This window comes from Curtobacterium sp. UNCCL20, assembly GCF_900101675.1.
GTDB lineage: Bacteria > Actinomycetota > Actinomycetes > Actinomycetales > Microbacteriaceae > Curtobacterium.
This window is the reverse complement of sequence record NZ_FNKG01000001.1, coordinates 1,563,120-1,678,462: the sequence shown is the minus strand read 5'-3', so window position 1 is coordinate 1,678,462 and position 115,343 is coordinate 1,563,120. Positions and strand designations below refer to the sequence as shown.

At 71.9% G+C, this 115,343-nt stretch carries 96 protein-coding genes, 2 tRNA genes and 1 riboswitch (2 of these 99 cut by a window edge); of the genes, 41 read left to right on the top strand and 57 right to left on the bottom strand.

Annotated features, from left to right (window positions below):
* Positions 1 to 132: the 5' portion of an acyl-CoA dehydrogenase family protein gene (locus BLT36_RS08145; protein WP_254787445.1), read on the bottom strand. The gene continues 1,158 nt to the left of window position 1, outside the view; the window shows 132 of its 1,290 coding nt (coding positions 1–132); it begins with the start codon at positions 130 to 132; the stop codon falls past the left edge of the window.
* On the bottom strand, positions 129 to 1,592 hold the full coding sequence (locus BLT36_RS08140; protein WP_092093808.1) for an LLM class flavin-dependent oxidoreductase: 1,464 nt from the start codon (positions 1,590 to 1,592) through the stop codon (positions 129 to 131). The genes BLT36_RS08145 and BLT36_RS08140 overlap by 4 nt, the downstream gene beginning before the upstream one ends.
* A 102-nt stretch (positions 1,593 to 1,694) precedes the next feature.
* Here BLT36_RS08140 and BLT36_RS08135 point away from each other — a divergent pair, with 102 nt between their 5' ends.
* Positions 1,695 to 3,068, top strand: a complete 1,374-nt coding sequence (locus tag BLT36_RS08135; RefSeq protein ID WP_092093806.1) for an MFS transporter — start codon at positions 1,695 to 1,697, stop codon at positions 3,066 to 3,068.
* 146 nt (positions 3,069 to 3,214) lie between these two features.
* Here BLT36_RS08135 and BLT36_RS08130 read toward each other — a convergent pair whose 3' ends face one another.
* The 5 genes from BLT36_RS08130 to BLT36_RS08110 form a co-directional block, all read right to left on the bottom strand.
* Positions 3,215 to 3,757 carry a nucleoside/nucleotide kinase family protein gene (locus BLT36_RS08130; RefSeq protein WP_254787442.1) on the bottom strand — a complete coding sequence of 181 codons (543 nt, stop codon included), beginning with the start codon at positions 3,755 to 3,757 and terminating at the stop codon, positions 3,215 to 3,217.
* Positions 3,750 to 4,574 (bottom strand): energy-coupling factor transporter transmembrane component T family protein, encoded by an 825-nt coding sequence (locus BLT36_RS08125; RefSeq protein ID WP_368086368.1) that lies wholly within the window; start codon positions 4,572 to 4,574, stop codon positions 3,750 to 3,752. The genes BLT36_RS08130 and BLT36_RS08125 overlap by 8 nt, the downstream gene beginning before the upstream one ends.
* Complete coding sequence (locus tag BLT36_RS08120; protein WP_175529581.1) at positions 4,571 to 6,376, bottom strand: ABC transporter ATP-binding protein; 1,806 nt, start codon at positions 6,374 to 6,376, stop codon at positions 4,571 to 4,573. Before BLT36_RS08120 ends, BLT36_RS08125 begins: the two co-directional genes overlap by 4 nt.
* Before the next feature lie 5 nt (positions 6,377 to 6,381).
* Complete coding sequence (locus BLT36_RS08115) at positions 6,382 to 7,020, bottom strand: ECF transporter S component (protein ID WP_092093801.1); 639 nt, start codon at positions 7,018 to 7,020, stop codon at positions 6,382 to 6,384.
* A riboswitch (TPP riboswitch) is annotated at positions 7,015 to 7,126 on the bottom strand. It overlaps the preceding gene by 6 nt.
* A gap of 96 nt (positions 7,127 to 7,222) precedes the next feature.
* Complete coding sequence (locus BLT36_RS08110) at positions 7,223 to 7,546, bottom strand: hypothetical protein (RefSeq protein ID WP_092093798.1); 324 nt, start codon at positions 7,544 to 7,546, stop codon at positions 7,223 to 7,225.
* A gap of 128 nt (positions 7,547 to 7,674) precedes the next feature.
* Here BLT36_RS08110 and glgX point away from each other — a divergent pair, with 128 nt between their 5' ends.
* The 3 genes from glgX to treZ are packed head-to-tail and all read left to right on the top strand — an operon-like array spanning position 7,675 to position 14,137.
* Positions 7,675 to 9,909, top strand: coding sequence for a glycogen debranching protein GlgX (gene glgX / locus BLT36_RS08105; protein ID WP_092093796.1), 2,235 nt, complete (start codon positions 7,675 to 7,677; stop codon positions 9,907 to 9,909).
* Positions 9,909 to 12,386 (top strand): malto-oligosyltrehalose synthase, encoded by a 2,478-nt coding sequence (treY, locus tag BLT36_RS08100; RefSeq protein WP_092093793.1) that lies wholly within the window; start codon positions 9,909 to 9,911, stop codon positions 12,384 to 12,386. The genes glgX and treY overlap by 1 nt, the downstream gene beginning before the upstream one ends.
* Positions 12,383 to 14,137, top strand: coding sequence for a malto-oligosyltrehalose trehalohydrolase (gene treZ / locus BLT36_RS08095; protein ID WP_092093791.1), 1,755 nt, complete (start codon positions 12,383 to 12,385; stop codon positions 14,135 to 14,137). The genes treY and treZ overlap by 4 nt, the downstream gene beginning before the upstream one ends.
* Before the next feature lie 109 nt (positions 14,138 to 14,246).
* Here the strand turns inward: treZ and BLT36_RS08090 are convergent, their stop codons facing one another.
* Positions 14,247 to 15,038: a polyprenol monophosphomannose synthase gene (locus BLT36_RS08090; RefSeq protein WP_092093788.1), complete on the bottom strand. Its 792-nt coding sequence runs from the start codon at positions 15,036 to 15,038 to the stop codon at positions 14,247 to 14,249.
* A gap of 198 nt (positions 15,039 to 15,236) precedes the next feature.
* Entirely contained in the window at positions 15,237 to 16,241 is a 1,005-nt protein-coding gene (locus BLT36_RS08085) for an aldo/keto reductase family protein (protein WP_092094497.1), read from the bottom strand.
* A gap of 532 nt (positions 16,242 to 16,773) precedes the next feature.
* On the opposite strand from BLT36_RS08085, the gene BLT36_RS18700 reads away from it, so the two are divergent.
* The 4 genes from BLT36_RS18700 (at position 16,774) to BLT36_RS08065 (ending at position 20,604) form a co-directional block, all read left to right on the top strand.
* The gene (locus BLT36_RS18700) at positions 16,774 to 17,718 is read left to right on the top strand and encodes a hypothetical protein (protein WP_175529544.1); all 945 of its coding nucleotides are present in this window, start codon (positions 16,774 to 16,776) and stop codon (positions 17,716 to 17,718) included.
* 120 nt (positions 17,719 to 17,838) lie between these two features.
* The gene (locus tag BLT36_RS08075) at positions 17,839 to 18,399 is read left to right on the top strand and encodes a YceI family protein (RefSeq protein ID WP_092093783.1); all 561 of its coding nucleotides are present in this window, start codon (positions 17,839 to 17,841) and stop codon (positions 18,397 to 18,399) included.
* 571 nt (positions 18,400 to 18,970) lie between these two features.
* The gene (locus BLT36_RS08070) at positions 18,971 to 19,537 is read left to right on the top strand and encodes a TIGR03086 family metal-binding protein (protein WP_092093781.1); all 567 of its coding nucleotides are present in this window, start codon (positions 18,971 to 18,973) and stop codon (positions 19,535 to 19,537) included.
* Positions 19,538 to 19,677: 140 nt separating this feature from the next.
* Positions 19,678 to 20,604, top strand: a complete 927-nt coding sequence (locus tag BLT36_RS08065) for an aldo/keto reductase (protein ID WP_254787522.1) — start codon at positions 19,678 to 19,680, stop codon at positions 20,602 to 20,604.
* 86 nt (positions 20,605 to 20,690) lie between these two features.
* On the opposite strand, the gene BLT36_RS08060 is transcribed toward BLT36_RS08065, so the two are convergent.
* A complete protein-coding gene (locus tag BLT36_RS08060; protein ID WP_092093775.1) occupies positions 20,691 to 21,641 on the bottom strand; it encodes an oxygenase MpaB family protein in 951 nt (316 codons plus the stop codon).
* A gap of 139 nt (positions 21,642 to 21,780) precedes the next feature.
* On the opposite strand from BLT36_RS08060, the gene BLT36_RS08055 reads away from it, so the two are divergent.
* A complete protein-coding gene (locus BLT36_RS08055) occupies positions 21,781 to 23,463 on the top strand; it encodes a long-chain-fatty-acid--CoA ligase (protein ID WP_092093773.1) in 1,683 nt (560 codons plus the stop codon).
* A gap of 84 nt (positions 23,464 to 23,547) precedes the next feature.
* On the opposite strand, the gene BLT36_RS08050 is transcribed toward BLT36_RS08055, so the two are convergent.
* The 4 genes from BLT36_RS08050 to BLT36_RS08035 all read right to left on the bottom strand — a co-directional run bounded on the left by BLT36_RS08050 (position 23,548) and on the right by BLT36_RS08035 (position 28,216).
* The gene (locus BLT36_RS08050) at positions 23,548 to 24,495 is read right to left on the bottom strand and encodes an EamA family transporter (RefSeq protein WP_092093770.1); all 948 of its coding nucleotides are present in this window, start codon (positions 24,493 to 24,495) and stop codon (positions 23,548 to 23,550) included.
* Positions 24,492 to 26,477, bottom strand: coding sequence for an APC family permease (locus BLT36_RS08045; protein ID WP_092093768.1), 1,986 nt, complete (start codon positions 26,475 to 26,477; stop codon positions 24,492 to 24,494). The genes BLT36_RS08050 and BLT36_RS08045 overlap by 4 nt, the downstream gene beginning before the upstream one ends.
* Before the next feature lie 69 nt (positions 26,478 to 26,546).
* Positions 26,547 to 26,852 (bottom strand): hypothetical protein, encoded by a 306-nt coding sequence (locus BLT36_RS08040; protein ID WP_092093765.1) that lies wholly within the window; start codon positions 26,850 to 26,852, stop codon positions 26,547 to 26,549.
* A gap of 11 nt (positions 26,853 to 26,863) precedes the next feature.
* Positions 26,864 to 28,216: a PspC domain-containing protein gene (locus BLT36_RS08035; RefSeq protein ID WP_175529543.1), complete on the bottom strand. Its 1,353-nt coding sequence runs from the start codon at positions 28,214 to 28,216 to the stop codon at positions 26,864 to 26,866.
* A 115-nt stretch (positions 28,217 to 28,331) separates the two neighbouring features.
* Between BLT36_RS08035 and BLT36_RS08030 the strand changes: the two genes are divergently transcribed.
* Positions 28,332 to 29,669 (top strand): ATP-binding protein, encoded by a 1,338-nt coding sequence (locus tag BLT36_RS08030; RefSeq protein WP_092093760.1) that lies wholly within the window; start codon positions 28,332 to 28,334, stop codon positions 29,667 to 29,669.
* Positions 29,666 to 30,355 carry a LuxR C-terminal-related transcriptional regulator gene (locus BLT36_RS08025; RefSeq protein WP_092093757.1) on the top strand — a complete coding sequence of 230 codons (690 nt, stop codon included), beginning with the start codon at positions 29,666 to 29,668 and terminating at the stop codon, positions 30,353 to 30,355. Before BLT36_RS08030 ends, BLT36_RS08025 begins: the two co-directional genes overlap by 4 nt.
* Before the next feature lie 18 nt (positions 30,356 to 30,373).
* Here the strand turns inward: BLT36_RS08025 and BLT36_RS08020 are convergent, their stop codons facing one another.
* Genes BLT36_RS08020 through BLT36_RS08010 form a run of 3 tightly spaced genes read right to left on the bottom strand, consistent with a single transcriptional unit; the run spans position 30,374 to position 33,155 of the window.
* Positions 30,374 to 31,231, bottom strand: a complete 858-nt coding sequence (locus tag BLT36_RS08020) for an ABC transporter permease (RefSeq protein WP_092093755.1) — start codon at positions 31,229 to 31,231, stop codon at positions 30,374 to 30,376.
* Positions 31,228 to 32,244, bottom strand: coding sequence for an ATP-binding cassette domain-containing protein (locus tag BLT36_RS08015; RefSeq protein ID WP_092093752.1), 1,017 nt, complete (start codon positions 32,242 to 32,244; stop codon positions 31,228 to 31,230). Before BLT36_RS08015 ends, BLT36_RS08020 begins: the two co-directional genes overlap by 4 nt.
* Before the next feature lie 56 nt (positions 32,245 to 32,300).
* Positions 32,301 to 33,155, bottom strand: a complete 855-nt coding sequence (locus tag BLT36_RS08010) for a hypothetical protein (RefSeq protein WP_254787439.1) — start codon at positions 33,153 to 33,155, stop codon at positions 32,301 to 32,303.
* Positions 33,156 to 33,337: 182 nt separating this feature from the next.
* On the opposite strand from BLT36_RS08010, the gene BLT36_RS08005 reads away from it, so the two are divergent.
* Both BLT36_RS08005 and BLT36_RS08000 read left to right on the top strand, forming a co-directional pair.
* Positions 33,338 to 33,736: a helix-turn-helix transcriptional regulator gene (locus BLT36_RS08005; protein WP_092094493.1), complete on the top strand. Its 399-nt coding sequence runs from the start codon at positions 33,338 to 33,340 to the stop codon at positions 33,734 to 33,736.
* Positions 33,737 to 33,746: 10 nt separating this feature from the next.
* Positions 33,747 to 34,151, top strand: coding sequence for a VOC family protein (locus BLT36_RS08000; RefSeq protein WP_092093750.1), 405 nt, complete (start codon positions 33,747 to 33,749; stop codon positions 34,149 to 34,151).
* Positions 34,152 to 34,229: 78 nt separating this feature from the next.
* Here BLT36_RS08000 and BLT36_RS07995 read toward each other — a convergent pair whose 3' ends face one another.
* Genes BLT36_RS07995 through BLT36_RS07975 form a run of 5 tightly spaced genes read right to left on the bottom strand, consistent with a single transcriptional unit; the run spans position 34,230 to position 39,973 of the window.
* The gene (locus BLT36_RS07995) at positions 34,230 to 35,822 is read right to left on the bottom strand and encodes an inositol monophosphatase family protein (RefSeq protein ID WP_092093747.1); all 1,593 of its coding nucleotides are present in this window, start codon (positions 35,820 to 35,822) and stop codon (positions 34,230 to 34,232) included.
* Positions 35,819 to 36,931: an ABC transporter ATP-binding protein gene (locus tag BLT36_RS07990; protein WP_092094491.1), complete on the bottom strand. Its 1,113-nt coding sequence runs from the start codon at positions 36,929 to 36,931 to the stop codon at positions 35,819 to 35,821. Before BLT36_RS07990 ends, BLT36_RS07995 begins: the two co-directional genes overlap by 4 nt.
* A gap of 38 nt (positions 36,932 to 36,969) precedes the next feature.
* Positions 36,970 to 37,782, bottom strand: a complete 813-nt coding sequence (locus tag BLT36_RS07985; protein WP_092093744.1) for an ABC transporter permease — start codon at positions 37,780 to 37,782, stop codon at positions 36,970 to 36,972.
* Positions 37,779 to 38,795 (bottom strand): ABC transporter permease, encoded by a 1,017-nt coding sequence (locus BLT36_RS07980; RefSeq protein ID WP_254787437.1) that lies wholly within the window; start codon positions 38,793 to 38,795, stop codon positions 37,779 to 37,781. Before BLT36_RS07980 ends, BLT36_RS07985 begins: the two co-directional genes overlap by 4 nt.
* Positions 38,792 to 39,973: an extracellular solute-binding protein gene (locus BLT36_RS07975; RefSeq protein WP_092093739.1), complete on the bottom strand. Its 1,182-nt coding sequence runs from the start codon at positions 39,971 to 39,973 to the stop codon at positions 38,792 to 38,794. The genes BLT36_RS07980 and BLT36_RS07975 overlap by 4 nt, the downstream gene beginning before the upstream one ends.
* A gap of 335 nt (positions 39,974 to 40,308) precedes the next feature.
* Here BLT36_RS07975 and BLT36_RS07970 point away from each other — a divergent pair, with 335 nt between their 5' ends.
* Both BLT36_RS07970 and BLT36_RS07965 read left to right on the top strand, forming a co-directional pair.
* Positions 40,309 to 40,761 (top strand): DUF3054 domain-containing protein, encoded by a 453-nt coding sequence (locus BLT36_RS07970; RefSeq protein ID WP_092093736.1) that lies wholly within the window; start codon positions 40,309 to 40,311, stop codon positions 40,759 to 40,761.
* A complete protein-coding gene (locus BLT36_RS07965) occupies positions 40,758 to 41,771 on the top strand; it encodes a LacI family DNA-binding transcriptional regulator (protein WP_092093733.1) in 1,014 nt (337 codons plus the stop codon). Before BLT36_RS07970 ends, BLT36_RS07965 begins: the two co-directional genes overlap by 4 nt.
* A 140-nt stretch (positions 41,772 to 41,911) precedes the next feature.
* On the opposite strand, the gene BLT36_RS07960 is transcribed toward BLT36_RS07965, so the two are convergent.
* Positions 41,912 to 42,565 (bottom strand): spermidine/putrescine ABC transporter substrate-binding protein, encoded by a 654-nt coding sequence (locus BLT36_RS07960; RefSeq protein WP_092093731.1) that lies wholly within the window; start codon positions 42,563 to 42,565, stop codon positions 41,912 to 41,914.
* 72 nt (positions 42,566 to 42,637) lie between these two features.
* The gene (locus BLT36_RS07955; RefSeq protein ID WP_092094489.1) at positions 42,638 to 43,600 is read right to left on the bottom strand and encodes a DUF3097 domain-containing protein; all 963 of its coding nucleotides are present in this window, start codon (positions 43,598 to 43,600) and stop codon (positions 42,638 to 42,640) included.
* A gap of 80 nt (positions 43,601 to 43,680) precedes the next feature.
* Here BLT36_RS07955 and BLT36_RS07950 point away from each other — a divergent pair, with 80 nt between their 5' ends.
* The 7 genes from BLT36_RS07950 (at position 43,681) to BLT36_RS07920 (ending at position 51,988) form a co-directional block, all read left to right on the top strand.
* Positions 43,681 to 44,730, top strand: a complete 1,050-nt coding sequence (locus BLT36_RS07950; protein WP_092093727.1) for an alcohol dehydrogenase catalytic domain-containing protein — start codon at positions 43,681 to 43,683, stop codon at positions 44,728 to 44,730.
* Between the two features lie 192 nt (positions 44,731 to 44,922).
* Positions 44,923 to 46,164, top strand: a complete 1,242-nt coding sequence (locus tag BLT36_RS07945) for an ROK family transcriptional regulator (protein ID WP_092093724.1) — start codon at positions 44,923 to 44,925, stop codon at positions 46,162 to 46,164.
* Positions 46,165 to 46,284: 120 nt separating this feature from the next.
* Complete coding sequence (locus BLT36_RS07940) at positions 46,285 to 47,628, top strand: extracellular solute-binding protein (RefSeq protein ID WP_092093721.1); 1,344 nt, start codon at positions 46,285 to 46,287, stop codon at positions 47,626 to 47,628.
* A complete protein-coding gene (locus BLT36_RS07935) occupies positions 47,628 to 48,668 on the top strand; it encodes a carbohydrate ABC transporter permease (protein ID WP_092093719.1) in 1,041 nt (346 codons plus the stop codon). Before BLT36_RS07940 ends, BLT36_RS07935 begins: the two co-directional genes overlap by 1 nt.
* Positions 48,668 to 49,558: a carbohydrate ABC transporter permease gene (locus tag BLT36_RS07930; RefSeq protein WP_092093716.1), complete on the top strand. Its 891-nt coding sequence runs from the start codon at positions 48,668 to 48,670 to the stop codon at positions 49,556 to 49,558. Before BLT36_RS07935 ends, BLT36_RS07930 begins: the two co-directional genes overlap by 1 nt.
* A gap of 7 nt (positions 49,559 to 49,565) precedes the next feature.
* On the top strand, positions 49,566 to 50,867 hold the full coding sequence (locus BLT36_RS07925; RefSeq protein WP_092093714.1) for a 6-phospho-beta-glucosidase: 1,302 nt from the start codon (positions 49,566 to 49,568) through the stop codon (positions 50,865 to 50,867).
* On the top strand, positions 50,855 to 51,988 hold the full coding sequence (locus BLT36_RS07920; RefSeq protein WP_254787434.1) for an N-acetylglucosamine kinase: 1,134 nt from the start codon (positions 50,855 to 50,857) through the stop codon (positions 51,986 to 51,988). The genes BLT36_RS07925 and BLT36_RS07920 overlap by 13 nt, the downstream gene beginning before the upstream one ends.
* 177 nt (positions 51,989 to 52,165) lie before the next feature.
* Here BLT36_RS07920 and gap read toward each other — a convergent pair whose 3' ends face one another.
* The 11 genes from gap to mnmA all read right to left on the bottom strand — a co-directional run bounded on the left by gap (position 52,166) and on the right by mnmA (position 67,253).
* Complete coding sequence (gene gap / locus BLT36_RS07915) at positions 52,166 to 53,170, bottom strand: type I glyceraldehyde-3-phosphate dehydrogenase (RefSeq protein WP_092093712.1); 1,005 nt, start codon at positions 53,168 to 53,170, stop codon at positions 52,166 to 52,168.
* Positions 53,171 to 53,288: 118 nt separating this feature from the next.
* The gene (locus BLT36_RS07910; protein WP_092093709.1) at positions 53,289 to 54,239 is read right to left on the bottom strand and encodes a GlxA family transcriptional regulator; all 951 of its coding nucleotides are present in this window, start codon (positions 54,237 to 54,239) and stop codon (positions 53,289 to 53,291) included.
* A 37-nt stretch (positions 54,240 to 54,276) separates the two neighbouring features.
* A complete protein-coding gene (locus tag BLT36_RS07905; protein WP_092093707.1) occupies positions 54,277 to 55,011 on the bottom strand; it encodes a methyltransferase domain-containing protein in 735 nt (244 codons plus the stop codon).
* Positions 55,008 to 56,090, bottom strand: coding sequence for a type III polyketide synthase (locus BLT36_RS07900; RefSeq protein WP_092093704.1), 1,083 nt, complete (start codon positions 56,088 to 56,090; stop codon positions 55,008 to 55,010). Before BLT36_RS07900 ends, BLT36_RS07905 begins: the two co-directional genes overlap by 4 nt.
* A gap of 129 nt (positions 56,091 to 56,219) precedes the next feature.
* A complete protein-coding gene (gene gatB, locus BLT36_RS07895; protein WP_092093701.1) occupies positions 56,220 to 57,722 on the bottom strand; it encodes an Asp-tRNA(Asn)/Glu-tRNA(Gln) amidotransferase subunit GatB in 1,503 nt (500 codons plus the stop codon).
* Positions 57,722 to 59,269 (bottom strand): Asp-tRNA(Asn)/Glu-tRNA(Gln) amidotransferase subunit GatA, encoded by a 1,548-nt coding sequence (gene gatA / locus BLT36_RS07890; protein ID WP_092093699.1) that lies wholly within the window; start codon positions 59,267 to 59,269, stop codon positions 57,722 to 57,724. The genes gatB and gatA overlap by 1 nt, the downstream gene beginning before the upstream one ends.
* A gap of 11 nt (positions 59,270 to 59,280) precedes the next feature.
* Complete coding sequence (gene gatC / locus BLT36_RS07885) at positions 59,281 to 59,580, bottom strand: Asp-tRNA(Asn)/Glu-tRNA(Gln) amidotransferase subunit GatC (RefSeq protein WP_092093696.1); 300 nt, start codon at positions 59,578 to 59,580, stop codon at positions 59,281 to 59,283.
* 135 nt (positions 59,581 to 59,715) lie between these two features.
* A complete protein-coding gene (locus tag BLT36_RS07880; RefSeq protein ID WP_092093694.1) occupies positions 59,716 to 62,037 on the bottom strand; it encodes a transglycosylase domain-containing protein in 2,322 nt (773 codons plus the stop codon).
* Positions 62,038 to 62,121: 84 nt separating this feature from the next.
* A complete protein-coding gene (locus tag BLT36_RS07875) occupies positions 62,122 to 63,453 on the bottom strand; it encodes an alpha/beta hydrolase (RefSeq protein ID WP_175529542.1) in 1,332 nt (443 codons plus the stop codon).
* 218 nt (positions 63,454 to 63,671) lie between these two features.
* Positions 63,672 to 66,002 (bottom strand): NAD-dependent DNA ligase LigA, encoded by a 2,331-nt coding sequence (ligA, locus tag BLT36_RS07870; protein ID WP_092093689.1) that lies wholly within the window; start codon positions 66,000 to 66,002, stop codon positions 63,672 to 63,674.
* 144 nt (positions 66,003 to 66,146) lie between these two features.
* Positions 66,147 to 67,253 (bottom strand): tRNA 2-thiouridine(34) synthase MnmA, encoded by a 1,107-nt coding sequence (gene mnmA, locus BLT36_RS07865; RefSeq protein WP_092093686.1) that lies wholly within the window; start codon positions 67,251 to 67,253, stop codon positions 66,147 to 66,149.
* A 59-nt stretch (positions 67,254 to 67,312) separates the two neighbouring features.
* On the opposite strand from mnmA, the gene BLT36_RS07860 reads away from it, so the two are divergent.
* The 3 genes from BLT36_RS07860 to BLT36_RS07850 all read left to right on the top strand — a co-directional run bounded on the left by BLT36_RS07860 (position 67,313) and on the right by BLT36_RS07850 (position 69,590).
* On the top strand, positions 67,313 to 68,605 hold the full coding sequence (locus BLT36_RS07860; RefSeq protein WP_092093684.1) for an MFS transporter: 1,293 nt from the start codon (positions 67,313 to 67,315) through the stop codon (positions 68,603 to 68,605).
* 87 nt (positions 68,606 to 68,692) lie between these two features.
* Positions 68,693 to 68,773: transfer RNA gene (locus tag BLT36_RS07855), tRNA-Leu, on the top strand.
* A 130-nt stretch (positions 68,774 to 68,903) separates the two neighbouring features.
* Positions 68,904 to 69,590: a DedA family protein gene (locus BLT36_RS07850; RefSeq protein ID WP_092093681.1), complete on the top strand. Its 687-nt coding sequence runs from the start codon at positions 68,904 to 68,906 to the stop codon at positions 69,588 to 69,590.
* Positions 69,591 to 69,777: 187 nt separating this feature from the next.
* Here the strand turns inward: BLT36_RS07850 and rdgB are convergent, their stop codons facing one another.
* Genes rdgB through murI form a run of 3 tightly spaced genes read right to left on the bottom strand, consistent with a single transcriptional unit; the run spans position 69,778 to position 71,944 of the window.
* Positions 69,778 to 70,368 carry an RdgB/HAM1 family non-canonical purine NTP pyrophosphatase gene (gene rdgB, locus BLT36_RS07845; protein WP_092093679.1) on the bottom strand — a complete coding sequence of 197 codons (591 nt, stop codon included), beginning with the start codon at positions 70,366 to 70,368 and terminating at the stop codon, positions 69,778 to 69,780.
* Positions 70,365 to 71,102 carry a ribonuclease PH gene (gene rph / locus BLT36_RS07840; protein ID WP_092093676.1) on the bottom strand — a complete coding sequence of 246 codons (738 nt, stop codon included), beginning with the start codon at positions 71,100 to 71,102 and terminating at the stop codon, positions 70,365 to 70,367. The genes rdgB and rph overlap by 4 nt, the downstream gene beginning before the upstream one ends.
* Positions 71,099 to 71,944 carry a glutamate racemase gene (gene murI, locus BLT36_RS07835; RefSeq protein WP_092093673.1) on the bottom strand — a complete coding sequence of 282 codons (846 nt, stop codon included), beginning with the start codon at positions 71,942 to 71,944 and terminating at the stop codon, positions 71,099 to 71,101. The genes rph and murI overlap by 4 nt, the downstream gene beginning before the upstream one ends.
* Before the next feature lie 116 nt (positions 71,945 to 72,060).
* On the opposite strand from murI, the gene BLT36_RS07830 reads away from it, so the two are divergent.
* Positions 72,061 to 73,350 (top strand): nicotinate phosphoribosyltransferase, encoded by a 1,290-nt coding sequence (locus BLT36_RS07830; protein WP_092093670.1) that lies wholly within the window; start codon positions 72,061 to 72,063, stop codon positions 73,348 to 73,350.
* An 8-nt stretch (positions 73,351 to 73,358) separates the two neighbouring features.
* Here BLT36_RS07830 and BLT36_RS07825 read toward each other — a convergent pair whose 3' ends face one another.
* The 3 genes from BLT36_RS07825 to BLT36_RS07815 all read right to left on the bottom strand — a co-directional run bounded on the left by BLT36_RS07825 (position 73,359) and on the right by BLT36_RS07815 (position 77,060).
* Positions 73,359 to 73,619 carry a DUF3039 domain-containing protein gene (locus tag BLT36_RS07825; RefSeq protein ID WP_092093667.1) on the bottom strand — a complete coding sequence of 87 codons (261 nt, stop codon included), beginning with the start codon at positions 73,617 to 73,619 and terminating at the stop codon, positions 73,359 to 73,361.
* Between the two features lie 499 nt (positions 73,620 to 74,118).
* The gene (locus BLT36_RS07820) at positions 74,119 to 75,690 is read right to left on the bottom strand and encodes a hypothetical protein (protein WP_092093665.1); all 1,572 of its coding nucleotides are present in this window, start codon (positions 75,688 to 75,690) and stop codon (positions 74,119 to 74,121) included.
* The gene (locus BLT36_RS07815) at positions 75,666 to 77,060 is read right to left on the bottom strand and encodes an ABC transporter ATP-binding protein (RefSeq protein ID WP_254787431.1); all 1,395 of its coding nucleotides are present in this window, start codon (positions 77,058 to 77,060) and stop codon (positions 75,666 to 75,668) included. Before BLT36_RS07815 ends, BLT36_RS07820 begins: the two co-directional genes overlap by 25 nt.
* A gap of 299 nt (positions 77,061 to 77,359) precedes the next feature.
* Here BLT36_RS07815 and BLT36_RS07810 point away from each other — a divergent pair, with 299 nt between their 5' ends.
* From BLT36_RS07810 to BLT36_RS07795, 4 genes are all read left to right on the top strand, one after another.
* Complete coding sequence (locus BLT36_RS07810; RefSeq protein ID WP_092093662.1) at positions 77,360 to 78,055, top strand: phosphocholine cytidylyltransferase family protein; 696 nt, start codon at positions 77,360 to 77,362, stop codon at positions 78,053 to 78,055.
* A 68-nt stretch (positions 78,056 to 78,123) separates the two neighbouring features.
* Complete coding sequence (locus BLT36_RS07805) at positions 78,124 to 78,924, top strand: ABC transporter permease (protein ID WP_254787518.1); 801 nt, start codon at positions 78,124 to 78,126, stop codon at positions 78,922 to 78,924.
* Positions 78,924 to 79,694 (top strand): ABC transporter ATP-binding protein, encoded by a 771-nt coding sequence (locus BLT36_RS07800; protein WP_092093656.1) that lies wholly within the window; start codon positions 78,924 to 78,926, stop codon positions 79,692 to 79,694. The genes BLT36_RS07805 and BLT36_RS07800 overlap by 1 nt, the downstream gene beginning before the upstream one ends.
* Positions 79,695 to 79,805: 111 nt before the next feature.
* Positions 79,806 to 80,108 carry a hypothetical protein gene (locus BLT36_RS07795; protein WP_092093653.1) on the top strand — a complete coding sequence of 101 codons (303 nt, stop codon included), beginning with the start codon at positions 79,806 to 79,808 and terminating at the stop codon, positions 80,106 to 80,108.
* A gap of 43 nt (positions 80,109 to 80,151) precedes the next feature.
* On the opposite strand, the gene BLT36_RS07790 is transcribed toward BLT36_RS07795, so the two are convergent.
* From BLT36_RS07790 to BLT36_RS18895, 5 genes are all read right to left on the bottom strand, one after another.
* Positions 80,152 to 81,384: a CDP-glycerol glycerophosphotransferase family protein gene (locus tag BLT36_RS07790; protein WP_092093650.1), complete on the bottom strand. Its 1,233-nt coding sequence runs from the start codon at positions 81,382 to 81,384 to the stop codon at positions 80,152 to 80,154.
* A gap of 42 nt (positions 81,385 to 81,426) precedes the next feature.
* Positions 81,427 to 82,335: a glycosyltransferase family 2 protein gene (locus BLT36_RS07785; protein ID WP_092093648.1), complete on the bottom strand. Its 909-nt coding sequence runs from the start codon at positions 82,333 to 82,335 to the stop codon at positions 81,427 to 81,429.
* The gene (locus tag BLT36_RS07780; protein ID WP_092093645.1) at positions 82,332 to 83,150 is read right to left on the bottom strand and encodes a CDP-alcohol phosphatidyltransferase family protein; all 819 of its coding nucleotides are present in this window, start codon (positions 83,148 to 83,150) and stop codon (positions 82,332 to 82,334) included. The genes BLT36_RS07785 and BLT36_RS07780 overlap by 4 nt, the downstream gene beginning before the upstream one ends.
* 9 nt (positions 83,151 to 83,159) lie before the next feature.
* Entirely contained in the window at positions 83,160 to 84,203 is a 1,044-nt protein-coding gene (locus BLT36_RS07775) for a glycosyltransferase family 2 protein (protein WP_092093643.1), read from the bottom strand.
* A 186-nt stretch (positions 84,204 to 84,389) separates the two neighbouring features.
* Positions 84,390 to 86,552, bottom strand: a complete 2,163-nt coding sequence (locus BLT36_RS18895; RefSeq protein ID WP_092093640.1) for a S1C family serine protease — start codon at positions 86,550 to 86,552, stop codon at positions 84,390 to 84,392.
* 214 nt (positions 86,553 to 86,766) lie between these two features.
* Between BLT36_RS18895 and BLT36_RS07765 the strand changes: the two genes are divergently transcribed.
* On the top strand, positions 86,767 to 87,975 hold the full coding sequence (locus tag BLT36_RS07765; RefSeq protein WP_092093637.1) for an aminotransferase class I/II-fold pyridoxal phosphate-dependent enzyme: 1,209 nt from the start codon (positions 86,767 to 86,769) through the stop codon (positions 87,973 to 87,975).
* A 255-nt stretch (positions 87,976 to 88,230) separates the two neighbouring features.
* Here BLT36_RS07765 and BLT36_RS07760 read toward each other — a convergent pair whose 3' ends face one another.
* The 4 genes from BLT36_RS07760 to BLT36_RS07745 form a co-directional block, all read right to left on the bottom strand.
* Positions 88,231 to 89,070, bottom strand: a complete 840-nt coding sequence (locus tag BLT36_RS07760) for a carbon-nitrogen hydrolase family protein (protein ID WP_092093635.1) — start codon at positions 89,068 to 89,070, stop codon at positions 88,231 to 88,233.
* Between the two features lie 196 nt (positions 89,071 to 89,266).
* Positions 89,267 to 89,343 (bottom strand) — tRNA-Met (locus BLT36_RS07755).
* A 63-nt stretch (positions 89,344 to 89,406) separates the two neighbouring features.
* On the bottom strand, positions 89,407 to 92,394 hold the full coding sequence (locus BLT36_RS07750) for a UPF0182 family membrane protein (protein ID WP_175529541.1): 2,988 nt from the start codon (positions 92,392 to 92,394) through the stop codon (positions 89,407 to 89,409).
* A 254-nt stretch (positions 92,395 to 92,648) separates the two neighbouring features.
* On the bottom strand, positions 92,649 to 93,758 hold the full coding sequence (locus BLT36_RS07745; protein WP_254787429.1) for a YlbL family protein: 1,110 nt from the start codon (positions 93,756 to 93,758) through the stop codon (positions 92,649 to 92,651).
* A 106-nt stretch (positions 93,759 to 93,864) separates the two neighbouring features.
* Here BLT36_RS07745 and BLT36_RS07740 point away from each other — a divergent pair, with 106 nt between their 5' ends.
* Both BLT36_RS07740 and BLT36_RS18345 read left to right on the top strand, forming a co-directional pair.
* Positions 93,865 to 95,292: a zinc-dependent metalloprotease gene (locus BLT36_RS07740; RefSeq protein ID WP_254787427.1), complete on the top strand. Its 1,428-nt coding sequence runs from the start codon at positions 93,865 to 93,867 to the stop codon at positions 95,290 to 95,292.
* Positions 95,293 to 95,351: 59 nt separating this feature from the next.
* Positions 95,352 to 96,209, top strand: a complete 858-nt coding sequence (locus BLT36_RS18345; RefSeq protein WP_139166401.1) for a hypothetical protein — start codon at positions 95,352 to 95,354, stop codon at positions 96,207 to 96,209.
* On the opposite strand, the gene BLT36_RS07735 is transcribed toward BLT36_RS18345, so the two are convergent.
* Complete coding sequence (locus tag BLT36_RS07735) at positions 96,100 to 97,794, bottom strand: ATP-dependent helicase (protein ID WP_092094481.1); 1,695 nt, start codon at positions 97,792 to 97,794, stop codon at positions 96,100 to 96,102. The two genes, BLT36_RS18345 and BLT36_RS07735, sit on opposite strands and share 110 nt — an antisense overlap.
* 146 nt (positions 97,795 to 97,940) lie before the next feature.
* Positions 97,941 to 98,876 carry an NAD(+) diphosphatase gene (gene nudC / locus BLT36_RS07730; RefSeq protein ID WP_092093629.1) on the bottom strand — a complete coding sequence of 312 codons (936 nt, stop codon included), beginning with the start codon at positions 98,874 to 98,876 and terminating at the stop codon, positions 97,941 to 97,943.
* Between the two features lie 97 nt (positions 98,877 to 98,973).
* Here nudC and BLT36_RS07725 point away from each other — a divergent pair, with 97 nt between their 5' ends.
* Positions 98,974 to 99,972, top strand: a complete 999-nt coding sequence (locus tag BLT36_RS07725) for a phosphotransferase (protein ID WP_092093627.1) — start codon at positions 98,974 to 98,976, stop codon at positions 99,970 to 99,972.
* A 57-nt stretch (positions 99,973 to 100,029) separates the two neighbouring features.
* Here the strand turns inward: BLT36_RS07725 and BLT36_RS07720 are convergent, their stop codons facing one another.
* Both BLT36_RS07720 and BLT36_RS07715 read right to left on the bottom strand, forming a co-directional pair.
* Positions 100,030 to 103,284, bottom strand: coding sequence for an ATP-dependent DNA helicase (locus tag BLT36_RS07720; RefSeq protein WP_254787424.1), 3,255 nt, complete (start codon positions 103,282 to 103,284; stop codon positions 100,030 to 100,032).
* A complete protein-coding gene (locus BLT36_RS07715) occupies positions 103,281 to 106,436 on the bottom strand; it encodes an ATP-dependent helicase (protein ID WP_175529540.1) in 3,156 nt (1,051 codons plus the stop codon). Before BLT36_RS07715 ends, BLT36_RS07720 begins: the two co-directional genes overlap by 4 nt.
* Before the next feature lie 168 nt (positions 106,437 to 106,604).
* Between BLT36_RS07715 and BLT36_RS07710 the strand changes: the two genes are divergently transcribed.
* Positions 106,605 to 106,829: a DUF3107 domain-containing protein gene (locus BLT36_RS07710; protein WP_092094477.1), complete on the top strand. Its 225-nt coding sequence runs from the start codon at positions 106,605 to 106,607 to the stop codon at positions 106,827 to 106,829.
* A gap of 4 nt (positions 106,830 to 106,833) precedes the next feature.
* Positions 106,834 to 107,130, top strand: coding sequence for a hypothetical protein (locus tag BLT36_RS07705; protein ID WP_092093623.1), 297 nt, complete (start codon positions 106,834 to 106,836; stop codon positions 107,128 to 107,130).
* Positions 107,131 to 107,151: 21 nt separating this feature from the next.
* Here the strand turns inward: BLT36_RS07705 and BLT36_RS07700 are convergent, their stop codons facing one another.
* Positions 107,152 to 107,865, bottom strand: a complete 714-nt coding sequence (locus tag BLT36_RS07700; protein WP_254787421.1) for a ferritin-like fold-containing protein — start codon at positions 107,863 to 107,865, stop codon at positions 107,152 to 107,154.
* 91 nt (positions 107,866 to 107,956) lie between these two features.
* On the opposite strand from BLT36_RS07700, the gene BLT36_RS07695 reads away from it, so the two are divergent.
* Positions 107,957 to 109,438: a DEAD/DEAH box helicase gene (locus BLT36_RS07695; RefSeq protein WP_092093621.1), complete on the top strand. Its 1,482-nt coding sequence runs from the start codon at positions 107,957 to 107,959 to the stop codon at positions 109,436 to 109,438.
* A gap of 166 nt (positions 109,439 to 109,604) precedes the next feature.
* Here BLT36_RS07695 and BLT36_RS07690 read toward each other — a convergent pair whose 3' ends face one another.
* The gene (locus BLT36_RS07690) at positions 109,605 to 110,477 is read right to left on the bottom strand and encodes a PHP domain-containing protein (protein WP_092093618.1); all 873 of its coding nucleotides are present in this window, start codon (positions 110,475 to 110,477) and stop codon (positions 109,605 to 109,607) included.
* Between the two features lie 69 nt (positions 110,478 to 110,546).
* Here BLT36_RS07690 and BLT36_RS07685 point away from each other — a divergent pair, with 69 nt between their 5' ends.
* Positions 110,547 to 112,031, top strand: a complete 1,485-nt coding sequence (locus tag BLT36_RS07685) for an aminopeptidase P family protein (RefSeq protein WP_092093616.1) — start codon at positions 110,547 to 110,549, stop codon at positions 112,029 to 112,031.
* Between the two features lie 9 nt (positions 112,032 to 112,040).
* Positions 112,041 to 112,562, top strand: coding sequence for a GNAT family N-acetyltransferase (locus tag BLT36_RS07680; protein ID WP_368086367.1), 522 nt, complete (start codon positions 112,041 to 112,043; stop codon positions 112,560 to 112,562).
* Positions 112,563 to 112,744: 182 nt separating this feature from the next.
* On the opposite strand, the gene BLT36_RS07675 is transcribed toward BLT36_RS07680, so the two are convergent.
* On the bottom strand, positions 112,745 to 113,704 hold the full coding sequence (locus BLT36_RS07675; protein ID WP_092093613.1) for a YflT domain-containing protein: 960 nt from the start codon (positions 113,702 to 113,704) through the stop codon (positions 112,745 to 112,747).
* Positions 113,705 to 113,808: 104 nt separating this feature from the next.
* Here BLT36_RS07675 and BLT36_RS07670 point away from each other — a divergent pair, with 104 nt between their 5' ends.
* Positions 113,809 to 115,128, top strand: a complete 1,320-nt coding sequence (locus BLT36_RS07670) for a magnesium transporter MgtE N-terminal domain-containing protein (RefSeq protein ID WP_092093610.1) — start codon at positions 113,809 to 113,811, stop codon at positions 115,126 to 115,128.
* Between the two features lie 52 nt (positions 115,129 to 115,180).
* A protein-coding gene (locus tag BLT36_RS07665; RefSeq protein WP_092094471.1) for a DUF1003 domain-containing protein crosses the window boundary here: on the top strand, positions 115,181 to 115,343 show its beginning. Its footprint extends 338 nt past the window's final position; only the first 163 of its 501 coding nucleotides appear in the window; the start codon lies at positions 115,181 to 115,183; its stop codon lies off the right edge, out of view.

Genomic DNA, 115,343 nt, shown 5'->3' with positions numbered 1-115,343 from the left:
CCGTTCGACGGCGCCGTCGCGGATGCGATCGAGGACGGGTGCGAAGCGTGCGCGCAGGTCCGCCAGGCGGGTGGTCGGTGCGGCGGCCTGGAGGCGCGGCTCGGCCCCGGCGTCGGTCCTCTGGTCGGTCATGCGGTCACCTCCACGGCGTCGCGCGCGCCGGTCGCGCCGGCTCCGTCCGCGCCGCCCGCTCCGGTCACCCCGCCGGCTCCGCTCGCCCCGCCGGCGAAGGCGCCCCGCCACCGCCGGGCGGGGTGGGAGTCCGGCAGCTGCGGGTGGCCGAAGAGCTTCTCGCGGAGGGTGCCCTCCCGGTACTCGGACTGCATGAGGCCGCGCGCCTGCAGGGTCGGCGCGATGTGGTCGACGAACTCCTCGTACGAGCCGGGGAGCGTCCAGTTGATGACGTTCACACCGTCGACGCCGATCCGCTGCCAGTCGGCGAGCTCGTCGGCGATCTGCTCGGGCGTCCCGACGACCCGGGCGCGGAGCTTGGCGGACAGCCGGGCCAGGTCGGCGATGGTCGGTTCGCGGTCACCGGCCGCCTCGCGGAGCCACTGCAGGTGCGACTGCCCGGCGTGCGTGCGGACCTCGGAGAGCGGCGTCTCCGGGTCGAGGGGTTCGCCGGTGTCCGGGTCGAACCCGAGGTTCGAGTGCACGAGGAAGCCGTCCGCGGCGAGGTACTCGTCGATCTCGGCCTCCTTCGCCTTCGCCTCCGACTCGGTCGACCCGGTGATGAACGTCAGTCCGAGGAAGAAGGCGATGTCGTCCCGCTGACGCCCGGCGGCCTCGGCGAGGTCCCGGGTCTCGCGGATGAGCTGCTCGGTGGCGTCCCGGTTGGACGTGAGGATGAACTGCGCCTCGGCGTTCCGCGCGGCGAAGGCACGGCCCGCCGGCGACGACCCGGCCTGGAACAGCACCGGTGTCCGCTGCGGTGACGGCGCTGACAGGTGCGGCCCCTGCACGTCGTAGCGCTTCCCGTGGTGGTCGATCCGGTGCACCTTGTCGGGGTCGGCGTAGCCGCGGACGGGGTCCTTCAGCACCGCGCCGTCCTCCCACGACCCCTCCCAGAGCTTCGCGCAGACCTCGAGGTACTCCTCCGCCCAGACGTACCGTTCGTCGTGTTCCTCGAGCCGGTCCTGGCCGAAGTTCCGGGCGGCGCTGTCGAGGGCGCTCGTGACGACGTTCCAGCCGATGCGGCCCCGGGTGATGTGGTCGAGCGTCGAGACCTTGCGGGCGAAGTCGAACGGGTGCGACTGGATGACGCTCGACGTGAACGCGAGGCCGAGGTGCTCCGTCGAGACCGCCAGCGCGGAGAGCAGCACGGAGGGGTCGTTCGAGGGGATCTGCAGCCCCTCGCGGAGGTTCGTCGAGTAGTCGCCCCGCGCCGGCCCGTACGTACCGACGACGTCCGCGAAGAACACCGCGTCGAACTTCCCGCGCTCGAGCGTCTTCGCCAGATCGGTCCAGAGCGTGACGTCGTCGAAGTCCGCCTGCCGGGCCTCCGGGTGTCGCCACAGCCCGTGCTGGATGTGCGACGTCGTGTTCATGACGAAGGCCGCGAAGCGCAGCGGACGGTTCGGTGCATCGGTCATGCAGACCATGTTCGTCGCGCTGCCGTCACGGGAGGCCCCGACGTGACCTCCCGTTACGCGGGGTGTTCCCCACGGCCCTGGACCCGACCATGCTCCTGAGGCATGCCGACGCCGACCACCGCAGCCGCGCCTCCCGTCCGTCCCACCGCACCGTCGACCACCGCGACCCGACGTCGTGTCGCCTTGGCGTCCTTCGTCGGGACGACCGTCGAGTACTACGACTTCTACCTGTACGCGACGGCGTCGGCCCTCGTCTTCGCACCCACCTTCTTCCCGTCCGTGACGCCGGCCGTCGGCGTCATCGCGTCGTTCGCGACGTACGGCGTCGGCTTCGTCGCCAGGCCGCTCGGCGGCGTGATCGCCGGCCACCTCGGCGACCGGATCGGGCGGAAGAAGCTGCTCGTCGCGTCGCTCGTGCTGATGGGGATCGCGTCGACGCTCATCGGGGCCATCCCGTCGGCGGCGACCATCGGGGTCGGTGCCGTCGTGGCGCTCGTGTTCCTGCGGCTGCTGCAGGGCGTCGCCGCTGGCGCCGAGTGGGGCGGGTCCGCGCTGCTGTCCGTCGAGCACGCACCGGAGCGGCACCGCGGGTTGTTCGGGGCGTTCACGCAGATGGGTTCGGCGGGCGGGATGCTCCTCGCCACCGGCGTGTTCACGCTGGTGCGGTCGGTGCTCGGCAACGAGGTGTTCCTGGCCTGGGGCTGGCGGCTGCCGTTCCTGTTCTCCGCCGTGATCGTCGCCGTCGGGCTCGTCATCCGGCTCGGTGTGCAGGATGCGCCCGTGTTCCAGGAGCTGCGCGACTCCGGACGCGTCGAGCGGTTCCCGGTGTGGGAGGCGATCCGGCGCAGCCCGCGGTCGATCCTCGTCACCGCGGGGCTGCGGCTCGTGCAACCGGCGCTGTACTCGATCCTGACGACGTACTCGCTGACCTACCTCGGCGCCGTCCGCGGACCCGAGGGAGCGGAGGCGGGGCTGCAGGCGGTCCTCGTCATCTCGGCGGTGTCGCTCGTCTCGACGCCCTTCTGGGGGTGGCTGTCCGACCGGGTCGGTCGACGGGTGCTCACCATCTGGTCGGCCGCGGGGATCGCGGTGCTCATCTGGCCGTTCTTCGCGTTCCTCGATGCCGGGCCGCTCGTGCTGCTGCCGCTCGTCGCGCTGATCGGGATGTGCGTCTTCCACGACAGCATCTACGGGCCGCAGGCCGCCTGGTTCGCCGAGCAGTTCCCGACCGGGCGGCGGTACTCGGGGATGTCGCTCGGGTACCAGATCGGGTCGATCTTCTCGGTGGGGCTGACGCCGCTGTTGGCGGCCGTGTTCGTCGAGGTGGGCGGGGGCTCGCCGTGGATCCTGTGCGCGTACCTCGGGGTGTACGCGGTGCTGAGCATCGTGGCGGCGGTGTTCGCGGTGGATCCGCGGGCGGAGGCGCGGCGGGCGCGGTCGCGCGTGCGCGGTCGCGCGGCGCGGTCGCGCGTGTGAGCCGAGACTCGCGCTGAGCGACAGTTCTTGCGGCCAGACGCCCGAGAACTGTCGCTCAGCGCGAAACGCGACGTCCGGGAACACCCCGACGTCCGGGAACACCCCCGACGTCCGGGAACGCCCCGCTACGGCCGGGAACACCCCAGCTACGTCCGCAGCACCACGTCCGCCAGCGCCGCCGGGTCCTCGGCCGCGATGAACGCCCGCTCCTGGGCGGCCCAGCGCTCCCACTCCCGCGCGAACACCTCGCCGTCCCGGCCGATCGCCCGGTCCCACCGCACGTCGTCGTCCGCCTCGAGCCACACCCGCAACGACGCGAGCGGCGCCGACGCCCTGGAGAGCGCGCCGCACCCCTCGACGACGATCGGCAGGTCGGGGTCGACGGCGGTCCAGTCGGCCTGCCGCGAGGTGCCCCAGTCCCACCGCCGGTAGCCGGACGGGCCGCCGAGCACGTCGGTCACGACCGCGTCCGCCGCAGCCCGCAAGCCGTCCCAGCCCGGGTAGACGCTGTCGAGGTGCGCGACCTGCGCCCCGAGCCGCTCGGCGACGGCATCACCGAGGGTCGTCTTGCCGGTGCCGGAGCGTCCGTCGATGAGCACCACGACGCGCCGGTCCCCCCGGGCGGTCGCAGCGCCGGCCGCAGCAGCCGCGACGGAGTCCGCCAGGCCGTGCGCACCCGGGTCAGACACGCCACGTCCCCACGCACACCGCGACCGCGATCGACACCGCCCCGATCCCGACGAGCACCGCGACCATCGCCCACTCCGGCCCCGCGAACCGCGCCGTCCGCGCCCACGTCCGCTTGCCGGGAGCCCCGAACCCCCGCGACTCCATCGCCACCGCCAGGGTCGTCGCACGCCGGAGCGCCAGCACGAGCAACGCGAACGCCATCGATGCGCCACGTCGCAGCCGCCCGGTGTCGGCCACGCCGCGAGCACGGCGCGCCATCCCGAGCTGCCGCCAGTCGTCGCCGAGCAGCGTCACCATCCGGATCGCCGCGAGCGCCCCGAGCACGAAGCGTGCCGGGAGGCGCAGCAGCTGGGCGAGTCCGTCCGCGAGGTCCGTCGGGTCGACCCGGATGAACAGCACCACGGCGGGCAGCCCCACCGCGAGCACCCGGAGCGCCGTCGCCAGCGCGAGCGTCAGCGACCCGTCGGTCACGTGCGCGAACCCGAGGTCGAACCACTCCCGACCGGACGGCTTCCCGTACAGCGCGATGCTCAGCGCCGTCAGCGGCACCGCCACGAGCACCGGCGAGGTCCGCAGCAGCAGCGTCCGCGGTGGGATCCGCAGCAGCGGCACGAGTGCGAGTTCGAGCGCCAGTGCGACGGCCGCCGAGACGACGTCGAGGCTCAGGACGAGGCAGACGCCGAGCGCGAGCACGCCCAGCAGCGAGGCGACCGGTTGAACGCCGCGCACACCGCGCGGGGTCGGGACGGGGCCGACGCCACGGCCTGGAGGCGCGGGTCGCCCGAGCGGGTCCGCTGCGGTCCCGGGGGCGGTCACCGTCGAACCTCCGTGGTCGGGTCCGCCCGGACGGGCTCGGTGGCCGGGTCCGGTGGGGCGGGCTCGGTGGCCGGGTCCGGTGGGGCGAGCTCGGTGGTCGGGTCCGGTCGGACGGGGTCCGCTCCGCGCTCGCCGAGGACGACCTCGTCGGCGTCGAGCGCCCGGACGAGGTCACGGTCGTGCGTGATCGCCACGATGGCCGTCCCCTCGTCGGCGAGCGCGCCGAGCCGATCGACGACGGCCTGCCAGGTCGCGCGGTCCTGCCCGGACGTCGGTTCGTCGAGCACGATCACCGGCGGCCGCGAGGCCACCACCGTCCCGATCGCGAGCCGCCGCTGCTCCCCTCCGGACAGCGTGAAGGGGTTGGCGTCCGCCAGGTGTGTGAGACCGAAGGCGTCGAGCAGCTCGTCGACCCGCTCGTCGACGTCCGGCTGGCCGAGGGCGCGGGGACCGACGGCCAGTTCCTCGCGGACGGTGCGGGCGACGAACTGGTGCTCGGGGTCCTGGAAGACGGTGCCGATGCGGGCGGCCAGCTGCCGGCTCGTCCACGCCACAGGGGTGTCCCCGGCGTCGTCGCGCAGCACGGGGGTCGCCCGGAGCTCGCCGGCAGCGGGTCGGAGGAGTCCGGCGAGCGTGAGGCCGAGCGTGGACTTGCCGACGCCGTTCGGCCCCGTGACCGCGATGACCTGCCCCGCCCGTACGTCGAGGTCGATCCCGCTTCCCACGGGCTGCCGCTTCCCCCGCGCGGTCCCCAGCCCCCGCGCCACGAGCAGCTCGGCCGCCGCGTCGCCGAGCGCGTCGCCGAGCGCGTCCACCCGAGCGCCGCCGAGCGCCTCGCCGAGCGGGCGGAATCCCGCGGTCCCCCCGCCGCCCGACCCTGGTTTTTGACCCGCTCGCCCCGCGCCGCCGAGCGGGCGGAATCCCGCGGTCTCCCCGCCGCCCGACCCTGGTATTCGACCCGCTCGCGCCGGGCGACGACGGCCCCGCGCAGCACCACGAGCCGGCTCCGATCCGGGCACCCACACACCGGCGGCCGTCAACGCCGCACCGTGCGAGGCCAGCACCTCCGCCGGCACCCCGTCCGCCACCACTCCCCCCGCGGGCTCCAGCAGCACGAGCCGGTCCACCAGGTCGAGCCACGTGCCGATCCGGTGCTCGACCACGAGCAGGGTGGCCCCCGTCTCTCCGAGCAGCGCCCGCACGGCATCGTGCACCTGCGAGACGCCGGCCGGGTCGAGGTTCGCGCACGGTTCGTCGAGCACGAGGGCTCCCGGCCGCATCGCGAGCACGCCCGCCAACGCCAGCCGCTGCCGCTGCCCGCCGGAGAGCATCGTCGTCGACCGGTCGAGCGGCAGGTCGAGCCCGACGACGTCGAGCGCCGACACGACACGCTCCCAGATCTCCGCGGGCGGGACCCCCGCGTTCTCGCAGCCGAAGGCCACGTCGTCGCCGATGCGGGACATCACGGTATGGGCCTCGGGGTCCTGCATGACGAGTCCGACACGCCCGCGGACCGTCCGGGGATCGACACCGTCCACGAGGACCGTGCCCGCAACCGAGGCAGCGGTGTCGTCGGTGTCGTCGGGTTCGTCGGGCAGCACGGCCGCGACCGCCCGGAGCAGCGTCGACTTCCCGGCCCCGGACGGCCCGACGATCGCGACCCGTTCCCCGGGCTCGACGATCAGGTCGACGCCCCGGACCGCCCACGCGTCACGGTCGGCGTACCGCCACCCCCAGCCGTCGAACACGATGCGCGCCGCGGGCGTAGCCGTGCCCCGGCGGACGGACGACGGCGAGGACACGACGGTCACGCGACGGCGCTGGTCCGACGCCTCGAGTGCTCACGACCCGCGGCGAAGGACGACAGGACCCCGGTACCGGCGAGCGCCCGCACGAGGAACCACGAACCGAGTCCGGCGATCACCGCGCCCGACACCACGGCCGAGACGATGTAGACGGCCTTGAACCCGGCGTCGAGTCCGGCGTACCAGATGATGCTGTCGTTGATGCCGAGCGCGAGCCCGGCGGCGGCACCGGCGAGCACGACGACCGGCAGGCGGTACACCCGGTACAGGAAGAGCGCGAGGACGAGCTCCGCCCCGAGGCCCTGCACGAGGCCCGCTTCGAGTGTGCCCCAGCCCCACTGGGTCCCGAACAGGGCCTCGACCGAGGCGGCGACGATCTCGCCGTAGAGCGCGGCTCCGGGCTTCCGGACGACGATCGCGACGACGGGTCCGGCGAGCAGCCAGACCCCGCCGAACAGTGCCTGCGTGCCCGGGAGCACCAGCGCCATCAGCGCACTGAGCGGCTCGTAGCCGAACTCCCAGACCCGGAAGACGACGCCGAGCGCGACGGCGAGGACGCTCGCGACGACGATGTCGACGACCCGCCAGCGCAGCGAGCGCCTGGCGATCGACGGTGTGGCGGTGAGATTGCCTGCAGACATGACTCTGACTCCTCCCTGCGCCGGCATGATCCGGATCAGGTTCGACGGTCGGAGCGCCGTTCGCTCCCTCTCAGCCCGGTGGTTCCGGACTCCCGTGTGTGTCTGGCCAGTCTAGACGCGTCCCACGCGCACGTGACGCGACCATGACGACGGCCTGGAGGCGCGTGGCGAGGCCGCCACGTGCCTCCAGGCCGTCAGTGGGTCACTTCTTGAGGACGCGCACCAGCTTGCGCAGGACGGTGCCGGTCACCCAGATGACCGGGATGCTGACGGCCATCAGGGAGATGAGGTTCGGCTCGAACTCGAGGTCCTTGCCGGGACGGCGGACGTAGGCGCCGATCGGGATGGAGACGGCGCCGCCGCCACCGCCGCCGTTCTCGTCGCCGTCCCCGCCACCGCCGAACCCGAACCAGCCGAGGGACACCGGGATGAGGGTCTGGTCACCGACCTCGACCGGCTCCCCGTAGTTCGTGGACACGCCCACCGGGCGTACCTTCTCTGCGATCTGCGACACGATGTTGGCCATGCGGCGGAGGCTACTCGCCCGTTCCTCCACAGGCTGCTTCGTCCGGGAACCGTCCACGGAGGGGGCTTGTCTGCGGACGCGGACGGCCCCCGCCGATAAGTTGGCGAAACCCACATCTGGAGGACCGCTTGCACACCTGGCCCGGCAACCCGTACCCGCTCGGGGCGACCTACGACGGAAGCGGCACGAACTTCGCGCTCTTCAGCGAAGTCGCCGAACGCGTCGAACTCTGTCTCTTCGACGACGACGGCAACGAGACCTGCGTCCCCCTGCTCGAGGTGGACGCGTACGTCTGGCACGCGTACCTCCCGAACGTCGGCCCCGGCCAGCAGTACGGCTTCCGCGTGCACGGCCCGTACGACCCCGCGAAGGGGCTGCGGACCAACCCGTCGAAGCTGCTGCTCGACCCCTACGCCAAGGCGACCAGCGGGGACATCGACTGGGACCAGTCGCTGTTCTCGTACACCTTCGGCGACCCGGACTCGACGAACGAGGACGACTCCGCGTCGCACATGATGAAGGGCGTCGTGATCAACCCGTTCTTCGACTGGCAGGGAGACCGCCCGCCGCGGACCCCGTACGGCGAGACGGTGATCTACGAAGCGCACGTCAAGGGCCTCACCGAGACCCACCCCGACGTCCCGGAAGAGCAGCGCGGCACCTACGCCGGCGTCTCGCACCCGGCCGTCATCGAGCACCTCAAGCGCCTCGGCGTCACGACGCTCGAGCTGATGCCCGTGCACCAGTTCGTCAACGACTCGACGCTGCAGGACAAGGGGCTGTCGAACTACTGGGGCTACAACACCATCGGGTTCTTCGCACCGCACTCCCACTACTCGTCCTCGGGCGACCAGGGGCAGCAGGTGCAGGAGTTCAAGACGATGGTGCGCGAGCTCCACCGCGCCGGCATCGAGGTCGTCCTCGACGTCGTCTACAACCACACGGCCGAGGGCAACCACCTCGGTCCGACCCTGTCGTTCCGCGGCATCGACAACGCGGCGTACTACCGCCTCGTCGACGACGACCAGCGGTACTACATGGACTACACCGGCACCGGCAACTCGCTCAACGTCGGGCACCCGCACTCGCTGCAGCTCATCATGGACTCGCTCCGCTACTGGGTGACCGAGATGCACGTCGACGGCTTCCGCTTCGACCTCGCCGCTGCGCTCGCCCGCGAGTTCTACGAGGTCGACCGGCTGTCGGCGTTCTTCGAACTCGTGCAGCAGGACCCGATCGTGTCCCAGGTGAAGCTCATCGCCGAACCGTGGGACGTCGGCCCCGGTGGCTACCAGGTCGGCAACTTCCCGCCGCAGTGGTCGGAGTGGAACGGCAAGTACCGTGACACCGTCCGTGACTTCTGGCGCGGCGAGCCCTCGACCCTCGGCGAGTTCGCCTCCCGGATCTCCGGCTCGGCAGACCTCTACGAGCACGACGGCCGGACGCCGAAGGCCAGCATCAACTTCATCACCGCGCACGACGGCTTCACGCTGTACGACCTCGTCGCCTACAACGAGAAGCACAACGAGGCCAACGGCGAGGACAACAACGACGGCGAGAGCCACAACCGCTCCTGGAACTCCGGGGCCGAGGGGCCGACCGACGACGAAGCGGTGAACGCACTCCGCGTCCAGCGCCGCCGCAACTTCCTGGCGACGCTGCTCCTCAGCCAGGGCGTCCCGATGATCGCGCACGGCGACGAGCTCGGACGGTCACAGTCGGGCAACAACAACGTCTACGCGCAGGACTCCGAGCTCAGCTGGATCGACTGGGAGTCGGCGGACGAGGAGCTCATCCAGTTCACGGCCGACGTCGTCAAGCTCCGGCATGACCACCCGACGTTCCGGCGCACGCGCTACTTCAACGGGCGTCCGGTCCGCCGCGGCGAGGGCGAACCACTGCCCGACGTGGTGTGGCTGACCCCCTCGGGTGACGCCATGGACCCCGAGGACTGGGACTCCGGCTTCGGCAAGAGCGTCGGCATGTACCTGAACGGCGAGGGCATCCGCGGACGTGACTCCCGCGGCGAGCGGGTCACCGACGTCGCGTTCATCACGTACTTCAACGCCCACGACGACACGGTGACGTTCACCCTGCCGCCCGAGGAGTACGCCCCCGGGTGGACCGTCCGGATCGACACGGCGGACCCCGGTGCCCGCGACGAGGTCCTCGAGGCCGGCACGCCGCTCGACGTGCCCGCACGCTCACTGATCGTGCTGCGGGCAGAGCCGGAGCACGAGGTCACGGTGACCCCGGTCGAGGTCGAGTTCAGCGAGCCGATCACCCCGGCCCCGCAGAGCGCCGTCACCCCGGCGAACCCGGCCGGCTCGACCGCACCCTCCGGCACGACGGGCGGTGCGTGATGGCCGAACGCCGCACCCCGGCATCCACCTACCGACTGCAGGTCACGCCGGACTTCGACCTCCGGCAGGCGCAGGACGTCGTCGGTTACGTGCGTGACCTCGGCGCCGACTGGCTGTACCTGTCGCCGGTGCTGCAGGCCGAACCGGGCTCGCAGCACGGTTACGACGTCGTCGACCACAGCCACGTCGACACCGAGCGCGGCGGCGACGACGCGCTCCGGGCGCTCGCCGAGGCCGCGCACACCGCAGGACTCGGCGTCCTGGTCGACGTCGTGCCGAACCACGTCGGTGTCGCCACCCCCGAGTCGAACCCGTGGTGGTGGTCCCTGCTCGAGCACGGGCAGGACTCCCCCGTCGCCTGGGCGTTCGACGTCGACTGGCAGGCCGGCGACGGCAGGCTCCGCGTGCCGGTGCTCGACGACCGGCTCCTCGACGCGGTCGAACTCCGCGACGGGCGCCTGTACCTCGGCGACACGGCGTACCCGACTGCTCCGGGCACGGTGCACGACGGCGACACGGTCGAGGCCGTCCACGCCAGGCAGCACTACGAGTTCGTGCACTGGAAGCGGGCCGACCACGAGCTGAACTACCGCCGGTTCTTCGCGGTGAACACCCTCGCGGCCATCCGCGTGGAAGAACCCGAGGTGTTCGCGGCGTCGCACGACACGATCGGGGGCTGGTTCCGCGACGGGCTGGTCGACGGCCTCCGCATCGACCACCCGGACGGCCTGTACGACCCCGCCGGGTACCTGCAGGACCTCGCCGGGCTGACCGGCGGCGCCTACACGCTCGTCGAGAAGATCCTCGAGCCCGGTGAGCAGCTGCCGAGCTCCTGGCCGGTCGACGGTACGACCGGGTACGACGCCCTCGGGGTGCTCGACCGCGTCTTCGTCGACCCCGCCGGCGAGGAAACGCTGACCGCTGCGTCCGGCGCCGAACCGACCGACTGGCAGCAGCTCACGCACGACACCCGTCGCGGCATCGCGGACGGCATCCTCGGCAGCGAGGTCGAACGACTCGCCCGACTGCTGGCTCCGGTCACCGACGGGTTCCCGCACGAGCGGGTCGTTGACGCGCTGGCCGAGGTCGTCGCCTCGTTCGACGTCTACCGGACGTACCTCCCCGAGGGAGCGCACCACCTCATCGACGCACTCGAACGCGCCGCCGAGGCCCGCCCGGACCTCGACGACGTGATCGACCGGATCGCCCCGGCGCTCGTCGACCCGTCGAACGCCGCCGCGATCCGCCTGCAGCAGACCAGCGGCATGGTGATGGCGAAGGGCGTCGAGGACACCGCGTTCTACCGGACGTCGCGCCTGACCAGCCTGAGCGAGGTCGGTGGCGACCCGAGCGTGTTCTCGGTGTCCGTCGCGGACTTCCACCAGGCTCAGCGCGATCGGCTCGGCAGCTGGCCGCACACGATGACGACGCTCACGACGCACGACACGAAGCGCAGCGAGGACACCCGCGCGCGCATCGCCGTCCTCGCCGAGATCGCGCCGGAGTGGGCGACCGCGCTGGAACGACTGCAGTCCCTCGCACCGCTCGAGGACGCCGTGCTGGCGGACCTGCTCTGGCAGGCGGTCGTCGGTGCACGCCCCGCAAGTCGGGAGCGCCTGCACGCCTACGCCGAGAAGGCCTCGCGCGAGGCGGGTGACAGCACCACGTGGACTGAACCGGACGAGGACTTCGAGCGCCGCATGCACGCGCTCGTGGACGCGGCGTTCGACGATCCCGCCGTGGTCGCCGTGCTCGACGCGCTCGACGAACGGATCGACGCTGCGGGCTGGTCGAACGGGCTCGCGCAGAAGCTCGTGCAGCTCACCGCCCCCGGCGTCCCAGACGTGTACCAGGGCACCGAGTTCTGGGACCGCTCGCTGGTCGACCCGGACAACCGTCGGGCGGTGGACTACGCCGAACGCCGGCACGTCCTCGCCGAACTCGACGGGCCGGACGACGACGGCCCGGAGCACCTGCCGAGCATCGGGATCGACGGAGCCGCGAAGCTGCTGGTGACCAGCCGGGCGCTCCGAGTCCGACGCGACCACCCGGAGCTCTTCACCCGGTACCTCGCGCTCGAGGCCACCGGGAGCGCAGCCGACCACGTACTCGCTTTCGACCGCGGCGGTGCCGTGACGATCGCCACGCGACTGCCGATCGGGCTGCGACGCGTCGGTGGGTGGGGTGACACGCTCGTGCACCCGGTTCCGCTCGACCGCGTCGACCTGCTGACCGGCCGCCGGGTACCCGCTGCCCGGGGCATCGCCCTGTCCGAACTGCTCACCGACTACCCGGTGGCACTGCTCGTCCCCGCGCACGTCGTGGATCCGACCGACCACGGGACCGAGGCCGGCGCGGGCGCCGCGACCACCGGCCCGGCGGCTGCCGGCGCCGCGACCACCGACCCGGCGGCTGCCGGTGACGTCGGCGAGTCCGACGAGCAGGCCGAGATCGACATCCTGGAGGGGCACGCATGACCGTTCCCGACCGCTACGGCGTCTGGGCCCCCGCTCCCGAGCGGGTCCGCCTCGTCGTCGACGGCACCGAGTACCCGCTGACCCGCGGCGACGACGACTGGTGGACGACCGACCAGGTGCTCCCCCACGTCGGCGCCCGCTACGGGTTCCGCATCGACGACGACGACGCGGTTCGGCCCGACCCGCGCAGCCGGTTCCAGCCCGAGGGGGTGCACGGCCCCTCTGAGGTGGTCGATCCCTCCCGGTTCTCGTGGACGGACGACGCGTGGACCGGACGCCCCGCACGCGGTGGTGTCATCTACGAGATGCACGTCGGCACCTACACACCGGAGGGCACGCTCGACGCGGCAGCCGCGAAGCTCGACCACCTGGTGGAGCTCGGGGTCGAGTTCGTCGAGCTGCTCCCGGTGAACGCGGTGAACGGCGAGTGGAACTGGGGCTACGACGGGGTCGGCTGGTTCGCCGTGCACGCCCCGTACGGCGGCCCGGACGCGTACGACCGGTTCGTCGACCGGGCGCACGCGCTCGGCCTCGGCGTCATCCAGGACGTCGTCTACAACCACCTCGGGCCGAGCGGCAACTACCTCCCGCTGTACGGGCCGTACCTGCTGCAGGGACTCGGCAACACGTGGGGCGACTCCGTGAACGTCGAGCACCCGGAGGTCCGCCGGTACGTGCTCGACAACGTCCGGATGTGGTTCCGCGACCACCACGTCGACGGGCTCCGGCTCGATGCCGTACACGCGATCCGCGACACCACCCGCCCGCACGTGCTGCAGGCGATGGCGTCCGAGACCGACGCGTTCTCGTCGTTCGTCGGGCGTCCGCTGTCACTGATCGCGGAGTCGGACCTCAACGACCCGATCATGTTCCGCCCGCAGGAGTCCGCGGGCTACGGGCTCGCCGGGCAGTGGTCGGACGACTTCCACCACGCGGTGCACGTGGCACTGACCGGCGAGACGAACGGCTACTACGCCGACTTCGCCCCGCTGTCGGCGCTCGCGAAGGTCCTGCAGCACGGGTTCTTCCACGACGGCACGTGGTCGTCGTTCCGGCACAAGCGGCACGGCCGACCGATCGACCGCGGGACCTCCCCGGCGACGGCGCTCGTCGTCGCGAACCAGAACCACGACCAGATCGGCAACCGGGCAGCGGGCGACCGGCTCGCAGCGTCCCTGACCGACGAGGGCCTCGTGATCGCGGCGGCCCTGACGTTGCTCGGCCCGTTCACGCCGATGCTTTTCATGGGCGAGGAGTTCGCTGCCACCACCCCCTGGCAGTTCTTCACGTCACACCCGGAGCCGGAGCTCGGCGAGGCCACCGCCAAGGGACGCATCGCCGAGTTCGCGGAACACGGCTGGGACGAGTCGGCGGTGCCGGACCCGCAGGACCCGTCGACGTTCACGAACTCGAAGCTCGACTGGGCTGACGTCGACTCCGAGCGGGGGTCGACGATCCTGCGGGCGTACCGGGTGCTCATCGCGCTGCGCCGCACCGACCAGGCGTTCGTCGACCCGCGCTACGAGGCGAACGCCGTCCGGTTCAGCGAGGACCGGCGCTGGCTCGTCCTGACCCGAGGGCTGCTCGGGCCGGACGTGGCACCGGTGCACATCGTGGTGAACTTCCTCGACGACGCGGCCGAGGTGCCCGTCCCCGGCGCCGTCGGCGAGGAGCTCTACCGCTTCGGCGAGGCCGAGGTCGAGACGGACTGCATCCGCTTCACCGGACGAGGCGTCGTCGTGGTGCGCTGAGCGCCGCTCCAGCCACAGCGACAGCGACAGCGACAGCGAAAGCGAAAGCGAAAGCGACAGATCCCCGTGGGAAGCCCACGGGGATCTGTCGCTCTCGCAGACCGGATGCTCAGATGTGGTCGCTGACCGCGTGCGCGTTCGTCCGCACCGACGGCAGCCGGCGGTGGTCCTTCACGAGGGACCGTGCCTCGCGGAGTCGTCGGTCGATGCCCCACTTCGTCACGAGGGTGAGGCTCTCGCGCACGATGTTCCCGCTCATCTTCGAGACGCCGAACTCGCGCTCGGTGAAGGTGATCGGGGTCTCGACGACGCGCAGGCCCGCCTCGAGCGCGCGCCAGCAGAGGTCGACCTGGAAGCAGTACCCCTTCGAGGCGACGCCGGCGAGGTCGATCCGTTCGAACGCACGGGCGGTGAACACGCGGAAGCCTCCCGTGGCGTCGCGCACCGCGATGCCGAGAGCCATGCGCGTGTAGAGGTTCCCACCGCGGGAGAGCACCTCGCGGTACCAGGGCCAGTTCTCGACCTTGCCGCCGCGGATCCAGCGCGAGCCGAGCACGAGGTCGTTGGTGTCGGCGAGCGCGATCATCTCCGGCAGGTACTCCGGGTGGTGCGAGCCGTCGGCGTCCATCTCGACGAGCTTGTCGTAGCCGTGCTCGAGCCCCCAGGCGAACCCGGCGAGGTACGCCCCGCCGAGGCCGTCCTTGACGGTGCGGTGCTTGACGTGGACCCGGTCGGTCTCACGGGCGATCGCGTCGGCGATGGCACCGGTGCCGTCCGGGGAGTTGTCGTCGACGACGAGCACGTGCACGTGCTCGTCGGTCGCCGCGAGCGTGCGCGCCACGATCGGGCGGACGTTCTCCGCTTCGTCGTAGGTCGGGATGATGACCAGGGTCGTGCTCATGGTGCTCCTTGCGCTTCACCCCGACGATATCGGGATCGACCTGCATCCCTCCGACGAGAGGTCTGCGAACACGATCAGTCTGCGCAGGGAACGGACTGAGCCTTCCGACCGGCGCGCCGCTCGCGACGCGACTGCCGAACGGCCTGGAGGCGCGGTGCCAGCTGGCACCGCGCCTCCAGGCCGTCAGTGGGTTGCGGATCAGGCGGGACGCTGCGCCGGGCTGACCGTCTTCGACGCGTCGCGCTCCGGGATGTCGCCGAGCGCCTCGTCGATGGCCTTGAGCGCATCGGCGTCGAGGGTGACGCCCGCGGCCTTGACGTTGTCGGTGACCTGCTCCGGACGCGAGGCGCCGACGATCGCCGACGCGACGTTCTCGTTCTGCAGGGTCCACGCGATCGCGAGCTGCGCGAGCGTGAGACCGGCCTGGTCGGCGACGGGCTGCAGGCGCTGGACGGCCTCGAGGACCTCGTCGCGCATGAACCGCTTGATCATGTCCGCGCCGCCCTTCTCGTCCGTGGCGCGGGAGCCCTCGGGCAGCGGCTGGCCCGGCTTGTACTTGCCGGTGAGCACGCCCTGCGCGATGGGCGACCAGACGATCTGCGACAGCCCGAGCTGCTTCGACGCGGGGACGACCTCGCCCTCGATGACGCGCCACAGCATCGAGTACTGCGGCTGGTTCGAGATGAGCTGGAAGCCGAGTTCCTTCGCGAGCGCGGCGCCCGCACGGATCTGCTCGGCATTCCACTCGCTGACGCCGATGTAGAGCGCCTTGCCCTGTCGGACGACGTCGGCGAACGCCTGCATCGTCTCCTCGAGCGGGGTCTCGTGGTCGTAGCGGTGCGCCTGGTAGAGGTCGACGTAGTCGGTCTGCAGCCGCGTCAGGGAGCCGTTGATCGACTCCATGATGTGCTTGCGCGAGAGGCCGACGTCGTTGTGCTGCTTCGGGCCGGTCGGCCAGTAGACCTTCGTGAAGACCTCGAGGCCGGCGCGCCGCTCCCCCTTGAGCGCCTCGCCGAGGACCTTCTCGGCGGCGGTGTTGGCGTACGTGTCCGCGGTGTCGAACGTGGTGATGCCGGCGTCGAGCGCTGCCCGCACGCACTGGGTGGCGACGTCGTTCTCGACCTGCGAGCCGTGCGTCAGCCAGTTGCCGTAGGTGATCTCGGAGATCTTGAGTCCGGAGTTGCCCAGGTACCTGAATTCCATGCCCCTGACGCTACCGGGCTTCGGGTGGGCGTGAGGGGCCGTGCGAGTACCTGCCGGGCGGTGGGCGGGTGGGCGCGGGCGCGGCGCGGGCGGGGGCGGGCGGGCGGGGGCGGGCGCGGGGGCGGGGCGCGGGCGCGGAGCGGGCGCGGGCGCGGGCGCCGAGCGGACGGGGGCGCGCTCGCTCTGGCGCGGGCTCTGGCACGAGCGGGCGAAATACCGCGGTCCGTTCATCACTGGACCCCGGCATTCCGCCCGCTCGACGCGCTGCGCGTTCGCGCTTCGACCACCTCACCCATGCGGAGTCCCCGTCGGCCTTGCGTCCTCCCTCTGTCCGCTGCCGTCCGCCCTCCGCCCTCCGCCCTCCGCCCTCCGCGAGCGGGCGGAACCCCCGGGTCGGCGAGCGAAGCAACCCCGGCATTCCGCCCGCTGGCGCAGCGGAGATTCCTCCTCCACAAGCGGGTCGCGACCGCGACCATCCACACTGGAGGCGCGACTCGCGTTCAGCACACCGACCCGGCACGAGCATGTGGTGATGACCGCCAGACGTCCACTCCCGTTGGTCCTGCGGAACGCCTCCTTCCGCGTCCGGACCGCCCTGCACAAGGGGGTGTCGCGGGGCCGACTGGACGCGCGTGACCTCGTCCGTCCGTTCCACGGGATCCGCACCTGGTTCGAGCCGCGCACGACCGAGGAACGCGCACGGGCGCTCGCACCGCGACTCCGGCCCGACCAGGTCTTCAGCCACGTCACCGCTGCCGCCGTCCTCGGCTTCCCGCTGCCCCGCAGGATCGAGCGGGATCCCCGACTCCACGTGACGACGATCGGTGTCGATCAGGCACTGCGTGTGCGCGGAGCCGTCGGACACCGGGCGAAGTACGGCACTGTCCGGATGTCGATGTCACGAGGCGTCCCGATCAGCAGTCCCGCAGACACTTTCGTCACGCTCGGCGCGGTCTTGACGATCGACGAACTGGTCATCGTCGGAGATGCGCTCGTCGGATGGCTCGGCTGGGTCACGCTCGACGAACTGGTGACGGCTGTCCGGCGACGACGAGGGATCCGGGGCGTCCGGAAACTCCGGGCCGCACTCGGGGAGATCGTGGTCGGTTCTCGGTCCCCAGGCGAGACGAGGACTCGGCTGGCGTTGATGCGACGTGGGCTCCCCGCACCGGCACTGAACCACGACGTCGTGGTCGAAGGGCGGTGGGTTGCCTGCGTGGACCTCGCGTACCCGGCGGCGAGGGTTGCGATCGAGTACGAGAGCGACCTCCATCGCACCGACGCGGCGACCTTCCGGAAGGACCTCACTCGCGGGGAGCACCTCAAGGACGTGGGCTGGTGGCTCGTGCGTGCCACCGCCGACGACGTCGGACGAGATGTGGACCGGTTCGTCGCGAGGGTCTGGCGGCTGCTCCAGATCGGCCTCGCCGGGTCCCACGACACGCGCATGGGAACACGTTCACCGAACAATGGTTGACGCTTCAACCAAAAGGGTGCAGACTGGCGTCGCATCAGTTCGATGCGGGCGCATGGATCGGGGGTCCGGTTCGTCCGCGTCGCAGCACACAGACTCGCTCGTTCGGAAGAAGGACTCATCATGACGCTCACCGCCGCAACCGTTCCCGGCTACCAGACCGGCACCTGGAAGATCGACCCGACCCACTCCGAGGTCACCTTCTCGGTCCGCCACCTCGCCATCAGCAAGGTCAAGGGCAAGTTCGAGACCTTCGACGCGACCGTCGTCACCGCCGAGAACCCGCTCGAGTCGACCGTCGAGGCGAACATCGACGTGGCGTCGATCAACACCGGGCAGGAGCAGCGCGACCAGCACCTCAAGACGAGTGACTTCTTCCTCACCGAGGAGCACCCGCAGCTCACCTTCCGCTCGACGGGCATCGAGGCCAAGGGCGACGACCTGCACATCGCCGGCGACCTCACGCTCCGCGGCGTCACCAAGCCGGTCGTCCTCAAGGCCGAGCTCGGTGGCTTCACCACGGACGGCTACGGCCAGGTCAAGTTCGGTGCCGAGGCGACGACGAAGATCGACCGCACCGAGTTCGGCGTGAACTGGAACGCCGCGCTCGAGGCCGGTGGCTTCACGCTCGGCAACGACGTGACGATCAACCTCGACGTGCAGTTCGTCCTCCAGGCGGCCTGAGCTCCGGCGAACCCGCCCGACTGAGGGCACCGAACACCAGCAAGACCACCCGAACCGAGACGAACGCCCCGACTCCTCCCCCACGGAGTCGGGGCGTTCGTCGTTCCCGGCCGCCCCGGACTGCGGGCGCCGTCACGGCTCGCGCGGGTCCGCGGTGGCGGTCGCGGCGTCCCTCGAAGTCCGCGGTCGCCGAGCGGGCGATACGCCCGGGTTCCCGCGGCCCGCGACCGCGGCATTTCGCCCGTTCACGCCCAGCGCGGCCGTTGGTTCCCTCGGGCGTGACGCTCGCACGGCCGAGCGGGCGGAATACCAGGCTCCTCCGGTTCGGCACCCCGGTGTTTCGTCCGCTCGCGCATGGCCCGCGCATCGCTCGCGCATGGCCCGCGCATGGCCCGCGCATGGCTCGCGCATGACTCGCGCGGGCGTAGCGTGAGGGCGGGAATCCGTGGCGGCGGCCAGCGGTTGAGGGCGAGCACACCCACGCGAGCACAACACCCGCCGAGCACACCCACCGAGCACGACCGCCCCGCACGCGAACACCCGCACCACCCCGACGAAGAGGAGCACCACCATGGCCACCGACTGGATCGCGCTGCAGGCCCTCGCGGCAGCCGAGTTCGGCCGCCGCGTCGCCGCCGTCACCGACTGGGACGCCTCGACCCCCGACTCCGAGTGGACCACCCGCGACCTCGTCCGCCACGTCGTGGACGAGCAGCGCTGGATCCCGAAGCTCCTCACGGGCTGCGACTACGCCCAGGCCGAGGCAGACCTCGAGGAGGTGGGCGACGACCTCCTCACCGAGTGGGAACGCTTCGCCACCGCCGCGACCGATGCCTGGCGGAACGCACCGCAGGACACGCCCGTGCACCTGCAGACCGACGTCGTCCCGGCCGCGCAGTACCTCACCGAGCAGACGAGCGACATCACGATCCACACGTGGGACCTCGCCCGGGCGACCGGATCGGACGAGCGACTCCCGGACGAACTCGTCCTGGCGGTGTGGGAGCACTTCGAGCCGCAGATCGAGGACCTCGCCGCGACCGGGCTGTACGCCGCGCCGGTCGACGTCGACGAGGACGCTCCGCTGCAGGTCCGCCTGCTCGCCGTCACAGGCCGCGATGCCAGAGTGAAGGCATGAGCGCAGCAGACGCAACCGCAAACGCCAGCAGCAGCACCGGCACCAGCAACGGCACGGGCACCGGCACCAGCACCAGCACCGGCACCGGCACCGTCCGACTCGGCGGCTCGGGCCTCCAGATCAGCAGCGTCGTCCTCGGCATGATGTCGTACGGCGACCCGGACCGCGGCGCCCACCCGTGGAGCGTCGACATCGACGCCGCCCGCCCGTTCGTCCGCCGCGCGTACGAGGCCGGCATCACGGCCTTCGACACCGCGAACGTGTACTCGGCGGGCAGCAGCGAGGAGATCACCGGCGAGCTCCTCAAGGAACTCGCCCCGCGCGAGGAGGTCCAGGTCTTCACGAAGGTCTTCAACCGGATGCGTCCGGGTCGGAACGGTGCGGGGCTGTCGCGGGCGGCGATCATGCACGAGATCGACGAGTCGCTGACCCGCCTCGGGACGGACTACGTGGACCTGTACCAGATCCACCGGTTCGACCCGGAGACGCCGGTCGAGGAGACGATGGAGGCGCTGCACGACGTCGTGAAGGCCGGCAAGGCGCGCTACATCGGCGCGAGCAGCATGTGGGCGTGGCAGTTCGCCGAGATGCAGCACGTCGCGGAACGGCACGGCTGGACGAAGTTCGTCAGCATGCAGGACCAGTACAACCTCCTCGAACGCGAGGAGGAGCGCGAGATGCACCCGTTCTGCGCCCACACCGGCGTCGGCGTCATCCCGTGGAGCCCGCTCGCCCGCGGCAAGCTGACCCGCCCCTGGGACGCGTCCGGCTCCGGCTCCCGTTCGGAGACCGACGAGTTCGGCAAGACGCTCTACCGTCAGGACGAGGACGCGAACCGCGCGATCGTCGACGCGGTGCAGGCCGTCGCCGACGAGCGCGGCGTCCCGATGGCGCAGATCGCGCTGGCCTGGGTCGCCGGCAAGGACGCGGTGTCCGCACCGATCGTGGGTGCGACGAAGGAGCACCACATCGACGACGCCGTGGCCGCGTCGGCGATCACGCTCACGGCCGACGAGGTGACGCGGCTCGAGTCCGCGTACACGCCCCGGGTGCCGTCGGGTTTCTGACGCACCCGGCTGACGGCCTGGAGGCGCGGCGCCAGCTGGCACCGCGCCTCCAGGCCGTCAGTGGTCGCGTCCACCGCTCGTGACGGCTACACGGTCGCACCCACGTCGCCGGATGCACGTCGTTCGTCGTCCCCGCGTCGGAGGCGCGCGATGCGCGTGAGCGCTGCGCGCTCCGTGCCGGGCTGGTGTCCGAGGACCGCGCCGATCCCGTCCATCACGAGTCCCGCGGTCCGCCGGACCGGGAACTCGACCGGGCCGACCGCCGGGGTCCGCAGGCCGAGCATCGAGCGGTGCCGGGGGTCGAGCGACGCGACCGCACCGTCGAACAGCGCACGGTAGCCGGGCCGGAGCAGGCGGGCGACCGGCGGGTTCTTGATGAACCGGACGACGTCCTTGGTGCGGGCGGTGACCGCGAGTTCGCCGCGGTCGAGGTACCCGTTCATCTGGGCGCGGAGCTCCGCGTCGGACTCGGGGGCGTCCTCGACGCCCATCAGCCGTCCGGCGATCGCCCACTCGCGGACGTAGGCGTCCGGGCCGCCGGGGATCGGCTCACCCCAGAGCTGCGCGCTCCGGAGGAAGGCGTCCGTGAAGGCGAGGTGCACCCAGCGGGCGAGGTCGACGTCGTTCGCCGCGTACGGCCGGGTGACCCCGTGTCCGTCGACGTACTCGCCGCGGACGCGCTCGTGCAGCTTCCGGACCCACTGACTGGCGCTCGTCGCCGCCGCGGTGTCGCCGTGCGAGACCGTGTAGATCCAGCGGATCGTGCCGGCGAGGCGACCGAACGGGTCCTCACGGTAGCGGGAGTGGTCGGCGACGCCTGCCAGTGCCCCGGGGTGGAGCGCCTGGACGAGGAGTGCACGGACGCCCGCGAGCGTGGTCTGCTTGCCGCCGTGCACGGACCAGGTGGCGGAGCCGGGGCCGAAGAACCCCGCGTCGGAGCCCTGTTCGAGCTCGTCGATCCACGCGGGGCGCTCGGTGGCGCCGCCGGTGAAGGTGTCGTTGAGGCGGGATCGGAAGGCGTCCGCGACGGAGGGCATGCCGCCATCGTCCGTCGTGCCCCTGACAACGCGCTCGGCATCGTGTGCACCGGGTGATCGGCGTCGCGAGCGATGACCGGTGTGCCGAGACCGCGACGCCTCCCAGCCGCTGCCCGGGCGGCCCGCTAGGTTGGGTGGCGTGAGCATCGACACGCCTCGTCCCTGGCTTGCCTCGTACGCCCCGGGGGTCCCGCACGACATCGAGGAGCCCACGGGTTCCCTCGCCGACATCGTGGAGGAGTCGGCCAGGCGCTTCCCGGGGAAGGTCGCGCTCGAGTTCTTCGGGCGGACGACCACCTACGCCGAGCTCGAGGAGCAGATCCTCCGTGCGGCGAACGGTCTCCGGAAACTCGGTGTCTCCGCCGGGGACCGGGTGGCGATCGTCCTGCCGAACTGCCCGCAGCACATCGTCGCGTTCTACGCGGTGCTCCGGCTCGGCGGGATCGTCGTCGAGCACAACCCGCTCTACACGCCGCGCGAACTCCGGCACCAGTTCGAGGACCACGGCGCGAAGGTCGCGATCGCGTGGGACAAGTCCGTCGCGACGCTGCAGGACTTCCCCGCCGACGTGGCGCTCGACGCGATCGTGTCGGTCGACCTCACCCGCGCAATGCCCCGCAGCACCCGGCTCGCCCTGGCCCTGCCGGTCGCCAAGGCGCGGGAGTCCCGCGCGAAGCTGACCACGAAGGTGCGCGGCACGGTCAAGTGGGACGACCTGGCGTCGACCCGGAAGCTGTCGAAGCGCCACCCGCGCCCCGGCACCGACGACATCGCGCTCATCCAGTACACATCCGGCACGACCGGTGTCCCGAAGGGTGCCGTCCTCAGCCACCGCAACCTGCTCGCGAACGCGACGCAGGCCCGCCTCTGGGTGCCGCAGATCCGCCGCGGCGACAACGTCGTCTACGCCGTGCTGCCGATGTTCCACGCGTACGGGCTCACGCTCTGCCTGACCTTCGCGATGAGCATGGCCTCGCGGCTCGTGCTGTTCCCGGCGTTCGATCCCGCCCTCGTCCTCAAGGCGATGCGGAAGCACCCGCCGACGTTCCTGCCGGCCGTCCCGCCGATCTACACCCGGCTGCAGCACGCGGCCGACTCGGCGGGGGTGTCGCTCGAGGGCATCGAGATCGGGATCTCCGGTGCGATGCCCCTCTCACAGGACGTCGTCGAACCGTGGGAGGCCCGGACCGGCGGCTACCTGGTCGAGGGCTACGGCCTGTCCGAGTGCTCCCCCGTGCTCATGGCGAACCCCGTCTCGCCGAACCGCCGGCTCGGCGCGATCGGCCTCCCGCTGTCCTCCACCGAGGCGCGCGTGGTGGACCCGGACGACGGCTCGAAGGTGCTCGGCACCGACGAGGCCGGCGAGCTGCAGGTGCGCGGTCCCCAGGTGTTCCGCGGGTACTGGGGCAAGGCCGAGGCGACCGACGAGGTCTTCACGCCCGACGGCTGGTTCCGCACCGGGGACATCGTGTCGATCGACGCCGACGGGTACGTCAAGATCGTCGACCGGCTCAAGGAGCTCATCATCACCGGCGGGTTCAACGTCTCGCCGTCCGAGGTCGAGGACGCCCTCCTGAAGCACCCCAGCGTCCGCGAGGTCGCGGTGGTCGGGATCACCCAGGCCGGCAACGAGCAGGTCGTCGCCGCGGTCGTCCCGAAGGACCCGGGGACCTTCGACCCCGAGGCGCTCCGGGCATGGTCGCGCGAGCAGCTGGCGGCGTACAAGGTGCCGCGTCGGGTCGTCGTGGTCGAGGACCTCCCCCGCTCGATGATCGGCAAGGTGCTGCGGCGGAAGGTGCGCGACCAGATCCTCGGCGAGTAGCGAGTAGCGAGTAGCGAGTAGCGCGCGAGCAGCGAGCAGCGAGCAGCGAGCAGCGAGCAGCGAGCAGCGAGCAGCGAGCCCGGACTACCGCCGCCCGCGCCCGGGCACCGCCAGCACCGCCAGCCCGACGACCACCAGCCCGATGCCGACCCAGCCGACCACACCGAGGTGCTCCCCCACCACCACGACGGCGAGCACCGCGGCCACGACGGGCTCGAACAGCGACAGCAGCGTCGCGACCGAGGCGCTGACGCTCCGCAGCCCGACGGCGTACAGCGAGTGCCCGAGCACCGTCGGCACGAGCGCCAGGTACAGGAACACCGGCCAGTGCGCGGCGACCCCGAGGAACTGGTGGCCCCCGACGACGGCGAGCACCACGAGCGGGAGCGCAGCGAGCCCGAACACCGCGCCGACCACCCCGCGGCCGCCCGGTCGGTCCCGCGCGGCGATCTCGGCGCCCGGCCCTCCCGGGACGGACACGACCGATGCCTGCATCCCGCGCGCGACCGCCCACGAGTACAGCGCGTAGGTCAGTCCGGCGAGGAGCGCACTGCCGAGCCCGAGCGCCAGCGACCCCTCGGGACCGGATCCCTCGGACCGTGCCAGCGTCACGACGACCATGCCGACCACGCTCACCAGGGTGGCGACGACCCACCCGGGGGTGACGCGCCTCCTGTCCGACACCCACTCGACCAGGCCGGCGAAGACCGGCGACGACCCGATCGCGATCGTGGTGCCGAGCGCGACCCCCGCGTCGGCGAGCGCGGCGTAGAAGGCGACCGCGTAGACGACGAGCGACGCCGCGCCGAGGAGCACCCATCCACGGGTGGCGCGCCGAGCGATCGCCCGGGCTGTCCCGCGACCCGCGACGGCGGCGAGGACGAGGCCGCCGAGGCCGAACGTCACCGCGCCGAACACGAAGGCGGGGACGCCGGGGGCGAAGTGCGTCGCCGTCCCGGTGGTGCCCCACACGGCCGCCGCGACGACGACCGCGACGAGCCCGCCGACCGGCCTGGCCGCGCCGTCCGTCACGACACGTGCACGCTCGGGCGGCGGTTCACGTCGGGCTCGGCCTCACGGAGGACCTCGCGCGTCACCGGGGCGACGTCCCCCGCGCCGGTGAACACGAAGCGGATCGCGTTCCGGATCGGGCTGCCCTCGTTCCACTCGAAGTAGACGCTCGGGACGACGCCGGCGATGTCCCGGATCGCCAGGAGCGTCGACGCGATGGTGTTCGGAACGTTCCCGGAGCGGACCTTGAGCACGCGGAACCCGTGGATGACGTGGCCCTCGACGACCAGGTCCTCCTCGAAGTCGGAGGAGTCGGCCGGCAGCACCTCGAGGAACATCGTCGGCACCCGAGCCGGGATGCCCGAGTCGCGGCGCTCCTCGCGCCCCTTGGAACGGTACGCCGCGGCGGTGCCGGCTCCGGGCTCGTTGGCGATGATGCAGACCGAGCTGAACTGGTCGGCGTCGGCCTCGACGAACTGCCGGGCGGTGGCGTCCAGCTCGATCGACGACGCGCGGAGCTCGAACGAGCGCCGGACGCGCGAGATGAGCGACACGACCACGATCGCGACGATGAACACCGCGGCGATCCGGACGCCGTCGGGCCGCTCGATGACGTTCGCGATGGTGGTGTAGACGAACACGACCGAGATCACGCCGAACGCGATGGTCCGCTTCTTCTGCTGCTTCCGCCGCGCGGACAGCGTCACCGCGACCGCGGCGCTCGTGATGAGCACGAGCACGCCGGTGGCGTACGCGCCGCCCTGGGCGTCCACGTTGGCGTCGAAGATGATCGTGATCACGAACGCGATGAGCGTGAAGATGATGACGAGCGGCCGGGTGGCCCGCGCCCACTGCGGCGCCATGCCGTACCGCGGCAGGAAGCGTGGCACGAGGTTCAGCAGACCCGCCATCGCGCTCGCACCGGCGAACCACAGGATCGCCACGGTGGAGAAGTCGTAGACGGAGCCGAACACGCCGCCGAGGTACTCGTGCGCCAGGTACGCCAGGGCACGCCCGTTCGCGCCGCCGCCGGGCTGGAACTCGCGCTGCGGGATGAGGAACGTCGTGACGATCGACGACGTGATGAGGAACGTGCTCATGATGATCGCCGCGACCGTCAGCAGGCGCTTCGTCCCGCGGATCCGACCCTCGGGCCGCGCGCTCGTCTCGTCGGAGGCGTCGCCGCGCACCTGGGGCATCACGGCCACACCGGTCTCGAAGCCGGACAGACCGAGCGCGAGCTTCGGGAAGACGAGCAGCGCGATGCCGACCATCACGAGCGGGTTGCTGTGCTGCGCGGTCAGGCCACCCCACCAGTCGCTCGCCACCGTCGGGTGCTCGAACACGTGCCAGAGGGAGACCACGACGACGATCGCGTTGAGCGCCAGGAACACGCCGACGAGCACCACCGCGATGCCGATCGCCTCCTTGAAGCCGCGGAGGAACACGATGCCGAGCAGGAGCAGCAGCGCGAGCGTGAGCGGGACGGGGATCTCGGTGAACCAGTGCGGCGTGTACGGGTTCTCGGCGATGTGCGCCGTGGCGTCCGCCGCCGACAGGGTCATCGTGATCATGAAGTCCGTCACCGCGAACCCGAGCAGCACGAGCACGAACAGCTTGCCCGCCCACCAGGGCAGCAGCTTCTCGAGCATCATGATCGACCCGGCACCGCGGAAGCTGTCCTGCGCCACCCGACGGTAGACCGGCAGCGCCCCGAACAGGGTGACGAGCACGAGGACGATCGTGGCGATCGGCGACAGGAGCCCGGCGGCGAGGGCAGCGATGGCGGGCTGGTAGCCGAGGGTGGAGAAGTAGTCGACGCCGGTGAGGCACATCACGCGCCACCACGAGTGCGTCTTCTCGACCTCGACCTGGTGCGGTCCCTGGTGCGAGGCGCCCTGGTCGGCGCCGTGCAGCATCCAGCGGCGGACACGGGTGCTGCGGTCGAGGGATGGCTCGGTCGCGTCGTGTTCCGCGGCCCGCTCGGCGTCTGTCGCGGTCACGGAGTCGATCGTAAGCCGTCCGGGTGTCGCTGTGCTGCACCCGGACGGCGATCGGACCGGCCGGTGGCGTCACCCCCGCCGGGCGACGACGGCGGCGACACCCGCCACCACGAGCAGCACGCCCGCGGCGATGCACGCCCCGAGGAGCAGCGTGACCGGGTCGACCGAGAACCAGGGCAGCGCGCTCACCGCCATCGTCGCGGCGAACACCAGGAGCACGACACCCCAGAAGACGGTGCCGAACCGCGGCGAGCGGCGCGCACGGGCGGCGGGCACGGGGACCGCAGCGGGATCGGGACCAGCCGCCGGGGTGGTGGCGGCGGCAGCGGTCGTGGACGCAGGGTCCGGGATCGGGGTGGTCTCGTCGTTCGACATGGTCGCGTTCCTCACTGGTCGACGGGCACGGCGCGCGGGACGTCGACGCCCCCGCCGAGGACCCAGACGTGCACGGTCGTGGTGTCGGCGGCGCTCGCGGAGCGGGCCGCCCGGTTCTCGACGGTGGTGGTGCCGAGGAAGCCGCCCAGCCCGTCGTCGGAGTCGTCCCCCGGGTCGAGGTCGACGCCGTACCCGACGCCGCTCACCTCGACCCGCACCGGGGCGTCGGTCGGCAGCTGCACGGTGGCGCCGCCAGCACCGAGCCAGAGGTCCACCCGTCCGCCGCCGTCGGCCTCGTCGAGCGAGCGCAGGTCGAGCGTGGGGCCGCCGACGACCATCGCGTAGTCCCGTTCGGCGCCGCGGCCGACGTCGTCGACCCGCCAGGTGGTCCCGCCGATGACGCTCACCTGGGTCCCCGCGGGCAGCACGCCGGTGATGACGAGGGCGACGACACCGATGGTCGAGAAGAGCCCGAGTCCCCCGCTCTCGCGTCCCCGGATGCCGGCGACGATCGTCGCGACGGCGAGCACGGCGACCGCAGCGGCGATCCCGAGCAACGCGACGGGCAGGCCCGTCTGCTGGGCCCAGACCGCGACGAGGGCCCCCGCGACCAGCGCGAGTCCGAGACTCACCGCGACGAACCCGGCGCCGGGCTGGCGCTCCGCCCACCGTGCGCGCCGCTCCGCAGCGCGTTCCCGTTCGGCACGCATCCGCTCGACGTGCGCGCGGTGCCGGTCGGCAGGACTGGCCGTCGGGTTCCACTGCCAGGAGGCGCGCCCCGCGTCCGCCGTGGACCCTGCAGTTCCGGCCGTGCCGGCGCCCGGACCCGAGGCGGTGCCGTCCGCCGTCGACGGTGCGCGGGTGGCCGCGGGGTCGGTGCCATCGGGCCGGAGGGTGCCGCGGCGGGCGAGGACGACGGTCAGCCACACCACACCGCCGACGAGGGCGATGGTCCATGCGGTGCCGAGGGTGGCCGACAGCCAGTCGGGCATCCCCCACGCGACCGGGACGCCCTGCCACCAGATGCCCTGCACGGCCGGCACGAACGTCAGCACGACGAGGACGCCGATCGCGATGAGGGCGGGGTCGACCACGCCACGCAGCATGCGCTCCGCGTGGATGCGACCGGAGGAGTCCGGCAGGAGCGCCCACCCGGCGGCGTAGACGAGGAACACCGGGCCGCCGAGCAGGGCGACGACGAGCGCGACACCGCGCACGACGAGCGGGTCGAGTCCGGTCCGCTCGGCGACGGCGCCGCAGACGCCGGCGAGCCAGCGGTCGTCGGAACGCGTGACCTGGATGCCCCGGATCCAGTCGAAGAACCGTGTCGCCGACGCGGGGCCGCCGGTGTCCTGTTGTGTCATGTCGACCAGCATCGTGGCACCGTTGCCCCGCCACCATCGGGGTTCCCCCTGACCGGTCCCTGATCCCCACCCCCGCACCGGCCTCCGGGCACCCCCGAGGTGTCAGGATGGCCGCATGCCGACCGCCACGATGTCCCGCCCGGCCCTCCGGGTCGTCGGTGGCGTCTGCAGCGGGTTCGCCACGCACACCGGGCTGCCCGTCGGCGTCGTGCGGATCGCGGCCGTCGTGCTCGCGGCCTGCGGGGGCGCCGGGGTCCTCCTCTACGCGTGGCTCTGGGCGACGACCCCGAGCCAGGGTCTGGCGACCGCGGCACCCCTGAAGTCGATCCTGACCGAGCCCGCGGCGGACCGTGGAGCGGACGGCACCGAGGCCGGTCCGGACACCCGGTCCCACAGGGCTCCCGTCGTCGAGATCCTGCTCGGCATCGCGCTGCTGACGGCCGGAGGCGCGATGGTCGCCTCGCGACTCGGAGCCGAGGTCCCGTTGGAGGTCGTCGTGCCGGGCGTGGTCGTGGTCACCGGCGCTGCCCTCGCCTGGCGACAGTTCGACGCGCTCCGGAACGTCCGGACCACCGGCTCCTCGGGCCTCGTCGTCCGAGCACTCGGCGCACTCGTGCTCGTCGTGCTCGGCATCCTGCTCTTCTTCACCACGAGCAGCCGCCCGAACGTGTGGACCGTGCTCACCGCCGCGGTGGCTGTGCTGCTGGGGGTCGCCGTCGTCGTCGCACCCTGGGTCGTGCGCCTCGTCCGGGACCTCGCCGAGGAACGGGCAGCCCGCGTGCGCGACGTCGAGCGCGCCGAACTCGCCGCGCACCTGCACGACTCGGTGCTGCAGACCCTCGCGCTCATCCAGCAGCGCGCCGAACCGGGATCCGACGCCGCCCGGCTCGCGAGGGCGCAGGAACGGGAACTCCGGTCGTGGCTGTTCACCGAGCAGGCCGAGGCGCGAAGCGACCTCGGTGCGCGGCTCCGGGCGGCCGCCGCCGACATCGAGACCGAGTACCCGGTCCGCATCGAGGTGATCGCCATCGGCCCGGCCCGGTCCGACCTGCCCGAGGGCATCGTCGCCGCCGCCCGCGAGGCCATGCTCAACGCCGCACGCCACGCCGGTGGCACGATCAGCGTGTACGCCGAGACCGCGGCAGACCGGGTCGAGGTCAGCGTCGGCGACCGCGGGCCGGGGTTCGACGCCGACGCGATCCCGGACGGACGCTACGGCGTGCGCGAGTCGATCGTCGGCAGGATGCACCGACTCGGCGGCCGCGCCACCATCGGTCCGGGGCCGGGCCGCACCGGCACCGAGGTCCGGCTCACCCTGCCACTGCCGGACGACGCACCCCGGGCGGGAGCGCCCGCCGCGCCCGCGCCCACCGCGACCGCGCCCGCCACGCCCGCGCCCGCCGCGACCGCGCCCGCCTCGCCCGCCGACCGTCCCACCGAGGAGCACCCGTGACCGACGACGCCGCACCAACCACCGGACCCGAGGCGGCACCGCTGACGGTCGCCATCGTCGACGACCACTCCATCTTCCGAGCCGGCGTGCGTGCCGGACTGCCCACGGGCCTCCAGGTCGTCGGTGAGGCCGCGACGGTCGACGAAGCGGTCGCCCTCGTCGCCGCGACCGCTCCCCGTGTCGTGCTCCTCGACGTGCACCTGCCGGGCGGTGCCGGAGGCGGCGGTGCCGAGGTGATCACGCGTGCCGCTCCCGACCACCCGGAGACGCGCTTCCTCGCGCTGAGCGTGTCCGACGCCGCCGACGACGTCGTCCGGGTCATCCGGGCGGGGGCGCGGGGCTACATCACGAAGAGCTCGTCGGGGTCGGACGTCGCCGAGGCGGTCCGACGCGTCGCCGACGGGGACGCGGTGTTCTCGCCACGCCTGGCCGGGTTCGTGCTCGATGCCTTCGGGGCGGTGAGCGGGGAGACGGCCCAGGTCGACACCGAGCTCGACCGCTTGTCCGTCCGGGAGCAGGAGGTCATGCGCCTCATCGCGCGCGGGTACGCGTACAAGGAGGTCGCGGCCGACCTGTTCATCTCGGTAAAGACCGTCGAGACCCACGTGTCGAAGGTGCTGCGGAAGCTGCAGCTGTCGAACCGGCACGAGCTGACGGCGTGGGCGCTCCAGCGGAAACTGCTCTGAGCACCCACGCCCCCACTGCTACTTGGCGCTGATCCGCATGTACTTGTTGACGGACCAGGGCACGAACACCACGAGCATCACCGCGATCCCGATGAGCACGGTCGTGATCGGGTGCTGCATCGTCCAGATGTCCGGCACCGGCGCCGAGCCGACGTTGCCGAACAGTTCGCGCGCCGCCTGCACGAGCGACGACACCGGGTTCCACTCGGCGAACACGCGCAGCACCAGCGGCAGGGTGTCGCTCGGCACGAACGCGTTCGAGACGAAGGTCAGCGGGAACAGGATCATGAACGAGGCGTTGTTGATCACCTCGGGCGTCTTCACGCTCATCCCGAGCAGGGCCATCACCCAGCTGAACGCGTAGCTGAAGAGCAGCAGCAGCCCGACGCCGGCGAGGAACTCCACCGGCGACGAGTTCACCCGCCACCCGACCGCGAGCCCGGTGAGCATCATGATCGCCATCGAGATCCCGTTGAGCACGAGGTCGGAGTTCGTCCGCCCGACGAGCACCGCGGACGCCGACATCGGGAGTGTGCGGAACCGGTCGATCAGCCCCTCCTTGAGGTCCTGCGCCATCGCCGACCCCGAGAAGGTCGCCCCGAAGACGACGGTCTGGGCGAAGATGCCCGCCATCAGGAACTGCGTGTAGTCGGTACCCTGCACCTGGATCGCGCCGCCGTAGACCTGGCTGAACAGCAGGACGAACATGATCGGCTGCAGGACCGCGAACACGAGCATGTCCGGCGACCGCTTGATCTTGATGAGGTTCCGCTTGGTGACGGTCCAGCCGTCTTCGAACCAGACCGCGGCGGGCGAGGTGACGACGACGGGGAGCTGCCGGCCGAGCGCCGTGCTGGTGGTGGTCGTGGCGGTCATCGTGCCGCCTCCTTCTGCTTCGCACGCCCGGACCCCGGCGATCCGTCGGCCTGGTCGTCGTCATCGGTGGCGGCGTGCCCGGTGAGCCGGAGGAACACGTCGTCGAGGGTGGGGCGACGCATGCCGGCGTCGTGCAGCTCGATGCCCGCTTCGCCGAGATCGGCGAGGACCTGCTGCAGGGCGTGCGGGCCGGCCTCGACCGCGACGGCCCGGGTGCGTCCGTCGCCGGAGACCTCGACCTCGCCGACCCCGGAGCGGCGGAGCACGGTGGTGGCCGCGTCGCCGTCGGACTCGTCGACCAGGGTCACCACGACGCGGTGGCCGCCGACCTGGGCCTTCAGGTGGTCGGACGTGCCCTCGGCGATGACCTTCCCGCCGTCGATCACCGCGATGTCGTCGGCGAGCTGGTCCGCTTCCTCGAGGTACTGGGTGGTGAGGAGCACCGTCGTGCCTCCTGCCACGAGGTCCTCGATGATGCTCCACAACGCCAGGCGACTGCGCGGGTCGAGCCCGGTGGTCGGTTCGTCGAGGAACAGCACGCGGGGGTTCATCACGAGCGCCCCGGCCAGGTCGATCCGCCGACGCATGCCGCCGGAGAACCCCTTCACCGGACGGTCGCCCGCTTCGGACAGGTCGAACACGTCGATCAGCTCGCGTGCCCGCTGCCGGGCCGTCCGGTGACCGAGGTGGTAGAGCCGCCCGATCATCTCGAGGTTCTCGAACCCGGTGAGGTTCTCGTCGACCGCGGCGTACTGCCCGGACACCCCGATCGAGCGACGGGTGGCCTGGGGCTCCGCGACGACGTCGATCCCGTTGATCGTCGCCGTGCCGGTGTCGGGTGTGATCAGGGTCGTGAGGACCTTCACCACCGTGGTCTTGCCGGCGCCGTTCGGACCGAGCAGGGCCTTGACGGTGCCCTGCGGCACCGAGAGGTCGAGCCCGGCGAGGGCGTGTACCGGACCGGACTTCGACCGGTAGGTCTTGGTCAGCCCGGATGCTTCGATGATGGCCATGGCGCTCCCTTGTCGACCACGAAACATATCAGTAGGTCGGTGAGAGCGATGACGCGCTACACGTCGAAGTCACCACCGAAGTCGCCGAAGCCACCGCCGAAGTCGGATCCGCCGTCGCCCCAGCCCGCACTGTCGAACCCGCCGCCGTCGGCAGCACCACCATCGGAGCCACCGCCGTCACCGGAGTCGCCACCAGTGTCCTCCGAACCACCGTCACCCGCAGCGTCGGTACCGCCATCGAACGATCCGGGGTCGGGCAGGAAGGCGCTCATGATCGCCGAACCGATCACGTACCCGGCCACGGTGCCGAGGATCGAGGCGCCGATCATGCTGCCGAACGACGGGCCCTGCCGCTGCCCGAAGCCGCCACCCTGGGCACCGAAGGCACCGCGGCCGCCGCCGACCCCGCCGAGCGAGCGCTCCATGAAGCCGGGCTGCCGGATCTCGGAGCGGGTCGCCGCCTGGGCGAGGGAGCGCGGGTCGTCACCGCGCGGGGCCTCACCGGCGGGGGCGGTGCGGGTGAACTCGTCGTAGACCATCCGGCGCTGCTCGGGCGTCAGGGTCGCGAACGCCTCGGCGTGGACCTCCTCGATGCGCTCGGGCGGTGCCGTCCGGAGCAGGTAGCGGTACCGCTCGACCGCGCGCTCGTCGTCGGACGGAGCACCACCCGCCGGCGCACCGGCACCCCACTGTGGCGCCCCGGACTGCGGTGCGCCGTACTGCGGTGCCCCGTACTCCGACGCTCCGTACCCGGGAGCAGGAGCCTGCGCGGGCTGGTGGTACGACTGCTGGCCGTACTGGTACCCCTGCTGCTGCGGCGACTGGGGCTGCTGCGGCTGCCCCCACTGGTTCTGCCCGGCGGCCCCGCGGTCGCGATCCGGACGTCCGAGCAGGCGGTCGAGGAATCCCATGGTCGTGCTCCTTCGGGTGCGCGGACCGCCCGGACGGGCGGACCGTGGACTGCCACCCTAGGGAGCGCCGACGACCGCTGACTGAGCGCCCGCACAGAGTCACCCGAGAGCGCCCGGGGCAGGATGGCAGCGTGACGACCGACCTCGACGAGCTCCGACGACTGCGCCGTGCCCGCAGCCGGATGGACCGCGCGTACGCCGAGCCGCTCGACGTGCCGTCCCTCGCGGCCGCCGCGTTCATGTCGACGGCGCACTTCAGCCGCCGGTTCCGCGCCGCGTACGGCGAGACCCCGTACGCCTACCTGATGACGCGGCGGATCGAGCGGGCACAGGCGCTGTTCCGGAGCACCGACCTCAGCGTGACCGAGGTCTGCATGGCCGTCGGTGCCACGAGTCTCGGGTCGTTCTCATCGCGGTTCACCGAGCTGGTCGGGATGACGCCGTCGGAGTACCGCGTCGCCGACCACGACGACCTCGCCGGCATCTGGAGCTGTCACACGATGGTGCTCACCCGGCCCGCTGCAGCCGTCCGTCCGGGTCGAGCAGTATCGGAGAAGCGCGAGGCCGACGCGCCGTCCTAGTGTCGCTGCCATGACGATCCAGATCAGTGGCGTGCACGTGCTCGCCGACGACATCGACGCCGCCGTCGCCTTCTACGGGGACGTGCTCGGCTTCACCGTCCGCAACACCGTCGAGAACGGCGGGTTCCGCTGGGTGACCCTGGCGAGCGAGGACCACCCGGACCTCGAGCTCGTCCTGTCCGAACCGCACGCGGGCCGCTCGCAGGAGGACGGCGACGCGATCGCCGCGCTCCTCGCGAAGGGCAGCCTGTCGATGCTCCAGCTCCGGGTCGGGGACCTCGACGCGACCTTCGGGCGCATCGCGGCGAGCCCCAACGCCGAGGTCCTGCAGGAACCCACCGACCAGTTCTGGGGCGTCCGCGACGCGGCCGTCCGCGACCCCGCGGGCAACACGGTGCGGATCGCACAGGCCTGACGGACGCGCGCCCCCACCGGACGGACGGGAGGCGCGTGGCGACCCCGCCACGCGCCTCCCGTCCTCCCGCGGCGGCGCTCAACCCGCGGCGAGCGCCGCCGTCCACACCGCGTGCAGCTCGTCGGCGGCACCCGGGTGCGCCACGAGGAACGGCTCCCCCACCGGCGGGAAACCCTCCACCGGCCCGGTGCGGGTGAGCACGATGCCCCCGGCCTCGTGGACGAGCAGCACGGCCGCACCGTGGTCGACCGGGTTGAACGCCGACACGCAGCCGCCGATCCCCCGTCCGGCCGCGACCTGCGCGATCGTCAGCGTGCCGGAGCCCTGCACCCGCAGCGTGCAGGATCGGTCCGCCAGCGCGTCGAGGAACGCCCCGAAGCCGGGCCACGGCCGGTGTCCGTCGAGCTCGGTGCCGACGACGGCGCCGGCGAGCGGCCGGGGCGCGTCGTCGAGCTGGAGTGCTCGGTCCCGGAGCGTCGCGCCCCGGCCGCGGCGTGCCTCGAGCACCTCACCGCGCCAGGGGTCCGCGACGACGCCGACGAGGGGCCGGCCGCCGCGCGTGAGGCAGAGTGACACCGAGGTCCACGGCACGCCGTTCGCCAGGTTCGTCGTGCCGTCGACGGGGTCGAGGTACCAGCGGTGCCGGTCGCCGGGTGCGTCCCCGTACTCCTCGCCGGTGAACCCGTGCGTCGGGAACACCATCCGGACCCGTGAGCGGACGTGCTGCTCGACGAGCCGGTCGACGTCCGTGACGAGGTCCGCCGGGTGCGCCTTGGTGGTGACCTCGCTGACCGGGTGCTCGCGGGTGAAGGCGATCACCTCGTGGGCGATGCGGTGCGCCAGGGCCTGCGCGCGCGAGGCGACCTCGGTCTCGGTCGGCTCCCGGTCGCGCTCGGGCCACCCGTCGCGCTCGGCGGCGGCGAGTGCGGCGTGGACCGCGGCGACGTCGTTCGTGGTGATCGAGTCGACGCCGAGCCGGGCCGCCCAGACGGCGGGTTCGCCGGCGTCCACGGTCCACACGGCGACCTGCAGCCCGAGGGCGTGCGCGGCCTCGACGGTGCGCGGGGTGAGAAACGCGATGTCCAGGTTGAGCGTCGACGGGCTCAGGTCGACGAGGTCGGCGGCGGTCGGGGGGTCGAGCGACTCCCACGCGAGCCAGACGTCCGCGTCCGGCAGCTCGGACCGCACCGCGGCCATCGCGACCGGCGCACCGCACCAGGCGACGGCCGTCGAGCCGTGGAACCCGGCGACGGTCCGGGCGGCGACGATCGCGTCCTCGGGGTCGGTCAGGTCGATGAGGAGTGCCGACCGGCAGCCGTCGAGCCGTTCGAGCGCCGCGTCGAGGCGCGGGATCCGGTCGAGGCCGTTCCCGAGTCGGGCGACGTCGCACCAGGCGACGTCGGACACCCGGCGGGCGTCGCCCCACAGCCGTCCGAGGGTCTCGTCGTGGAGCAAGACCGCGACGCCGTCGGCGGTGCGCCGGACGTCGACCTCGATCGTCTCCGCGCCGAGTGCCTCGGCGACCGCGACGGCGGGCAGTGTGTTCTCGCGCCGGACCCGCGGCGCACCGCGGTGGGCGACGAGGCGGGGCGGACGCGCACCGTGCCTCCAGGCCGTGTCCGCGCTGGACGGGGCGGACGCGACCGGCACGACCTGCGTCTCCGCGCTCATCGGCCCGCGCCGATCAGCACGTCGCCGCGGTAGACGAGGACGTCGCCGATCCGGACACCGGTCTCGGTGCCGACCACCGGTGGCACGCCGGTCACGAACGCGCGGATCTCCGCGCCGTCCGCGGCGAGCACCACCTCGGCGAAGTGCCCGCGCATCAGGACCCGTGCAACGGTCGCCCGCAGGGGCGAGTCGTCGACGAGCGTCACCTGCTCCGGGCGGACGAGCACCTCGTCGGCGTCGGTGATCCGGGCGGTGACGGCGCTCCGGAACCGGCCGTCGACGCGGCTCGTCGACCCGATGAACGAGGCCACGAACCGGGTCGCGGGCCGGGCGTAGAGCTCGGCCGGCGCGGCGATCTGCTCGATCCGTCCGTCGTGCATCACGGCGATGCGGTCCGAGACGCTGAGGGCCTCGTCCTGGTCGTGCGTGACGATGACGGTCGTGATGCCGAGGCGCTGCTGGATGCGGCGGATCTCGTCGCGGACGCTCACCCGGAGCTTCGCGTCGAGGTTCGACAGGGGCTCGTCGAGGAGCAGCACGTCCGGCTCCTGCACGATCGCACGGGCGAGCGCGACACGCTGCTGCTCACCGCCCGAGATCGCGGTCGGCTTCGACGTCGCGTGGTGCGTCAGGCCGACGAGTTCGAGCGCGGCGCGCACCCGCTCGGTGACCTGCGCCTTCGGCACCCGGCGCGTGCGGAGCGGGAACGACACGTTCTGCGTGACCGTCATGTGCGGCCAGAGCGCGTAGTTCTGGAACACCATCGCGCTCGGACGGCGCTCCGGGCCGAGCGTCGTGACGTCGCGGTCCCCCATCGTCACGGCGCCGCCGTCGGCCGCGAGGAACCCAGCCACCATGCGCAGCGTCGTCGTCTTCCCGCAGCCGGACGGGCCGAGCAGCGAGACCAGCTCGCCCTTCGCGACGTCGAGGTCGATGCCGGCGACGACGTCGCGGCCGCCGAGGGTCTTGCGGAGTCCGCGGACGGTCAGGCCGCCGGTGGGGCTCGCCGGGGTCGCGGTGGTCGCGCTGGTCGCCGTGGTCGCGGTGGTCGCGGCGTCGTCGGCCTGGAGGCGCGGGGTGCGTCCCCGGGCCAGGGTTGCGTCCGTCATCTGGTCGCCTTTCGTGGTGGTCGTGTCGCCGGGGTGCGTCATCGGATCTGGAAACCGTCCGCGAGACGGCCGCCCATGATGTGCTTCCGCGCGAGAAGGAGGAGGACGACCGACGGGATGCTCAGCGCGATCGCGAAGACCGCCGAGACCTGGCGCGGGGAGTTGAGGACCAGCGAGTACATCGCGGTCGGCATGGTCATGTAGGTCGGAGCACCGACGAGGTACGTGCCCTGCGCCTCGTCGAAGGACGCGAGGAACGACATCACCATCGCCACGAGGATCCCCGGCCAGGCGATCGGGAACGTGACCCTCCAGAACGTGCGCCAGCGGCTCGCCCCGGCGTCGCGGGCCGCTTCCTCGAGGGACCGCGGCACGGCGGAGAACGCTGCGGCGGGCAACCACGTCATGAAGACGACGCAACCGAGGACGTGGACGATGAGGATGCCGGTCACCGTGTTCATGAGGTCCAGCGCCGTGAACATCGCAGACATCGTCACGAACAGGCCCATCTTCGGGAAGGCGTTCGTCGCGAACAGGCCGACGAGCACGAGCCGGCGGCCCGGGAACTCGATGCGGCTGATCGCCCACGCGGCCGGCAGGCACACCACCGCGGCGATGAGGACGGTGAGCGGCGCGAGGACGAGGGAGTTCTGCACGGCGACGCCGAGCGACCGGTCCTCGAACACGGTCCCCCACCACTGGAAGGTCCAGCCGTCGGGCAGCAGGTTCGGGTACGTCCACGTGGTCGCGAACGCCCGCACCGCGAGCCAGGCCAGCGGCCCGATGACGAACACGGCGAGGACGATGGCCGTCGCCCAGACCAGGACGTTCCCGGAGACGCGCTTGATCACTGCTGCACCTGCTTCTGCTTCTCGAGCTCGCCGGCGTTCGCACGGACCGTCGAGCGGAGGTAGAACACGCTCGCGGCGGCGGCGAAGGCGAAGACGATGAAGGCCATCGCGGTCGACTGCTGCGGGCGGTTGTAGGCCTGGAAGTACTTCGAGATGTCGACACCGAGCATCGTCGGCGCGTTCGGACCGGTGAAGTACGGCACCGTGAACGACCCGAGCACCCCGATCACGGTGAACGTCGTGGCGATCACGAGCGGCGTCTTCGCCATCGGCAGGAGGACCTCCCAGACGACCCGCCAGGTGCTCGCGCCCGCGTCCTTCGCCGCCTCGATGAGGGCATCCGGGGTGCCCTGCAGCGCCCCGGCGATCATCAGCACCGCGAACGGCATGCTCGTCCACACGCTGCCGAACACGACCGCGACGAGCGTGTAGCCCCACACCGGGACGTCCACGCCGAACTGGGCGCCGAGACTCCGGAGGAAGCCCTGCGCGTCCGTGAACGTCAGGATCGACCAGCTCGCGATGACGACCGGGACGAAGAGCGGCACCACGGCCAGCACGCTGAGCGTCTTGCCGAGGAACCCGCCGCGGAGCCGGAGGATCACGGCCACCGCGACGGCGAGCGCCACGGTCAGGCCGGTCGACAGCGCCGTCACGCCGAGCGTCGCCACGAGGTCGCGGAGGAACGTCGGGTTCCCGAGCAGCGTGCCGTACACCGCGAACGAGAAGCCGCGCACCGTCTCGCCGCCGATGTCGGCGAGGGCCTCGTTCAGGCCGCCGGTGAACCCGAGGCTGAACAGGGCGGCGTTGACCACGGGGACGCCGACGAACAGCACGACGACGAGGACCGGGGCGGCGACGAGCGCGATGCCCTGCCAGCGCCGACGGCGGTCGAGCCGCTCCTGGGAGGTGGGCCGACCGGCCGACCGGGACGTGCCCTGGACCGGCGACGGGACGGGCGGGAGGCCCGTGGCGGAGTCGCCACGGGCCTCCCGGTCGGTGAGCTGCGTCACTGCGGGACCTTCGCGTCCCACGCCGCGTTCATGTCCGCGGCGAAGTCGCTCTGGAACCCCAGGCGGAGCTTCGACGGGTTCGCGTCCGCGAACTGCTCCGCGACCGACTTCGGCAGGGAGTCGAGCGGGATGACCGGGTAGCCGGACACGGCGCTCGCGACGAGCTGCTGCCCCGTCGAGCTGAGGACGAAGTCGGCGAGCTTCTCGGCCGCTTCCTTCTTGGCCTTCGGCTCCGTCTTCGGGATGCCGAGGAAGCTCGCACTGCCGGTGAACGACGGGTCGTCGATCTGCACGGCCTTCACGGTCTTCGGGATCACGCCGGTCTTCTGCGAGGTGATGAACTGGTCGCTCCACACCGGCGCCATCGCGATCTGACCGCTGCCGAGCAGCTGCACGACCTGGTCGTTGCCGTTCGGGTAGACGCCCTTCTGGTACGTCGACGGGCCGAGGTCCTTGAGCTCCTGGAAGCCCTTGTCCCACTTCGACTCGAGGGACTTGTCGTAGCGGGTCTGCATCGCCTTCTGCTCCGACGCCGACAGGTACTTCGCGAGGACCGTGGCGACGAACGAACCGCCGGAACCGCCCGACGACGGCGAGTTGTAGGCGAACTCACCCGGGTTGTCCTTGATCCACGCGAGCAGGTCGTCGAGCGTCTTCGGGGCGTCCGTGACCTTCTTCGAGTCGTACGCGAGGAGCACGCTCGAGGCACGGTACGGGATCGCACTGTCGCCGCCCTGCTCCTTCGTGGCCTCCGGGACGTCCTTGAGGTTCGGGATGCTGCTGTCGCTGACCTTCGCCATCAGGCCGGCCTTGCCCGCGGTCGTGACGAAGCCGGCGTCGACGAGGTCGTACGCCACGCTCTTGCCGGCCTTGACCGCAGTGGCGAGGTTCGCCTGGGTCTGGGCGTCGTGCTCGCCGTGGAGGTCGATGCTCGTGGCGACCCTGATGCTCGGGTTCGCCTTCTCGAAGGCGGGGATGAGCGACTTCTCCCAGAGGTCCTGGACGTTGGTGTCGCCGCTGATGAACACGGTGAGGCTCGTGGTGCCGCCGGACTTGCCGTTGCTGCCGTTGCTGCCGGCGTCGTCGGCGTTCGAGGCGTTGGCGCTCTGCACGCAGCCGGACAGTGCGACGGTCGCGGCTGCGGCGATCGCGAGGCCGGCGAGGGCTCGGGTCTTCACGTCGATGGTCTCCCTGGTTCGTGGGGGTGGGGGTGAGGCTGAGGCGGGGTCGTGCTGTACGGCGTTGCGGGAACGTTCCCGCACGGTGGTCGAGTGTGGCGCGGCCGGGTGAACGCGAGGTGCCGCGAGCCTCGCCGCCGGGTGAACTCCGCGCGTGGGACCGCTCAGGCGGCGGCAGGCGCGGGTCCCTCGGCCGCCTTCGCACAACCAAAGTGCGCGCGAACCGCATCGATCGGCGGCGCAGGCAGACTTTGGTTGTGCGAACGGCGAACGGCGAACGGCGAGCGCCGAGCGCCCGGTGCGGGGCCGGGCGCGACGGCTGCGACAATGAGCGGGTGAACACACGCACCTGGGGTTGGCTCGCCGCCGTCATCGACGTCGTGCTCATCGTCGTCTTCGCGCTCATCGGGCGGTCGTCGCACGGCGAGGCGTTCTCGCCGCTCGGACTCTGGACGACCGCCTACCCGTTCCTCGCCGGCTGGGCGATCGCCTACGTCACGAGCGGCGGCTGGGCCAGGCCGCTCCGGTTCTGGCCGACCGGAGTCGTCGCCTGGATCCTCACCGTGTTCGTCGGGATGGCGATCCGGGTCGCCACGGGGCAGGGCGTGGTCGACGGCAACCCCCTGCCGATCTCGTTCGTGATCGTCGCCACCATCGTGCTCGGCGTGTTCCTGCTGGGCTGGCGCGCGATCGCCCGCGGCGTCATCCGTGCCACCGAGAAGCGGACCGGCGGACGCGCCGACCAGGACGGTCACACCAACCGGGACACCGTGGCGTCCGACGCGTGAACGGCAGCCGCGGCGCGCAGCCGACCATCCTCGACGTCGCCGCACGTGCCGGCGTCTCGAAGTCGGCCGTGAGCCGCGTCCTCTCCGGCACGGGGAGGTTCTCCGACGAGACACGTGAACGCGTCGAGCGCGCCGCGGCCGAGCTGGGGTACGTGGCGAACGCGATGGCCCGGGGCCTCGTCAGCGGTCGGACCCACACGATCGGGATGCTGGTGCGCGATGCGTCCTCGATGGTCTACACCGCCCTGCACGCGGTGATGGAGCGGCGGGCGTCGGAGCTCGGCTACCGCGTCGTCACCACCACCGGTGTGGGGCGGGTCGAGGACGAGAAGTCCGCCCTCGCGGCCCTGGTCTCGATGCGGGTCGACGGACTCGTGGTGTGCAGCGGGCTCATGCCGGCCGCCGACATCGCCGAGTTCGCGCCCCGGATCGCCACCGTCGTCGCCGGGCGGCCCGAACTCCACCCTGCGCTGTCGAGCGTCTACTGCGACGAGGTCGACGGCGGGGCGACGATCGCCGACGCCGTCGCCGATGCGGGACACACCACCGTGATCGTCCTGACCGTGCCGCTCGACAACGCGATCACGCAGCACGCTCGGTCGAGCGCCATGGCCGATCGACTCCGGACACGTGGTGCGCGGGTGATCGACATCGACGCGAGCTTCGTGCGGCCGCCGGACGACATCGCGGCCGACGTCGCCGACGTGATGCACGAATCCGGTGCCACCGCGGTGATGTGTCCGACGGACCGGCTCATGCTCGACGTCTGCGATGCCCTCGCCCGCCGTGGCGTCCAGGTGCCGACCGACATCTCCGTGACCGGGTTCGACGGGGTCTACCCGCTCGCCAACGACTGGATCGGGTTCACGACGCTCGAGCAGCCGATCGAGCGCATCGGTCGCGAGGCGATCGACCTCGTCATCGGCCGCATCGACGACCCGTCCCGCCCGGTCGAGCACCGTTCCCTGCGGGGCACCGTCATCCCCGGTCGGACCCTGCTCCCCCGCTGACAGCGCGAACCTCGCACGGGCTGGGCAAGCACGCACGGTGCGAATCCACCGACCACCGCCCGACCAGCACCCCCACCGACCCAGCACCCCCACCGACCGACCGCGGGACCGCGGGACCACCGCACGCACCACCCGCGCACCTAGAACAACCCGGAGCGCGGCCCCTCCTCGGGCCCGTCGAACCCGCGGAACATGTCCGACACGAGCGCCTCGATCTGCGGCTCGACCAGGCGCTCGACGGCCTCGGCGATCCGCTCCCGATGGTCGATCAGCGCCAGGCACACGGCGGTGCCGGTGGAGCGGGCGCACTCGTCGGACAGCTCGATCTCGTGCCGGAGCGCGGCCTTCGCCTCGTCGGACAGCGGCTCGCGGGGCGTCTGCTCCGCCGCCCCGGTCCCCGCGAGCTCGCCGAGCGTGAAGAGGAACGGCGAACCCGGCGACGGCTCCGGGTCAACGTCGAGACCCTGGAACTCGGGCGACAGCCCCTCGGCCGGCTGGTACCCCGCGTGCCGCTTCCGCGCGTCCGCCCGCTCGAGTTCGCGCTGCAGCAGCGGCAGGTTCTTCGCGGTGTAGTCATCGACGGCGTCCTCGACGATGGTCGAGATCCGTCCGATGAGCGCGTGCTGGACGGCGTGCGGGACGTCCGGTCCGAAGCCGGCCGCCGAGGCGATCGGCGATCCGGTGCACTTCCGGCAGATGCGGGTGCGCGGCCGCGCGGTCCCGATCTGCCAGCGCGGCAGCCAGCGCAGCCAGACATCGACCGCGCCTCGTACGCGCCCCTCGATGCCGTCCATGCCCTCAACAGTAGGCCTGGAGGGACGGATCACCCCCGGGAACACAGGCCTGTTGACGGATCGGCCGGGTTCTCAGGCCCGCGGTTCCGTCACGAAGTCGATGAGCTCCTCGACACGGCCGAGCAGCTGCGGCTCGAGGTCGGCGAACGTCCGCACCTGGCCGAGGATCCGCTGCCACGCCCGGGCGATGTCGGCCTGCTCCGCGTGCGGCCAGCCGAGGGCCTGGCAGATGCCCTTCTTCCACTCGATCGAGCGCGGGATGACGGGCCACGACGCGAGTCCGACGCGGGCGGGCTTGACGGCCTGCCAGACGTCGACGAACGGGTGCCCGACGACGAGCACGTGCGCGGCCCACTTCCCGCGCATCACGGCGTCGGCGAAGCGGGACTCCTTCGACCCGGGCACGAGGTGGTCGACGAGCACACCGACGCGCCGATCACGGGACGGCTGGAAGTCGTCCAGGACCGAAGCCAGGTTGTCGACGCCGGACAGCTCCTCGACGACGACGCCCTCGACGCGGAGGTCGGCTCCCCAGACCTTCTCGACGAGCTCGGCGTCGTGCTTGCCCTCGACCATGATCCGGGAGGGCAGCGCCACCCGGGCCCGCTGCGACTCCACCGCGAAGGACCCGGACGCGGTGCGGAGGCGACCGCCGTCGGACGCCTGCCGGACGGCGGGCGCGGCCCCGGGCCTCCAGTCAGCGTGGACGGAGCCGGCGGCGCCGGCGGAACCAGCGGCACCGGCGGAACCGACGCGACCAGCGGCCGACCGCCCGACCGGTGCCTGCGGCCGCCCGAGCGTGACGAGCTCACCCTCGAGCAGGAACTGCCCGCTGAACGGGAACGACCGGGTGCGGCCCTTCCAGTCCTCGAGCTCGACGTTCCCCGCCTCGAGCCGCACCACGGCGCCCGCCCACCCAGTAACGGGGTCCTCGAGCACCATGTCGCGTTCGAGCGGCACCTGCCGCACCTTCTTCACTCCGCGCGAGCGCCAGTCCCCCGAGAGCACATCGCCGCCGTACCGGTCGTCGTCCACCCGCACGAGGGTACTGTCGAGTGGGCTCCGGACGACGTCGACCGGCCGATCCCCCACCATCTCGACGGAAGGCTCCCCTCTTGCGCGCAGCGATCATCCACGCCCCGAACGACATCCGCGTCGAGGACCGCGACCAGCCCGGTCTGATCACCCCGAAGGACGTCGTCGTCAAGGTCGTCGCCGCCTGCGTGTGCGGCTCGGACCTCTGGCCGTACCGCGGCGTCACGAAGACGAAGGAGCCGCACCCGATCGGGCACGAACTCGTCGGCGAGGTCGTCGAGGTCGGCGACGACGTGACGGACCTGCACGTCGGCGACTTCGTCATCTCCCCGTTCACGATGAACGAGGGCACCTGCCAGGCCTGCCGGCACGGGATGACCACCGGCTGCGACCACCTCTCCGGCTTCGGCGGGAACGACGCCTACGGCGACCCGGTCGGCGGCGCGCAGGCGGAGTACGTCCGCATCCCGGACGCGCAGGCGACCCTCGTCGCCGTGCCCGGCCCGGTCGACCCGGCGCTCGTCCCGTCGCTGCTGACCCTGTCCGACGTGTTCTCGACCGGGCACCACGCCGCGGTGTCGGCGGCGGTCGGGCCCGGCAAGACCGTGGTCGTCGTCGGTGACGGTGCGGTCGGCCTCTCGGCGGTGCTCGCGTCGAAGCGCCTCGGCGCCGACCGGATCATCGCGATGAGCCGGCACGCGGACCGGCAGGCGCTCGCCCGCGAGTTCGGTGCGACGGACATCGTCGCGGCCCGCGGCGCCGAGGGCGTCGCGGCGGTCAAGGAGCTGCTCGGCGGCGACCTGGCCGACTGCGCGGTCGAGGCCGTGGGGACCGAGGAGAGCATGGACCAGGCGCTGCACTCGGTCCGTCCGGGTGGCAACCTCGGCTTCGTCGGAGTCCCGCACGGGGTGCCCACCATCGGGACGCGCTACCTCTTCGACACGAACATCACCGTCGCGGGCGGCATGGCGCCGGCCCGGAAGTACATCCCCGAGCTGCTGCCGGACGTGCTCTCGGGTGCGATCGAGCCGGGCCGCGTGTTCGACCTCGAACTCCCGCTCGACGAGACCGCCGAGGCGTACCGCGCGATGGACGAGCGCCGCGCCGTCAAGGTGCTGCTGCGCCCGTAGCGCGCACGCGACCACCCCGGGCCCTGGAGGCGCGGTGCCAGCTGGCACCGCGCCTCCAGGCCGTCCCGGGTCGCGTCCTGGGCTGCAGGTCGACGCGGGCCGACGGCCCGCACGTTTCGCGGGGCGGAACGCGTGTTTCGAATCGGTAAACAAACCTTTCAGTAAAGAAGGTTGTCCGTTACAGTCCTCGACATGACCACACGAGGACGCACCCCCGGCCAGCCCGGCCTCCTCCGTGTGCTCAACGACCGGGCCGCCCTCGAACTCCTGCTCGACGAGGGTCCGCTCACCCGCAACGAGATCGCCCAGCGCACCGGCCTCAGCAAGCCGACCGCCGCCGAGATCATCCGGCGCCTCGAGTCCGCCGCGCTCATCCGCGGAGCCGGCACGTGGTCCCAGGCCGGCCGCCGTGGCCCGAGCGCCGTCGTGTACGAGGCGATCACCGACCGCGACCTCGCCGTCGCCGTCGACGTCCAGCTCGTCGACGTCCGCTCCACCGTCGTGGACGCTGCCGGCCGCACCTTCCCCGTGGCGACGCACCGGATGTCCGCCGACGAGATGCGCGCCCCCGGTGCCGACATCGTCGCCGCGGCGATCTCCCGCGCCGCCGCCGCGGCGGACGTCGACCCCGAGCTCGTCACCGCCGTCGCGGTGGGCGTGCAGGCGAGCGTCGACCACGCCACCGACACCCTCATCTTCACCGACGGCCTGCCCGGCTGGCCGCGCGACCAGGTCTCGACCACCCTGTCGGAAGCCCTCGGCGTCCGCGTCGTCATCGAGAACGACGCGAACCTCGCCGCCATCGCCGAGCGGAACATGGGCGCCGGACGGACCCCCGGATCGTTCGCCCTGTTCTGGATGGCGGAGGGCCTCGGCATGGCCCTCGACCTGCACGGCCACCTGCACACCGGCGCGTCCGGTGCCGCGGGTGAGATCGGCTACCTCAGCGTGCCCGCCGACGCACGCTCCATCGACCCGACGGCGACGATCGTGGCGGACCTCATCTCCGAGTCCGCGATCACCGCACTCGCCGCCGAACACGGGATCACGGCACCGGACGGCTCCGCAGCCGACTGGCGCCAGGTGCTCCCGCAGCTGCCCGGACTCCCCGAGCAGCACCCCTTCACCACCGCCCTCGGCGAGCGCGTCGGGCACAACGTGCTCCCCGCCCTCGCCGTCGCCGACCCCGAGACGGTCGTCCTGCACGGCCCGACCGGGATCGCGGGCGGTCCCGCCCTGGCCGCCGCCGTGACCGCCTGGCTCCGGACCCGCACCCGCTGGTCCACCGCCGTGGTGGCGCCCGGTGTCCCCGACACCCCCGTCCTGCACGGTGCGCGGCACGTCCTCATCGACGTCGTCCGCACCGCGCTCGCAGACCGGCTCGAGCGCATCAGCGACGATGCGCCCGCACCGGAACCCGCCGAGCGCCCCTGACCCCTCCGCCCAGCGGAGACCCACCCGCACCACTCGAGGCACCACACCCCGGCCCTGTCCCAGGGCTCTTCAGCGCGCCCGGAAACGGGCCGCCTGGTCGAGACCAGAGAGCGAGTACTGATGCACCCCTCCGCCAAACGATCCGCCACGAGGATCCTCACCGTCACGGCGATGGCCGCTGCCGGCGCCCTCGTCATGGCCGGCTGCAGCTCCGGCAGCAGCGCCGCCGACGTCGCCGACAAGGCGCCGAAGGACCTCAAGGGCACCGTGTCCCTGTGGCACTTCTTCACCGGCCGCGAAGCCGGTGTCGTGAAGAGCGCCGTCGCCGGCTTCGAGAAGGCGAACCCCGGCGTCACCGTCGACATCCACGCCGGGCAGGACGACGAGAAGCTCCAGAAGGCGATCTCGTCGGGGCAGAACATCGACGTCGGACTGTCCTACTCGACGGCGATCGTCGGCAGCTTCTGCTCCTCCGGCGCCTTCCGTGACCTGTCGCCGTACATCAAGCGGGACAAGGTCGACCTGTCGGACATCCCGAAGGCCGTCCGCTCCTACACCCAGTACAAGGGCACCCGGTGCACCCTGCCGGCCCTCGCCGACGTCAGTGCGCTGATGTACAACAAGCCCGCCATGCAGGCCGCGGGGATCACGACCCCGCCGAAGACGCTCGACGAGCTCAAGGCCGACGCGCTGAAGATGACGACCTACAACGCCGACGGCTCGATCAAGCAGCTCGGCTTCAACCCGCTCATCGACTTCTACGAGAACTCGCCCGAGCACTGGGCACCGATGGTCGACGGCTCCTGGCTGGACAGCAAGGGCAACAGCGTGATCGGCACCTCCGACGCGTGGAAGAAGCTCATCGAGTGGCAGAAGGGCTTCGTCGACGAGATCGGCTACGACAAGCTCAAGGCGTTCACCTCGGGCCTCGGTCAGGAGTTCGCCGCCGACAACGCGTTCCAGACCGGGCAGGTCGCGATGCAGATCGACGGTGAGTACCGCACGGCGTTCATCAAGGACCAGAAGCCGGACCTCGACTACGGCACCGCGCCCACGCCGGTGATGGACGGACTCGGCAACTACGGGTCGACGTACATCGCGGGCAACGTGGCGGGCATCGCCAAGGGGTCGAAGCACCCGGAGCTCGCCTGGGCACTGCTGAAGTACCTGTCCACGAACACGGACGCGCAGGTCACGATGGGCAACGGGCTGAAGAACATCCCGACGCTCACCTCGGCCCTGCAGTCCCCCGACCTCGAGGTCGACGAGAACTACAAGACCTTCGTCGACGTGGCCGGGAACAAGGACACGATGACCTCGCCCGGCACCGCCGACGGCGCCGCCTACATCGGGACCTTCACGAAGTTCTGGCAGGCGTACCAGCAGAACGGCGGCAACCTCGACGCCCAGCTCAAGAAGCTGGACTCCGACATCGACAACGCGAACCAGCTGGCTGGTCCGTGATGAGCACCACCACCAAGACCGCCGGACGGGAGGCGCGGCTCGCCCGTGCCTCCCGGCCCGCGGGCCCGACGGGGTCCGGTCCAGTGCCCCCCACTGCCCCGAAGCGTCGGGTCCGGTCCGCCGAGTCCCGCCGCCGCCTGGTCGCGCTGACGATGCTGGCACCGGCCCTGGCGGGCCTCGTGATCTTCTTCGCGTACCCGCTGGTCGCGTCGATCTTCTACTCGTTCACCCGGTACAACCAGCTGCAGGAGCCCGAGTTCGTCGGCCTGCTGAACTACCGGTTCCTGTTCACGCAGGACCCGCAGATCGGCCCCGCGGTCGTCAACACGCTGTGGTTCGTCGTCATCCTCGTGCCGGTCCGGATCGTCTGCGGGTTGCTCGTCGCCGGGCTCCTCAGCCGCGCGAAGACCGCCACCGGGTTCTGGCGGACGCTGTTCTACCTGCCCGCCCTGGTGCCGCCGGTGGCGAGCGTCGTGGCGTTCGTGTTCCTGTTCAACCCCGGCACCGGTCCGGTGAACCAGATCCTCCGGGTCTTCGGCATCGACGGCCCGCTCTGGTTCAACGACCCCGCCTGGTCGAAGCCCTCGCTCGTGATCATGGGCGTCTGGGTGATGGGCGACATCATGATCATCTTCCTGGCGTCCCTCCTCGACGTGCCGCGCGACCTGTACGAGGCGGCGTCGCTCGACGGGGCGAACGGCGTCCAGCAGGTCCGGCACATCACGCTGCCGACGATCGCGCCGGTCATCGGCTTCGCGGCCGTCACGGGGGTGATCGCGGCGCTGCAGTACTTCACCGAGGCCGCGGTGGCCTCGGGCGTCGCGAGCGGCAAGGCGACGATCGGCGGGGGCACGGCCGCCCAACTCGGCTACCCGGGCACGTCGCTCCTCACCTACACCGAGCTGCTCTACCAGCACGGGTTCGCGAACTTCCAGTTCGGCTACGCGTCCGCGATGGCCGTCGTGCTGTTCGTGATCACCGCCGTGGTGCTCGTCTTCACGATGCGCCGGATCAGCGTGTTCCGACCGGAGGAGTCCTGATGACCGCCGTCTCCCAGTCCCCGCTCGCCCGGGCTCCCCGAGGCGCGGCCCCGCGCACCGGGAAGCCCCGCGGCCGGACCCTGGTCTGGATCGCCGAGCACGCGGCCCTGGTGGCGCTCGGCGTCCTCACCATCGCCCCGATCGTCTTCGTGATCCTGACCTCGCTGATGTCGAGCAACCAGGCCCTCACCGCATCGATCCTGCCGCGCCCGTTCGACTTCTCGAACTACGGCCGGGTGTTCACCGAGCTGCCGCTGGCGCAGTGGTTCGGGAATTCGTCGATGTACGCCGTGCTCGCCACCGCGTTCATGCTCCTCAGCTCGGTGCCGGCGGCGTACGCCCTCGCACAGATCAAGTTCAAGGGTGCGAACCTCATCTTCACGGTGATCATCGTCGCGATGCTCCTGCCCCCGCAGGTCACCGCGGTGCCGGTCTACGTGATGTGGTCCGAGCTGCACCTGACCGGCACGCTCTGGCCGCTCATCCTGCCGAACCTGCTCGGCGACGCGTTCAGCATCTTCCTGCTCCGCCAGTTCTTCATGACGATCCCGAAGGAGTACGGCGACGCCGCCCGGATGGACGGCTGCAGCGAGTGGGGCGTGCTCTGGCGCGTCGTCGTGCCGATGGCCCGCCCGGGCATCGCGTCGGCGGCGATCTTCATGTTCTTCCACTCGTGGAACGACTACTACGGCCCGCTCCTCTACGCGTCCGAGAACCAGGCCGCCTGGCCGGTGGCGTACGGGCTCGCCACGTTCCGCGGACAGCACGGGACCGACTGGTCCATGACGATGGCGATGACCGTCGTCGTGATGGTCCCGGTCGTCGTCATCTTCTTCTTCGCACAGAAGGCATTCGTCGAGGGCATCGCGCTCACCGGCGTGAAGGGATAGCACCACAGTGAAACTCGCAGTCGTCGGTGGCGGATCCACCTACACCCCCGAACTCGTGGACGGCTTCGCCCGGCTCCGCGACCAGCTGCCCATCGACGAACTCTGGCTCGTCGACCCCGACCCGGTCCGCCGCGAACTCGTCGGCGGCGTCGCCAAGCGGATGTTCGCGCACGCCGGGCACCCCGGCACCGTGCACGTGACGGACGACGTCGTCGCCGGGGTCACCGACGCCGACGCCGTGATGTTCCAGCTCCGCATCGGCGGCCAAGCCGCACGGCAGCAGGACGAGACGTGGCCGCACGAGGCCTGCTGCATCGGCCAGGAGACCACCGGTCCCGGCGGGTTCGCCAAGGCGCTCCGCACCGTGCCCGTCGTGCTCGAGTACGCCGAGCTCGTCCGGAAGCACGCGAAGCCGGACGCCTGGATCGTGGACTTCACGAACCCGGTCGGCATCGTCACGCGGGCACTGCTCGAGGCCGGCCACCGCGCAGTCGGGCTCTGCAACGTCGCGATCGGGTTCCAGCGCCGGTTCGCGGCCGAGTACGGTGTCGCTCCGGATCGCGTCCGGCTCGACCACGTCGGCCTGAACCACCTGACCTGGGAGCGCGGCGTGCACGTCACCGACGCCTCCGGGGCGACGCGCGACGTCCTGTCCGAGCTGCTGTCCGGCGACGCGCTCGACCGGACCGCGGAGAGCGTGCACATGCAGTCGGACCTCCTCCGCCTGCAGCACGCCATCCCCTCGTACTACCTGCGGTACTTCTACGCGCACGACATCGTCCTCGAGGAGCAGCTGCACGAGCCCACCCGGGCCGAGGCCGTGATGGAGACCGAGCGGGCGCTCCTGGCGAAGTACGCCGACGAGTCGGTCGTCACGAAGCCCGTCGAGCTCGAGCAGCGCGGTGGCGCGTACTACTCCGAGGCCGCGATCGACGTGCTCTCCTCGATCCTCGGCGACCGGGGCGACGTGCAGGTCCTCAACGTCCGGAACGACGGCACGTTCCCGTTCCTCCCCGACGACCACGTGATCGAGGTCCCGGCCCGGGTCACCCGGCAGGCGATCACCCCGCTGCCCGTCGCCCCGCTCGCCCCCGACATGGCCGGGCTCGTGGCGCACGTCGCCGGCTACGAGCGGCTCGCGCTCGACGCCGCGGTGCACGGCGGTCGCGACCGGGTCCTCCAGGCGATGTGGGCGCACCCGCTCGTCGGGCAGGTCGACAAGGCCGAGAAGCTCACCGACCTGCTCCTGGCCGCGAACGCGGAGCACCTGCCGTGGGCGCGATCGGAGCAGGTGTCGTGGGCGGGCTGAGCCGGGGCGGCGAGGCGGGGACGACCCGCGCCTCCTGTCCGACGGCGGCCGCCCCGCCGACCGGCGGCGCTCCGTCCAGCGCTGGTCCTCCGCCGCCCGCGGCGAGCCCCGCTGACGTCGTCCTCGCCGTCGACGGCGGCGGCAGCAAGACCGACGTCGTCGCCATCGGGCTCGACGGTGCCATCGTCGGACACGCCCGCGGTCCTGGCTCGAACCCGCAGACCCGCGGGTGGGACGTCGCCGGTCCGATCCTCGACGACGTGCGCGCCCGGGTCGTCCGCGACCTCGGCGACCGCCACGTCCTGACCACGCACGTGTACCTCGCCGGGCTCGACCTGCACGACGAGCTCGTCGCCGCCGAGGCCGCACTGGCCCACTGGGGCGAGGACGGCGGCGCGCCGGACGTCCTCGACAACGACCTGTTCGCGCTGCTGCGGGCCGGGACGCTGTCGCCGGACGCGGCCGCCGTGGTCTGCGGCACGGGCATCAACGCACTCGCGGTGCGCGCCGACGGCGAGACCGCGCGGTTCCCCGCGATCGGTGACGTCTCCGGCGACTGGGGCGGTGGCGCGTACCTCGGCAACCGTGCGCTCTGGCACGCGGCCCGGGCCGACGACGGTCGCGGTCCGGCGACGGCGCTCGTCGACGCCGTCCCGGCGGCGCTCGGGCTGGACACCGTCCGCGAGGTCACCGAGGCGATCCACTTCGGTCGCCTCGACCACCGCGTCTTCAACCGGCTGTGCCCCGTGCTGTTCGAGGTCGCCGGAGCGGGCGACCGGGTCGCACGGAGCGTCGTGGAGCGTCAGGCCGAGGAGATCGTGCTCCTGGCGTCGGTGGCGCTCGGCCGGCTCGGACTCGGCACATCCGCGACGTCACCGGTGCCGGTGGTCCTCGGTGGCGGGGTGCTCGCCGCGCGGGACGCCCTGCTCGTGGACGGCGTCGTGTCGGGGCTCGCGGCGCGGGTGCCCGGCGCGGTGCCGACCTGGGTGACCGATCCCCCGGTGCTCGGTGCGGGCTTGGCGGCCCTGGAGTCGGTCGGTGCCGGCGAGGTCGCACTCCGCCGCTACCGCGAGGCCGTGCGCTCCCGCTCCTTCGCGTCCACCACGGCCGTGATCCGCTGACGCGGCTGCGGCGCGGCCGCGGCGCGGCCGCGGCTGCGCCGCGCCCCGCCCCGCCGCGCCGCGCCGCCGGCGGCCGCCGCCGAGACTCGCGCTGAGCGACACTTCTCGCGCACCTGAGCGCGAGAAGTGTCGCTCAGGCCGAGTCTCGGGCCACCACCCCGAGACTCGCCGCAGCGCTCAGGCGCACGCCAGCATCCCCAGCGTGTCCACCACGCGGTTCGAGAAGCCCCACTCGTTGTCGTACCAGGCGACCACCTTGACGTGCCGGCCCTCGTCGACCCGGGTCAGCAGCGAGTCGAAGACGCTGGACTCCGGCCGTCCGGTGATGTCCGTCGACACGAGCGGGTCGGCCGTGAACGCCAGCACCCCGGCGAGCGGACCGGCCGCCGCGGCACGGTAGGCCTCGTTGACCTCGTCGACGCTCACGGAACGGGACACGACGGTGTTCAACTCGACGATCGACCCGACGGGCACCGGCACGCGGATGGCGTCACCGGACAGCTTGCCCTCGAGGCGCGGCAGCACCAGCCCGATCGCCTTCGCGGCACCGGTCGACGTCGGCACGATGTTCACCCCGGCGGCACGGGCGCGGCGGAGGTCGCGGTGCGGCCCGTCCTGCAGGTTCTGCTCCTGCGTGTACGCGTGCACCGTCGTCATGAACCCGTGTTCGATGCCGGCGAGGTCGTCGAGCACCGAGGCCAGCGGCGCCAGCGCGTTGGTCGTGCAGGACGCGTTCGACACGACCGTATGCACGGCCGGGTCGAAGACGTCGGAGTTGACGCCGTAGGCGATCGTCGCGTCGGCACCGCTCGCCGGCGCGCTGATCAGGACCCGGCGTGCGCCAGCGGTGAGGTGCCCGGCCGCGGCGTCACGAGCGGTGAACCGCCCGGTGGACTCGAGGACGACCTCGACCCCGAGTTCGGCCCACGGCAGGGCGGCGGGTTCGCGCTCGGCCAGGACGCGCACGGGGTGGCCGTCGATCACGAGCGTGTCCCCGTCCACCTCGACGGTGCCGGCGAACGGGCCGAGCGCGGAGTCGTAGCGGAACAGGTGCGCGAGGGTCTCGGGGGCGGTCAGGTCGTTGACGGCGACGACCTCGAGGTCCTCGCCGCCCCGGGCGATGAGTGCGCGGAGCGTGTTGCGGCCGATGCGGCCGAAGCCGTTGATGGCGATGCGGGTCATGTGGAGTTCCTTTCGTTCCGCGGTCCATGCTCACGGGCCTGGAGGCGCGGCTCCAGTGGCAGGGAAGCCAGCGTCCGAAAGGATCTCGCCAACGCGATCGATGCTGCGGACTCGTCCGTCAGTCCTGGAACGTCCGGCGGTACTCGGTGGGCGAGGTCCCGAGGATGCGCCGGAAGTGCGTCCGCAGGTTCGCGTCCGACCCCAGCCCGGCACGCTCCGCGACCTGGTCGACGCCGAGGTCCGAGCGCTCGAGGAGTTCGCGGGCGAGGTCGACGCGTGCCCGGAGGACCCACTGCATCGGGGTGTAGCCCGTGTCCTCGACGAACCGCCGCGAGAACGTCCGCGGCGAGACCGTGGCGTTCCGCGCGAGCACCTCGAGCGTCAGTGGGTCGGCGAGGTGTCGGAGGGCCCACTCCCGGGTCTCGGCGAACACGTCGCCGAGCGGCTCCGGCACGCTCCGGGGCACGTACTGCGCCTGTCCGCCGCTCCGGTACGGGGCGCTGACGAGCCGCCGGGCGACGTGGTTCGACAGCGCGACGCCGTGGTCCTGCCGGACGATGTGCAGGCAGAGGTCGATCCCGCTCGCGGCGCCGGCACTGGTCAGGACCGACCCCGCGTCGACGAACAGCACGTCCTCGTCGACGTCGACCTCGGGGAACCGATCCCGGAGCACGCGCGTGTAGTGCCAGTGCGTGGTGGCACGTCGCCCGTCGAGCAACCCGGCCGCGGCCAGCGCGAACGCCCCCGTCGAGATCGCGGCGATCCGGACGCCCCGCTCGTGCGCCCGTGCGAGGGCATCGACCACGTCGGCCGGGGGTGGCGTGTCGGCCGGGAATCGGTACCCCGGGACGAAGACGGTCTCCGCCCACTCGAGTGCGTCGAGCCCGTGGTCGACCGCGTACGCGAGGCCGTCCCCGCCGGCGATCCGACCCGCCCGTGGACCGCACACCCGCACCTCGTACGGCATGCTCGGCCGGTTCGAGAACACCTGCGCCGGGATGCCGACGTCGAGCGGCTTCGCGCCGTCGAGCACGAGGACCGCGACGCGGTGCAGCGGGGTCGGCGCCATGCCCCGACGCTAGTCGACGCCGGTCACCCCGTCGGGCTCAGGCCGCGAGGTCCGCGTCACGGATCGCGAGCACCCGGTGCGGTGCCGCCTGCTCCGCCCGCCACCCCGACGGCAGCGCGTCCCGCAGCTCCGGCAGGGTGAACGACCGACGGATCGACCGCAGTCCGTCGACCCGGACGAACGTCCCCGCCGCCACGAACGTCGACGCCAGCGCGTACGCCCGGTAGGCCTCCGGCGATCGGCGGATGTCCGAGTGCAGGCTCCGGCTCGTCGCCAGCGCTTCGGAGTCGGCGAGGAAGCCGTGCCGTTCGTCGTCGCCGAGGTGGTGCAGCACGTGGTTCGACACGACGACGTCGAAGCGTTCGCCCCCAGCCAGCAGCTCGCCGCTGGACTGCTGCCGGAAGGTGACGCCGCGCGGGGTGGACCGCTCGGCGGCCTCGATCGCCCGCGCGTCCGGGTCAGCTCCGACGACCTCGACGTCGAACCCGTCGCTCGCCGCCCAGCGCACCAGCGCCCGGGCGAGGTCGCCGCCGCCGCAGCCCAGGTCGAGCACCCGGCCGCGGCCGCTCGCCGGCAGGGCGGGCACGACGTGCGTCCGCCACGCTGCGCGCCACCCGCTCACGAGGGCGTTGACGAGCGCGAAGCGGCGGAAGGTGCGGGCCAGGGCGCGCGGGTCACAGTCCGGCTCGTCCATCAGCTCGCGGAGGTCCAGTGCGCGCGTCGTCAGGTCGACGGCCTGGAGGCGCGGCGCACCCCCGGCGGGACGGCTCACGACGTCACCGCCGTCAGCCGGGCGCTCTCGACGGTGAGGCCCGGCCCGAAGGCGAGCGCCACGACGGACGACCCGTCCTCGAGGCCCGCTTCGACGGCCTCGCGGAGGACGAACAGCACCGTCGCGCTCGACATGTTCCCGTGGTCGCGGAGCACCGCCCGGCTCGCTGCGATCGCGTCGTCACCGAGGCCGAGGGCGTCCTGCGTCCGATCGAGGATCGCGCGGCCGCCGGGGTGGATCGCCCACACCGGCACCGTGCCCGCGGCGTCCGAGCCGAGCAGCGGTGCGACGGCCTCGGCGACCGTCGCACCGACGAGCTTCGGGACGGCGGTGCTGAGGACCATCTCGAAGCCCTCGTCGCCGATGTTCCACGCCATCTCGGAGGCGCCCTCGTGCACGACCGTGGTGGCGAACGCGTCGAGCCGGAGGCCGGGACCGCCGGCCGTGACCACGACCGCGGCTGCGCCGTCCCCGAAGACGCTGTTCGCGACGATCTGGTCCGGGTCGTCCGAGGCCCGGACGTGCAGCGTGCAGAGCTCGGCGCAGACGACGAGCACGACCGCCGCAGGGTCGGACTCGGCGAACGCGGCAGCGATCCGGAGCGCGGGGAACGCCGCGCAGCACCCCATGAACCCGATGTGCTGGCGGAAGACGGTCCGGCGGAGACCGAGCTGCTGGACGATGTCGAGGTCGGGACCGGGCTGTGTGAAGCCGGTGCACGACACGGTCACCACATGGGTGACGGAGTCCGGGGCGATCCCGGCCCGGTCGACCGCGTCACGGGCGGCCGCGACGAACAGCGCCGGGGCGAGCTCGCGGTACCGGTCGTTGCGTGTGCCGGTGGACGGCGAGCGGAGGGCACCGTCGTCGTCCCGGAACGCACCGGACGGCTGGGTGGCGTCGAGCTCGTCGAGCACGGTGTGGCGGTGGTCCACGGCGGAGGCGTCGAAGGCCGCGGGGACGAGCCGCTGACCGAGTCGTCCGAGGCCCGGCTGCCCGACGAAGAGGTCCCGCACCGCCGGCTGGTCGAGGGTCCTCGTGGGGACTGCGGTACCGATGGCGCGGATCGTTGCGGACACGACTCATCCTGTCACCGGGTCGCTGACACGTCCCCAGGTTGCACGGGTGGACGACACCGGAGACGGACACAGCACCACGGTTCCCCGCGGTGCTGTGTCCGGAACCCAGTTCCGTGGTGCGCGCGAGCCTCAGGCCTGCGCGCGCTCCAGCACGAGTTCGCGGACGCGCGCCGCGTCGGCCTGGCCCTTCATCGACTTCATGACCGCACCGATGATCGCGCCCGCCGCCTGGACCTTGCCGTCCTTGATCTTCGCGAGCACGTCGGGCTGCGCGGCCAGGGCCTCGTCGACCGCGGCGGTGAGCGCCGAGTCGTCCGAGACGACCTTGAGCCCGCGGGACTCGACGACCTGGGCGGGCGAGCCCTCGCCGGCGATGACGCCCTCGAGCACCTGGCGCGCGAGCCGGTCGGTGAGCTCGCCGGACTCGACGAGCCCGATGAGCTCCGCGACGTGCTGCGGCGACACGAGGTCACCGGGCGCGGCCTCCTGCGTGTTCGCCACGCGGCTGATCTCACCCGTCCACCACTTGCGCGCGGACTGCGGTGCGGCGCCGGCGGCGACGGTCCCCTCGACCTCGTCGAGCAGGCCGCCGTTGACGACGTCCTGGAACTCGAGGTCGGTGAAGCCCCAGTCGCCCTTGAGCCGGCGACGGCGTGCGACGGGCGCCTCGGGCAGGGACGCCCGGAGCTCCTCGATCACGGCCGGGTCCGGCACCACGGGGAGCAGGTCGGGCTCCGGGAAGTAGCGGTAGTCGTCGGCGTCCGACTTCGGACGGCCGGCCGAGGTGCGGCCGGTGTCCTCGTGCCAGTGCCGGGTCTCCTGCGTGATCGAGCCACCGGCGGCGAGGATCGCGGCCTGGCGCTGGATCTCGTAGCGGATGGCGCGCTCGACGGCACGGAACGAGTTGACGTTCTTCGTCTCCGTGCGGGTGCCGAGCTTCTCCTGCCCGCGCGGCCGCAGGGAGATGTTCGCGTCGCAGCGGAGGTTGCCGCGCTCCATGCGGGCCTCGGACACGCCGAGCGCACGGACGAGGTCACGGATGACCTGCACGTACGCGGCGCCGAGCTCCGGGGCGCGGTGTTCGGCACCGACGATGGGCTTCGTGACGATCTCGACGAGCGGGACACCCGCGCGGTTGTAGTCGACGAGCGAGTACTCGGCGCCCTGGATGCGGCCGGTGGCGCCACCGACGTGCGTCAGCTTGCCGGCGTCCTCTTCCATGTGGGCGCGCTCGATCGGGACGATGAAGATCGTACCGTCGGCGAGTTCGACCTCGACCTCGCCCTCGTACGCGATGGGCTCGTCGTACTGGGAGATCTGGTAGTTCTTCGGGTTGTCCGGGTAGTAGTAGTTCTTCCGGGCGAACCGCGAGGACTCGGCGATCGAGCAGCCGAGCGCGAGCCCGAGCTGGATCGAGTAGCGCACGGCCTGGGCGTTCACGACCGGCAGCGATCCGGGCAGCCCGAGGTCGACCGGCGTCACGTTCGTGTTCGGCTCACCACCGAAGAAGTTCGGGGCGTCGGAGAACATCTTGGTCTTCGTCGCGAGTTCGACGTGGACCTCGAAACCGAGGACCGGCTCGTACAGCCGGAGCGCCTCGTCGAAGTCCATCAGCGCGTCCTTCTGCGCCATCAGATCACACCTTCCTGCGCAGCGGACTGCTGACTCTGGTCGAGGTCCGGGATGCTGTCGATGAGCGGGGCACCCCACTGCTGCTCGAGCAGGCGCTCGAGCGCTGCACCGTAGCGGTACAGCCGGGCGTCCTCGCGCTGCGGGGCCATCAGCTGGACACCGGTCGGCAGGCCGTCCTCGGGTGCGAGGCCGTTCGGGATGCTCATGCCGGGGACGCCGGCGAGGTTCGCCGGGATCGTGGTGAGGTCGTTGAGGTACATCGCCAGCGGGTCGTCGATGCGCTCACCGATCGGGAACGCCGTCGTCGGCGCCGAGGGGCTGACGAGCAGGTCGACCTGCTCGAAGGCGGCCTGGAAGTCTCGCTGGACGAGCGTACGGACCTTCTGCGCGGAGCCGTAGTAGGCGTCGTAGTACCCGGCGCTGAGGGCGTAGGTGCCGAGGATGATGCGGCGCTTCACCTCGGGACCGAAGCCGGCTTCACGCGTGGCGGCCATGACGTCCTCGACCGTGGCGCTGTTCTCCGGGGTGACACGGAGGCCGAAGCGCACCGAGTCGAACTTCGCGAGGTTCGACGACGCCTCGGCCGGCAGGATCAGGTAGTACGCGCTGATCGCGTAGGCGAACGACGGTGCGTCGATCTCGACGACCTGGGCCCCGGCGGACTCGAGGATCGCCACGGTCTCCTGGAAGCGCTGGGTGACGCCGGCCTGGAAGCCCTCGCCACCGGCGAGCTCCTTCACCACGCCGACGCGGAGGCCGCGCAGCGTGTCGGCCTGGAGTCCCTCGCGCGCAGCGGCGGCCATGGATGGCCAGGCGTCCGGGATCGAGGTGGAGTCCTTCGGGTCGTGCCCGCCGATGACGTCGTGCAGGAGCGCGGCGTCGAGGACGGTGCGCGACACCGGGCCGACCTGGTCGAGGCTGGACGCGAGCGCGATCGCGCCGTAGCGGCTGACACCGCCGTAGGTCGGCTTCACACCGACCGTGCCCGTGACGGCCCCCGGCTGGCGGATCGAACCACCGGTGTCGGAACCGAGCGCGAGCGGTGCCTCGTGCGCGGCGACCGCTGCGGCCGAGCCGCCGCCGGACCCGCCGGGGATCCGGTCGAGGTCCCACGGGTTGTGCGTCGGGCCGTACGCCGAGAACTCGGTCGTCGAGCCCATCGCGAACTCGTCCATGTTGGTCTTGCCGAGCAGCACGAGGCCGGCGGCGCGGAGCTTCGCGACCGGGGTGGCGTCGTACGGGGGCACCCAGCCTTCGAGGATCTTCGAGCCGGACGTGGTCGGCATGTCCTGCGTGCACAGGACGTCCTTCACGGCGATCGGCACGCCCGCGAGCGGACCGAGGTCGTCCCCGGCGGCACGGCGAGAGTCGATCGACTTCGCCGCGGCGATCGCGTTCTGGTTGACGTGGAGGAACGCGTGCACGTCGCCGTCCACCGCCTGGATGCGGTCGAGGTGGGCCTGCGTCGCTTCGACGCTCGAGACGTCGCGCGCCACCAGGGCGTCGGCGAGCGCCGCGGCGCTGAGCTTCGTGATGTCGTCAGTCACTGTTCTTCGCTCTACTGTTCTTCACCGAGGATGGCCGTCACGCGGAACCGTTCGCCGTCGGAGTCCGGGGCACCCGAGAGCGCCTGCTCCTGCGTGAGCGTCGGGCCGACCACGTCGGGTCGGGTGACGTTGCCGAGCGGCACGGGGTGGCTCGTCGCGGGGACGTCCGGTGTGGCGACCTCGGAGACCCGGGCGACGCTGTCGACGATGTGCGACAGCTCCCCCGTGAGCTTCTCGATCTCTTCGGGCGTGAGTGCGATACGCGCGAGGTTCGCCAGGTGGGCGACCTGCTCGCTCGTGATGTCAGGCATGGTGCTCCGTCGATCGGTTCGTGGAATGCCCACCAGTCTATTGGTGCCGTCCGTCGGGCCGGCCCGCCTGTGGAGAACGCGACGACCTGGAGGCGCGGTGCCGGTCCCGGGGACCGGCACCGCGCCTCCAGGCGGTCACTTCCCCGGCTGCTGCTGCTGCTGCTGCTGCTGCTTCTGCTGCTGCTGCTGCTTCGGGTTCTGCTGCTGCTTCGGGTCCTGTTGCTGCTGCGCCCCGCCCTGCGACGCGCCTGTCCCGTTCGACCCGGCCGACGACGTCGGCGTCGGCGTCGGCGTCGGCGTCGGCGTCGGCGTCGAAGCGTGACTCGGCTGGCCGATCATCGCCTGGTCGGGCGTCGGCAACGCTCCCCCGCCGACGGTCTGGTCGAGGTAGGACATCATCGACTTCCCGACGCCGAACTTCGCGCTGTACCCGGTCGTGCCCTGCAGGAACGGCCAGTTCGCCAGGCTCACCGCCCCCTGGACGTTGCCGATCCAGGTCGCGTTCGTGTACTTCGTGGTCGACGCGACCAGCCAGTTCTGCACGTCCCCGTCGGTCGTGCCCGTCTTGGCGAACTTCGGGATGCTGTCGCCCGGGTTCGCACTCGCGGCGGTGCCGGCGCCGGTGAGCACGCCCTGCAGGGCGTAGTCGACGGTGCCCGCGACGTCCGCTGCGACGCCCTGCGTGCAGGACGACGGCGACGGGGTGATCTTCGTGCCGTCCGACTCGGTCACCGAGTCGATCGCGGTCGGGGTGCAGACGACGCCGCCGTTCGCGAACCCGGCGTAGGCCTCTGCGAGGTCGATCGGCGAGAGCGAGTTGACCCCGAGGATCGAGGACGGCGTCTGGGTGAGCGGCCCGCCGGCAGCCGGGTGGATGCCCATCGACTGGGCGAGCTGCGCGATCTTGCAGAGGTCGAGCTGCTTGCCCATCTGCGCGTACGCGGTGTTGATCGACTCCGACGTGGCGGCCTGGACCGTCATCGAGGCGGGGACGCTCTCGGCGTTCGAGACGGGCCACGTGCCGCCGCTGACGTTCTGGCAGGAGTTCGTGAACTCGGCGTTCTCGAACGTGTGCTCGGACGTGGACACCGACTCGGACAGGGTGTGCCCGCTCGCGAGCCACTCCGCCAGCGTGAACACCTTGTACGTCGATCCGGTCTGGAAGCCACCGGAGTTGCCGTAGCCGCTGTCCGCGCTGTAGTTCACCGCCGTGGAACCCGCAGCACCGTTGTCCCCCTGCGTGTACGCGGTGTTCTGCACCATCGAGATGATGCGTCCGGTCCCGGGCTCGACGGTGACGTTCGAGCCTCCGACGTCGACGCCCGCCATGGTGGCCGGCACGTACGTCGACAGGGCGGTCTGCGCTCGGGCCTGCACGTCGAGGTCGAGCGACGTGTGGATCTGGAGGCCCTTCGTGTCGAGCGTCGCGATGCGCTCGGCGGCCGTCTTGCCGAACGCCGGGTCCTGCAGCACCTGGTCGCGCACGTAGTCGCAGAAGTAGCCGGCGTCGTAGCCCGTCGCCGCGGAGGAGCAGCCGTTCGCCGTGGCGGTGATCTTCGGTGTCACCGGCGTGGCCGTCGCGGCGTCACGCTCGGCCTTCGTGATGTCGTGGTGGACGTACATGCGCTCGAGGACGTAGTCGCGCCGTTCCTTGGTCGCCCTGTACCCGTTCGCCGTGCCGTTGTCGGCGTTCCCGGGCTGGTCGATCCGCAGGTTCGAGGGGTTGTTCAGGATCGCGACGAGCGTCGCCGACTGCGCCAGGGACAGGTCCTTCGCGTGCACGCCGAAGTAGTACTCGGCACCGGCCTCGGCGCCGTACACCCGCCCGCCGAGCCCGACCAGGTTGAGGTACCCGGTGAGGATCTGGTCCTTCGAGTACTTCTTGTTGACCGCGATCGCGTAGCGCATCTCCTGCAGCTTGCGCTGCGGCGTGACCCCGGCGGCGTCCTCGTAGCAGGCGGAGATCTTCTTCTGCGTGTCCGCGGCGTTCTTGCCCGTCAGCTCCTCGCACTGCTGGACGAGGACGTTCTTGACGTACTGCTGGGTGATGCTCGACCCGCCCTGCACGTCCCCGCCGACGACGGTCGCGGCCGCACCGCGCAGGGTGCCGACGACGTCGATGCCGCCCTCGTCGTAGAACCGCGGGTCCTCGGTGTCGATCGCGGCCTGCTTGAGACTCTTCGCCATCGCGTCGGAGGCGACGGTCGTCCGGTTCTCGGCGTAGAAGGACGCGATCTTGACCTGCTGGCCGTCCTTCGTCGCGTAGACGGACGACACCTGCTGGGGCGTCTGGATGTCGAGGTAGCTCGGTAGGTCCTCGAAGAACGCGACCGCGCCGGAGGTGCCCTCACCGGCGACGGCGACCCCCGGGGTGACCGCGACGGCGACGAGCATGCCGGCCAGCGCCGACATCGCGACGAACGTCAGGAGAGCACCAGGCCATCGCACCACACGCATGTCCGGAACCGTAGGGGCACGGTCTGTACTGGTTCTGCCGTGGAACGAGTGGAGGCTGCGCCGCTGTTCAGGTTGTCACACAGGTCAGTCGCGCTGCTGGAGGTCCTGCGGTCGGACGAGGTACATGTCGGGCGACGTCTGCGGGACCCCGCCCCGGCCGCCCCCGTCGCGACGGAGCTGCTCGAGCACGATGTCCGCCCGGCCGACGCCGATGAGCGCGACGTCGTGCAGCGATGCCGTCCCCGGCTTGAGGTAGTCGTTGTGGCCGACCGGACGGCGGAAAACGTCGCCGGTGTCCTGCGCGTCGACACTTCCGGCGAGGTCGAGGACCGTCGAACCGAACGACGCCGACCCCGGATCGGTCCCGAAGTAGCCGGAGCCCGCGATCGGGTCGCTGTGGGCGTCCCCGACGAAGACCTGCCCGGCGCCGACCGCCAGCTCGGCCGCGGTGCGCACGTCGCTGCCCGGGGACCCGAACACCGTCAGGCTGTCGGCGCTCATCCGGCCGGACGACAGCGCCATCAGGGCGGTCGTCGAACCGTACGAGTGGGCGACGACGTTGACCCGCGGCTGTTCGCCGTCCCGCAGCTGCCGCAGGCCGTCCACGGTCCGCTCGAGTCGCGCGGCCCCGGTCTTCGCGAGCCCGAGCGACAGGATGTTCGACAGGTCCGGGGTGCGGTAGCCCATCCAGGCCACCACCGCGACCCCGCTGCCCGGCCCCGGTGCCGCCACCCCGGCGAGGGTCGCCTGTTCGCTGTACAGGTCGTTCGCGGTGTTCGTGAAGTCGGCCATCTGCCCGGTGACCGTGAAGAACATGCCGGGGACGACGACCGTGACGTCGGCGGCGGTGGCCAGGTCACCGATGGCGATCGCGGCACGACCGGACCCTCGTGTGTCGAGCGTGATGAGCGACCGCGCCGGTGCCCCGGGATCGTGCACGAGCGCGCGTTCGACCTGCCCGAGCATCGCCGTCTGCGCAGCGGTCGCGTCGTGGTCGGCCAGCCCGATGGTGAGCACGGCACGGTTCGCCCGGTCCCGCACGTCGTACGGCACACCGTCGAGGTTGCCGACCGCCGACGGGGCGAAGGTCTCGAGCGTCTGCCGTTCCGCCGGAGCGAGCCCGGCCCACCAGGTCGTGACGTCGGCGGCGGTCGGCGGGTCGTCCTGCGCCGTCGCGAGCACGTGCGCGTCCTTGCCCGCGCGGAGGAGCTCGGACCGGTCCAGCTGCGAGAGGTCGGTGAGGAACGCCCGGCCGTGTGCGACGACGAGGTCCGCGGCGGCTGCCTGGGCCTGTACCCCGGTCATGACCGGCTGGATGCCCGAGTCCCGCGCGGGTCCTCCAGCGGTGGTCGCGACGACGGCGACCGAGTGCACGGCGGGCGCGACTGGGGCCTCGACCACTCCCAGTGAGTGCATCGAGGCGGTGAGCAGAGCCGCGGCGATGAGCAGCAATCGGGTCTCCCCCGGGAAGGCCGTCCCGACGTCCCCCTGCAGACGACGGGTGATGCTCTCACGAGTGTAAGGAGAATGCGCCTCCCGATGGCGTGCGGGATGCAACTTGACCCCTGAACTGGGTGGGTCGCATGGCGCGCCGCGGCGAGCGGACAGTCCGCGGTCGTGCTCCCGAGAGTGGCTCAGCTCTCGGCGGGTGCCTCCGGTGCGTCCCCGAGCGCCTCGGGCCCCTCGGTGACGAGCAGCCGGAACTGCTCCGCGTCGATGATCCGGAGACCGAGTTGCTCCGCCTTCGTGAGCTTCGAGCCGGCACCCGGGCCGGCCGCGACGAAGTCGGTCTTCTTGCTGACGCTCGAGGCCGCCTTGCCCCCGGCGGCGATGATCGCCTCTTGCGCGCCCTCGCGGCTGTACCCCTCGAGCGAACCGGTCGCGACCACCGTGACGCCGCTGAGCACACCACCCTCGGTGCTCGCGGCACCCGGTCCCGGGTGCCCCGGTGTCGTGAACTGCACGCCGGCCGCCGTCCACCGGTCGATGATCTCGCGGTGCCAGTCGACCTCGAACCAGGCGAGGAGCGCATCCGCGATGATCCCGCCGACCCCGTCGACCGCGGCCAGTTCCTCACGCGAGGCGGACCGGATGGCGTCGAGGGACCCGAAGTGGTCGGCGAGCGCACGAGCAGCAACCGGTCCGACGTGGCGGATGCTCAGGCCGACCATGATGCGCCAGAGGGGCTTCGTCTTCGCGGCGTCGATGTTCGCGAGCATCTCGAACGCGTTCTTCGAGGGGTACCGGCTCGGCTCTCCGGTGTAGTCCGCGCCGCGGGCCTCCGGGTCGAACGGCGGGTCGGTCTTCTTGCGCGCCCGGCTGAACGGCGTCACCCGCTTCGGGGCACCGTCGTCCGTGGTCTTCTCCATGCCGGTCTCGGCGTCGCGGACGATCACCTCGATCGGGACGATGTCCTGCATCGTCAGGTCGAACAGCCCGGCCTCGGTGACGAGCGGGGGCTGCTCCGGGTGGAGCGGCTGCGTCAGCGCGGCCGCCGCGACCTCGCCGAGGCCCTCGATGTCGAGCGACCCGCGCGAGGCGATGTGCTCCACCCGGCCGCGCACCTGCGCCGGGCAGCTCTTCGCGTTCGGGCAGCGGAGGTCGATGTCGCCCTCCTTCGCCGGGGCGAGCGGCGTGCCGCACTCCGGGCAGTTCGTCGGCATCACGAACTCGCGCTCGGTGCCGTCGCGCAGCTCGACCACCGGGCCGAGCACCTCGGGGATGACGTCGCCGGCCTTCCGCAGCACGACGGTGTCGCCGATCAGGACGCCCTTCGCCTTGACGACCTGCTGGTTGTGCAGCGTGGCCTGACGGACGACCGACCCCGCGACCTCGGCCGGGGCCATCACCGCGAACGGGGTGGCCCGCCCCGTGCGCCCGACGCTGACCACGACGTCGAGGAGCTTCGTGTGGACCTCTTCCGGCGGGTACTTGTACGCGATCGCCCAGCGCGGGGCGCGCGAGGTGGAGCCGAGCTCTTCGTGCAGGGCGAGGTCGTCGACCTTGATCACGATGCCGTCGATCTGGTGCTCGACCGATGCCCGTCGTTCGCCGTAGTCCTTGACGAAGCCGAGGACCTCGTCGATGGAGTCGAACACCCGGTAGTGCGTGCTCGTCGGCAGGCCCCACGACTGCAGGAGCTCGTAGACCTCGGACTGGGCGTGGACGTCGGTGTCCCGCTCGAGTTCGCGGACCGGCCACGCGCCGATGCCGTGCACGAGCATCCGGAGCCGCCGCAGCCGGTCGATCATCAGGGCGCGCTTCGCCTCGGACTTGCCCTCTTCCTTCTGCCGGAGGGACCCCGCCGCGGCGTTCCGCGGGTTGGCGAACACGCGCTCGCCCGCGTCGCGCTGCTTGGCGTTGAGCTCGTCGAACTGCTCGACGGGGAAGAAGATCTCGCCGCGGACCTCGACGATGGGCGGGTGCCCGGTGCCGGTCAGCCGTTCCGGGATGGTGCCCATCGTCAGGACGTTGCCCGTCACGTCCTCGCCGACGACGCCGTCGCCGCGGGTCGCCGCCGAGACGAGTCGGCCGTGCTCGTAGCGGAGGTTGATCGCGAGCCCGTCGATCTTCAGCTCGGACAGGAACCGGACGCGCTCGGCACCGGCGTCCCGCTGCACCTTGACCGCCCAGTCCGTCAGCTCGTCCGGGCTGAACACGTTGTCGAGGCTGAGCATGCGTTCGGCGTGCTCGACCGGGGCGAACTGGATCGTCTGCGCCTGCCCGCCGACGGTCTGGGTGGGGCTGTCCTCGGTCAGGAGTTCGGGGTGACGCTGCTCGATCGCCTCGAGCCGGTGGAGCATCGCGTCGTACTCGGCGTCGCTGACCGTCGAGCCGTTCTCGTCGTAGTAGGCGTGCCGCAGCTCGTTGATGCGGGACCGGAGCCGGTCGACCTCGCGCTGCGCCTGTGCAGCGTCGAGCGCCTCGGGGTCGGTGGTCTCGAACGTGGCGTCGGTCTCGCTCATGGCATCAGTTCTACCGTGAACCACCGACCCCCGGACGCAGCCGCGTGCCGCGCGCACGCCCGCGCCCCCGCGCACCCGCGCACGCCCGCGCCCCCGCGCGCCCGCGCACGCCCGCGCCACCGCGCACGCCGCGCCCCGCCACCCCTACGCCGACGCGGGCACCGCCGACACCGTCGAGTCGATGGTGCACTGCCCGAGCACCCGCGTCCCGACGTAGACCACCGCGGTCTGCCCCGGCGCGACCCCGGACAGGGGCTCGTCGACGTCGATGACGAGCACACCGTCGGACACCCGCGCCGTCGCGGGCACTGGGTCGGCGTGCGCCCGGATCTGCACGTCGCACGCGAACGGCACGGTCGGGTCGGCCGGTGCCGTGCCGGCCCAGGTGAACCGTGCGCCGGACATCGAGGTGACGTCGAGCGCCTCCTTCGGGCCGACCACGACGGTGTTCTCCTTCGGGCGGATCTCGAGCACGAAGCGCGGCTTCCCGTCCGGCGCCGGGCGTCCGAGCGCGAGGCCGCGGCGCTGCCCGACCGTGTACCCGGTCGCGCCCTCGTGGGAGCCGACGACCGTGCCGTCGCGCTCGACCACGTCACCCGGGGCGGTACCGACCCGGTCGGCGAGCCAGCCGCGGGTGTCGCCGTCGGGGATGAAGCAGATGTCGTAGGAGTCGGGCTTCTGCGCGACCGTGAGCCCGCGGGCAGCGGCCTCGGCGCGGACCTCGTCCTTGGAGGGGGTCGCCCCGAGCGGGAACATCGCGTGCTGGAGCTGCTCGGCGGTCAGCACCCCGAGCACGTAGGACTGGTCCTTCGCCCACGCGGCCGAGCGGTGCAGTTCGCGCGAGCCGTCCGGACCGGTGACGATCGAGGCGTAGTGCCCGGTCGCGACGGCGTCGAACCCGAGGGCGAGCGCCTTCTCGAGCAGGGCGGCGAACTTGATCCGCTCGTTGCAGCGCATGCAGGGGTTCGGCGTGCGGCCGGCCTGGTACTCGGCCACGAAGTCGTCGACGACGTCCTCCTTGAACCGGGCCGAGAAGTCCCACACGTAGTACGGGATGCCGAGCGCGGAGGCGGCGCGCTGGGCGTCCATCGAGTCCTCGATCGTGCAGCACCCGCGGCTGCCCGTCCGGAGGGTCCCGGGCATCCGGCTCAGCGCGAGGTGGACACCGACCACGTCGTGTCCGGCGTCGACCGCCCGCGCCGCGGCCACCGCCGAGTCGACCCCACCGCTCATCGCCGCTAGTACTCGCATGGCATCAAGGGTCGCACCTTTCCGGCGACGGCCCAAGCGGGCGTAGCGTTGGCCGAGCGATGACCTCCGACTCCCCCGCCTTCGACTTCCGCGCGGTGCTGTTGTCCGGGTTCCTGCCCGCCGCCCTCTTCGCGATCGGCGAGGGCGCGATCATCCCGATCATCCCGATCGCGGCGGACTCCCTCGGTGCGAGCCTGGCGTTCGCCGGGTTCGTCGCGTCGCTCATCCTCGTCGGCGAGCTCATCGGGGACGTGCCCTCCGGCGTGGTCGTGGCCCGGATCGGCGAGCGGAACGCGATGATCGGCGCCGCCGTGGTGTCCGTCGTCGGGCTCCTGGTCTGCACGGTCGCGCCGAACGCCTGGGTGCTCGCGGTCGGGGTGTTCCTCGTCGGTGTCTCGACCGCCGTGTTCGCACTCGCCCGGCACGCGTACATGACGACCGCGATCCCGATCCAGATCCGCGCCCGCGCGCTGTCCAGCCTCGGCGGCGTGTTCCGCTTCGGCTACTTCGTCGGTCCCTTCATCGCCGCCGGCGTGATCCACCTCACCGGCACGACGCAGAGCGCCTTCTGGATCCACATCGCCTGCTGCCTGGCCGCCGCGGTCGTCCTCCTCGTCCTGCGCGACCCCGCGACGGGAGCGCGCGGATTCCGCAGGCCGCCACGCGCCTCCAGGCCCGTGACCGCGAACACGACGGACGTGACCGAACCGCCGGCCGACACCGGTGCCCAGTTCGTCCAGCAGGAGGCGCACGGCCTCTTCCGCACCATCCGCGCGAACCGCGCCGTCCTGCTGCGGCTCGGCAGCGGCGCCGGGCTGATCGGCGCGCTCCGCGCCGGACGGCAGGTGATCCTGCCGCTGTGGGCGGTCAGCGTCGGACTCGACGACTCGACCGCGGCCCTCGTCATCGGCATCGCCGGTGCCGTCGACTTCGCGCTGTTCTACACGAGCGGCCAGATCATGGACCGCTGGGGCCGCCTGGCGAGCGCGCTCCCCTGCATGCTCGGGCTGAGCGTCAGCTACTTCCTGCTCGCGTGGTCCGGGCACCTCGACGCGCGGGTCGGCTGGTTCGTGGCCATCGCCATCGGCATGTCGCTCGCGAACGGCGTCGGCTCGGGCATCCTCATGACGCTCGGCGCGGACCTCGCCCCGCGCGGCAACCCGGCACCCTTCCTCGGTGCGTGGCGGTTCACGGGTGACTTCGGGTCGGCCGCCGCGCCGCTCGTCATCTCCGGCGTCACCGCCGTCGCCTCCATCGCGATCGCGAGCGGCGTGATGGGCGTACTCGGCCTGGTCGGCGCGGGCATCCTGCTCCGCTACGTCCCGAGGTACCTGCCCCGTCGACTGCGCTGACGTCCGCCAGGCGGCCGCTCCGGCCACGGCCTGGAGGCACGGATCACGCCCGGTGCGTCGCCCGCGCTCGGTAGACTGCCGCTGCTCGCGGGAGTGGTGGAATCGGTAGACACGCAGGATTTAGGTTCCTGTGCCCCAGGCGTGAGGGTTCGAGTCCCTCCTTCCGCACGGTTCCCCGCACGGTCTCCCGCACCTTCGGGGAAGTCATACCCCGGGCGGATGGGCCCGACACCCCCGGACGGTACCCTCGTCACGCGGGAGTCCTGCCCGTGACCCCGCCTCCACGACCGGAAGAACCATGCACTCCGTCGCACTCGCCCTGATCCCCTGGCTGGATCCGCAGTACATCCTCGACAACTTCGGGGCGATCGCCGTGTTCGTGGTGTGCGCCATCATCTTCGCCGAGACCGGACTGCTGATCGGGTTCATCTTCCCCGGCGACAGCCTGCTCGTGATCACCGGTCTGTTCGCGTTCGACCGCGGCGGCGAGATCGGCGGGATCCCGGTGTGGGTCGCCGCCCTGATGATCGCCGCGGCGGCGTTCCTCGGCGGCGAGCTCGGCTACTACATCGGCAAGAAGGCCGGCCCACCGATCTTCGAGCGCAAGGAGAGCGGCCTGTTCTCCAAGGCGAACGTCGACCGCACCAACGCGTTCTTCCACCGGTTCGGCCCGCTCGCGGTGATCCTCGCCCGCTTCGTGCCGGTGGTGCGGACGTTCCTGCCGATCGCCGCCGGTGTCGGGCGGATGGACTACAAGAAGTACTCGTTGTACAACGCGATCGGCGCGGTCATCTGGGGTGTCGGGGTCACGTTCCTCGGGTACTTCATCGGCCACATCCCGTTCGTGGCGCACATCGTCCGCGAGTACATCGACATCATCCTGCTCGCGGCGGTCGTCGTCACCGTCGTCCCGATGGCGATCACGTACATCCGGAACGCCCGCAAGGCGAAGCACGACGAGCAGGAGCAGGCCGCGACCGAGTAGTCGCGACCGCGCGTGGGGCGCCTCGCCCTGTGCGGCACCTCGCCTGAGGCGCCTCGCCTGCGGCACCTCGCCCGGCAGCACCTCGCACAACACAAGTCGGCCCGAACCACGCGATCGCGCGGTTCGGGCCGACTTGTGTTGTGCCGCGTGCGAGGCCGACGGCGCCGGACGGTGCGCTTCCGGCCGGTCAGACGCCGAAGTACTCCCGCACGGTCGGCGCGATCCCGCGGAACGCCTTCGCACGGTGGCTCAGCTGGTTCTTCTCCTCGCGGGTGAGCTCCGCCGAGGACCGGTCGGCGTCGTCCGCCTTGAACACCGGGTCGTAGCCGTGCCCACCGGTGCCGGTCGGCACGGTGAGGACCTCGCCGTTCCACACGGCCTCGACCACGTGCTCCGCCCCCTCGGGCGTCACGAACGCGGCCGCGCAGACGAAGGCGGCGGTGCGCTCGAGGACCCCCTCGAGGTTCTGCAGGAGCAGCGCGATGTTGTCGGCGTCCTCCCTCGTGCCCGCGTACCGGGCCGAGTGGATGCCCGGAGCACCGCCGAGGGCGTCCACGGCGATCCCGGAGTCGTCGGCGAGCGCCGGCAGCCCGGTGTGCGCGACCGCTGCCCGCGCCTTGATGAGCGCGTTCGCGGCGTAGGTGTCGCCGTCCTCGACCGGCTCCGGGCCGTCGTAGCCGACGAGCTCGACGCCGCCGAGGGCCTCGCCGAGGATCTCCCGCAGCTCGACGACCTTGCCCTGGTTGTGGGTCGCCAGGACGACCGTGCGCGATGTCATGCGAGCCCCAGAGCGGTCTTCTGGATGGCGGCGAGGGACTGGTTGCCCGCGAGCCCGAGGTCGAGCAGGACGTTCAGCTCGTCGCGGTCGAAGGGCGCGTGCTCGGCGGTGCCCTGCACCTCGATGAACTTGCCCGAGCCGGTCGTGACGATGTTCATGTCGGTGTCGGCCGCCGAGTCCTCGGTGTAGGCGAGGTCGAGCATCGGCTCGCCCTTGACGATCCCGACCGAGATCGCCTGCACGCTGTCGGTCAGCGGCGTGGCCTTCTTGCCGATGAAGCCCTTGTCGCGGCCCCACTCGATCGCGTCGACCATGGCGACGTAGGCACCGGTGATCGATGCCGTGCGGGTCCCACCGTCTGCCTGCAGCACGTCGCAGTCGAGCACGAGGGTGTTCTCACCGAGGCCCTTCATGTCGACGACGGCGCGGAGCGACCGGCCGATGAGGCGGGAGATCTCGTGCGTGCGCCCGCCGACCTTGCCCTTGATCGACTCGCGCTGCATGCGCTCGTTCGTCGAGCGCGGCAGCATCGAGTACTCGGCGGTGACCCAGCCGGTGCCCTTGCCGGCCATCCAGCGCGGCACGCCGTTCGTGAACGACGCGGTGCACAGCACCCGCGTGTTGCCGAACGAGATGAGCGCGCTGCCCTCGGCCTGCGTGCTCCACCCCCGCTCGATGGTGACGGGACGGTGGTCGGTCGCGGTGCGGCCGTCAATGCGGAGCGTGTCGCTCATGGGGTCCTTTCGATGCGGGGCAACGTGATGGCCCCGGTCTGGAGGTGGCCGACGCTCGAGACCTCGGGTCCGAGGAAGCGTCGTGCGAGTCGGATGAAACCGTTCTTGTCGTCGCCGGTCGCCTCGAACGAGTACGTCGGGGGTTCCGGGGTGGTGCGTTCGAGCCCGTGCTCGACGAGCCGCCGGTACACGTCGCTGGCGGTCTCCTCGGCACTGGAGACGAGCGTCACGTCCGGCCCCATCACGTACTGGATGGCGGCGGACATGAGCGGGTAGTGGGTGCAGCCGAGCACGAGGGTGTCGACGTCGGCGGCGCGGACGGGTGCGAGGTACCCCTCGGCCACGTCGCGGAGGTCGTGGGAGGAGGTGTCGCCGGCCTCGACGAACTCGACGAACCGCGGGCAGGCAGCGAGGGTCAGGGTGACGTCCGACGCCACCGCGAAGGCGTCCTCGTAGGAGCGGGAGGCGATCGTCCCCACCGTCCCGATCACGCCGATGCGCCCGGTACGGGTCTGCTTCACGGCGGCGCGGGCCGCCGGCTGGATGACCTCGACCACGGGGATGCCGTACGCCTGCTCGTAGCGCTCACGGGCGTCCCGCAGCACCGCGGAAGACGCGGTGTTGCAGGCGATGACCAGGGCCTTCACGCCCTGCTCGACCAGGTCGTCCATCACCTCGAGCGCGTACCGCCGGACGTCGGCGATCGGCTTCGGCCCGTACGGCGAGTGCAGGGTGTCCCCGACGTACCGGATGCTCTCGCGCGGGAGCTGGTCGATGATGGCGCGGGCCACCGTGAGCCCGCCGACCCCGCTGTCGAAGACTCCGATCGGTGCATCCGTCACGGTGACCAGCGTACCGACGCGAGCCGACCGCCAGGGAACCGGCCGTGTCCGGAGCGCGAGTCGGGGGTCCGGCGGAATCCGCGCCTCCAGGCCGCTCCGACAGTAGTGTCGGGGAGGTGACCAGCGCGCTCCTCACCGACCAGTACGAACTCACCATGGTCGACGCGGCCCTGAAGGACGGCACGGCCGACCGACGGTGCGTCTTCGAGGTGTTCACCCGGCGGCTGCCGGACGGGCGGCGCTACGGCGTGGTGGCCGGTCTCGGGCGGTTCCTCACCGCACTCAGCGACTTCCGGTTCGGCGACGAGGAGATCGGGTTCCTGCGGGACCGCGGCGTGATCGACTCCGGGACCGCCTCCTACCTCGCCGACTACCGGTTCACCGGGGACATCCGGGCGTACCGCGAGGGCGAGGTCTTCTTCCCGAACTCCCCCGTCCTGCAGATCGAGGGCACCTTCGCCGAGGCCGTCGTGCTCGAGACCCTCGCGCTGAGCATCTTCAACGCCGACTCCGCGATCGCCTCGGCCGCCGCCCGCATGGTGTCAGCGGCCGACAAGCGCCCGCTGGCCGAGATGGGTTCACGGCGCACGGGTGAGTGGAACGCCGTCGCCGCCGCGCGTGCCGCGTACATCGCCGGCTTCGGTGCGACGAGCAACCTCGAGGCCGGGCGGACCTGGGGCATCCCCACGATGGGCACCGCGGCGCACGCGTTCACGCTGCTGCACGACTCCGAGGAAGCTGCCTTCCGCTCACAGCTCGACGCCCTCGGCGACGGCACGACGCTGCTGGTCGACACCTACGACATCGAGGAGGCCGTCGAGACCGCGGTGCGGCTGACGTCCGGCCGTCTGGGCGCCGTCCGCATCGACAGTGGTGACCTGCCGTCGGTCGTCGCCTCGGTCCGGGCACAGCTCGACCGGCTCGGCGCGACCAGCACGAAGATCACCGTCACCAACGACCTCGACGAGTACACGATCGCCGCACTCCGGGCCGCCCCCGTCGACTCGTACGGCGTCGGCACCTCGGTCGTGTCCGGCTCGGGGCACCCCGCTGCGGGCATGGTCTTCAAGCTCGTCGCCCACCGCCCGGCGGACGGCGGCGACTGGGTGCCCGTCGCGAAGAAGTCCGCCGACAAGGCGACGCTCGGTGGCCGGAAGGAAGCCGGGCGTCGGCTCCGCAACGGCATCGCGACCGCCGAGGTCGTGCTCACCTCGGGGCAGGTCGGCCCCGACGAGCGGCCGCTGCTCGTGCCCGTCGTGACGAACGGCGAGGTCGACCCCGCGTTCCTCGGGGTCGCCGGCGTCGAGGCAGCTCGGGCACACCACAAGATGGCGAAGGCGGAGCTGCCCGCGGACGCATCGCGCATCGGCCGCGGAGACCCCGCGATCCCGACGCTGGTGATCTGAGGCGGCGCTTACTCCGCCTTCATCTTCTCGTAGATGGCCTTGCAGTCGGGGCACACCGGGAACTTCTCCGGGTCGCGGCCCGGGATCCACTTCTTGCCACACAGCGCCTTGACGGGCTTGCCACTGAGGGCCGACTGCAGGATCTTGTCCTTCTTCACGTAGTGCGAGAACCGCTCGTGGTCGCCGGGCTCGATCGCTTCCTCTTCGAGGAGTTTCTCGAGCTCGCGGTCCATCACGTCGAGGCCGCCGCCGGGTTCGGTCATGCTCATGGTCCCAGGGTACGACGCCCCGCCGCCACCCGCGAGCGGGCGAAAGCGCGGGGTCGGCGGCGCGGGCACGCTGCGCTTCCGCCCGCTCGCTCGCGGGAGAGCGCGGGCTTCGGCCGCGGGCTTCGGCGGCGGGTTCGGCGGCAGCTCGGCACCGCGAACGGGCGAATCACCCGTGTCGCCGGCGCGGGCACCCCGCGCTTCCGCCCGTTCGCGTCAGCGCGCGACTCGGCTGGGTGTCCCGCCCGCGCCGAGCGGGCGGAACACCTGGCTCCCCGGCGCGGGCACCCCGCGCTTCCGCCCGTTCGCGTCAGCACGCCTCCGCCGGCCCCTCTGCCCGCTGACGCGGCCATACTCCGCGCGAGAACGCGCGCACGGAGAACGCGCGCGCGGAGAAGGCGAGAACGCGCGCGCCGCGCACGCGCACGACGGACTGGAGGCGCGTGGCGATGCCGCCACGCGCCTCCAGTCCGTCAGACAGTCACGCCGGACGCGACCTGCGTCAGTTGCGCTGCGCCGCCGCCAGTAGGTCCGGGCCGTGCCGGTCGAAGAGGCGGCCACCGACCGCCACGCCAGCCACGAGCACCACGACACCGACGAGGACCCCGACGACCAGCGTCAACACGTCCCACGGCGCCGGGCCGTCCGCGAGCGCGAGCACGCCGAGCCACGCGCCGGGCACCGAGCACACCACGATCCCGACGACCATCGCCGACTGCGCGACCGATGCGAGCACCCCGGCGGCCTGGGGCTGCTGGAACGGGTGATCGCCGGGGCGGACCGTCGGGTACGGCAGGAGCACCGAGACGACGCTCGACAACCCGAGCCCGGCGAGCAGCGCACTCGCGCAGACCCCGATGAGCACGGGGAACGCCGTCCAGTCGCCGAACAGCCAGGCGGATGCCCACGCCCCGAGCACGATCGCGGGGATGCCCACCGCGAGCACCGGGACGAGTCGGCCGAGCCGGTCGCTCCAGCCCGGCGCTCCCGAGGCGACGTGCAGCCACACGGCGGTGTTGTCGTACGAGACGTCGTTGTGCGGCAGGAACCCGGCGATGAGCGCCATCAGGGGCAGCGGCACGAGTGCGGTCCAGTGCCAGGGGACGCCGGCGACCCCGAGCGGGATCACGACGACGGGCACGAACACGATGATGAGGTACGACGTGCGGTAGCGCGGGTCGCGCCCCCAGTAGGTCAGGGCACGCGCAGCGACGGCGCCGACCGGGCTGGAGCCGAGCCGGTCGAACCAGCCGAGCCCACGGTAGCGGCGGGTGCGGGTTCGGCCGTCGACGGTCTCGAGCGCGCGGCCGACGACCGCCCACCAGGCCCAGCCGAGCAGGGCCACGACGGCGACCGCGATGAGCAGCTTCACGATGCCCTCGCCCACCCGACCGCTGGCGACGTCGGCGGGCACGGCCCATGCTGCACCCCACGGGGTCCAGCCGGCCACGTCGGCGATCCGCTCGGCCTCGGCGCCCTGCGGTGCGAGCCAGTCGACCCGGAGCAGGAGCGAGACGGTCGGGATGCCGAGCACCACGATGACGAGGGCGACGAGCCAGCCGGCGTCCCGCGACCGGTTCGCACCGATCAGGGATGCCCCGACGGCACAGCCGACCCGGATGAGCAGCGCGCAGGTCGCGATGGCGAGCAGGCCGCCGACGACGCCGAGCAGCCCGACCCCGGCACCGCGCATCCACGCCACCGACTGGGCAACGGCGACGATGGCGACCGCGATCACCGGGACGCCGACGAGCCCCGCGACCCCGAGCCCCACGGCGAGGTCCCGGCGTCCGATCCCGAAGAGCGAGAAGCGGCGCGGGTCGAACTGGTCGCTCCGCCCGACGACGAGCGGGACGATGGTGAACGCGAAGGCGATGAGGGTGCCGACGGGGACGATGACGGAGCGCGCGACCTCGGGAGTCGCGTCGCGGAGCGCGATCGTCTCGACCGCGACGAACACCGCGGCGACGAGCCCGGCGAGGCTGCCGAGCACGACGAGGACGGAACGTCCGGCGCTGCCGCGGACCTCCCCCGCGAGGAGGTCGGCCCTCAGCCGGAGAAGCTGTGCAACCATTCCATGCTCTCTGCCACGACGCGGCCGCCCGCGAGTTCGACGAACTTGTCCTCGAGGCTCTTGCGTCCGCGGACCTGCGCCATCGTGCCGGACGCCAGGACCTTGCCGCCGACGATGATGGCGACCGAGTCGCAGGTGCGCTGCACGAGTTCCATCGAGTGGCTGGAGAGCACCACCGTGCCCCCGCCGCGCGTGTACCGGCGGAGGATCTCGGTGATGGTCGCCGCGCTGACCGGGTCGACGGACTCGAACGGTTCGTCGAGCACGAGCACCCGCGGTGAGTGGATGAGCGTCGCCGCGAGGGCGATCTTCTTCGCCATGCCGACCGAGTAGTCGGCGACCTGCCGGCCCAGGGCCTCGCCCAGACCGAACGCCTCGGCGAGGTCCGCGCTGCGCTTCCGGGCGGTCGCCCCGTCGAGCCCGCGGAGGGTCGCCGAGTAGAAGAGGAGCTGCGCGCCGGTCAGGCGGTCGAACAACCGGAGCCGGTCGGGCAGGACCCCGAGGTCGCGCTTGGCTGCGGTCGGGTCCGCCCAGACGTCGTGGTCGAGCACGGTGACGCTGCCGGCGTCCGGACGGAGGAGTCCGGTCACCATCGACAGCGTGGTGGTCTTGCCGGCGCCGTTCGGTCCGACGACGCCGAAGATCGAGCCCTGGCGGATCTCGAGGTCGACCTCGTCCACCGCGAGCGTCTGGCCGTACCGCTTCACCAGGCCGCTGGCGCGGAGCACCACCGGCTGCTGCGGCTGCTTCGGCAGCGTCGTGGGGCGCTTCGAGGAGGTCTGGCGTTTCTTCGCCTTTGCCGCTCGGGACGCACTGTCGCCGGTGGTCGTGTCGGCAACGGTCGTGTCGGCAGCGGTCGCGTCGGCAGCGATCGTGTCGGCAACGGCCGCGTCCGTCGCGTCGTCCTGGATCGTCGCCTCCGCCTCGTCCGACGTGTCACGGCCTGGAGGCACGGTGCCGGTCGTCCCCGCCGTCTGCGCCGGGCGCGTGGCCCGTCCCTTGCCGCCGCGTGCCTTGGCAGGGCGACGTCCGGTGGGCTGCGAGGCGACCGCCTGGGCGGCGAGCGCCGCGGCCGCGTCGTCCGGTGCGGTGCCGTCTGCCGACGTGTCGTCGCTCGTCGTGTCGTCGTCGTGTGTGTCGCGGACCGTCGTGTCGTCGGCGAGCGTGTCGCCCGCCGTCGTGTCGTCGGTGAGCGTGTCGCCCGCCGTCGTGTCGTCGGTCATCGCGTCCTCAGCGGAGGCGTCGTCCGCATCCCCGTCCCCCATGTCGTCATCAGCGGCTTCCTGCGCCGCGGTGGCGTCGTCCTCGGTCAGCCAGGCAGCGTCGGCCGTGGCGTACACGTCCTCGTCATCTGCTGCTCCTGCTGCCACCGCCCCACCGTACCAACGCTCTGCGGACACCGCAGGACGGTGGTTCCCAGGGTCACGAATTGAGCACGAAGGGCGCGGACACGTCCCCCGACGACGGGTCGTTCCGTATCATTCACCAGGACACGACGGAGTGTTCACCACTTGGAAACCTGCTGCGGCCGGTGCTCCCGCGACGCTCCCCACCCTGCGAATGGCCGCAGGGTCGGCGACTTCACGGCGAACTCGGACCTTCCGCGAGCAGACTCGACGAGGCCCGCCCGTGCCCCAGGGCGCGCGGGCGGACACCGGAAGGGACCACCATGACCACGCAGATCGTGATCCTCGCAGCAGGGATGGGCAGCCGCCTCGGCCGCAGCCTGCCGAAGCCGCTCACCGAACTGAGCGACGGCCGCACCATCATGCAGCAGCAGTTCGACAACATCCGCGCCGCGTTCGGTTCGAGCGCCCGCGTGACGATCGTCGTCGGCTACAAGTCCGAGTACATCGTCGAGGCCTTCCCCGAGGCGAACTTCGTCTACAACGAGTCGTACGACTCCACGAACACCTCGAAGAGCCTCCTCCGTGCGCTCAAGGCCACGGGCAAGGGCGGGGTCCTCTGGATGAACGGTGACGTCGTGTTCGACCCGCGCGCACTCGTCCGGGCCGCCGACATGATCGACGAGGACCGCTCGTTCGTCAGCGTCAACACCGAGAAGGTGTCCGACGAAGAGGTCAAGTACACGGTCGACGCCGAGGGCTTCATCCACAAGCTGTCGAAGCAGGTCGTGGGCGGCCTCGGCGAAGCCGTCGGCATCAACTACGTCTCCGCGCAGGACAAGCAGGCACTCATCCGTCAGCTCGGTCGTGTCGACGACCAGGAGTACTTCGAGGGCGGCATCGAGGCAGCCATCGCCGAGGACGGGCTACGCTGGAGCCCGGTCGACATCTCCGACCTGTACGCCGTCGAGATCGACTTCGCCGAGGACCTCGAGCGCGCGAACAACCTGTTCGCCTGAGCCTCCATCAGGACCCCCTCGGCGGTTCCGCCCGAAGGGAAACCGTGACCACAGCGAGCGCGCCGACCGTGCCCGCGGCTGCCGCACCTGCGGCGACCCGGAGCGCCGGTCGGCGCTATCGTCATGCCCTCTGGCTGCTGACGGTCCGCGACCTCCGGGTCCGCTACTCGACCTCGGCGCTCGGCTACTTCTGGTCGATCCTCGACCCGCTCGTGATGTCGGCGATCTACTGGTTCGTCTTCACCCAGGTGTTCCACCGCGGGTCGGTCGGCGAGGAGCCCTACATCGTGTTCCTGCTGTCGGCACTGCTGCCGTGGATGTGGTTCACCGGAGCGGTCTCCGACTCCACCCGGGCGTTCATCAAGGAGACCAAGCTCATCCGGTCGACGACGATCCCGCGGAGCATCTGGGTCGCTCGGGTCAACGCCTCGAAGGGCATCGAGTTCCTGCTGAGCCTGCCGGTGCTCGCAGTCTTCGCGATCGCCACCGGTGCGCGCGTCCACTGGGAGCTCGCGCTCTACCCGCTGGCGATCGTCCTGCAGTGCGCGCTCGTGTACGGCCTCGGGTTGATCGTCGCGCCGCTGGTGGTCTTCTTCCGCGACCTCGAGCGTGCCGTGAAGCTCGTGCTGCGCTTCCTCTTCTACGCGTCGCCGATCATCTACGGCACCCAGGCCCTGCCGGACAAGCTGCACGACCTGGCCGCGTTCAACCCCCTCAGCGGGATCTTCGGCATCTACCGCTCCGCGTTCTTCCCGAAGCAGCTCGACTGGTTCGAAGTGGCGGTGTCGGTCGTCGTGACCGTGGTCGTCGTCGTGATCGGACTCGTGGTGTTCCGTCGCAGCGAGCACCGGGTCCTGAAGGAGCTGTGATGACCGCCACCGAACAGACCGGACGTGTCGCCACGGTCACCCCCGTGATCTCCGTCCGCGACGCCGGCATCCGGTTCAAGCGCAACCGCCGTGCGAGCCGGAGCTTCAAGGACCTCTTCGCCGGGAGCAACCGCCGGAAGCGTGCCGACGAGTTCTGGGCGCTCCGGAACGTGTCGTTCGACGTCCGCCCGGGCGAAGCGATCGGTGTCGTCGGCCGGAACGGACAGGGCAAGTCGACGCTCCTCAAGCTGGTGGCCCAGGTGATGCTGCCGGACGAGGGCCGCGTGCACGTGGGCGCGGGCGTCGCGCCGCTCATCGAGATCACCGGCGGCTTCGTCGGTGACCTCTCGGTCCGCGACAACGTCTACCTGACGGCCGGGCTCCACGGCATGTCGCGCGCCGAGATCCGGGACGCCTTCGACGAGATCATCGAGTTCGCCGAGATCGCCGACTTCGTGGACACCCCCTACAAGCACCTGTCGAGCGGCATGAAGGTCCGCATCGCCTTCGCGGTGATCTCGCGCCTCGACGAACCCGTCATCCTGGTCGACGAGGTGCTGGCGGTCGGCGACAAGGGGTTCCGCGAGAAGTGCTACAAGCGGATCGAGGAGCTCCTCGCCGGTGGCCGGACGCTGTTCTTCGTCTCGCACAGCGACAAGGACCTGCGACGGTTCTGCGAGCGCGGGCTCTACCTCGACAAGGGGCAGCTGCAGCTCGACGGCACGATCGAGGAAGCCCTGTCGCGCTACTCCGCCGACTACGGCGCCTGACCGGCCCCTTCTCCCTCCACAACCCGGCGTTCCGGCTCCCCCTCCACAGCCCAGGGGTACCGAGGCCCCCGACGGGGCCGCGACGTCGGACCCTCCCCCTACGGTGACGGCATGCACCACCCGACACCGGCCTACGCAGTCCCGTTCACGATCGACCGCTCGCTCGCTCCACGCCGCTACGACCTGGTGAACATCGGCGACGAGCCCGTCGACGGGCTCACCCTCACCCACCTCGGCAACGGCTACTGCCCGCCGCTGGCCGTCCGCCGGCTCGAGCCCGGCCGGGGACTGTCGATCGCCGTGTTCGGCGCCGATCCCGAGGACACCGGGGTCGTCGTCGTCCGATGGCGTCGGCCGGACCGGTCCGAGTACCTCTGGCGGATGTCACTCGTCGGTGACGGCCGTGCGGCCTGACCGGTCGTGGCGGGTGGGCGCGCCAGGTGTGGGCGTCGGCAGGTCAGGCCTCGCCGCGCTCGGCAGCGACCTCGTGCCACCGGGCGACCAGCCGCTCGACGGCGTCGTGCAGCCGCGCCGTGGCGACACCGGGCGTCGTGTCACCGAAGTAGCGCTGCACCCAGTGCTGCAGCTTCGCGAGCTCGTCCGCGTCGGTCGCGGCGGCGTCGATCCGCGCGAGCGCCTGGTCGACGTCCGACGCTCGCAGCCAGTTCGCGTCGCTGAGGTACCCGCGCTCGTCCACGTCCGCCTCGGGCGCGACCGGGCGGGTGACGATGAGCGGCTTGCCGACGGCGAGCCGGTCGTAGATCATCGCGCTGATGTCCGTGATCGCGACGTCGGCACCGGCCAGCTGCCAGCCGAGCTCCGCGCCGTCGTCGTACACGTGGTGGGCGGCCGGGTCGGCGGCGTTCGCGCTGGCGATCGCCGCGACGATGCGTTCGTGTGCCGCCTTGTAGCCGGCGTCACGGACGCCGCTCCGCGGGTGCGGACGGTAGACCAGCCGGTGCCGCGGCGACGCGAGCACCTGCTCCGCGATCGCGGTGCCGTGGCTCGCGATCGACCCGTAGGCCGCTGCCGGCCGGTCACCCTCCCACGTCGGGGCGTACAGCACGACGGTGCGGTCGTCCGACGGGTACGGTGCGGCGCCGGCGAAGTGGTCGGCCTGCGGGCGGCCGATGGCGATCGCCCGGTTGTCGAGGTCGTAGTCCCAGAGCGCGTCGGACAGACGGTCACGAGCGGCGTCACCGGCGATCAACGCGTAGTCGTACGCCTTGAACTGGTTCGTCGTCATGTACATCTTGTCGCTCTCGCCGTGGTTGACGAAGACGTGCCACATCCGCCCGTACCGCATCATCTGGAAGTTGCGGGCGTTCTGGTTGACGTAGAAGACGATCTTCGGCGCCTGCTCGTCGACGAAGCGCTCGAGGTCGACGACCTGGCGTGCGTAGACCACCGGCACCGGGGACTCGTCGAGCAGCGTGAGCATGGTGCCGGGGCTCCGCGAGACGATCGCGACGGGGTGCGTCGCGGCGAGTTCGGCGAGCGGGGCGTACCACTGCCGGACCTGGTACATGTTCACGGGGCCGTCGGCGAAGTAGACGGCGATCTCGACGGTGCCGGGTGCCGGGGCCGGCGCGGAGGGCAGCCGTCGGGCCAGGCCGCGCCGGCTCCGCCGCGACTTCAGCAGGCGTTCGGCGAGCCGTACGGCGGTGCGCACGTCGCTGATGATCGGCATGGTCCCTCTTCCGGTGTCGGCGATCGGTTCGTGGTGGGCGGGTCAGATGACGGGCGGTCGGCCCGCGAGCGTCATGCGTCCGATCGTGAGCCACCCCATGACGTGCACGGGGCCGCAGTCCGTGGCCCATCCTTCCCGGACCCCGCTGAACCACGTGGCCAGACGGCGCGGGTGCTTCCACCAGCGGGCGACCTGGATCGCGGCCCACGACCCGACGTACAGCGGCCGCAGAACCGCCGGCAGGTTCCGGCGGGCGAGCCACACGCGGTTCCGGGCGTTCAGGCGGTAGTACTCGGTGTGGCGTGCCGGGTCGATCGCCGGGTGGTGCGCGACGAGGTCACCGGCGTACCAGGTACGGCGGCCGGCGTCCCACACACGCCAGGCGAGCTCGATGCCCTCGTGCGCGTAGAAGTACTCGGCACCCCAGCCGCCGACCGCGCGCCAGACGTCCATCGGCAGGACCACGGCGCCCTCCCACACGGAGAACACCGGCGACGAGTGGTCCGGCTCCCCCTTGCGGATGCGCGGGATCCAACGGGTGGGGTTCGCCGCACCCGTGGGGTCGACGACCCGGGGCTGCACGAGGCCGAGCGACGGATCCCGCTCGAACAGCGCGATGGCGTCGCGCAGGAAGGTCTGGGACGGCACCGAGGCATCGTCGTCGAGGAAGAACACGTAGTCGCCGTCCACGACCTCGGCGCCCGCGTTCCGGCCCGCGGGGATCCCCACGTTCTCCGGCAGGGCGAGGGCGCGGACGCCGTCGGGCAGACCGGTCGGCTCCCAGCCGTTGCCGACGCAGACGACGTCGAGGTCGACGTCGTGCTGCGCCAGGACGCTCTCGAGGCCGCGGCGCAGGTCCTCCGGGCGGGTGCCCTGTGACAGGCTCACCACGGCGACGCGGGGACGCTCGCGGTGCGGGACCGCGTGGCGACGGACGGTCCCAGGGGTCACCCGCGCACCCGCTTCGACGAGATGATCGCGACGAAGTGCCCGAACGTCGCGAGTACAGCCAGCGGCAGCAGCGCGCCGACCAGGATCCGGTCCGCGAGCGGGTGACCGATGACGAGCGCGAGCAGCGCGAAGACGAACGCCAGGATGCTCAGCTCCACCGAGTGGTACAGGCGGTGGAACGGCAGGAACCGGGCGGCGCGGCGCAGGGTCGCGAGCCGACGGCCGGACGGCACGGTGCCGGCGTCACGACGGTCGACGAGCTTGTCCAGGCCTGAGTTCGCGCGGGCGACGTGCACCATGTCGTTGAGCGCCTTGTTCAGGACGATCACGAGGCCGAGGGCACAGCCGATCGTCGTCCACATCCAGTCCGCGCCGTGGATCGGCCATGTGGCCGCACGGACGCCGAGCGCGATGGGGATGAGTCCCTCGGTCGTGTAGTGCCCCACCTTGTCGAGGAACACCCCGGCGGGCGAGCGGGTCCCGCGCCAGCGTGCGACCTCGCCGTCGGAGCAGTCGACGAGCATCTGCAGCTGGCCGAGCACGAGGGCGAGCAGCGCTCCCCAGATGCCCGGGATGAGGAGCGCCGCGGCGACGCTCCACCCCACCAGGATCATCAGGCCGGTCACCTGGTTCGCGCTCACCCGGGTCTTCAGCAGGACCCACGTCAGGTACGGCGAGACGTCCCGCAGGTAGAGCGACGCGGTCCAGTGTTCGGCGTTCGCCCGCGAGCGGACCTCGTCCGGCTGTGCGACCGCGCGGAGCTCGGCGATCGAGGTCGGGCGGGTGTCGCCGCGACCGGTCGTGTCATCGGTCAAGAGGGCAGCTCACCGTCCCGTGTGCGTGGTCAGCTCGGACGTCCGGGTCAGGAAGCCGATGATGAAGCCGACACCCCAGCCGACGTGGATGCAGGGCAGCACCACGAGCAGCCAGAGGAGCGTCGGCAGCCCCGAACGCCGGGCGACCGCGACGGCCCCCACGACGACGAAGACGAGGTAGACCGCGGGCACGACGAAGCCGAGGAGCGCCCACGCAGCACCCGTGCCGAGTGCCGCACCGATGATGCCGACGACGCCGGCGACGATGCCGAGCGCCATCGCGGCGACCATGGCCGGCGGGACGAAGTAGCGCAGGCCGTTGTTCGCGGGGAACCGACGGGCGAGCTCGCCGCGCCAGAGCCCCGTCGCGACGAACTGCCGGACGAGTCGCTTCAGGCTCGGCCGCGGGCGGTAGGTGACGACGAGCTCCGGTGTGAACCAGACGGTGCCGCCGGTCTGCCGCAGGCGCCGGTTGAGTTCCCAGTCCTGGCCGCGCTTGATGCCCTCGTCGAACAGGCCCACCTCGAACAGTCGGTCGCGCCGGAAGACCCCGAGGTAGGCCGTCTCGGCCGGTCCGGCCTGACCGCCGACGTGGTGCGGGGTGCCACCGAGCCCGACCCGGCTGCCGTACGCCAGGGCCACTGCGCGCTCGAACGGCGTCCGGCCCTCGGCGTGCATGATGCCGCCGACGTTGTCCGCCCCCGACTCCTGCAGCACGCGCACCGCGATCCGCGTGTAGTCCGACGGCAGCACCGAGTGCGCGTCGACACGGACCACGACGGGGTGCACCGACGCGCGGATGGCGACGTTGAGCCCGGCGGGGGTCGACCCGGCGGGGTTCTCGATCGCGCGGATCCGGGGGTCGGCGGCACTCATCTCGGCGACGAGCTCGTTCGTGCCGTCGATCGACGGGCCGAGCGCGAGGATGACCTCGAACGGACCGTCGTAGTCCTGGTCGAGCAGACTCTGGACGGCGGCCCGGACCTCGGTGACCTCGTTGAGGACGGGCATCACGTACGAGACGCCCGACAGGGGCTGTCCGTCTGTCTGCATGCGTACCTCGGGGTCCTGGCTGGGTGCACGGGACGCACCGCGGACGGTGCCGCCCCGCAGAGCGACCCTGAGCCTATCAAGATCGCCACGCACCCCGGGGCGAGACCGGCGGACGGTCAGGACCGATCAACGGACTGGAGGCGCGGCGCCAGCCGGCACCGCGCCTCCAGTCCGACGGGAACCGCGTCAGCCCTTGTACGTCCCGAGCGTGACGTCCGTCTCGCGGGTCTGGCCGCCCCGGATGTAGGTGATCGTCGTCTTCGCACCGCCGGCGAAGTAGCGGACCTGCGCCGTCAGGTCGGTGGCGTCGGAGACCGTCGCCGAACCGATCTTGGTGACCACGTCGCCCTTCTGCAGGCCGGCCTTGGCAGCCGCGCCGCCGGAGGACACCGACTTGATGAGGCCACCCATCTGCGTGGCCTTGGCGTCCTCGGCCGCGTCACCGACGGTCGCGCCGAGCAGACCGTGCGTCGCCGAGCCGTTGTCCTTGATCTCGTTCGCCACGCGCTTGACGAGGTTCGACGGGATCGAGAAGCCGACACCGATGCTGCCCGACTGGCTGGTCGAGTCCGAGGAACTGCTCGCGCTCGCGATCGCCACGTTGATGCCGATCAGCTTGCCCTTCGAGTCGAGCAGTGCACCGCCCGAGTTGCCGGGGTTGATCGACGCGTCGGTCTGGATGACCGGCAGGGAGACGGTGCTGTTCGTGGACGAGTTGCTGCCGTTGTCGCCGTTGCCCCAGAAGTCGAACGGTCCGCCACTGCCGTTGCCGCCCTCGTTCGAGTCGCCGCCTTCGCTCGGGGCGCTCGACGTCACCTGGATGCTGCGGCTCAGGGTCGAGACGATGCCGTCCGTGACCGTGTTCGACAGGCCGAGGGGCGCACCGATCGCGACGGCGGTGTCACCGACGTTGAGGTTCGACGAGTCCGCGAAGCTGATCGGTTTCATGTCGGTGGCGTCGATCTTGATGACCGCGAGGTCGACCGTCGGATCCGTGCCGACGAGCTTCGCCGGGTAGATCTTGCCGTCCGAGGTGGTCACCGTGATCGAGCCGTTCGAGCTGTCGCCGTCGAGCGTCACCACGTGGGTGTTCGTGACGATGTACCCGTCCTTGCTGAACACGACGCCCGAACCGGTGCCGGCCTCGTTGCTCGACGAGACGTTGATCGTCACGACCGACGGGGTCGCCTGCGCGGCCACGGCGGTGACGACGGTCGCGTTGTTGTAGTCGTTGACGGTCAGGTTGCCGCCGCTCTGGGACCCCGACGAACCGACGACCGTGCCGCCACCGTTCGAGGAGCCGGCGAGCCAGCCCGCGCCGCCACCGACGAGACCGGCGACGACGAGGCCCGCGATGATCGGGACGACCAGGCGGTTGCGGCCGGAGTTCGAGCGCGTGCGGGTGGTGGTGCTCCCGGCCGCGGACGCTCCGGCGGCGCCTGCTGCCCCGTCGAAGTAGTGGCCGTTGCGCTGGTTCGAGCCGTCGACGTCACCGAAGGCGCTCGTGGCGGACGACGGGGCCTGGGCGGAGGCGGTGGCGTACTCGGAGGCCGACGCCGGTGCCGAGGTCGGCTGGGCGTACTCGCCGTACCGGGGCTGCTGACCAGAGGAGGCCGGCTGTCCGTACGGGTTCTGCTGGCCGTACTGCGCCTGCTGGCCGTACTGGCTCTGCTGGCCGGAGGAGGCCTGCTGTCCGTACGGGTTCTGCTGTCCGTACTGGCTCTGCTGGCCGTACTGGCTCTGCTGCCCGTACTGCGCCTGCTGGCCGTACTGGCTCTGCTGCTGGTCCCCGTACTGGCTCGCCTGGCCGTACTGACTCGTCTGGCCGTACTGGCTCGTCTGGCCGTACTGCCCCTGGCTCGGCTGCTGGCCGCCGTAGGGCGAGGCGTGCTGCCCGTACCCGCCGGTCGACTGCCCGTACTGGGCGGTGTCACCGGACTGCTGCTGGCCGGTGTCACCGGACTGCTGCTGGCCGTACTGGCCCTGGCCCGACGGGGACTGGGACTGGTCCTGCCCGTACTGGTTCGCCTGTCCGTACTGGCTGGTCTGGCCGGCGGTGCCCTGCTCGCCCGAGGACGAGGACGAGGACGAGGACGAGCCAACGTCCCCGAGCGTCGGGTAGGGCGCGGTGTAGCGGTCGGTGGGGTGGTCGGTCGACGCCGCGATCACGTCGGTCTCGTTCGCGGGAGCAGGGTCGATCACGTCGGTGTGGTCCGCTCGCGCGTCGCTCGTCGGAGCGTCGTCCGTGTGCTGGGAGTCCTTCGGCGCGGCGTCCTCGGCGGCGGCCTGTGCGGCCGTGTCGTCCGGACGGATGTCGTCGCCCTGCCCGTTGGGCGTGGTGTTCGTCATGCTGGACGTGCTCCTTTCAAGCCCGTGCAGTCTGTCGGACCCACCTGAGCGGTGCTCCTGCTGACGCTGCAAGCGACCTATGGCGATCTTATGCGTGGCCTGTGCGACCGTTCCCGGGTGGTGGCCGGAGGGGCCGCTAGGTTGGGTGCGTTCAGCGCGTCGCGTCACCGTCGACACCTCGTCGCGTCACCGTCGACACTCCGGAGGGAACCACATGCGTCAGGCAGGACCCTGGTTGCGAGCGGCCGAGGGAGCGATGCTCCTCGGTCCGGACGGGGTGCCGGCGCCCACGGTCTTCGCCGAGATGAGTGCCCTCGCGGCAGCCACCGGTGCGATCAACCTCGGGCAGGGCTTCCCGGACGAGGACGGCCCGGCGGAGGTCCTCGAGGCAGCCGTGTCCGCAATCCGCCAGGGCGTCAACCAGTACCCGCCGGGCCGCGGGATCCCGGAGCTCCGGACGGCGATCAGCGAGCACCAGGCGCACTGGTACGACCTCCAGGTCGACCCGGACCGCCAGGTGCTCGTGACCGCGGGCGCGACCGAGGCACTGGCCGCGACGCTCCTCGCACTCGTCGAGCCCGGCGACGAGGTCGTCACCTTCGAACCGTTCTACGACGCCTACGGCGCCCTCATCCGGCTCGCCGGCGGGACCCACGTCACCGTCCCGCTGACCGCGCCGGACTTCCTCCCCGACGAGACCACGTTGCGTGCCGCGTTCTCGGACCGCACGCGAGCTGTCCTCGTGAACACGCCGCACAACCCGACCGGTCGCGTCCTCCCCGCCGAGGTGCTGTCGACGGTCGTCGAGCTCGCGACGCAGTACGACGCGGTCATCGTCACCGACGAGGTCTACGAACACCTCACGTTCGACGTCCCGCACGTCCCCGTCGCCACCCTGCCGGGCGCCGCCGAACGGACCGTCACCATCTCGAGCGCTGGGAAGACCTTCAGCACGACGGGCTGGAAGATCGGCTGGCTCACGGCTCCCCCGGTACTCGTGGACGCCATCACGACGGTGAAGCAGTTCCTGACCTTCGTGAACGGCGCACCGTTCCAGCCCGCGGTCGCCACAGGACTCCGGCTGCCGGACACCGTGTTCGCCGGCATCGCCAGCGAGCTCTCGGCGAAGCACGACCTCCTCGCCGCCGGGCTCCGTGCCGCCGGCTTCGAGGTGATGCGTCCCGACGGCGGGTACTTCGTCATCGCCGATGCCGCGGCACTCGGACACGACGACGCCCGGGAGTTCTGCCTGCGCCTGCCGGAGCTCGCCGGGGTCGTCGGGGTCCCGGTCTCGGCGTTCGTCCGACCGGACCACGCCGCCGGGTACCGGTCACTCGTGCGGTTCGCGTTCTGCAAGCGGCGGTCCGTGCTCGAGGAGGCCGCCGCACGCCTCGCCGGGCTCGCGCCGCTCCGCGCCGACTGACGGGTCTCGCGCCCGCACCAGCGGACGCGACGCGCGCCAGCGGAGGCAACGCGCACCGGCGGACGAGACGCGCACCGTGCGCCCTGGGCGCGACCGGATGACGGCCTGGAGGCGCGCATCACGACCGCCACGCGCCTCCAGGCCGCACCGTGCGTACCGCGTCACCCCGCGCGCGCTTCCGCGCTGGGTGCAGCGTCGCAGCGACGCACCACGTGCACGACGCCGCACCGGACGACGGGGTCGGCACGGTGCACGTCAGGATCGCGGCGCGGCGTCCTGCTGGTCGCGCAGGGTCACGTCGTACCGACGCAGGGACAGCGACGGGTTCGTCCGCCGGACCGCCTCGGTGACGGCGGTGTCGACCGTCGCCACGAGCATGCCCGGGACGGCACCGGCCGCCGCGACCGCGACCCCGGACGGGTCGAGCACGATCGACCCACCGATGCCGATCGGCGGCGTCTGCCCGACCCCGACGACCCACACCGTGTTCTCGATCGCCCGCGCCGTCAGGAGCGTCCGCCAGTGGTGCTCCTTGCCGGGACCACGAACCCACTCGGCCGGCAGCACCACGACGTCGACGTCGCCGTGCTCGCGCGCGACGAGGCGACGGGTGACCTCGGGGAACCGCAGGTCGTAGCAGGTCTCGAGGCCGATCCGGACGCCGGCGAGCTCGAACACCGGCAGCTGGGCGGGGTCACCGGATGCGATGCGGTCCGACTCCCGAGACCCGAACGCGTCGTACAGGTGCACCTTTCGGTACGTGCTCGCGATGGTCCCGTCCGGGAGCACCGCGACGAGGGTGTTGCGGAACCGGTCCTCGGCGTCCGCCGTCTCGGCCACCCCGACGACCAGCGCGATGCCGGTGGTGCGCGCGATGTCCTGCAGGCCGGTGACGAACGGGCCGTCGAGCGGCTGCGCGGCGGCGACGAAGCGGTCGTCGATGTCGGCCGTGAAGTACGAGGTGTACTCGGGCGTCACGAGGAGGTCGGCGCCACGGGCAGCTGCTTCGGCCGCGGCGGCCCGGACCGTCTCGAGGTTGGCGGCCGGGTCGTCGACGGGTGCGAACTGCGCCGCCGCGATCGTGAGGGTGCCCATGGGGCGAGCGTACCGGCGACCGTGGCGCGGGACTCGGACGGGGTCGACCCGAGACTCGTGCTGAGCGACAGTCCTCGCGCTCCGGAGCCCGAGAGGTGTCGCTCAGCCCGAGACTCGCCCACACGGCCGGCCGGCCCGGCTTCGGGAAACGCGGAAGGCCCCGGTCCGAATGGACCGGGGCCTTCTGTGTGACGCTTGGTTGCGGGGGCAGGATTTGAACCTACGACCTCTGGGTTATGAGCCCAGCGAGCTACCGAACTGCTCCACCCCGCGGCACGTTGAATAGCCTACACAGCCCCGTGGCGGGGCACAAATCGAGTGCCCCGCCACGGCGTGTCAGTTGTCGCCCTCGGCCTCGGTCGCGGCCTGGATCGCGTCCTGCAGGCGCTTGTCAGCCTCGGCAGCAGCGACCAGGTCGTTGTCCGCGTAGGCGTCCTGCCGGTCCTGCAGCGCCTGCTTGGCGTCGCTCAGGGCCTTCTGGAGTGCCGCGTTGTCGACCGTGCCGGAACCGGTGGAGCCGCCGGTCGACCCCGAACCGGAGTCGGAGGAACCCGAGCCGGACGAGCCCGAGTCGGAGCCCGACGACGAACCGGAGTCCGAGGAACCCGAGCCCGAACCCGCGGCACCCTGGTCACCCGCAGCGGCGCCGGAGTCACCGCCGAACAGGCTGTTGAGCGCCTCGTCGAGGGTGTCCTCGAACGCGATCTTGTCGCCGAACGCCACGAGCACCTTCTGCAGCAGTGGGTACGAACCACTCGAGGTCGACTGGACGTAGACCGGCTGGACGTAGAGGAACCCACCGCCGACCGGGAGCGTCAGCAGGTTGCCCTGCTTCACCGTCGAGTTGCCCCGCTTCAGGATGTTGAGCTCCTGCGACACCGTGGTGTCCGAGTTGAAGAGGTTCTGCACCTGGGCCGGACCCGGGATGTTGTCCGTCTTCGGCATCGTCAACAGGGTGAGCTTGCCGTAGCCGGAGCCCTTCTTCCCCTTGCCGGCACCGCCCGCGTCGGAGTCCACCGCCAGGTACCCGGTGAGCACGTTGCGGTTGTTCGCGCCGGCCGACTGCTGGGGGATGTAGGTCGTGTACAGCGTGTACGCGGTCCCCTGCCCCGGCACCTTCATCGTGAGGTAGTAGGGATCCTGCAGGTTCGTCCGGGTCGTCGTGGTCGTCGTCCCGAGGGCGTTCGTCCCCTGGTTCGTCGTCGACGTGTCCGCCGTGTCCGAGGTGTCACTCGTGCCGGAGGTCGGTTCCTGTGGTGTGTTCCACGCGTCGTCGCCCGAGTAGAACGAGTTCGCGTTGGTCACGTGGTAGGTCCCGAGGATCGACCGCTGCACCTTGAACAGGTCGGTCGGGTACCGGACGTGGTCGAGGAGCTCAGCGCTCATGCTCGACACGGACTTGATCGCCGTCGGGAAGATCTTCTGCCACGTCTTCAGCACCGGGTCCTTGGTGTCCCAGGCGTACAGGGTCACCTTGCCGGTGTAGGCGTCGACGGTGGCCTTCACCGAGTTGCGGATGTAGTTCACCTGGTCCGTGCGGTACGAGGAGCTCTCGGACCCGGCGATGCTGTCCGCCAGGCTCTGGCTCTGCGAGTACGGGTACGCATCGCTCGTCGTGTAGCCGTCGACGACCCACTGGATGCGGTGGTCGACGACCGCCGGGTAGGCGTCGCTGTCGAGCGTCAGGAAGGGTGCGACCTTCTGCACACGCGTGATCGGGTCGCGGTCGTAGAGGATCTGCGAGTCCTTGTTCACCGCGTTCGACAGCAGGATCTGCTCCGACTGGAACTTCGCCGCGTAGACGAGCCGGTTGAAGAAGTTGCCGAGGCTCGGGCCGCCGTCGCCGGCGTACGTCGTGGTGGCGTTGCCGCCGTTGTCGTCGTCGGAGCCAGACGGGTAGTCGAGCTCGACGTTCTTCGAGCCCTTCGGCGCACCGACGATCGAGTACGCCGGCGAGGTCTCACCGAAGTACACACGCTGCTGGAAGTCGCCCAGGGCGCCGTTCGACGGGATGCCTGACTCGAGGAACACGGGCTTGCCGTCGCTGGCGCGCTGGTTGCCGAACGCCGCGGTGACGCCGTATCCGTGGGTGTAGACGAAGGCCCGGTTGTAGGGGGTGTTCGCCTGCGAGCTGAGACCGTCCAGGTCGATGTCGCGGACCGCGATGACGGTGTCCTCGGTCTGGCCCTTGACGTCGTAGCGGTCGACGTCGAGTTCCTTCGGGAACTGGTAGTACTGCCGGTACTGCTGCAGCTGGCTGAACGTGTCCGAGACGATCTTCGGGTCGATCAGGCGGATGTTCGCCGTGGTCTGAGCGTCCTGTGCGAGCGCGCCGGAGCTGGCCTCGGTCGTCGCGTCGTAGTTCTGCTCCTGCACGCCGGCGACACCGTAGGCATCCCGGGTCGCCTTGATGTTGCGCTCGATGTACGCGGACTCGAAGGTGCGCTCAGAGGGCTTCACCTGCAGGCGCTGGACGATCCACGGGTAGATGCCGCCGATGACGATCGCGGCGACGAGGAGCAGGCCGGTGCCGACGATCGAGATGCGCCAGCGGCCGATCACCGCGGTGACGATGAACAGGATCGCGACGATCGCCGCGATGCCCGCCATGATCTCGCGGCCCGGGATGACCGCGTTGACCTCGGTGTACTGCGCACCGGTGATGAGCGAGTTCGACTTCGTCAGCGCCGCGTACTGGTCGAGCCAGAGGCTGGCGGCCTGGAGCGCGATGTAGACCGCGGCCGTGATCGCGAGCTGGATGCGTGCGGCCTTCGAGATGCGGACCTCACGCCCACCGAAGCGCATCGCGCCGTACAGGTAGCAGGCGGCGAGGGCGGCGAGGCCTGCGATGAGCACGACGGCGGACGAGTACGCGACGATCGAGCGCCAGAACGGCAGCTCGAAGACGTAGAAGCCGATGTCGAGCCCGAACTGCGGGTCCGTCTTGCCGAACGGCGTCCGGTTGAAGTACTCGAGCACCATGCTCCAGCGACCCGCGGTCGACAGCCCGGCGAAGATTCCGAGCACGACCGGGATGCCGATCATGACGGCACGGCGCAGCGGCTCGATGACCTGCTGGTACCGGTCGAGCTGCGAGTTGAGCTTCGCGTAGACCGGTCGGAACCGGAACGCGATGGCGATGCTCGCGTACACCGGCACCGCCATCCCCAGGAACCCGGCGAGGAACATCAGCGTCCCGGCGACCCAGCGGGTGGTCAGGACCTGCTGGAAGCCGAGCTGCGCGAACCACGCGTAGTCGGTGTACAGGCTCGCGAAGATGAAGAAGGCGATCACCAGTGCGGCCAGCACGATGATCGTGACCACGATCGGGACCCGCGGCGAACGCCGCCCAGAAGGAGAAGAACCCGAGGCGGACGAGGTTGTCGTCACTTGATGTGCTCCAGACGTGTCGAACCGGCGGGCCCGGCGCAGCGGGCCGTCAGTCCGTCGATCTTATGTGGCGAGACCGTGTCTGAAACTGTACGGCGACTCAGGAAGGCGCCCCGCGCCTCCAGGGAGACGGCCTGGAGGCACGGATCGCGACGTCCGCGGACGCCGCGTGGAGCGCGTGGCCGGTCCTACGACGTGCAGCGCGCGAGCTTCGCGGTGCTCTTCCCGGACGCGATCGTCTGCAGGTCGGTCACCGCCTGGTCGAGCGTCGAGACCTTGTACACGTCCAACCCGTCGGGCACGTGGCCGACGACCTCGTCGCAGTTGCTCGCCGGTGCGAGGAAGACGGTCGCACCGGCCTCGCGCGCGCCGTAGAGCTTCTGCCGGATGCCGCCGATCGCACCGACCTCGCCGTCGGCGGTGATCGTCCCGGTGCCCGCGACGTGCTTGCCGCCGTTGAGCTTGCCGGGCGTGATCTCGTCGATGAGCCCGAGCGCGAACATCATGCCGGCGGACGGCCCACCGACGTCCTGCAGCGTGATGGACACCTTGAACGGGAAGTCGTAGCGCTCGGTGACGCCGACCCCGATGAGGGCCGTGCCCTGCTCGCTCCGGGGCGTCAGCTCGACGGTCTTCTCGGCCCCGTCGCGTTCGAGGACGACCGTCGCCGGACCGGAGGTGCCGTGCTTCGCGACGAGCTCGCGGAGCGACGTCGCGTCGGCGTTCGTGGTGAGCTCGGTGCCGTCGAAGGACCGGATCACGTCGCCCTTCTCGATCACGCCGTCGGCGGCCGATCCCTTCTGGACCGTGCCGACCTCGAGGTCCGTCGGTAGGTCGAAGCCCTGCTGGATGAGGGCTGCGGCGACCGCCGACTGCTGCGAGGCCTGCATGTCGGCCGCGTCCTGCTGGTTCACCTGGTCGGTCGACACACCGGACGGGTAGATCGCCTCGGCCGGGATCACCGCCTCGGAGCGGGTGAAGATCGCGCGGATGACGCTCGTCCACGAGGGCCGGTTGGTGGCGTCGCCCTGGATCCCGACCGTGAGCATGTCGAGCGCACCGCCGGTCGGGTACGTCGGGTGCCCGCTGACCTGGATGAGCTTGACGTCCTTGGCGTCCTTGCCCGTCCCCTGCTCCTGCGTCCCGATGGTGTTGTACACCGGCCCGGGCACCTCGATCAGGTACGGACTGGGCAGCAGGCTCGCCAGGAGCCCGAGCACCACGGCGCCGATCACGAACGCCCACCCGATGGTCCTGGTGCGCGAACGTCGTCGGGGTTCGGGGGCGAAGAGGGTCACGCAGCGTCCTTCCACGGTGGGCTGTTCGCCCTCGGCGCAGCGGTTCGGGCGTTCCCACGGGGGCGTCCCAGGTGCGGCCCCGTGAGCAGCGATTAGCGTAGTCGTCATGCCTGATGAACCGCAGCCGGGGCCGGACGACGACTTCCAGGAGATGCTCCGGAAGCTCCTCAACGGCGAGGGCCAGATCGACCCCTCGCAGCTCGCCGGTGCCGCGGGCCTGCCGAACGACCCGGCCTTCGTCGCGAACCTGATGAGCCAGCTGCAGCGCGCCGCGCAGTCCGGCGGGGACGGCATCGACTTCTCCGTCGCGTCCGAGCGCGCCACCGCCATCGCCCGAGAGGGCGGGCACCCCGTCGACCCGGCGACCTCGCAGGCGGCCGACCAGGCGTTCCAGGTCGCCGCACTCTGGCTGGACGAGGCCACCACCGTCGCCGAACTCACCGCGACCCCCAGCCTGTACACGCGCGAGCAGTGGGCGAAGGCGACCACCCCGGTGTGGGCGCAGATCGCCGAGCCGGTGGCGCTGAGCATCTCGAACGCCCTCACCGAGGCGATCGAACAGCGCGCGCCGGAGCAGCTCAAGGCGATGCTCGGCGACGTCTCGAAGGCGATGCGCGGCGTCGGCGGAGCGCTCTTCGCGATCCAGCTCGGCCAGGTCGTCGGACAGCTCTCGAAGGAGGTCGTCTCCGGCGGCGACGTCGGCGTGCCGCTCCTCGACGAGCAGGTCGCCGCGCTCCTGCCGCAGAACGTGGCCGAGTTCGCCGAGGGCCTCGACGTCCCCGAGGACGAGGTCCGCATCTACCTGGCGGTCCGCGAACTCGCCCACGCCCGACTGTTCCGCTCGGCCCGCTGGCTCCGACTGCACATCATCTCGTCGATCACCGACTACGCGCGGGGCATCCACATCCCGTTCGACCGGGTCGAGGAGCTGGCGTCCGAGATCGACCCCACCAACCAGGAGCAGCTCCGCGACGCCCTGGCCTCCGGCGCGCTCATCCCGCCGCGCACCGCCGAGCAGGAGGCAGCGCTCGCCCGCCTCGAGACCATGCTCGCGCTGGTCGAGGGCTGGGTCGACACCGTGACCGCTGCAGCGACCGAGCGTCTGCCGAAGTCCGGCGCCATCGCCGAGATGGTCCGTCGCCGCCGCGCCGCGGGCGGGCCGGCCGAGTCCGCGTTCGCGACGCTGGTCGGCCTCGAGCTCCGCCCGCGTCGGCTGCGCGAGGCCGCAGCGATGTGGCAGCACGTCACGGACCAGCTCGGCACCGAGCAGCGGGACGCGCTCTGGTCGCACTTCGACGCCGTCCCCACGTCGGAGGACATCGACTCTCCCGACGCCTTCGTGCTGCGGCTCCGGAACCCGGGCCGCTCCGCCGAGGACGACGAGTTCGACAAGGCGCTCGAGGACCTGCTCAACGACGCGACCGGCGACCGGCCGCGCGAGGACGAGAGCGGGCACGTCGACGAGGGCACGGGCACGGACGACGACCCCGACGCCACCGGCACCAGCCCCGACGGCGACGCACCGTCCCGGTAGTTCTCCACAGATCCTCCGGGGGTCCCCCGCGCTGCCGCTCGATCGGCCAGCGTGGGGGCATGGGCATCCGCATCGATCCGACGCTCGAGTTCGTCTGGCGCGACCCGGCGACCGTCCAGCTCGGCGTCGATCCGCCGCGCGCGGTCGTCGCCGTCCCCACGACGGGCGAGGAGCGGTTCCTCAGCGCGCTCCGACGTGAGACCGGCCGCGACGCACTGTCCGGCGTGGCGGTCACCGCGGGGTGCTCGCCGGGCGTCGCGGCGCGGGTGCTCGGCGCGGCGTCGCCCGCGGTGGTCGACGTCCTGCCCGAGCCGCTCGCCCGGGTCGAGGTGCACGGTTCCGGGCGGCTGCCGGACGCGATGGCGGAACTGCTCTCCGGCGAGGGCGTGACGGTGACCCGGACCAGTGCGCCGCGGGGCGGTCCCGTCCCGCTGCCCGACCAGGACCCTGGGCTGGCGGTCGTCGTCGCGGACCACGTCGTCGACCCGGCGCTCCGCGCGGCGTGGACCCGACGGGGTGTGCCGCACCTGGCGGTCGTGGTGGGCGACGGCCGGATCCGCGTCGGGCCGTTCGTGGTCCCGGGTGCCGGCCCGTGCCTCCAGTGCGTCGAGTACGCGCACGTCGACGACGATCCCGCCTGGCCCGCCGTCGCGTCCCAGGTGTGGGGCCGCCCCGCGGCGCCCCTGTCCGCGTACCGGGTCGCGGCCATCGCGTCCGCGACCACCCGGATGTTGGTGGAGCGGCTGCCGCTCGTGACCCAGCGCCCGCGCGCCGAGCAGCTCGTCTTCGACCGCGACGACCTGTCGGTCAGCCTGCGACCGGTGACGTTCCATCCGCGGTGTGCGTGCCGAGCGCTGCCAGGAACCGACTCGCCGTCCGGGCTCCCCCACGCGTGGAACCCAGTCGCGACCACGTGATCGTCACGGAGCGCCGGGCACGGGTCAGGCCCACGTAGAACAGCCGTCGTTCCTCGTCGACCTCGGTGTCGGTGCTCGCGTGCGAGATCGGCAGCAGCCCCTCGGCGGCTCCGATCACGACGACGTGCGGCCACTCAAGGCCCTTCGACGAGTGCAGGGTGGAGAGCGTCACGGCGTCGAGCTCGGGCTCGTGGTGGGTGGCGGCGCGGTCGACGAGGTCCTGCGTGAACTGCTGCATCGTCGTTCCCGCCGGGGCGTCCTCGGCGAGTCCCATGATCGCCTGCAGTGCTTCCCACTGCTCGCGGACGGCCCCGGTGCCCTCGGGCGGCGTCGGCGTCCACCCGCTCACCTGCAGCACGAGACCCACCCGTCGCGTCAGTTCGTCGTCGGTCTGCCGGACCGCCTCGCCCCGCATGTGGTGCACCGCGAGCTTGACCTCCGGGCGGTCGAAGAACCGCTTCCCGCCCTGCACCCGGTACGGGATCCCCGCACGACCGAGCGCCGACTCGATCGCCGCGGCCTGGGCCCCGAGGCGGTAGAGCACCGCGCAGTCGCCGTACGCCGCGCCGCCGCCCACGAGCTCGGCGATCCGCCGCGCCACCGTCTGCGCCTCGTCGCCGTCGTGCGCGCACGGCACCACCTCCGGCTCGGGCCCGGACTCGGTGTGCTGCGCGACGAGGTCGAGTGCGCCCGGCTGCCCGCGCATCAGGGCGTTCGCGGCGTGCACGACCTCGGGCGTCGACCGGTAGTTCCGCTCGAGCCGCAGGACGGAGCCGCGCGGGAACTCCGAGCCGAACCCGAGGAGGTACCGGCTGGACGCGCCCGCGAACGAGTAGATCGTCTGGCTGGCGTCGCCGACCACGCAGAGGTCGTCACGGCCGCCGAGCCACGCCCGCAGCAGGTCGTGCTGCACGGGCGACACGTCCTGGTACTCGTCGACGACGAAGAACCGGTACTGCTGCCGGACGTACGACGCCACACGCGGCTCGGACTCGACCATGCCGAGCGTCGCGAGCAGGACGTCCTCGAAGTCGAGCTGCCGCCGGTCGTCCTTGAGCTGCTCGTACGCGCGCATGAGGTCGACCACCCGGCGCGGCGCGGTGTCCCGCGGCATCACGCGCTCGGCGGCGGCGGCCTCGTACTCCTCGTAGGAGAGCATCTGGACCTTGCGCCACTCCACCTCGGCCGCCAGGTCCCGGAGCACCGGGGTGTCGACCGCCAGACCGACGGAGTCCGCCGCGTGCGCGATCACCTTGCCCTTCGACTCGACGATCCGCGGCGCGTGACCACCGACGGTGTCCGGCCAGAAGTAGCTGAGCTGCGCCATCGCCGCGGCGTGGAAGGTGCGGGCCTGCACGCTTCCGGCGCCGAGCGTGCGGAGGCGCGAGCGGAGCTCCCCGGCGGCGCGGGTCGTGAAGGTCAGCGCGAGGACGTGGTTCGGCGCGTAGGTGCCGGTGGCGACCCCGTAGGCGATGCGGTGCGTGATCGCACGGGTCTTCCCGGTGCCGGCGCCAGCGAGGACCGCGACGGGACCGAGCAGCGTGCGGGCGACGGTGCGCTGCTCGGCGTCGAGCGCGGCGAGCAGTTCGTCGGGCGACGGCGGGCGGACCTCGGGGGCAGGGCCGCCGACCGGTACGCGGCCGGCGGGTACGCGGCCGGCGGGTACGCGGCCGGCGGGTACGCGGCCGGAGGGTGCCCCGCCGTCGGGGGCAGGGCTGCCGGTCGCACCGCTCACGGCAGGTCCAGCGGCCCGCCGTACCACTCTTCGATGATGGCGCGGGCGATCGACGTGCGTCCCGGCAGGAGCAGCGTGTCCCCGGCCTTCTCGCGGATCTCGTCGCGGGAGAACCAGCGGACGTCGAGGATCTCGACGCCGTCCGGGCGTGCGGTCGTCGGGTCGCCGTCGACGGCGCGGGCCCGGAAGCCGACCATCAGCGACGCCGGGAACGGCCACGGCTGCGAGCCGAGGTACTCCGGCTCTTCCACGTGGACGCCGGACTCCTCCCAGACCTCGCGGCGGACGGCGTCCTCCAGCGATTCGCCCGGCTCGACGAAGCCGGCGAGGAGCGAGTACCGGTTGGCGTCCCAGGCGGCGTTCGAGCCGAGGAGGATGCGGTCGTCGGCATCGGTCACACCGACGATGATCGCCGCGTCGGTGCGCGGGAAGTGCTCGTGCCCCTCGGGGTCACGGCGGACCCAGCCGCCGGTGACGACGTCGGTCGGCGAGCCGGTGCGGGGCGAGAAGCCGTGCACGGCGTGCCAGTTCGCCATCGCGACGGCCTCAACCGCGAGGCCCTGGTCGCGCGCGGACAGTTCGGTGCCGAACATGCGGAGGCTCTCCCACGCGTCGTCGGCCGGCTCGATGGCCGCGGCGGTGCTGGCGTCGACGAAGGCGGCCACGAACCGGGTGCCCGCCGGGGCGTCCGCCGCGTCCGACACGGCCCGGCCGAGGTACAGCGTGACGGTGCCCTCGGGGATCTCCGACGCGGTGACGAAGCGGAGCGCGCCGTCGGTGGTCCGGAGCATCTCGGACCCGCGCACGGGGAGGTACCGGGTCGTGGGGTCGTCCCGCAGCACGCGCTCGAGGTCCGGGGTGGTGCGCAGTTCGGCGTCACGGTCGAGCTCGTTGCGGGAGAGGGGCAGCCGGGCGGCGAACTCGACGGTCACGGCAGGGGGCTCCTCGGGTCGGATCAGTGTGGCGTGCTGGGCCGCCGTGCAGCGTGGCGCACGCTCGTCCACCGGCTGCGGACCTACCCTGTTGGGCATGGCGGGATCCCAGTTCACTCTAGCCGCGTTGGCGACCACGGCCGTGCCGGGTCTCGTCGTCACGGGCACGCGCACGCTCGGCTCGGCAGCGTCCGGGGACTACGAGTCGGCGGTCCTCCGCGACGCCGACGGCGCCGAGACGGCGATCCGCCGTCCACGCAACCAGCGGGCCGAGGCCCGGCAGTCGGCCGACGTCGTCGCGATCCGTGCGCTGAGCGCCGGGATCCGCACGCGCCTCCCGTTCGGCGTGGCCGAGTACCGCGGACAGGCGCCGATCGGATCGACCCGCGCCATCGTCACCACGTACCTGCGCGGCGCGCACCCCACCCTGAAGGCCCTGGTCGAGCGACCGGAGCTCGCGACGTCGGTCGGACGCTCGATCGCCGCGATCCACCAGCTGCCGACGAGCTTCGTCACCGACGCCGGGCTGCCCTCGCTCACCCCGTTCGAGGTGCTCCGCTCCGCCGTCTCCGTGATGGACCGCGCCGTCGCCACCAAGCTCGTCCCGGCGGCGCTCAAGGAGCGCTGGGAGGGTGCCGCCCGCGACCAGCAGCTCTGGCAGTTCACGCCCACCGTCGTGCACGGGTCGCTCGGCACCGAGACGATCCTGGTCGAGGGCGACGACGTCACCGGGGTCATCGACTGGGGCGAGCTGCGGCTCGGCGACCCGGCGAAGGACCTCGCGTGGGTGCTCGCCGGACGGACGGACGCGTTCGACACCGTCCTGAGTGCGTACGAGGCGAACGGCGGCGGCCGGGACCGGCAGCTCGCGCAGCGCGCCCGGGTCCACCACGAGCTCGAGACCGCGCAGTGGCTGCTGCACGGCGTGCAGGCGAAGAGCACCGAGGTCGTCGACGACGCGGTCGCCATGATGCACCGGCTGGTCGACGCGGTGCACGCGCCGAGCGCGGCGCCGCTGCAGTCGGTCTCGCCGGAGACGATGGAGATCGGCGAGGTCGAGCAGCTGCTGTCGTCGACCGAGCGTCGACACGGCTGAAGCCGGTTCCACCCGGCCTGGAGGCGCGGCGAAAGCCCGCCCCGTCGGCGCGGGCCGTCAGCCGATCGCGTCGCGCCAGGCGCGCTCGAGTCCGGCGCGGTCGAGCAGTTCGCGCGGCCGTACCTCGAGGTCGTCGGCGACGAAGTAGAACACCGCGTCGACCTCGTCGATCGGCCGCCCGGTGAACTCGGCGTACGCGACGCGGTAGAGCGCGAGCTGCAGCTGCCGCTTCGCCAGGTCCTCCGCACCCTTCGGGGCCTTGCCGGTCTTCCAGTCGACCACCTCGGCGCGCCCGTCGATCTCGTAGACCGCATCGAGCTTGCAGACGACGCTGTGCCCCAGGAACGGGATGTGGATCTCGCGCTCCACCTCGGTCGGGGTCAGCCCGGCCCACCGTGATCGGGCGAAGGTCGCCTGGAAGTCCGCGAGGCGCCGGGCGTCGTCGTCGGTCACCACGGCGTCGACGGAGGCGTCCACCCGCTCGTCGGCGTCGAGGTCGAGTTCGTCGTCCCAGGCGTCCAGCGTCTCGAGCGACCCGCCGCTGCGGGCGCGCTGCTCCACCCACTGGTGGAAGAGGGTGCCGAGGCGTGTCGCCCGGTACGGCCGTTCCGGCATCGGCCGACGCAGCCGCTCGGCGACCGCGTCCGGCTCGGAGAGGTAGTCCTTGAAGCCGGACGCCGGAACCCGGTGCGGGACGACGACGGCGTGCCGGGCCTTCCGGTTGGCCGTCCGTTCGGCGAGCAGCAGGTCGATGTCGGCGGCGAAGCGCCCGGCCGCTCCGGGGTTGGCGTTCCGCACCCGGTCGGCGGCGGCGACGACCCGGGCGGCGCGCTGGCCGAACGGCACGTGCGGCCAGGACTGTGTGGATCCGGCGTCGCCGAGCGGGTTCTCGTCGTGCTCGGTGGTCTCCGGGATCGCCCTGCCCTCGACCACCCCTGCCTCGACCAGGTCGCGGAGGTACCGGCTCGGCTCCGTCGGACGGACACCACCGGCCCAGAACGACCCGGAGACGAGCAGGTCGTGCTTGGCCCTGGTCAGGGCGACGTAGGTGAGCCGACGCTCCTCGTCCTCGTTGCGCGCCTTGACCTGCTCCTTGTAGGCGTCGATCGCGAGCGTGACGTCCTTCTGCGCGTCGTGGCCGCGCCAGTCGAGCCGCGGGAGCTCGTCGGCGTCGCCGCGGAACTCGTACGGCAGGCGGCCGAAGCCGATCCACCCGGACGAGCCCTCCTGCGGACGGGCCGGCAGGGCGCCTTCGACCAGGCGCGGGACGGCGACCGCGTCCCACTCGAGGCCCTTCGAACCGTGGATCGTCAGGATCTGCACGGTGCCGGCCTCGGGCTCCTCGGAGCGCGGCCCCATGTCGTCACGTCGGGCGGCGGCGTCGATCCAGCCGAGGAACGCACTGAGGTCGGCGCGGTCGTCCGTGGTGACGAAGCCGGCGAGCTCGTCGATGAAGGCGTCGAGGAACGCCCCGCTCCCCTGCTCGTGCGCGGCGACCTCGATGTCGAGGCGCATCTCCTGCGCGACGAGCGTGACGAAGTCGACGAGGTCGCCGCCGGCACGGGACCGGAGCGCCGCGAGCTGCTGCCCGAGCTCCCGCATCCGCCGCCGCCCGACGTCGCTGATGTCCGCGAGGGCACCGTGCTCGTCCGGGGCCGTCGCCACGAAGTCGAGCGCGTCCACGATCGACCCGTGCTCCCCCGCCGCCACCGACGCCCGGAACGCCGCCGTCAGGTCGTCGTCGAGCCGCTGCTGGGTGTGGTCGCGGCCGAACAGCCACCGGGCGAGGGCGTGCAGGGCTGCGATGTCCGCGGCGCCGATCCGCCACCGGGCCCCGGCGAGCAGCCGGATGAGGTCGTTGCCCGCAGCGGGGTCGTGCAGCACGCGCAGGCAGGCGACGAGGTCGACGATCTCCGGGCGTTGGAGCAGCCCGCCGGTGCCGAGCACGTGGAACGGCACCCGGTGCGTGCTGAGAGCGCCGGTGAAGGCCGCGAGGTCCTTCCGCGAGCGCAGCAGCAGCGCCATCGAACCGCCGGGTGCGGCAGCCCGCCGGTCGGCGAACCAGCGCGCCACGGCGTCGGCTTCTTCCGGCAGGGTCTCCGGGAAGACCGCGTGCACCGTGCCGGCGTCCGCCCCGGGCCGCGGGGAGAGCCGCTCGACGTCGACCTCGGACGCCTCGGACAGCGGCGAGACGACGGCGTTGGCCCCCGCGAGGACGTCGACCGGGTTCCGCCAGCTGGTGGAGAGGGCGAAGGTGACCGGGACGGCCGCGGCCGGTCCGCTGTCGGCATCCCCGAAGTCGCGGGGGAACCGTGCCAGGTTCGCCGCGCTCGCACCGCGGAACCCGTAGATGGACTGGTGCGGATCCCCCACCGCCATCACGGGGTGCCCGCGGAAGAGCCGCGCGAGGAACCGCGTCTGCACCACCGAGGTGTCCTGGTACTCGTCGAGGAGCACCACGCCGTACCGCTGCCGGAGGTCGGTGACCACGCGCGGTGCCGACTCGGCAGCGGCCAGGGCGAGGGCGATCTGGTCGGAGAACTCGACGAAGCCGCGGTCGACCTTCTGCCGGCGGAACTCCTCGACCAGGTCCACCAGGGGTTCGAGGGCGCCGATGGCCGCGACCGCGTCGGTGATCGCCTTGTACGGGGTCCCGCGGTTGGTGCCGGGCAGTTCGAGCAGTTCGGCGAACTCGATCGCGAACCGCCGCAGGTGCTCGGGCTCGACCAGGTGCTCCGAGACGGCCCCGGCGAGCGCCACGACCGCCGCGGTCACCGTGTCGACGTCGCGGTCGAGTCCGGCCAGCCGGTCGTCACGCGCGGCCACGACGACCCGGCGTGCGAGCTGCCAGGCGGACGGCTCGGTGAGGACCTGCGATTCGCCGTCGCGGCCGACCAGCAGCGCGTTCTCGCGGAAGACCGAGTTCGCGAAGGCGTTGTACGTCGACACCGTCGGTGCCTCGAAGGCGTCGCCGGCGTCGAGCAGGCCGACGTCCTCGAGCGCCCGGATCCGGTCGTTGATCCGGACCGACAGTTCTCCGGCGGCCTTGCGGGTGAACGTCAGTCCGAGGATCCCGTCGGGACGGACCATGCCGTTCGCGAGCAGCCAGACCACCCGCGACGCCATCGTCTCGGTCTTCCCGCTGCCGGCGCCCGCGACCACGAGCGCGGGTGTGAGCGGCGACTCGATGACGGCCCGCTGCTGGGCGGTCGGGCGCGGACGGCCGAGCGCGTCGGCGATCGCGTCGGCGTCGTGCTGCGGGGTGACGACGGTCGTCGTCCCCGGGCCGTCGAGCAGCTGGTCGTCGCTCACCAGGTCACCTCTCCCACGACGTGGATGCGGCACTCCACGCCGGTCCGCGCCTTCTCACAGTGGTCGTCGACGTTCGCGACGAACGTGCGGCCGGCCATGCCCGCGGCCACCCCGTGCAGGCGCTGCCGGTAGGCGTCGCGGGCGTCGTCGTCGAAGGCGTGCTGGGTCCGCTCCGAGTAGGCGTGCCCACCGCGGGCGTTCTGGACGAACACGAGGCGGGCGTCGGCCATCACGGAACCCGCCGGAACGCCCTCGACCGCACCGTCCTCGACCGCCAGCTGGTAGGCGCCGAGCTGCGGGTGCTCGGGCATGTCGTTCTTCTCGCTCGGCATCGAGCGGCCGGTCTTGAGGTCGACGACGCTGACCCGGCCGTCCGGGTCGACCTCGATCCGGTCGATGCTGCCGCGCATCCGGGCCGGGCCGGTGACGAGCGCGAACGACGTCTCGGCGCCGAGCAGCCGTCGTCCGGCGCTCGCGAAGGTGCGCAGGTAGTCGCTGAGTCCCTCGATCATCCGCCGGGTCCGGGCACGCTCGCGGTCGGCGACCCAGGCGGACTCGAAGCTCAGCTCGTCCCACCGCCCCTCGACGTGCGCCCACAGCGACTCGACGTCGACGGCGGTCGCGTGCTCCATCGCCTCGTGCACGATGGTGCCGATGCCCATCGCCGGGCTCGGGGCACCGCCACCGAAGGTCTGCACGAACCAGTGCACGGGGCACTCCTCGTACGTGCCGATGCGGGACGGCGACACCGACACGGTCGGGGCGACGAGCTCACCGCCCTCGTGCTCGGGGACCGGGTCGGCGTCGAGGTCGACGAGCGGCGCCTCGGTCGAGGGTTCGGCGAGGCCGTACCAGTCGTCGGGCGAGGCTCCGGGCACCTCGGCCGCAGCGAGCCGGGCGAGGGCCGAGGCCGCCTCGTGGTCACCGGTCGCGACCACCCGGCGGCGGAGGGAACCGGCGAGCCCGCGCAGGGAGAGCGGGTGCACGGTCGGCTGCCGGTCGGGCGGGACCGGTACGAGGCGCACGAACGGCGAGGGTGCTTCGTCGTCGTTCGCCACGGTGCCGATGACCACCTGGGTCGTCGCACGGGACACGGCGCGGGCGAAGAGTCGGAGTTCGTCGGCGATGACGGCGGCCCGGTCGTCGGTCGGCGAGTGCTCCACACCGGCCGCGGCGCGGACCAGACCGTCCGGGTCGAGCAGGCTGCCCCGGACACGGGTGTTCGGCCACACGCCCTCCTGCAGCCCGAGCACCACGACGACGTCGCACTCCAGCCCGATCGTCGCCGAGGGCGTCAGCACGCGGACCCGGCCCGCGGTGCGGTCCGGGCCGATCGAGTCCTCCGGCAGGTCGGACCCGAGCAGGTCGTCGACGAACCCGCGGGCCGGTGCGTCCGGGGTGCGCTCGACGAACCGCTTCGCGGCGGTGAACAGCCCGACCACGGCGTCGAGGTGCCGGTCCGCCTCGGCCGCGCCGACCCCACCGGCCGCGGACTGCCCGCCCCACGTGCCGGCCAGGCCACTGCGCTCCCAGAGCCCCCAGAGGATCTCCTCGATGCTCGCGCCGGACTCGGCGTCCGAACGGGCCTGCACCAGGCTCCGAGCGAGTCGGGTCGCACGCCGGGCGAACCCGGCGTCGACGGTCGCCAGACGCTCCGGCGCACCGAGGGCCTCGACCAGGAGTTCGTCGGCCGTGCGGTTGCCGCCGCCCGCGAGCTCTTCGCGGCGCAGGGCGAGCCGGAGTCGGCGCATCGCGAGCGTGTCGAGCCCTCCGAGCGGGCCGGTCGCGAACGAGGTCGCGAGGTCGGCGTCGAGCGGCAACACGCCGAGGGAGACCGCGGCGGCGTCGAGGAGCGAGCGCGCCGCGGTGTCGTCGCGCGGTCGGACGGGTGCAGCGCCCGCGGTCGCCGGGACCTCGGCGACCGACAGCGCCCGGACGAGTTCGGGGATCGCGGCGCCGCTGCGCGTCACGACGGCCATCCGGTGCCACGGCACGCCGTCGAGGAGCCGGTGCTCGCGGAGTCGTCGTGCGACCGCGACCACGAGGGCGGCACGGCTCGCGCCCTCGAGGTGGACGACCGCGTCCGACCGGGCGTCCTGGTCGGTCGCCGTCGCCGTGCGCTGCCGACCGGCCGCCGCCGCGCCGATCCGGGCGGTGATGCCCGACACGAGCGTCCGGATCGGTGCAGCGTGCCGGTGCACCGTCGTCAGCACGATCTCGTCCACCCGCTCGACACCGAGCCGCACGGCCAGCCGCCCGAGGACGTCCGGTTCGGCGCCGCGGAACGCCGAGGCGGCGATGTCCGGGTCGCCGAACGCCACCACCTGCACGCCGGACCGGGCGAGCGCGCCGAGCAGCGCGATCTCCCCCTCGACGAGTTCCTGGGTGTCGTCGACCACGACGAGCCGGAGCGCCGCGACGCTCGCGGGCACCTGTCCGCGGAGGACCGCGGCGGTGGCGTACGCGACGAGCTCGGCCGCGTCGAGGCTGGTGGACCGGAACGCCGTCACGGTCGCGCGGTACTCGTCGACGAAGTCGCCGACGGCCCGCCACTCCGGTCGCCCGGTGTCGTCGCCGAGCTCGCGCATGTCCTCGGGCTCGACGCCCGCGGCGACCGCACGCATCATGACGTCGCGGAGCGCGGTGCGGAACCCGGCGCGTTCGCGGACGACCTCGGTGATGGGTGCCGGCCAGTCCGGGCCGGTGCCGTCGACCTCGTGCCCGGCGAGCAGGTCGGCGATGATGCGGTCCTGTTCACCACCGGTGAGGAGCGTGGGTGCTTCTTGCCCCTGCACGGCGGCGGCGTGCGCGACGATCTGGAACGCGAGCGAGTTCACGGTGCGGGCCAGCGCGCCGGGCATCACCCGCTCGACCGAGGCAGCCAGGCGGTCGCGGAGCGCGGTCGCGGCGGTGCGGGCCGACGTCAGGGCCAGCACCGTCGCGTGTCCGTCGGGCGAGATCGCGTCGGCACGGGTGAGTCTCGACGCGACGAGCCGCGACAGGGTCGTCGTCTTGCCGGTGCCCGGCGCACCGATGACCGCCGCGTGTCGACCGTCCGGCAGTGCGAGCACCGCGGCCTGCGACGCGTCGGCCACCAGTGCCCGTGCGGCGCCGGCGTCCGCGGGAGCTGGCAGCAGCGAGGTCTGGGGCACCCTCGTACGGTAACCGCCGCGACCGACAACGCCGCCGCGCCACGGCGGACCGGCGACCGTGCCGTGGGAAGCCGCCCGGCGGGCACCGGACGCGCATCCGGACGCCCGCGCAGTGCGCCTGCGGCGAACGTCCGGAGGTGCCCTGCACCGCTCGGATACGCTGTGCTCGTGGACATCAAGATCGGCATCACCAACAGCCCCCGCGAGATCGCGTTCGAGACCGCTCAGACCGCTGACGAGATCGAGAAGGCCGTGTCGGAAGCGCTCGCCGCGAAGTCGACGCACCTGTCGCTCCAGGACGAGAAGGGCCGTCGGTTCATCGTCCCCGTCGGGTCGCTCGCCTACGTCGAGGTCGGCGCCGAGGAGTCGCGTCGCATCGGCTTCGTCGCCTGACGACGTGGAACTGCTCTTCGTCGTCCTCGGCGGCCTGATCGCCGGGGCGATCGCACACGTGGTCCTGCCCTGGCGGTCGACCCGCGGGTCCCTGCTCGGACCGGCGGTCGGCGGCATCGTCGCCGCGGTCCTCTGGGAAGCGCTGACGTGGGCGGGCTGGAAGTACGACGGCACCTGGATCTGGGTCGTCGCCCTCGTCGGCTCCGGTGTGGTCGCACTCGTCGCCGAGTGGGTCCTCGGCCGGCGCCGGACGGCAGCGGACGCGGCGTACTACGAGCAGGTCAAGGCCCAGGGCGCCTGACCCAGCCCGTCGGACGGCTGCTCAGGCGGTCAGCCCGAGGGCGTCCATCCGCCTGGTGTGCGCGGCGATGAGCTCGGTCCAGACCGGCTCGAGCCGCTCCTGGTCCTCGCGGGCGTGCGACGCGAGCGCCGACCGGGCCACCAGCAGGGTGTCCCCCACCAGGCGCCGGCCCCACATCGCCAGCCGCGAGCCGACCTGCGGCTCCTCTTCGATGCGAGCGGTCAGTTCCTCGACCACGGCGGCTTCTTCCCGCGCGTCGAACACGTTCTTCAGCCGTCCCCGCACGTCGGCCGGCAGCGACCGGAGCAGACTGCCGAACAGGTCGTTGAGGATGCCCGCCGTCACGTAGCCGGTGAGCATCGACTCGTACCAGTCGGCGCCGCTCGTGCGCTCGAGGAAGAGGTCGATCGCTTCGCGGTGCGGGGCCATCAGCGCAGCCGGGTCGCCGCCGGTCCGCTCGATCTCGCCGACGATCGTCCGGTGCCGTTCGAGCGCCGTGGTCGCGAGGACCCCGGTCACCAGACGGCCGGAGAGCGTCGGGGCGGAGGCGCCGGCGCGGCCCATCGTCTCGTAGAGGGAGAGCTGCAGGTACGCGGCCTGCCCGAGGTACACATCGAGCTCGGGGCTGACGTCGTCGAGCTGCAGGCGCTCGACCGAGTCCTTCCGCGGGTTGCGCGACGCGAGCCACGCGGCAGCGAGCTGCGCAGCGCGCTTCCGGTTCCACCACGACACCACCCGAAGAGCATAGCGGGAAGCACCCTGCACCCACGCCGGACCGGCCCGTCGGTAGACTGGTCCGGACTTCCACCAGAACTAAGGTGATTCTTTGACTTTCTCAGACCTCAACATCGAGCAGGACATCGTCGATGCGCTCGCCGGCAAGGGCATCATCGAGCCCTTCCCGATCCAGGAGCAGACGATCCCGCTCGCCCTCACCGGCCAGGACATCATCGGTCAGGCCAAGACGGGGACCGGCAAGACCTTCGGCTTCGGTCTCCCCCTCATCCAGCGGCTCGGTGCCGCGCCGGAGCCCGGTGTGAAGGCCCTCGTGGTCGTCCCCACCCGCGAGCTCGCGGTGCAGGTCACCGAGGACCTCGAGCTGGCTGCCTCGAACCGCCCGACGGCCATCGTGTCGATCTACGGCGGCAAGGCGTACGAGGGCCAGATCGAGCAGCTCAAGGCCGGCGCGCAGATCGTCGTCGGCACCCCGGGCCGCCTGATCGACCTGCAGCGGCAGCGCATGCTCGACCTCTCCCACGTGCAGGAAGTGGTCCTCGACGAGGCCGACCGCATGCTCGACCTGGGCTTCCTGTCGGACATCGAGCGCATCTTCCAGGCGATCCCCGACGTGCGGCACACGATGCTGTTCTCGGCGACGATGCCCGCGCCGATCGTCGCGCTCGCCCGCCGCTTCATGAGCCGTCCCGTGCACATCCGGGCGACCGACCCGGACGAAGGCCTCATGCAGGCCAACATCAAGCACCTCATCTACCGGGCGCACTCGCTCGACAAGGACGAGGTCATCGCCCGCATCCTGCAGGCCGAGGGTCGCGGCAAGACCGTGATCTTCACCCGCACGAAGCGTGCCGCCGCGAAGCTGGTCGAAGAGCTCAAGGACCGCGGGTTCAACGCCGCGGCCGTGCACGGCGACCTCAACCAGGAGCAGCGCGAGCGCGCCATGGCGGCGTTCAAGGCGGGCAAGCGCGACGTGCTCATCGCCACCGACGTCGCGGCCCGCGGCATCGACGTGGACGACGTCACGCACGTCATCAACCACACCATCCCGGACGACCCGGACACGTACCTGCACCGCGCCGGTCGCACCGGCCGTGCCGGCAAGACCGGCATCGCGGTCACGTTCGTCGACTGGGACGACCTGCACAAGTGGACGCTGATCGACAAGGCCCTCGAGTTCGGCATCCCCGAGCCCGTCGAGACCTACTCGTCGTCGCCCCACCTGTTCGAGGAGCTCGACATCCCCGCGGGCACGAAGGGTCGCCTCCCGGGCGCCTCGGCACACGCCGCCTCCGCCGGTGGCCCGGCCGAGAAGCGCACGAGCGACCGTCCGCGCACCAGCAGCGGCAGCACCACGTCGCGTTCGCGCAGTCGGAGCCGGGCCGGAGGCGCGGAGCAGTCCGCCCCGAAGGCTGCGGCACCCGAGTCCGCGGCTCCGGCGTCGGCGCCCACCGAGGGCGAATCGGCTGACGGGACGGCGAAGCGTCGTCGTCGGCGCCGTCGCCGCGGGAGCGGCAGCGGGTCGTCCGAGGCGACCGCCTCGGCACCGCAGGGCACGTCGGACGGCGAGTAGCACCTCCAGGCCGAAGGGTCCGTCGCTGACGCGGCGGGCCCTTCGTCGTCCCCACTGGCGGACCGGGCCGTGCCGAGACTCGGTCTGGACGACCGTTCTCGGGCCCACGGCCACGAGCCCTGTCGCTGAGGGCGAGACTCGTTCCCGCGCGCTGGCTGGCCTCGGGTCAGGTGAGGCGGGAGCCCGCACCGATCACGGGCAGGCTGCCGGTGGCCTCGGAACGGATTGCGTCGAACGCCGCGAGCGACGTCCGGTGTTCGCCGAAGCGGTTCGGCTTGCCGGTGCCGTGGTAGTCGCTCGAACCGGTGACGAACAGGCCGTAGCGCGTCGCCCAGTCGAGCAGGGTGCGCTTGCCGTGGGCGAGGTTCTCGCGGTGGTCGACCTCGAGGCCGCCGAGCCCCGCCTCGACGAGGTCGCGGAGCATCGGCTCGTCGATCACGATGCCCCGCGACGAGGCCGCCGGGTGCGCGATCACGGGCACGCCGCCGGCCTGTCGGATGAGCTCGACGCCGCGCAGGGGTGTCGGCGCCTCGTGCGGTTCGTAGTAGCCGGAGGCCGGATGCAGGATGCCGCGGAAGGCCGCGCTGCGGTCCGCTTCGAGCCCGCGGGCGACCAGCGCGTCGGCGATGTGCGGACGGCCGATCGTGGCACCGCGGGTGGACTGGGCGAGGACGTCGTCCCAGGTGATCGGGTGGTCGCGGCCGATGCGCTCGACCATCCGGCGGGCACGGGCGAGACGTCCGTCGCGGATGCGCAGGGTCTCCGCGACGAGGCCCGGGTCGTCCGGGTCGACCAGGTACCCGAGCACGTGCACGCTGCGGTGGCCGACACGGGTGCTCAGTTCGAGACCCGGGAGGAGCGTCATCGGCAGGTCGCGGACGGTCGCCGCCGCCTCGGACCAGCCCGCCGTCGTGTCGTGGTCGGTCAGGGCGACACCGTCCAGCCCGGCGGCTGCTGCCGCTCGGACGAGGTCCGCGGGTCGCTCGGTGCCGTCGGAGACGCTCGAGTGCGCGTGCAGGTCGATGAACGGATCGGGCACGGGACAATGCTATCCACAGGTGAGGAGCCGCACAGGCCGCGGTCCGTCGGGCGGTGCGATGATGGGTCCATGGCCGACACGACTCCCCGCGCGACGAGCAACCGTTCCACGACCCCCGGGTCGTCGACGTTCAAGGACTACATCGGTTCGCAGTGGGCCGACCGCGACCGGCCGCTGCCCGACCCCCGCGAGCAGGCAGCGTTCGCCGCCGAGCGCCGCGCCCGGATCTCCGAGCTGCACCCGGGCCGCACCATCGTCGTGCCGGCCGGCCAGGCGAAGGTCCGCTCGAACGACTGCGACTACCCGTTCCGGCCGCACTCCACGTTCGCGCACCTGACCGGTTGGGGCACCGACACCGTCGTCGGCTCCGTGCTCGTGATGACACCGAACGGCTCGGGCCACGACGCCACGCTCTACTTCCGCGCCACCGCCGGACGCGACTCCGAGGAGTTCTACGCGAACCCGGAGATCGGCGAGTTCTGGGTCGGTCCGCGCCCGTCGCTGGACGAGGTCGCTGCCGACCTCGGGCTCGCGACCGCCGACCTCGGCACGTTCGACGCCGTCATCGACGGGCTCGACGCCTCGGCACTCGTCGTCCGCGACGCCGACACCGATCTCACCCGTTCCCTCGACGAGCGCCTCGGCAGCCCGGTCGGCGGTGCGGCTGCGACCGATGCGGCTCCCGCGACCGACGACGCCCTCGCTCGCGACCTGTCCGAACTCCGGCTCGTGAAGGACGCCTACGAGGTCGCCGAGCTCCGCAAGGCCGTGAACGCCACGAAGGCCGGCTTCGACGACGTCATCGCCGACTTCGACGCCGTGCTCGCGCACCCCCGCGGGGAGCGCATCGTCGAGGGCACGTTCAACCGCCGTGCCCGTGCTGACGGCAACACGGTCGGGTACGACACGATCGCCGCTTCCGGGCACCACGCCTGCATCCTGCACTGGACCCGGAACGACGGTGCCGTGCAGCCGGGCGACCTCATCCTCATCGACGCCGGCGTCGAGGTCGACTCGTTCTACACGGCCGACATCACCCGCACGCTGCCGGTCAGCGGCACCTTCACCGACGTGCAGCGCATGGTCTACGAGGCCGTGCTCGAGGCCGCCGACGCCGCGTTCGCGATCGTGAAGCCCGGCATCACCTTCCGCCAGGTGCACGCCACCGCGATGGAGGTCATCGCGCGGAAGACCGCCGAGTGGGGCTTCCTGCCCGGCACCGCCGAAGAGTCGCTGGAGCAGGACAACCAGTTCCACCGTCGCTACATGGTGCACGGCACGAGCCACCACCTCGGCCTCGACGTGCACGACTGCGCGAAGGCCCGCCGCGAGATGTACATCGACGGCATCGTGCAGCCCGGCATGGTCTTCACGATCGAGCCCGGCCTGTACTTCCAGCAGGACGACCTCACCGTGCCGGAGGAGTTCCGCGGCATCGGCGTGCGCATCGAGGACGACATCCTCGTGACCGAGGACGGCGCCGAGAACCTGTCGGTCGGCATCCCCCGGACCCCCTCGGAAGTGGAGGGGTGGATCGCCCGGTCCGGCCGCTAGCCTGAACGGGTGACGACGCCCGAGGTCTCCCCCAGCACGAGCCCCACCCCGAACCCGAGCACCGGCCGGAACGACCCGGCCGTGTTCTCGATCGACGTCGAGCACTTCGACTCCCCGGACGCGCAGCGGCTCCGTGCCGCCCAGCGGCTGGAGATCGACCGTGCCTACGGCGGCGACACCGAGCCGGGCGAGAAGCCCACGGCCGAGTCGATCGCGGTGTTCTTCCTGGCGCGGGACGAGGACGGCACACCGCTCGGCTGCGGTGGCCTCCGCATCGTGCAGGACGGCATCACGGAGATCAAGCGGATGTACGTCCGACCGGAGTCCCGCGGCCTCGGGGTCTCGACCGCGCTGCTCCGCCGCCTCGAGGACGCCGCGCTCGACCTCGGGTCACCGGCGCTCGTGCTCGAGACGGGCAACGAGCAGAAGCGGGCCATCGGGTTCTACGAGCGCGAGGGATTCAGCCGCATCGCCAACTTCGGCCCGTACACCGGCGCCCCGCTGTCGATCTGCTACTCGAAGGTCCTGTAGACCGGTTCGTCCTCACCGAGCGGGCGACATTCGTCACGCTCGACGCCGCCCGGCGGACACTCCCGCCCACTCGACGTCGAGCAGGCGGCACGTCGCGCCCCCTCGGCGAACCTGAGCGGGACGGCCAGACGCGGACGGGACCGGCCAGACGCGGACGGCCGACCGGCCAGACGCGGACGGCCTCAGCGTGCCCGGTCGGACGGATCCGACGCGTCGGACGCGTCCTTCGACCCCGACGAGTTCGACTCCGAGGCGGGCGCGGACGTCGGCGTGGCACCGGCGACCCGCTCGCCGTAGCGCGGCGGCTCCTCGGGGCCGGGGCGTGATGCTGCCTCGGGCGCTGCCGGAGCGGGCGCCGTCGCCGGGGTCTCCCCGTACCGCGGGCCCTCGTTCGTGCCGTAGCGCGGCGCGCCCGTCTGCGCGCCCGGGGCCGACGTGCCGGGCTGCTGCGTGCCTCCAGGCTGGCTGTGGGGTGTCGCGTGCCCACCGTAGGGCGACCCCTGGGCCGGACCGGACTGCCCGTACGGACCGGACTGGCCGGGCTGCCCGCTCGGCGGACCCGGCCGCCAGTGCTGCTGCGGCGGCTGCCCCTGGAAGCCTGCGCCCGGCGCTCCGGGCGCACCCGGCGTACCCGGGTTCCAGTGCGTCGCGGGGGCGATGCCGGCCTCGCCGAGGATCCGACGGGCCTGCCCGGTGAGCTGCGGGGCGACGACGATCTGGTAGTTCGTCGCGAGCACCTGGTGGACGCTCGTGAAGTCCCGCTGCCGCTTCGTGATCGCGAAGGAGACGATGCCGTAGAGCATGCCGAACGCGGCACCGATGATGGCGGCGGCGAGGATCAGCCCGCCGGCGCTCGGGGAGAACAGGGTGAGCACGATGCCGAAGAAGATGCCGAGCCAGAGCCCGGACAGTGCACCGGCGATCGCGGCCCGACCGTAGGTCATCTTGCCGGTGACGCGTTCGACGGTCTTGAGGTCGTTGCCGACGATCGAGAGCTGGTTGACCGGGAAGTCGGCCTCGGCGAGCTTGGCCACCACACGCTGCGCGTCGGGGTAGCTGTCGTAGGTGCCGAGGACGTCGCCCTTGGGCAGCGTCGGGAAGGCCTGGGCGGTCCTGCCGGCGAAGGGGCTCTGATTGCTCACCCAGCCATCATTCACCGCACACCTTGCGATCGCACGTGCACTCTCAGGGAAGCCGCCGACCGGTGCGGGCGAACGCGGACACGCGACCGACTACGCTGGGCAGGGTGAGCGCCACGAAGGTCTTCGTCGCCCGCCTCGCCGGGTGCTCCGTCTTCGACCCCGCGGGCGACCGCGTCGGCAGGGTGCGGGACGTGCTCGTCGTGTACCGCCGTGTCGACGCCCCGCACGTCGTGGGACTCATCGTCGAGGTGCCGGGCAAACGCCGCATCTTCGTCAGCATCGGCCGGATCACGTCGATCGGCGCCGGGCAGGTCATCACCACCGGGCTGGTCAACATGCGCCGCTTCGAGCAGCGCGGCGGCGAGGTGCGGGTGATCGCCGAGATGCTCGGCCGCAAGGTCCTCATCAAGAAGGAGCGCATCCGCGCCACCATCGAGGACGTCGCGATCGAGGACCGCGGTCAGGGCGACTGGGAGGTGTCGCAGCTCTTCCTCCGGAAGCCGAAGACGACGCCGTCGCCGTTCGGCAAGGGACCGACCACCTTCGCCACGTGGAACGAGGTGACGGAGGACGAGCTGCCGGGCGAGGCGCAGTCCGCCGAACACGTCATCGCCGCGTACTCCGACCTGCTGCCCGCCGACCTGGCGTCGACCCTGCTCGACCTGCCCGAGGAACGCCGGTTCGAGGTCGCCGAGGAACTCCCCGACGACCGTCTCGCCGACGTGCTCGAGGAGATGCCCGACCAGCAGCGCATCGAGATCCTGACCCGGCTCGAGGACGCCCGCGCCGCCGACGTCCTCGACCACATGCAGCCGGACGACGCGGCCGACGTGCTCGCGCAGTTCTCGGACGAGCGCAGTGAAGCCCTCCTGCAGCTCATGGAGCCCGAGGAAGCGCAGGACGTGCGCATGCTCCTCGAGTACGAGCCGGACACCGCCGGTGGCCTCATGACGACCGAGCCGGTGATCGTGTCCGCCGACGCCACCGTCGCCGAGGGGCTCGCCCTGGTCCGCCGCCACGAACTGGCCCCGGTGCTCGGCGCCGCGGTGTGCGTCACGCTGCCGCCCTACGAGCCGCCGACCGGACGGTTCCTCGGGCTCGTGCACTTCCAGCGGATGCTGCGGTACCCGCCGAACGAGCGGCTCGGCACCCTCATCGACCAGCAGACCGAACCGGTCCGGGTGGATGCGAGCGCCGCCGAGGTCACCCGCATCATGGCGACCTACAACCTGCTGTCCGTCCCCGTGGTCGACGACGCCCACCGACTCGTCGGGGTGGTGACGATCGACGATGTCCTCGACCACGTCCTGCCGGACGACTGGCGAAGTCAGGGCGAGGGGGAACCCTCACCGCTCCCACGCCAACGCCCGCGCAAGACGCCCGTGACGACGGGAAGGAGGACCACCCGTGGCCCGAACGGATGAGAACCGCCAGGAGCGGCTCGAGCGTCAAGAGCGCCTCGACTCCCCGAAGGGCATGCGCACGCGTGTCCTCCCCACCCGACGTCGTGCCGGTCGCGGGGACGCGTTCGGCCGTGCGACCGAAGGCATCGCACGGGGCATGGGCACGCCGTGGTTCCTCATCGGCCTCACGCTGTTCTGTGTGGTCTGGATGGGCTACAACACCCTCGCGCCGAAGT

Excerpts from the sequence above, each read along its gene's own strand:
- BLT36_RS08140 (WP_092093808.1), bottom strand. The coding sequence starts at position 1,592 with ATGACCGATGCACCGAACCGTCCGCTGCGCTTCGCGGCCTTCGTCATG.
- BLT36_RS08135 (WP_092093806.1), top strand. The coding sequence starts at position 1,695 with ATGCCGACGCCGACCACCGCAGCCGCGCCTCCCGTCCGTCCCACCGCA.
- BLT36_RS08115 (WP_092093801.1), bottom strand. The coding sequence starts at position 7,020 with ATGTCTGCAGGCAATCTCACCGCCACACCGTCGATCGCCAGGCGCTCG.
- BLT36_RS08110 (WP_092093798.1), bottom strand. The coding sequence starts at position 7,546 with ATGGCCAACATCGTGTCGCAGATCGCAGAGAAGGTACGCCCGGTGGGC.
- treY (WP_092093793.1), top strand. The coding sequence starts at position 9,909 with ATGGCCGAACGCCGCACCCCGGCATCCACCTACCGACTGCAGGTCACG.
- treZ (WP_092093791.1), top strand. The coding sequence starts at position 12,383 with ATGACCGTTCCCGACCGCTACGGCGTCTGGGCCCCCGCTCCCGAGCGG.
- BLT36_RS08090 (WP_092093788.1), bottom strand. The coding sequence starts at position 15,038 with ATGAGCACGACCCTGGTCATCATCCCGACCTACGACGAAGCGGAGAAC.
- BLT36_RS08085 (WP_092094497.1), bottom strand. The coding sequence starts at position 16,241 with ATGGAATTCAGGTACCTGGGCAACTCCGGACTCAAGATCTCCGAGATC.
- BLT36_RS18700 (WP_175529544.1), top strand. The coding sequence starts at position 16,774 with ATGACCGCCAGACGTCCACTCCCGTTGGTCCTGCGGAACGCCTCCTTC.
- BLT36_RS08075 (WP_092093783.1), top strand. The coding sequence starts at position 17,839 with ATGACGCTCACCGCCGCAACCGTTCCCGGCTACCAGACCGGCACCTGG.
- BLT36_RS08070 (WP_092093781.1), top strand. The coding sequence starts at position 18,971 with ATGGCCACCGACTGGATCGCGCTGCAGGCCCTCGCGGCAGCCGAGTTC.
- BLT36_RS08065 (WP_254787522.1), top strand. The coding sequence starts at position 19,678 with ATGATGTCGTACGGCGACCCGGACCGCGGCGCCCACCCGTGGAGCGTC.
- BLT36_RS08060 (WP_092093775.1), bottom strand. The coding sequence starts at position 21,641 with ATGCCCTCCGTCGCGGACGCCTTCCGATCCCGCCTCAACGACACCTTC.
- BLT36_RS08040 (WP_092093765.1), bottom strand. The coding sequence starts at position 26,852 with ATGTCGAACGACGAGACCACCCCGATCCCGGACCCTGCGTCCACGACC.
- BLT36_RS08035 (WP_175529543.1), bottom strand. The coding sequence starts at position 28,216 with ATGACACAACAGGACACCGGCGGCCCCGCGTCGGCGACACGGTTCTTC.
- BLT36_RS08030 (WP_092093760.1), top strand. The coding sequence starts at position 28,332 with ATGCCGACCGCCACGATGTCCCGCCCGGCCCTCCGGGTCGTCGGTGGC.
- BLT36_RS08020 (WP_092093755.1), bottom strand. The coding sequence starts at position 31,231 with ATGACCGCCACGACCACCACCAGCACGGCGCTCGGCCGGCAGCTCCCC.
- BLT36_RS08015 (WP_092093752.1), bottom strand. The coding sequence starts at position 32,244 with ATGGCCATCATCGAAGCATCCGGGCTGACCAAGACCTACCGGTCGAAG.
- BLT36_RS08010 (WP_254787439.1), bottom strand. The coding sequence starts at position 33,155 with ATGGGATTCCTCGACCGCCTGCTCGGACGTCCGGATCGCGACCGCGGG.
- BLT36_RS08005 (WP_092094493.1), top strand. The coding sequence starts at position 33,338 with ATGGACCGCGCGTACGCCGAGCCGCTCGACGTGCCGTCCCTCGCGGCC.
- BLT36_RS08000 (WP_092093750.1), top strand. The coding sequence starts at position 33,747 with ATGACGATCCAGATCAGTGGCGTGCACGTGCTCGCCGACGACATCGAC.
- BLT36_RS07995 (WP_092093747.1), bottom strand. The coding sequence starts at position 35,822 with ATGAGCGCGGAGACGCAGGTCGTGCCGGTCGCGTCCGCCCCGTCCAGC.
- BLT36_RS07990 (WP_092094491.1), bottom strand. The coding sequence starts at position 36,931 with ATGACGGACGCAACCCTGGCCCGGGGACGCACCCCGCGCCTCCAGGCC.
- BLT36_RS07960 (WP_092093731.1), bottom strand. The coding sequence starts at position 42,565 with ATGGACGGCATCGAGGGGCGCGTACGAGGCGCGGTCGATGTCTGGCTG.
- BLT36_RS07945 (WP_092093724.1), top strand. The coding sequence starts at position 44,923 with ATGACCACACGAGGACGCACCCCCGGCCAGCCCGGCCTCCTCCGTGTG.
- BLT36_RS07940 (WP_092093721.1), top strand. The coding sequence starts at position 46,285 with ATGCACCCCTCCGCCAAACGATCCGCCACGAGGATCCTCACCGTCACG.
- BLT36_RS07935 (WP_092093719.1), top strand. The coding sequence starts at position 47,628 with ATGAGCACCACCACCAAGACCGCCGGACGGGAGGCGCGGCTCGCCCGT.
- BLT36_RS07930 (WP_092093716.1), top strand. The coding sequence starts at position 48,668 with ATGACCGCCGTCTCCCAGTCCCCGCTCGCCCGGGCTCCCCGAGGCGCG.
- gap (WP_092093712.1), bottom strand. The coding sequence starts at position 53,170 with ATGACCCGCATCGCCATCAACGGCTTCGGCCGCATCGGCCGCAACACG.
- BLT36_RS07910 (WP_092093709.1), bottom strand. The coding sequence starts at position 54,239 with ATGGCGCCGACCCCGCTGCACCGCGTCGCGGTCCTCGTGCTCGACGGC.
- gatB (WP_092093701.1), bottom strand. The coding sequence starts at position 57,722 with ATGGCGCAGAAGGACGCGCTGATGGACTTCGACGAGGCGCTCCGGCTG.
- gatC (WP_092093696.1), bottom strand. The coding sequence starts at position 59,580 with ATGCCTGACATCACGAGCGAGCAGGTCGCCCACCTGGCGAACCTCGCG.
- BLT36_RS07880 (WP_092093694.1), bottom strand. The coding sequence starts at position 62,037 with ATGCGTGTGGTGCGATGGCCTGGTGCTCTCCTGACGTTCGTCGCGATG.
- BLT36_RS07875 (WP_175529542.1), bottom strand. The coding sequence starts at position 63,453 with ATGCACTCACTGGGAGTGGTCGAGGCCCCAGTCGCGCCCGCCGTGCAC.
- ligA (WP_092093689.1), bottom strand. The coding sequence starts at position 66,002 with ATGAGCGAGACCGACGCCACGTTCGAGACCACCGACCCCGAGGCGCTC.
- mnmA (WP_092093686.1), bottom strand. The coding sequence starts at position 67,253 with ATGCGAGTACTAGCGGCGATGAGCGGTGGGGTCGACTCGGCGGTGGCC.
- BLT36_RS07860 (WP_092093684.1), top strand. The coding sequence starts at position 67,313 with ATGACCTCCGACTCCCCCGCCTTCGACTTCCGCGCGGTGCTGTTGTCC.
- BLT36_RS07850 (WP_092093681.1), top strand. The coding sequence starts at position 68,904 with ATGCACTCCGTCGCACTCGCCCTGATCCCCTGGCTGGATCCGCAGTAC.
- rdgB (WP_092093679.1), bottom strand. The coding sequence starts at position 70,368 with ATGACATCGCGCACGGTCGTCCTGGCGACCCACAACCAGGGCAAGGTC.
- rph (WP_092093676.1), bottom strand. The coding sequence starts at position 71,102 with ATGAGCGACACGCTCCGCATTGACGGCCGCACCGCGACCGACCACCGT.
- BLT36_RS07825 (WP_092093667.1), bottom strand. The coding sequence starts at position 73,619 with ATGAGCATGACCGAACCCGGCGGCGGCCTCGACGTGATGGACCGCGAG.
- BLT36_RS07820 (WP_092093665.1), bottom strand. The coding sequence starts at position 75,690 with ATGGTTGCACAGCTTCTCCGGCTGAGGGCCGACCTCCTCGCGGGGGAG.
- BLT36_RS07810 (WP_092093662.1), top strand. The coding sequence starts at position 77,360 with ATGACCACGCAGATCGTGATCCTCGCAGCAGGGATGGGCAGCCGCCTC.
- BLT36_RS07800 (WP_092093656.1), top strand. The coding sequence starts at position 78,924 with ATGACCGCCACCGAACAGACCGGACGTGTCGCCACGGTCACCCCCGTG.
- BLT36_RS07795 (WP_092093653.1), top strand. The coding sequence starts at position 79,806 with ATGCACCACCCGACACCGGCCTACGCAGTCCCGTTCACGATCGACCGC.
- BLT36_RS07790 (WP_092093650.1), bottom strand. The coding sequence starts at position 81,384 with ATGCCGATCATCAGCGACGTGCGCACCGCCGTACGGCTCGCCGAACGC.
- BLT36_RS07775 (WP_092093643.1), bottom strand. The coding sequence starts at position 84,203 with ATGCAGACAGACGGACAGCCCCTGTCGGGCGTCTCGTACGTGATGCCC.
- BLT36_RS18895 (WP_092093640.1), bottom strand. The coding sequence starts at position 86,552 with ATGACGAACACCACGCCCAACGGGCAGGGCGACGACATCCGTCCGGAC.
- BLT36_RS07765 (WP_092093637.1), top strand. The coding sequence starts at position 86,767 with ATGCGTCAGGCAGGACCCTGGTTGCGAGCGGCCGAGGGAGCGATGCTC.
- BLT36_RS07760 (WP_092093635.1), bottom strand. The coding sequence starts at position 89,070 with ATGGGCACCCTCACGATCGCGGCGGCGCAGTTCGCACCCGTCGACGAC.
- BLT36_RS07740 (WP_254787427.1), top strand. The coding sequence starts at position 93,865 with ATGCCTGATGAACCGCAGCCGGGGCCGGACGACGACTTCCAGGAGATG.
- BLT36_RS18345 (WP_139166401.1), top strand. The coding sequence starts at position 95,352 with ATGGGCATCCGCATCGATCCGACGCTCGAGTTCGTCTGGCGCGACCCG.
- BLT36_RS07725 (WP_092093627.1), top strand. The coding sequence starts at position 98,974 with ATGGCGGGATCCCAGTTCACTCTAGCCGCGTTGGCGACCACGGCCGTG.
- BLT36_RS07685 (WP_092093616.1), top strand. The coding sequence starts at position 110,547 with ATGGCCGACACGACTCCCCGCGCGACGAGCAACCGTTCCACGACCCCC.